The 115343-nt window shown below is 57.9% G+C and carries 103 protein-coding genes and 1 pseudogene (2 of these 104 running past the window's edge); 36 read left to right on the forward strand and 68 right to left on the reverse strand.

The window, feature by feature from the left end; all coding sequences use genetic code 11:
- Window positions 1–600, reverse strand: the start of a protein-coding gene (locus GTQ55_RS12550) for a family 20 glycosylhydrolase (protein WP_161859045.1). The gene continues 2124 nt to the left of window position 1, outside the view; 600 of the gene's 2724 nt are visible here — the first part of the coding sequence; it begins with the start codon at window positions 598–600; the stop codon falls past the left edge of the window.
- 511 nt (window positions 601–1111) lie between these two features.
- Between GTQ55_RS12550 and GTQ55_RS12555 the strand changes: the two genes are divergently transcribed.
- Window positions 1112–1612 (forward strand): hypothetical protein, encoded by a 501-nt coding sequence (locus GTQ55_RS12555; protein WP_237567664.1) that lies wholly within the window; start codon window positions 1112–1114, stop codon window positions 1610–1612.
- Between the two features lie 92 nt (window positions 1613–1704).
- Window positions 1705–2214, forward strand: a complete 510-nt coding sequence (locus GTQ55_RS12560) for an RDD family protein (RefSeq protein ID WP_161859046.1) — start codon at window positions 1705–1707, stop codon at window positions 2212–2214.
- Window positions 2215–2271: 57 nt separating this feature from the next.
- Here the strand turns inward: GTQ55_RS12560 and lptG are convergent, their stop codons facing one another.
- Together lptG and lptF are read right to left on the reverse strand one after the other, a co-directional pair.
- Window positions 2272–3333: an LPS export ABC transporter permease LptG gene (gene lptG / locus GTQ55_RS12565; protein ID WP_161859047.1), complete on the reverse strand. Its 1062-nt coding sequence runs from the start codon at window positions 3331–3333 to the stop codon at window positions 2272–2274.
- Complete coding sequence (lptF, locus tag GTQ55_RS12570) at window positions 3320–4468, reverse strand: LPS export ABC transporter permease LptF (RefSeq protein ID WP_161859048.1); 1149 nt, start codon at window positions 4466–4468, stop codon at window positions 3320–3322. Before lptF ends, lptG begins: the two co-directional genes overlap by 14 nt.
- Before the next feature lie 256 nt (window positions 4469–4724).
- Here lptF and GTQ55_RS12575 point away from each other — a divergent pair, with 256 nt between their 5' ends.
- The 4 genes from GTQ55_RS12575 to GTQ55_RS12590 all read left to right on the forward strand — a co-directional run bounded on the left by GTQ55_RS12575 (window position 4725) and on the right by GTQ55_RS12590 (window position 10826).
- Complete coding sequence (locus GTQ55_RS12575) at window positions 4725–6194, forward strand: leucyl aminopeptidase (RefSeq protein WP_161859049.1); 1470 nt, start codon at window positions 4725–4727, stop codon at window positions 6192–6194.
- Between the two features lie 240 nt (window positions 6195–6434).
- A complete protein-coding gene (locus GTQ55_RS12580) occupies window positions 6435–6860 on the forward strand; it encodes a DNA polymerase III subunit chi (protein ID WP_161859050.1) in 426 nt (141 codons plus the stop codon).
- A 27-nt stretch (window positions 6861–6887) separates the two neighbouring features.
- A complete protein-coding gene (locus GTQ55_RS12585) occupies window positions 6888–7895 on the forward strand; it encodes a hypothetical protein (protein ID WP_161859051.1) in 1008 nt (335 codons plus the stop codon).
- Between the two features lie 159 nt (window positions 7896–8054).
- Entirely contained in the window at window positions 8055–10826 is a 2772-nt protein-coding gene (locus tag GTQ55_RS12590) for a valine--tRNA ligase (RefSeq protein WP_161859052.1), read from the forward strand.
- An 81-nt stretch (window positions 10827–10907) separates the two neighbouring features.
- Here the strand turns inward: GTQ55_RS12590 and GTQ55_RS12595 are convergent, their stop codons facing one another.
- From GTQ55_RS12595 to GTQ55_RS12620, 6 genes are all read right to left on the reverse strand, one after another.
- Window positions 10908–11894, reverse strand: a complete 987-nt coding sequence (locus GTQ55_RS12595; protein ID WP_161859053.1) for an alpha-L-glutamate ligase-like protein — start codon at window positions 11892–11894, stop codon at window positions 10908–10910.
- Window positions 11894–13426, reverse strand: coding sequence for an inactive transglutaminase family protein (locus GTQ55_RS12600; protein WP_161859054.1), 1533 nt, complete (start codon window positions 13424–13426; stop codon window positions 11894–11896). The genes GTQ55_RS12595 and GTQ55_RS12600 overlap by 1 nt, the downstream gene beginning before the upstream one ends.
- A 106-nt stretch (window positions 13427–13532) precedes the next feature.
- Window positions 13533–14207: an ATP-dependent zinc protease family protein gene (locus tag GTQ55_RS12605; protein ID WP_161859055.1), complete on the reverse strand. Its 675-nt coding sequence runs from the start codon at window positions 14205–14207 to the stop codon at window positions 13533–13535.
- 278 nt (window positions 14208–14485) lie between these two features.
- Window positions 14486–14812, reverse strand: a complete 327-nt coding sequence (locus GTQ55_RS12610) for a YqcC family protein (RefSeq protein WP_161859056.1) — start codon at window positions 14810–14812, stop codon at window positions 14486–14488.
- Between the two features lie 14 nt (window positions 14813–14826).
- Window positions 14827–17001 (reverse strand): ATP-dependent DNA helicase DinG, encoded by a 2175-nt coding sequence (dinG, locus tag GTQ55_RS12615; RefSeq protein WP_161859057.1) that lies wholly within the window; start codon window positions 16999–17001, stop codon window positions 14827–14829.
- A gap of 117 nt (window positions 17002–17118) precedes the next feature.
- Complete coding sequence (locus GTQ55_RS12620; protein WP_161859058.1) at window positions 17119–18294, reverse strand: 1-acyl-sn-glycerol-3-phosphate acyltransferase; 1176 nt, start codon at window positions 18292–18294, stop codon at window positions 17119–17121.
- 402 nt (window positions 18295–18696) lie between these two features.
- Between GTQ55_RS12620 and nhaC the strand changes: the two genes are divergently transcribed.
- The 3 genes from nhaC to pgi all read left to right on the forward strand — a co-directional run bounded on the left by nhaC (window position 18697) and on the right by pgi (window position 23912).
- Window positions 18697–20136 carry a Na+/H+ antiporter NhaC gene (gene nhaC / locus GTQ55_RS12625; protein ID WP_161860150.1) on the forward strand — a complete coding sequence of 480 codons (1440 nt, stop codon included), beginning with the start codon at window positions 18697–18699 and terminating at the stop codon, window positions 20134–20136.
- 94 nt (window positions 20137–20230) lie between these two features.
- Window positions 20231–21304, forward strand: coding sequence for a DUF3549 family protein (locus GTQ55_RS12630; protein WP_161859059.1), 1074 nt, complete (start codon window positions 20231–20233; stop codon window positions 21302–21304).
- A gap of 994 nt (window positions 21305–22298) precedes the next feature.
- The gene (pgi, locus tag GTQ55_RS12635; RefSeq protein ID WP_161859060.1) at window positions 22299–23912 is read left to right on the forward strand and encodes a glucose-6-phosphate isomerase; all 1614 of its coding nucleotides are present in this window, start codon (window positions 22299–22301) and stop codon (window positions 23910–23912) included.
- A 130-nt stretch (window positions 23913–24042) separates the two neighbouring features.
- Here pgi and GTQ55_RS12640 read toward each other — a convergent pair whose 3' ends face one another.
- From GTQ55_RS12640 to GTQ55_RS12660, 5 genes are all read right to left on the reverse strand, one after another.
- The gene (locus GTQ55_RS12640; RefSeq protein ID WP_161859061.1) at window positions 24043–24804 is read right to left on the reverse strand and encodes a slipin family protein; all 762 of its coding nucleotides are present in this window, start codon (window positions 24802–24804) and stop codon (window positions 24043–24045) included.
- Between the two features lie 20 nt (window positions 24805–24824).
- Window positions 24825–26243 carry an NfeD family protein gene (locus GTQ55_RS12645; protein WP_161859062.1) on the reverse strand — a complete coding sequence of 473 codons (1419 nt, stop codon included), beginning with the start codon at window positions 26241–26243 and terminating at the stop codon, window positions 24825–24827.
- A 236-nt stretch (window positions 26244–26479) separates the two neighbouring features.
- Window positions 26480–27298: a hypothetical protein gene (locus tag GTQ55_RS12650; protein WP_161859063.1), complete on the reverse strand. Its 819-nt coding sequence runs from the start codon at window positions 27296–27298 to the stop codon at window positions 26480–26482.
- Window positions 27298–28671: a coiled-coil domain-containing protein gene (locus tag GTQ55_RS12655; protein WP_161859064.1), complete on the reverse strand. Its 1374-nt coding sequence runs from the start codon at window positions 28669–28671 to the stop codon at window positions 27298–27300. The genes GTQ55_RS12650 and GTQ55_RS12655 overlap by 1 nt, the downstream gene beginning before the upstream one ends.
- A gap of 316 nt (window positions 28672–28987) precedes the next feature.
- The gene (locus tag GTQ55_RS12660) at window positions 28988–29320 is read right to left on the reverse strand and encodes a DUF1820 family protein (RefSeq protein WP_183946651.1); all 333 of its coding nucleotides are present in this window, start codon (window positions 29318–29320) and stop codon (window positions 28988–28990) included.
- A 199-nt stretch (window positions 29321–29519) separates the two neighbouring features.
- On the opposite strand from GTQ55_RS12660, the gene miaB reads away from it, so the two are divergent.
- The 6 genes from miaB (at window position 29520) to GTQ55_RS12690 (ending at window position 36792) form a co-directional block, all read left to right on the forward strand.
- Complete coding sequence (gene miaB, locus GTQ55_RS12665; RefSeq protein WP_161859065.1) at window positions 29520–30899, forward strand: tRNA (N6-isopentenyl adenosine(37)-C2)-methylthiotransferase MiaB; 1380 nt, start codon at window positions 29520–29522, stop codon at window positions 30897–30899.
- A gap of 505 nt (window positions 30900–31404) precedes the next feature.
- Window positions 31405–32490: a PhoH family protein gene (locus GTQ55_RS12670; protein WP_161859066.1), complete on the forward strand. Its 1086-nt coding sequence runs from the start codon at window positions 31405–31407 to the stop codon at window positions 32488–32490.
- An 11-nt stretch (window positions 32491–32501) separates the two neighbouring features.
- Window positions 32502–33074, forward strand: coding sequence for an rRNA maturation RNase YbeY (gene ybeY, locus GTQ55_RS12675; protein WP_161859067.1), 573 nt, complete (start codon window positions 32502–32504; stop codon window positions 33072–33074).
- Between the two features lie 8 nt (window positions 33075–33082).
- Window positions 33083–33979 (forward strand): HlyC/CorC family transporter, encoded by an 897-nt coding sequence (locus tag GTQ55_RS12680; RefSeq protein ID WP_202620618.1) that lies wholly within the window; start codon window positions 33083–33085, stop codon window positions 33977–33979.
- Window positions 33979–35544, forward strand: coding sequence for an apolipoprotein N-acyltransferase (lnt, locus tag GTQ55_RS12685; protein ID WP_161859068.1), 1566 nt, complete (start codon window positions 33979–33981; stop codon window positions 35542–35544). Before GTQ55_RS12680 ends, lnt begins: the two co-directional genes overlap by 1 nt.
- Window positions 35545–35859: 315 nt before the next feature.
- On the forward strand, window positions 35860–36792 hold the full coding sequence (locus tag GTQ55_RS12690; protein ID WP_161859069.1) for a TIGR01777 family oxidoreductase: 933 nt from the start codon (window positions 35860–35862) through the stop codon (window positions 36790–36792).
- Between the two features lie 114 nt (window positions 36793–36906).
- Here the strand turns inward: GTQ55_RS12690 and GTQ55_RS12695 are convergent, their stop codons facing one another.
- The 3 genes from GTQ55_RS12695 to GTQ55_RS12705 all read right to left on the reverse strand — a co-directional run bounded on the left by GTQ55_RS12695 (window position 36907) and on the right by GTQ55_RS12705 (window position 38867).
- Window positions 36907–37296 carry a hypothetical protein gene (locus GTQ55_RS12695; RefSeq protein WP_161859070.1) on the reverse strand — a complete coding sequence of 130 codons (390 nt, stop codon included), beginning with the start codon at window positions 37294–37296 and terminating at the stop codon, window positions 36907–36909.
- A gap of 229 nt (window positions 37297–37525) precedes the next feature.
- Complete coding sequence (locus tag GTQ55_RS12700; protein WP_237567665.1) at window positions 37526–38308, reverse strand: YdcF family protein; 783 nt, start codon at window positions 38306–38308, stop codon at window positions 37526–37528.
- Between the two features lie 64 nt (window positions 38309–38372).
- Window positions 38373–38867 (reverse strand): zinc ribbon-containing protein, encoded by a 495-nt coding sequence (locus GTQ55_RS12705; protein WP_161859072.1) that lies wholly within the window; start codon window positions 38865–38867, stop codon window positions 38373–38375.
- A 103-nt stretch (window positions 38868–38970) separates the two neighbouring features.
- Between GTQ55_RS12705 and leuS the strand changes: the two genes are divergently transcribed.
- The 4 genes from leuS to GTQ55_RS12725 all read left to right on the forward strand — a co-directional run bounded on the left by leuS (window position 38971) and on the right by GTQ55_RS12725 (window position 45174).
- Window positions 38971–41568, forward strand: coding sequence for a leucine--tRNA ligase (gene leuS, locus GTQ55_RS12710; RefSeq protein WP_161859073.1), 2598 nt, complete (start codon window positions 38971–38973; stop codon window positions 41566–41568).
- A 203-nt stretch (window positions 41569–41771) separates the two neighbouring features.
- Window positions 41772–42302 carry an LPS-assembly lipoprotein LptE gene (locus GTQ55_RS12715; RefSeq protein WP_161859074.1) on the forward strand — a complete coding sequence of 177 codons (531 nt, stop codon included), beginning with the start codon at window positions 41772–41774 and terminating at the stop codon, window positions 42300–42302.
- Between the two features lies 1 nt (window position 42303).
- On the forward strand, window positions 42304–43308 hold the full coding sequence (gene holA, locus GTQ55_RS12720; protein WP_161859075.1) for a DNA polymerase III subunit delta: 1005 nt from the start codon (window positions 42304–42306) through the stop codon (window positions 43306–43308).
- 195 nt (window positions 43309–43503) lie between these two features.
- Complete coding sequence (locus tag GTQ55_RS12725; RefSeq protein ID WP_161859076.1) at window positions 43504–45174, forward strand: isovaleryl-CoA dehydrogenase; 1671 nt, start codon at window positions 43504–43506, stop codon at window positions 45172–45174.
- On the opposite strand, the gene GTQ55_RS12730 is transcribed toward GTQ55_RS12725, so the two are convergent.
- Genes GTQ55_RS12730 through GTQ55_RS17980 form a run of 4 tightly spaced genes read right to left on the reverse strand, consistent with a single transcriptional unit; the run spans window position 45175 to window position 47624 of the window.
- Window positions 45175–45312 (reverse strand): hypothetical protein, encoded by a 138-nt coding sequence (locus GTQ55_RS12730; RefSeq protein WP_161859077.1) that lies wholly within the window; start codon window positions 45310–45312, stop codon window positions 45175–45177.
- Between the two features lie 15 nt (window positions 45313–45327).
- Window positions 45328–46299, reverse strand: a complete 972-nt coding sequence (locus GTQ55_RS12735; RefSeq protein WP_161859078.1) for a ribose-phosphate diphosphokinase — start codon at window positions 46297–46299, stop codon at window positions 45328–45330.
- Window positions 46277–46960 carry a dienelactone hydrolase family protein gene (locus tag GTQ55_RS17975; RefSeq protein WP_237567666.1) on the reverse strand — a complete coding sequence of 228 codons (684 nt, stop codon included), beginning with the start codon at window positions 46958–46960 and terminating at the stop codon, window positions 46277–46279. The genes GTQ55_RS12735 and GTQ55_RS17975 overlap by 23 nt, the downstream gene beginning before the upstream one ends.
- Entirely contained in the window at window positions 46953–47624 is a 672-nt protein-coding gene (locus GTQ55_RS17980; RefSeq protein ID WP_183946673.1) for a phosphoribosyltransferase, read from the reverse strand. Before GTQ55_RS17980 ends, GTQ55_RS17975 begins: the two co-directional genes overlap by 8 nt.
- Window positions 47625–47696: 72 nt before the next feature.
- Between GTQ55_RS17980 and GTQ55_RS12750 the strand changes: the two genes are divergently transcribed.
- Window positions 47697–48716, forward strand: coding sequence for a hypothetical protein (locus GTQ55_RS12750; protein WP_161859081.1), 1020 nt, complete (start codon window positions 47697–47699; stop codon window positions 48714–48716).
- A 61-nt stretch (window positions 48717–48777) separates the two neighbouring features.
- Here the strand turns inward: GTQ55_RS12750 and GTQ55_RS12755 are convergent, their stop codons facing one another.
- The 6 genes from GTQ55_RS12755 to GTQ55_RS12780 all read right to left on the reverse strand — a co-directional run bounded on the left by GTQ55_RS12755 (window position 48778) and on the right by GTQ55_RS12780 (window position 54445).
- Window positions 48778–49023, reverse strand: a complete 246-nt coding sequence (locus tag GTQ55_RS12755; RefSeq protein ID WP_161859082.1) for a hypothetical protein — start codon at window positions 49021–49023, stop codon at window positions 48778–48780.
- A gap of 104 nt (window positions 49024–49127) precedes the next feature.
- On the reverse strand, window positions 49128–49868 hold the full coding sequence (locus GTQ55_RS12760) for an SDR family NAD(P)-dependent oxidoreductase (protein ID WP_161859083.1): 741 nt from the start codon (window positions 49866–49868) through the stop codon (window positions 49128–49130).
- Between the two features lie 29 nt (window positions 49869–49897).
- Window positions 49898–51907 carry an aminotransferase class I/II-fold pyridoxal phosphate-dependent enzyme gene (locus tag GTQ55_RS12765; RefSeq protein ID WP_161859084.1) on the reverse strand — a complete coding sequence of 670 codons (2010 nt, stop codon included), beginning with the start codon at window positions 51905–51907 and terminating at the stop codon, window positions 49898–49900.
- A gap of 139 nt (window positions 51908–52046) precedes the next feature.
- Window positions 52047–52472, reverse strand: a complete 426-nt coding sequence (locus GTQ55_RS12770; protein WP_161859085.1) for an NUDIX hydrolase — start codon at window positions 52470–52472, stop codon at window positions 52047–52049.
- A gap of 20 nt (window positions 52473–52492) precedes the next feature.
- The gene (locus GTQ55_RS12775) at window positions 52493–53635 is read right to left on the reverse strand and encodes a phospholipase A (RefSeq protein WP_237567667.1); all 1143 of its coding nucleotides are present in this window, start codon (window positions 53633–53635) and stop codon (window positions 52493–52495) included.
- Window positions 53636–53722: 87 nt separating this feature from the next.
- The gene (locus GTQ55_RS12780; protein WP_237567668.1) at window positions 53723–54445 is read right to left on the reverse strand and encodes a hypothetical protein; all 723 of its coding nucleotides are present in this window, start codon (window positions 54443–54445) and stop codon (window positions 53723–53725) included.
- 347 nt (window positions 54446–54792) lie between these two features.
- On the opposite strand from GTQ55_RS12780, the gene GTQ55_RS12785 reads away from it, so the two are divergent.
- Both GTQ55_RS12785 and GTQ55_RS12790 read left to right on the forward strand, forming a co-directional pair.
- Window positions 54793–55254, forward strand: coding sequence for an NfeD family protein (locus tag GTQ55_RS12785; protein ID WP_161859086.1), 462 nt, complete (start codon window positions 54793–54795; stop codon window positions 55252–55254).
- Window positions 55255–55301: 47 nt separating this feature from the next.
- Window positions 55302–56147 carry an SPFH domain-containing protein gene (locus GTQ55_RS12790; RefSeq protein ID WP_161859087.1) on the forward strand — a complete coding sequence of 282 codons (846 nt, stop codon included), beginning with the start codon at window positions 55302–55304 and terminating at the stop codon, window positions 56145–56147.
- A 22-nt stretch (window positions 56148–56169) separates the two neighbouring features.
- On the opposite strand, the gene GTQ55_RS12795 is transcribed toward GTQ55_RS12790, so the two are convergent.
- Both GTQ55_RS12795 and GTQ55_RS12800 read right to left on the reverse strand, forming a co-directional pair.
- Window positions 56170–56679: a GNAT family N-acetyltransferase gene (locus GTQ55_RS12795; protein WP_161859088.1), complete on the reverse strand. Its 510-nt coding sequence runs from the start codon at window positions 56677–56679 to the stop codon at window positions 56170–56172.
- A 30-nt stretch (window positions 56680–56709) separates the two neighbouring features.
- Entirely contained in the window at window positions 56710–56910 is a 201-nt protein-coding gene (locus GTQ55_RS12800; protein ID WP_161859089.1) for a hypothetical protein, read from the reverse strand.
- A gap of 202 nt (window positions 56911–57112) precedes the next feature.
- Here GTQ55_RS12800 and can point away from each other — a divergent pair, with 202 nt between their 5' ends.
- From can to GTQ55_RS12820, 4 genes are all read left to right on the forward strand, one after another.
- Window positions 57113–57769: a carbonate dehydratase gene (gene can / locus GTQ55_RS12805; RefSeq protein ID WP_161859090.1), complete on the forward strand. Its 657-nt coding sequence runs from the start codon at window positions 57113–57115 to the stop codon at window positions 57767–57769.
- A gap of 164 nt (window positions 57770–57933) precedes the next feature.
- Window positions 57934–59601 (forward strand): FAD-dependent oxidoreductase, encoded by a 1668-nt coding sequence (locus GTQ55_RS12810; RefSeq protein ID WP_161859091.1) that lies wholly within the window; start codon window positions 57934–57936, stop codon window positions 59599–59601.
- 151 nt (window positions 59602–59752) lie between these two features.
- A complete protein-coding gene (locus GTQ55_RS12815; RefSeq protein ID WP_161859092.1) occupies window positions 59753–60280 on the forward strand; it encodes a flavin reductase family protein in 528 nt (175 codons plus the stop codon).
- A 201-nt stretch (window positions 60281–60481) separates the two neighbouring features.
- Complete coding sequence (locus GTQ55_RS12820; protein WP_221296302.1) at window positions 60482–61252, forward strand: glycerophosphodiester phosphodiesterase; 771 nt, start codon at window positions 60482–60484, stop codon at window positions 61250–61252.
- Between the two features lie 34 nt (window positions 61253–61286).
- Here GTQ55_RS12820 and GTQ55_RS12825 read toward each other — a convergent pair whose 3' ends face one another.
- From GTQ55_RS12825 to GTQ55_RS18140, 11 genes and pseudogenes are all read right to left on the reverse strand, one after another.
- Window positions 61287–61946: a peroxiredoxin-like family protein gene (locus tag GTQ55_RS12825; protein WP_161859094.1), complete on the reverse strand. Its 660-nt coding sequence runs from the start codon at window positions 61944–61946 to the stop codon at window positions 61287–61289.
- Window positions 61947–62109: 163 nt separating this feature from the next.
- Window positions 62110–62460, reverse strand: a complete 351-nt coding sequence (locus GTQ55_RS12830; protein ID WP_161859095.1) for a hypothetical protein — start codon at window positions 62458–62460, stop codon at window positions 62110–62112.
- A gap of 12 nt (window positions 62461–62472) precedes the next feature.
- Window positions 62473–63480 carry a hypothetical protein gene (locus GTQ55_RS12835; RefSeq protein ID WP_161859096.1) on the reverse strand — a complete coding sequence of 336 codons (1008 nt, stop codon included), beginning with the start codon at window positions 63478–63480 and terminating at the stop codon, window positions 62473–62475.
- 103 nt (window positions 63481–63583) lie between these two features.
- Complete coding sequence (locus GTQ55_RS12840) at window positions 63584–63829, reverse strand: HP1242/YdcH family protein (protein ID WP_161859097.1); 246 nt, start codon at window positions 63827–63829, stop codon at window positions 63584–63586.
- Between the two features lie 311 nt (window positions 63830–64140).
- Window positions 64141–65304, reverse strand: a complete 1164-nt coding sequence (locus GTQ55_RS12845; protein WP_161859098.1) for an MBOAT family protein — start codon at window positions 65302–65304, stop codon at window positions 64141–64143.
- A gap of 2 nt (window positions 65305–65306) precedes the next feature.
- Window positions 65307–66212 carry a sulfotransferase family protein gene (locus GTQ55_RS12850; protein WP_161859099.1) on the reverse strand — a complete coding sequence of 302 codons (906 nt, stop codon included), beginning with the start codon at window positions 66210–66212 and terminating at the stop codon, window positions 65307–65309.
- Window position 66213: 1 nt separating this feature from the next.
- Window positions 66214–68088, reverse strand: coding sequence for an AMP-binding protein (locus GTQ55_RS12855; protein WP_161859100.1), 1875 nt, complete (start codon window positions 68086–68088; stop codon window positions 66214–66216).
- 5 nt (window positions 68089–68093) lie between these two features.
- Complete coding sequence (locus GTQ55_RS12860; protein ID WP_161859101.1) at window positions 68094–68963, reverse strand: hypothetical protein; 870 nt, start codon at window positions 68961–68963, stop codon at window positions 68094–68096.
- Window positions 68964–69013: 50 nt separating this feature from the next.
- Complete coding sequence (locus tag GTQ55_RS12865; RefSeq protein ID WP_161859102.1) at window positions 69014–70258, reverse strand: serine hydrolase domain-containing protein; 1245 nt, start codon at window positions 70256–70258, stop codon at window positions 69014–69016.
- A gap of 111 nt (window positions 70259–70369) precedes the next feature.
- Window positions 70370–70726, reverse strand: a complete 357-nt coding sequence (locus tag GTQ55_RS12870) for a pilin (RefSeq protein WP_420028978.1) — start codon at window positions 70724–70726, stop codon at window positions 70370–70372.
- 14 nt (window positions 70727–70740) lie between these two features.
- Window positions 70741–70852, reverse strand: a pseudogene (locus tag GTQ55_RS18140) (pilin); the annotation flags it as partial.
- 509 nt (window positions 70853–71361) lie between these two features.
- Here GTQ55_RS18140 and pilB point away from each other — a divergent pair.
- The 5 genes from pilB (at window position 71362) to yacG (ending at window position 76173) form a co-directional block, all read left to right on the forward strand.
- On the forward strand, window positions 71362–73074 hold the full coding sequence (gene pilB / locus GTQ55_RS12875; protein WP_161859104.1) for a type IV-A pilus assembly ATPase PilB: 1713 nt from the start codon (window positions 71362–71364) through the stop codon (window positions 73072–73074).
- 134 nt (window positions 73075–73208) lie between these two features.
- Entirely contained in the window at window positions 73209–74426 is a 1218-nt protein-coding gene (locus tag GTQ55_RS12880; protein WP_161859105.1) for a type II secretion system F family protein, read from the forward strand.
- An 11-nt stretch (window positions 74427–74437) separates the two neighbouring features.
- The gene (locus tag GTQ55_RS12885) at window positions 74438–75322 is read left to right on the forward strand and encodes a prepilin peptidase (RefSeq protein ID WP_161859106.1); all 885 of its coding nucleotides are present in this window, start codon (window positions 74438–74440) and stop codon (window positions 75320–75322) included.
- 3 nt (window positions 75323–75325) lie between these two features.
- Window positions 75326–75937 carry a dephospho-CoA kinase gene (coaE, locus tag GTQ55_RS12890; protein WP_161859107.1) on the forward strand — a complete coding sequence of 204 codons (612 nt, stop codon included), beginning with the start codon at window positions 75326–75328 and terminating at the stop codon, window positions 75935–75937.
- 14 nt (window positions 75938–75951) lie between these two features.
- On the forward strand, window positions 75952–76173 hold the full coding sequence (gene yacG, locus GTQ55_RS12895) for a DNA gyrase inhibitor YacG (protein ID WP_161859108.1): 222 nt from the start codon (window positions 75952–75954) through the stop codon (window positions 76171–76173).
- 61 nt (window positions 76174–76234) lie between these two features.
- Here yacG and GTQ55_RS12900 read toward each other — a convergent pair whose 3' ends face one another.
- The 23 genes from GTQ55_RS12900 to trmJ all read right to left on the reverse strand — a co-directional run bounded on the left by GTQ55_RS12900 (window position 76235) and on the right by trmJ (window position 98280).
- Window positions 76235–77065: a hypothetical protein gene (locus GTQ55_RS12900; protein ID WP_161859109.1), complete on the reverse strand. Its 831-nt coding sequence runs from the start codon at window positions 77063–77065 to the stop codon at window positions 76235–76237.
- 237 nt (window positions 77066–77302) lie between these two features.
- Window positions 77303–78577 (reverse strand): hypothetical protein, encoded by a 1275-nt coding sequence (locus tag GTQ55_RS12905; RefSeq protein ID WP_161859110.1) that lies wholly within the window; start codon window positions 78575–78577, stop codon window positions 77303–77305.
- Between the two features lie 127 nt (window positions 78578–78704).
- Entirely contained in the window at window positions 78705–79202 is a 498-nt protein-coding gene (locus tag GTQ55_RS12910) for a protein disulfide oxidoreductase (RefSeq protein WP_161859111.1), read from the reverse strand.
- On the reverse strand, window positions 79199–79930 hold the full coding sequence (gene tsaA, locus GTQ55_RS12915) for a tRNA (N6-threonylcarbamoyladenosine(37)-N6)-methyltransferase TrmO (protein WP_161859112.1): 732 nt from the start codon (window positions 79928–79930) through the stop codon (window positions 79199–79201). Before tsaA ends, GTQ55_RS12910 begins: the two co-directional genes overlap by 4 nt.
- A 36-nt stretch (window positions 79931–79966) precedes the next feature.
- The gene (locus GTQ55_RS12920; RefSeq protein ID WP_161859113.1) at window positions 79967–81424 is read right to left on the reverse strand and encodes an NAD-dependent succinate-semialdehyde dehydrogenase; all 1458 of its coding nucleotides are present in this window, start codon (window positions 81422–81424) and stop codon (window positions 79967–79969) included.
- A 177-nt stretch (window positions 81425–81601) separates the two neighbouring features.
- Entirely contained in the window at window positions 81602–82996 is a 1395-nt protein-coding gene (der, locus tag GTQ55_RS12925) for a ribosome biogenesis GTPase Der (RefSeq protein ID WP_161859114.1), read from the reverse strand.
- Window positions 82997–83123: 127 nt separating this feature from the next.
- Window positions 83124–84284, reverse strand: coding sequence for an outer membrane protein assembly factor BamB (gene bamB, locus GTQ55_RS12930; protein ID WP_161859115.1), 1161 nt, complete (start codon window positions 84282–84284; stop codon window positions 83124–83126).
- Window positions 84281–85027, reverse strand: coding sequence for a YfgM family protein (locus tag GTQ55_RS12935; protein ID WP_161859116.1), 747 nt, complete (start codon window positions 85025–85027; stop codon window positions 84281–84283). Before GTQ55_RS12935 ends, bamB begins: the two co-directional genes overlap by 4 nt.
- Before the next feature lie 83 nt (window positions 85028–85110).
- The gene (gene hisS / locus GTQ55_RS12940) at window positions 85111–86373 is read right to left on the reverse strand and encodes a histidine--tRNA ligase (RefSeq protein ID WP_161859117.1); all 1263 of its coding nucleotides are present in this window, start codon (window positions 86371–86373) and stop codon (window positions 85111–85113) included.
- A gap of 51 nt (window positions 86374–86424) precedes the next feature.
- Window positions 86425–87546, reverse strand: a complete 1122-nt coding sequence (gene ispG, locus GTQ55_RS12945) for a flavodoxin-dependent (E)-4-hydroxy-3-methylbut-2-enyl-diphosphate synthase (protein ID WP_161859118.1) — start codon at window positions 87544–87546, stop codon at window positions 86425–86427.
- Window positions 87547–87671: 125 nt separating this feature from the next.
- Window positions 87672–88760, reverse strand: coding sequence for a RodZ domain-containing protein (locus GTQ55_RS12950; protein WP_161859119.1), 1089 nt, complete (start codon window positions 88758–88760; stop codon window positions 87672–87674).
- Entirely contained in the window at window positions 88747–89535 is a 789-nt protein-coding gene (gene pilW / locus GTQ55_RS12955) for a type IV pilus biogenesis/stability protein PilW (protein WP_161859120.1), read from the reverse strand. Before pilW ends, GTQ55_RS12950 begins: the two co-directional genes overlap by 14 nt.
- An 85-nt stretch (window positions 89536–89620) precedes the next feature.
- Window positions 89621–90778, reverse strand: coding sequence for a dual-specificity RNA methyltransferase RlmN (rlmN, locus tag GTQ55_RS12960; protein ID WP_161859121.1), 1158 nt, complete (start codon window positions 90776–90778; stop codon window positions 89621–89623).
- A 93-nt stretch (window positions 90779–90871) separates the two neighbouring features.
- Window positions 90872–91297: a nucleoside-diphosphate kinase gene (gene ndk / locus GTQ55_RS12965; protein WP_161859122.1), complete on the reverse strand. Its 426-nt coding sequence runs from the start codon at window positions 91295–91297 to the stop codon at window positions 90872–90874.
- A 177-nt stretch (window positions 91298–91474) separates the two neighbouring features.
- The gene (gene iscX, locus GTQ55_RS12970) at window positions 91475–91669 is read right to left on the reverse strand and encodes a Fe-S cluster assembly protein IscX (protein WP_161859123.1); all 195 of its coding nucleotides are present in this window, start codon (window positions 91667–91669) and stop codon (window positions 91475–91477) included.
- A gap of 38 nt (window positions 91670–91707) precedes the next feature.
- The gene (fdx, locus tag GTQ55_RS12975) at window positions 91708–92046 is read right to left on the reverse strand and encodes an ISC system 2Fe-2S type ferredoxin (RefSeq protein ID WP_161859124.1); all 339 of its coding nucleotides are present in this window, start codon (window positions 92044–92046) and stop codon (window positions 91708–91710) included.
- Window positions 92047–92097: 51 nt separating this feature from the next.
- Window positions 92098–93978 carry a Fe-S protein assembly chaperone HscA gene (hscA, locus tag GTQ55_RS12980; protein ID WP_161859125.1) on the reverse strand — a complete coding sequence of 627 codons (1881 nt, stop codon included), beginning with the start codon at window positions 93976–93978 and terminating at the stop codon, window positions 92098–92100.
- 21 nt (window positions 93979–93999) lie between these two features.
- Window positions 94000–94518: a Fe-S protein assembly co-chaperone HscB gene (hscB, locus tag GTQ55_RS12985; protein ID WP_161859126.1), complete on the reverse strand. Its 519-nt coding sequence runs from the start codon at window positions 94516–94518 to the stop codon at window positions 94000–94002.
- Between the two features lie 74 nt (window positions 94519–94592).
- Window positions 94593–94916, reverse strand: a complete 324-nt coding sequence (gene iscA / locus GTQ55_RS12990; RefSeq protein ID WP_161859127.1) for an iron-sulfur cluster assembly protein IscA — start codon at window positions 94914–94916, stop codon at window positions 94593–94595.
- 46 nt (window positions 94917–94962) lie between these two features.
- The gene (gene iscU / locus GTQ55_RS12995; RefSeq protein WP_161859128.1) at window positions 94963–95367 is read right to left on the reverse strand and encodes a Fe-S cluster assembly scaffold IscU; all 405 of its coding nucleotides are present in this window, start codon (window positions 95365–95367) and stop codon (window positions 94963–94965) included.
- Between the two features lie 46 nt (window positions 95368–95413).
- Entirely contained in the window at window positions 95414–96628 is a 1215-nt protein-coding gene (locus tag GTQ55_RS13000; RefSeq protein WP_161859129.1) for an IscS subfamily cysteine desulfurase, read from the reverse strand.
- A gap of 109 nt (window positions 96629–96737) precedes the next feature.
- Window positions 96738–97238 (reverse strand): Fe-S cluster assembly transcriptional regulator IscR, encoded by a 501-nt coding sequence (gene iscR / locus GTQ55_RS13005; protein ID WP_161859130.1) that lies wholly within the window; start codon window positions 97236–97238, stop codon window positions 96738–96740.
- 229 nt (window positions 97239–97467) lie between these two features.
- Window positions 97468–98280, reverse strand: a complete 813-nt coding sequence (gene trmJ, locus GTQ55_RS13010; RefSeq protein WP_237567669.1) for a tRNA (cytosine(32)/uridine(32)-2'-O)-methyltransferase TrmJ — start codon at window positions 98278–98280, stop codon at window positions 97468–97470.
- A gap of 158 nt (window positions 98281–98438) precedes the next feature.
- Here trmJ and GTQ55_RS13015 point away from each other — a divergent pair, with 158 nt between their 5' ends.
- Window positions 98439–99245: an inositol monophosphatase family protein gene (locus tag GTQ55_RS13015; protein WP_161859131.1), complete on the forward strand. Its 807-nt coding sequence runs from the start codon at window positions 98439–98441 to the stop codon at window positions 99243–99245.
- Window positions 99246–99286: 41 nt separating this feature from the next.
- Here GTQ55_RS13015 and GTQ55_RS13020 read toward each other — a convergent pair whose 3' ends face one another.
- Both GTQ55_RS13020 and GTQ55_RS13025 read right to left on the reverse strand, forming a co-directional pair.
- Window positions 99287–102784 carry an EAL domain-containing protein gene (locus GTQ55_RS13020; RefSeq protein ID WP_161859132.1) on the reverse strand — a complete coding sequence of 1166 codons (3498 nt, stop codon included), beginning with the start codon at window positions 102782–102784 and terminating at the stop codon, window positions 99287–99289.
- Window positions 102785–102876: 92 nt separating this feature from the next.
- Window positions 102877–104907 (reverse strand): sensor histidine kinase, encoded by a 2031-nt coding sequence (locus GTQ55_RS13025; protein ID WP_237567670.1) that lies wholly within the window; start codon window positions 104905–104907, stop codon window positions 102877–102879.
- A 617-nt stretch (window positions 104908–105524) separates the two neighbouring features.
- Between GTQ55_RS13025 and GTQ55_RS13030 the strand changes: the two genes are divergently transcribed.
- From GTQ55_RS13030 to nagX, 4 genes are all read left to right on the forward strand, one after another.
- On the forward strand, window positions 105525–106667 hold the full coding sequence (locus tag GTQ55_RS13030) for an acyl-CoA desaturase (RefSeq protein ID WP_161859133.1): 1143 nt from the start codon (window positions 105525–105527) through the stop codon (window positions 106665–106667).
- A 211-nt stretch (window positions 106668–106878) separates the two neighbouring features.
- Window positions 106879–107337 carry a hypothetical protein gene (locus GTQ55_RS13035; protein WP_161859134.1) on the forward strand — a complete coding sequence of 153 codons (459 nt, stop codon included), beginning with the start codon at window positions 106879–106881 and terminating at the stop codon, window positions 107335–107337.
- A 264-nt stretch (window positions 107338–107601) separates the two neighbouring features.
- Window positions 107602–110730: a chitinase C-terminal domain-containing protein gene (locus GTQ55_RS13040; protein WP_161859135.1), complete on the forward strand. Its 3129-nt coding sequence runs from the start codon at window positions 107602–107604 to the stop codon at window positions 110728–110730.
- Window positions 110731–111003: 273 nt separating this feature from the next.
- Window positions 111004–112101, forward strand: a complete 1098-nt coding sequence (gene nagX, locus GTQ55_RS13045; RefSeq protein WP_161859136.1) for a transmembrane glucosamine N-acetyltransferase NagX — start codon at window positions 111004–111006, stop codon at window positions 112099–112101.
- Window positions 112102–112170: 69 nt separating this feature from the next.
- On the opposite strand, the gene mutT is transcribed toward nagX, so the two are convergent.
- The 3 genes from mutT to secA all read right to left on the reverse strand — a co-directional run.
- Window positions 112171–112581 carry an 8-oxo-dGTP diphosphatase MutT gene (gene mutT, locus GTQ55_RS13050; protein WP_161859137.1) on the reverse strand — a complete coding sequence of 137 codons (411 nt, stop codon included), beginning with the start codon at window positions 112579–112581 and terminating at the stop codon, window positions 112171–112173.
- Window positions 112581–113792: a bifunctional glutamate N-acetyltransferase/amino-acid acetyltransferase ArgJ gene (gene argJ, locus GTQ55_RS13055; protein ID WP_161859138.1), complete on the reverse strand. Its 1212-nt coding sequence runs from the start codon at window positions 113790–113792 to the stop codon at window positions 112581–112583. Before argJ ends, mutT begins: the two co-directional genes overlap by 1 nt.
- Window positions 113793–113926: 134 nt before the next feature.
- On the reverse strand, window positions 113927–115343 hold the 3' portion of the coding sequence (gene secA / locus GTQ55_RS13060; RefSeq protein WP_161859139.1) for a preprotein translocase subunit SecA. The gene runs 1328 nt beyond the window's last position; 1417 of the gene's 2745 nt are visible here — the last part of the coding sequence; the start codon falls outside the window, past its right edge — the gene reads right to left on this strand; the stop codon is at window positions 113927–113929.

The raw sequence follows: 115343 nt of genomic DNA on the forward strand, positions 1-115343 counted from the left end.
CCGCTTCCAGTTGTCCGGATGGTTTTTATTGATGGGCAGGACAATGTCTTTCAGGTCATCCGTATCCGTGGACTGGATGACACTCGCCTTGCCGTCGGCATCCACGACAAACAGCCGCGGCTGGAAGTCTGACTCAAATTGCATCCAGCTTTCCGAGAGAAAATCCAGAGGCAGCGTCTCGCCGCTGGCGATACCGGCGAAGTTCTCCGTTGGGGTGAGGCGGTGGAGGTCGCCATTGACACGTTCAAGCGTGAACGCGTCACTGTTCAACAACGCCAGAGAGCGGCGCACGCTGTGAAAATAGAGCTGCCAGTCCCGCTCATCGGCACCGATGTCGGGGCCATTATTGATCAGGCTGATCCGGTATTTGGAGCAGGTGGCCTCACTGCCCCCCACTTTCTTGCACTGGGCACGCAGCCCATCGTCCACGCCCTGAAAATTGATCAACACCTCCTGGGTGACATCAAAGTTGGCCGCAATGCGTGCCGGCGCTGGTACTGCAGATCCAGTAGTGCCTGCCGGGGCGGTGGATTCGGGGTCTGCGCAGGACGCTATAAAGGCGGATAGCGCCAGGCTGGCAAAGAGGGGGAGCCGTTTCATCGATCTTCTCTTTTTAGATACACGCACCTGAGTAGATGCACCATTGAATTCTTATGTGTCTGAGCGGGAAAACGGGTCCCGGTCGACCGTCCACCTTAGCGTAAAAGACAGCGCTGTCAACAGCGATAGGTTTCCCTCCTGCAACTACCCCCGACTCATGACCATTTACACGCCATTCGTCACATGACCGGTGAACCACCTCTCCATTTAATGATCCAAGTCGCAATCAACTATACAAAGTTTTTATAAAGAGATTTTTGACCCAATAGTTTTGGTCTTAAAAAACATTGGCGGAAACCACCGCGCAGCACCCGCAGACTGGGCGAAACTTCAGATATCAACAACAGCGGGGCTCACAGAAGGATGACTGGAATAGAGGAAATGGTCCGAGCTGCGATTGGCAAAACGCCTGAAATTGTGAGATACAACGGTTTATAAAGGGTGAGCCATAATAAATTCAGTAGCTGTTCATCAGTAATCTGAGCCAAGTAAAACGCCCCAAGGTGGAAAGATGGAAACTCGCAGTATTCGGTTTCGTTCCAACAAGCGTCTCGTATGCAGTCTTTCGGCTGCGACCGCGCTTGTATTCTTTTCCGTCTCTGCTCCTCTGCTCGCCGACGATATTTTCATCCCAGATTCCACCAGCGCACTGAACCTCCAGGCCGACAACGCGTTTTTCATTGACAGCGCCTTCGGCATGGACAACAGGGCCCTGTACGAATCCGCCGAAAACTTGCGCAACAACTCCATGGGCATGGTGCAGCGGCGGCTTAACCACCAGTGGCTGGAGCTGCATACTCGCCCGGAAGAAACCCAGAACGCCACCGGCGGCCGCGCCGTGAACGAAATCCTCAAAATGGGCTTCAAAACCTACATGGAGCAGCACAAGCGCAGCAAGCAGCATCCCCTGCTGCGTTACACTCAGAGCGGCGGCCGTCTGAACAGTGCGCTCGACTACGACGTCCGCCTGTCGGATGACAAGTTCAGGATCTCGGTCCAATACGAGTTCTGAGCCGGAGGGCGAGCGCCCTCCTCTCTTAACCCTGCCTTATATACCTGCCTTTTTGCTAGAATCCCCGCCAACTACTACCGGCGGAGACCCCCGTGCCCGACTCAACCCAGGCCCCCACCCAGTTCAACCAGCTCCCGCGCGCCGGCGTATTGCCGCGACTGATGGCTCTCATCTACGACGCCCTGATCATCGCAGGCCTGTGGATGGTATATGGGTTCCTCGCGATGCTGATCGCCTCAACCTTCGGTGGCCTGCACTGCCAACCGGAGAATGTGGATTACACCCCCTGCGTGGGCGGCCCGCTGTATCAGCTGGGTCTTGTCCTGGTTACTGCGGGCTATTTTTTCTGGTCCTGGCGGGCTGCCGGACAGACCATCGGCATGCGCGCGTGGCGACTGATGGTGGCGAATAACAACGGCATGCAGTTGAGCTGGTACCAGTGTTTTCTCCGGGCACTGGTGGGCCCGGTATCACTGGGCTTTTTCTGCCTGGGCTTTTTGTGGGGCTACTTCCGGGTGGACCGCGCCACCTGGCACGACCTGGTATCGGATTCCGAAGTACGGCAGTTACCGAAAAAGAAGAAAGACAAGAAGCTCGGCTGAACAATGCGGGCTGAAGCGGGGCTGACGCCCCGCGCAGGCCTCACAACACGCCTGTATCTAACGCGCCCGCCGCAACAGCAGCCAGCCGAGCAGGAAGCTGGCCAGAATGGGAATCAACACGGCGACAAATGGCGGGAACCCAAACACCACTGACGATGGGCCGAGCATATCCTGCACCGTCTGGAAAACGATGCCCACAATCACCCCGGTAAACACGCGCAGACCGGTAGTCACCTCTCGCAGCGGCCCGAAAATAAACGAAATCGCCATCATCACCAGGCCAGCGATGGTCAGTGGCTGCAACACTTTCTTCCAGAACGCCAACCAGTAGCGAGAGGATTCCTCGCCCTTGCGATCGAGGAATTTGCCGTAGGACCAGAGGTTGCGCGGGGACAAGTCCGATGGCATCGGAACAACCAGCGAAAACAGATCTGGTGATATATCCGAATCCCAGTATGAGCGGGCCTCCCGACTGCTGGATGCGCGCTCCGGCGTCAGGCTGGTCTGGCGGCTGTTCTGTAGCTCCCAGCGCTCCGATTCGTAATGGCCGCGCTCGGAAAACACCACCCGCTCCAGCTGGCGATCGGCATCAAACCGGTAGCGGGTAATACCAAACAACGTGCCTCCCGGCAGCGCGGCATTAAAATGGACGAACTCACCGCGGTCATGTAGCCACAACCCCTGCTCAAGCCCGGAGTTTTCAAGCTCTCCCTGGGCAATGGCCCTGCGGCTCTCGGCGGTCTGGTTGGTTACCGGTATCACCAGCTCGGCCAGCGCGAGACCCAGCACGATCAGAACCATTACCGGCTTCATCACCGCCCAGGCAATCCGCCCGATAGAAACCCCCGCGGCACGCATCACGGTCAATTCGCTGGTTCCCGCCAGAGTGCCCAGGCCAACCATACAACCCACCAGCGCGGAAAAACCCAACTGACTGTATACGCGCTCCGGAAGTGTCCACAGCACGTATTCCAGCAGGTTGCCGAACTGGTAGTTCCCCCCCAGATCCTCAAGTTCGTCGACAATCGCCGAGATCACATCCAGACCCAGGATGACCAGCAACACGGCGAGAATGGAGACGGTCACCGTACGGGCGATGTAGCGGTCAAGCCGGGACATTGGCACCTCCATTATCACCACCACTGCCATCCGGCTGATTGCGGCGCTTGCGCGGCTTGTGGTTGCGCCCGCCCAACAGTAGCAGCCCCAGAATCAGAAACGGCGGGTGCACCAGCCATATCGCCCACGCCTGCTCGATCTTGCCATCTTCGATGGCACCGCGAACGCCCTGTAGCGCGACCAGATAAATGATGTACAGCAACACCGCCGGGATCATCTTGGCATAGCGGCCCTGACGGGGGTTGGTACGGCTTAGCGGTACCGCGAGAATCGCCACCACCAGTACCAGCACCGGCAGACTGAAACGCCAGTGCAGGTTCACCCGCTCACGGGGACTGTCACTTTTCCACAGCGCGGCGGTGGACATGGATTGCAGCTTTTCACTGGCCTTGCTGCGCAGGCGCGGTATATCCAGCAGCACTTCGTAGCTGTCAAAGGCCATCTGGCGGTAATCACTCTGCCCGGGAACCCCCTCGTAGCGGTAGCCATCACGCAGGACCAGATACCGCAAACCGGTTTCAGGGTCGATCTGCTGAACCCCTTCCCTCGCCACGGTAACGATCTGGTGATCCGTATCCGTATCCCCGCGGGAGTTACCCAGCTCGGCGAGAAACACATCGTGCATGGTGGACTTGTCGTCGCTCAGCCCATCGGCGTAATACACAGCGCGACCGCCGCCGGTGGCAACAAACTTCTTTGGCACCAGGTGATCGAACTCATTGCGGGTTTTATCAGCCGTCAGCAGGTGCGAGGTACGCTCGATACCCGTTGGGGTCAGGTACAGGCTCATGGCGGCTACAAATGCCGCCACCAGCAGTGCGGGCACCAGGGTATAGCGCAGTAACTGGCGCTCGCTGAAACCACAGGCGTGCAGTACGGTCATTTCGCTTTCTATATACAGGCGGCCATAAGCCAGCAGAATGCCGACGAAAAACCCAAGCGGTATCACCAGCTCCAGAAAGCCCGGCAGGCGGTATCCCATCAGCGAAAACAGAATACCCGCAGACAGGTCGCCCGCTGCCGCTTCCGCCAGATACTTCACAAAACGGCCACTCATCACCATCAGCAACAGCACGGCACTGACGGCCAGCGTCGCGCCAAGCAGTTCGCGACAGAGGTAGCGGAAAATAATCACTGAGCGTCCAGCTTCCCTGATTGCGGTTCGAAGAAAGAAACGAATGGAAGTCGAGATTCCGATTTAGATACAAGCGGTGTCAGCATAGGACACCGGCTCAAGCAATCCGATCCTTCTCGGGTTAAACTTGTGCGGCGCATTATCACCAAAAAGCCCGGCAATGTCTCGGCCCAGAACCATCCGGAGCCATCGACACCCCGCTCTCACCGAGCAAACGAAAGCCGCGGGCCTCACAGAACATCAAGGAACCATTTACATGCAGTTCAATGCCAAGGTCACCGACATCAGCAAACAGCGCAGTGCCTGCGCCATTATCGCCGTCGACAACAAAAACCGCTTCACCGACAGCGGCAGCGCCCTCGACAAGGCAAATGGCGGCAGCCTGGCCAAGTTGCTAAAACGCGGCGATCTGGGTAGCGCAAACGGCAGCACCCTGATGGTGCCTTCGCTGGAGGGTGGTGCGGAACGCATTCTGCTAGTTCGCACCGGTAAAACACCGGTCACGCAGGCTGAATTCCGTAAACTGGCCGACGCCAGTACCAGTGCGATCAAATCCCTGAAAGACGCCACCAGCTACCTCACCGAAGTCCCCGTGCAGGATGCCGACAGCAGCTGGCAGGCACAGCAGCTGGCCCTGGCCGCCGGGCTGGCCGGGTACAAATTCACCCGCTGTCACAGTGATGCCAAGCCCTACCCCCTGGCCAAATTTACGGTGCACGCACCCGACAAAAAGCAGCTGAAAACCATTCAGGACGGCGTAGAGCTCGGCAGCGCCCAAGCCGCTGGCAGCAATATTGCCCGCGAACTGGGCAACCTGCCCGGCAATATCTGCACTCCCAGCTACCTGGCCTCGGAAGCCAAGGCGCTGGCTAAAAAACACACAAAACTGACCACTACTGTGCTCGACAACAAAAAAATGGATGCCCTCGGTATGGGCGCCTTCATGAGCGTGGCCAAGGGGAGTGATGAACCTGCAGCGATGATCGCCATGAACTACAAGGGCGGCAAAGCCGGCCAGAAACCGATCGTACTCGTAGGCAAGGGCATTACCTTCGACACCGGTGGCATCAGCATCAAGCCCGGCGCGCAGATGGATGAAATGAAATTCGACATGTGCGGCGCCGCCAGTGTATTTGGCGTGATGAACGCGCTGGTCGAAATGAATGCGCCCGTGAACGTCGTCGGTGTGGTCGCTGCCGCTGAAAACATGCCCAGTGGCCGCGCCAGCAAGCCCGGCGACGTTGTCACCTCGATGAGTGGCAAGACCATTGAAATTCTGAACACCGATGCCGAGGGTCGACTGGTGCTGTGTGACGCCCTCACATGGGCTGGCAAGTTCAACCCCAGCGTGGTCATCGACGTGGCGACCCTGACCGGCGCCTGCGTGATCGCCCTGGGCAACCACGCCACCGGCCTTTACGCCAATCAGGACAAGCTCGCGGAAGACCTGATCGCCGCCGGCGAAACTGCGGGCGACCGCGCCTGGCGTATGCCCCTGTGGGATGAGTACCAGCCGATGCTGAATTCCAATTTTGCCGACATGCAGAACATCGGCGGTCGCGAGGCTGGCTCTGTCACTGCTGCCTGCTTCCTGGCACGCTTCGCCGAAGACTACGATTGGGCCCACCTGGATATCGCCGGCAGCGCGTGGAAATCCGGCGCCGCCAAAGGTGCTACCGGGCGTCCGGTACCGCTGTTGCTGCAATACATTCTGAACAAAAAGTAAGCACAACTTAAAGCGAAGCTGTGCATTTCGGGCGAAGGTTCTGCTACCGGTAACGGTTCACAGGACCTTCTGCGAGAGGGACCTCGCGGAAGAGCCCCCATGGATGGGTTCACGGCGTGTCCTGTGAACCGTTACCGGTAGCAGGGCCGCCACTGCGAGCGACTCCGTGCGCTGGGTCTCGCAAAACTTACCCGTTATCGACACCTTCGCGTCTAACTCTTGTGGCCTCGTTGTATCAATATGACCCGAATAGACTTTTACGTCCTCCCCTCCGAAAACCCGGACGAGATCCCGGTTTTTGCCTGTCGACTGGCAGAAAAAGCCTTTCGCAACGGCCTGCGGGTGCTGATTGCCGTCGATGACGCCGAACAGGCAACGAAGCTGGATGAGCTGCTGTGGACCTTTCGCGAGGACAGTTTCCTTCCCCACGCCCCCCAGAGCCTCGACCAGCAGGCCGCCATTGAGGTCAATAGCGGAGAAGACCCCGGCCAGCACCACGGCCTGCTCATCAACCTGTGCAGCGATATTCCCGGCTGGTTCAGCCAATTCGACCGCCTGGCCGAAATCGTCTGCCAGCACCCCGACTCCCTCGCCCGCTCGAGAACACGATACAGTCACTTCCGCGACAGGGGATATCCGTTACAATCCCACAAGATACCCAACTGATCCCAAGCAAAAACGAAAGCCAGCTCCATGTCCGGTCGCAAGAAAAACAGAAAACATCGCCACGGCCAGCCTCCCCATGAGTTGCTCAATGAGCTCAACTCCCTGCGGGACCTCCTCGGCAGCGAAGAAGAGGCTGACATCCCCTTGCTCGACCAGGTGGCCGAAACAGACAAATCCGGTGGGGCTGACAAAACCTACCAGAGCGCAGCGCCGAAACCACTGACAACGCCGCCCCCAATCGCACCACCGCGCCCCCTTCAGGAGGCCGACCTGCCCATCCTGTTCAGTCCCGTGGACGAGGAACCGGTAGAGGATTACACCCCGTTGCTCAGCGATGCCGACCGCGAGCTGCTGCGCCCACTGCAGAATCTGCCGCGCGAAGATGCCACCCCGGCAAGCGCCACCCGAGAACCCCAGCGTTCAAACGATGAGGCCGTTACCGGAGAGGCCAAGGTACAGCCCGTAGAACTGCCGCCTGAGCCCGCGCGCGAGGAATTCCAGCCCAGCTTGTTCGACGGCCCCCAAAAGTCGACAACGGCTTCAGTCACCAACGGCAGCAAAGACTCTGGCGACCATTCAGAAGAAGGCGTAGCTTCAGCGGCTACTCCGGCAGCTACTCCAGCGGGTACTGCAGCAGCTGGGCCCGAGGCCGCTCAGGAACCGGTAAAGAAGGCACCACAAAAAGCCAGCGGGAAAGCACAACGTCCGCTGCCTGCTGCCGTCACTGAAAATCCCTTCCTGCCACCGCATATCCGTGCCCGCCTGACTGGCGGCAGGGTTCCACGCTCGCAAGAAGGCACCCAGGCAAAAGACGTGACGCCACAGGAGCCCTCCGTATCAGCCGAGCCTCCGGAGGCTGACAGCGCCCCGCTAGAAAGCCAGAGCGATGCGGCGCACGCTGCGGAAGCCAGCGCCCGCGAGCGCCTGATCGAGCAGCTGATGTCCGAGCAGCTACCCGAGCTCGAGCGCCAGCTGCGCGCCAACATCACCCTGATGGTCAACGAAATCTACCCGGAAGTCCCGGAATCGGATTGAACCAGCCACACGGCGGCGAGCACCTTTTGCCCCGGCCGGCCCCAGCGGTATAATTCCGCCCCTTTTTCATATACTCATCGATTCATTTCATCGCCCCGGTGTGACCGCATACCCGGCCCCGGGCGGCAAAGCGATTCAAAGCAAGGCATTCCCCCGCGCATGGACAAGACATACCAGCCCAACGCCATCGAACAGCAGTGGTACAAAACCTGGGAAGAAAACGGCTACTTCAAGCCCTCCGGTGACACAACGGCAGATCCCTACTGCATCATGATTCCGCCGCCCAATGTCACCGGCAGCCTGCATATGGGCCACGGTTTCCAGGAATCTATCATGGACGCCCTGATCCGCTACCATCGCATGAAGGGCGACAACACCCTGTGGCAGGTTGGCACCGACCACGCCGGTATCGCCACCCAGATGGTGGTGGAGCGTTTGCTCGCCGCCGAAGGCAAGTCCCGCCATGAGCTGGGCCGTGACAAGTTCATCGAGAAGGTATGGGAGTGGAAAGAGGAGTCCGGCGGCAATATCACCCGCCAGCTGCGTCGCCTCGGCGCCAGCCCGGACTGGTCCCGCGAACGCTTTACCATGGACGACGGCTTCTACAAGGCCGTGCAGGAAGTCTTCATCCGCCTGTACGAAGACGACCTGATCTACCGTGGCAAGCGCCTGGTGAACTGGGACCCAAAACTGCACACCGCCATTTCCGACCTGGAAGTGCTGAACGAGGAAGAACAGGGCCACCTGTGGCACTTCCGTTACCCGCTGTCTGACGGTTCCGGCCATCTTGTCGTGGCCACGACCCGCCCGGAAACCATGCTCGGCGATACCGCCGTCGCAGTGCACCCGGAAGACGAGCGCTACAAGCACCTGATCGGCAAGACCATCAAGCTGCCCCTCACGGACCGTGAAATCCCGATCATCGCCGACGATTACGTCGATCTGGAGTTCGGTACCGGCTGCGTGAAGATCACCCCGGCCCACGACTTCAACGACTACGAAATGGGACAGCGCCACAACCTCGAGATGATCAACATCCTCGATCAGGACGCCAACCTCAACGATAACGTGCCGGAAAAATACCGCGGCATGGAGCGGTTTGCCGCGCGCCAGCAGATCGTCGACGACCTCGATGCCATCGGCTGCCTGGAAAAAATCGAGCCGCACACGCTGAAAGTCCCCCGCGGTGACCGCAGTGGTGTGGTCATCGAGCCGTGGCTCACCGACCAGTGGTACGTCAAAACCCAGCCGCTGGCGGAAGAAGCCATCAAGGTGGTGGAAGACGGCCGCGTGGAATTCGTACCCAAGAACTACGAGAACATGTACTTCTCGTGGATGCGCGATATCCAGGACTGGTGTATTTCCCGCCAGCTGTGGTGGGGTCACCGCATTCCGGCGTGGTACGACAACGACGGCAAAGTCTACGTCGGCCGCAGTGAAGAGGAAGTGCGCAAGAAGCACAACCTGGGCGACATCGAACTGCGCCAGGACGACGACGTGCTCGATACCTGGTTCTCCTCCGGCCTGTGGACCTTCGGGACCCTCGGCTGGCCGGAAGAAACCCCAGAGCTGGCGGCGTTCCACCCCACCTCGGTACTGGTAACCGGCTTCGACATCATCTTCTTCTGGGTCGCACGCATGATGATGCTGACCCTGTACTTCAAGAAGGAAGTGCCGTTCCACACCGTGTATGTACACGGTCTGGTGCGCGACAGCCATGGGCAGAAGATGTCCAAGTCCAAGGGCAACGTGCTCGACCCCATCGACTTGATCGACGGCATCGACCTCGAGAGCCTGGTGGCCAAGCGCACCACCGGCATGATGCAGCCGCACCTGCGGGATAAGATCGAAAAGCAGACCCGCAAGGAGTTCCCCGAAGGTCTCGCCCCCTACGGCACCGATGCGCTGCGTTATACCTACTACTCGCTGGCCTCCACCGGCCGCGATATCAAGTTCGACGTCGGCCGTATCGAGGGCTTCCGAAATTTCTGCAACAAGATCTGGAATGCCTCCCGCTATGTGCTGCAAAACTGCGACGGCCAGGACTGCGGCCAAGATGGCAGCGACAATTTCGAGCTGACGATCGCCGACCGCTGGATCATCTCCCTGCTGCAGCGCACTGAAATTACCGTGAAGGAAGCAATCAGCAATTACCGCTTCGATCTCGCCTCTCAGGCCCTGTACGACTTTACCTGGGGCGAGTACTGCAGCTGGTACCTGGAGCTTTCCAAACCGGTACTGTGGGACGACAACGCGTCCGACGCGGTGAAGAAAGGCACCCGCCGCACCCTGATCCGTGTACTCGAAACCATCCTGCGCCTGCTGCATCCGCTGATGCCCTATATCACTGAGGAAATCTGGCAGCGCGTTAGTGCGCTGGCCGGCAAGACTGGTGACACCATCATGCTGCAGCCGTATCCGGAGGCCAACGAGCACCGGATCGATGAGAACGCTGAGGCGGCCATTGCCTGGCTGAAAGACGTGATCGAAGGTGTGCGTAATATTCGCGGAGAGATGAATATTTCCCCGGCGAAGAAGATCCCGCTGATCCTGCGCGGTGGTTCCAAGCATGATGAAGACCTGCTCAGGCAGACCCGCGGCCTGCTCACCAAGCTGGCGAGCCTCGACTCTATCGACTGGCTGGGCCAAGGCGTCGAAGCACCAGCCTCCTCTACCGCCTTTGTGGGTGATCTGGAGTTGCTGGTACCCATGGCCGGCCTGATCGACGTGGAAGCGGAAAGCGCGCGAGTGCAGAAGGAACTGGACAAGCTGGACAAGGACCTGAAGCAGGTCGCGGGCAAACTGCAGAACCCGAACTTTGTCGACAAGGCGCCGGAAGCTGTGGTCAACAAGGAAAAGCAGCGACTGGCGGACCTGGAAAGCACCCGTGCACGCTTTGTCGAGCAGCTGGAGTCACTGAAGAACCTGTAAGTTTTCCGGTTCTTCCACGCAAAAAAATGGCGAGCCCTAAAAGCTCGCCATTTTTTTTATCTTAACGCCGGGGAGATATTTTCAAACCAGCGGCTTCGCCGCAAAGTAATCCATAGAGTAAGCCACCCGCTCTTCCGCATTCTTTTCCAGCTGCTCCATATCCATGGACTCGATATGTTCAAGCCGTGTACGCAGACCGATGCCATTGGCAATCTGGATCGCCAGGCCCGGGCGCGCATTCGCCTCAAGCAGCAAAGGGCCACGCTTGCGATCGAGCACAATATCGCATCCCAGGTACCCAAGCCCGGTCATTTCATAGCAACTGGCCGCCAGGCGCACCAGCTCCTGCCACCCCGGCACCACCAGATCCGCAAAAGGCATCTCCGTATCCGGGTGCTTTTCAATACGCAGTCCCCGCTGTACTGCATGGCATGATCTACCGGTGGCGAGATCCACACCCACACCCACCGCACCCTGGTGCAGGTTGGCCTTGCCATCGGAATCATGGGTCGAGCAGCGCAGCATGGCCATCACCGGGAAACCACGGAATACGATCACACGGATATCCGGCACACCTTCAAAGGAGTAATTGTCGAAGATCGGGTCGAAATCCACCAGGGCCTCGATCATCACCCGGTCCGGCTTGCCGCCCAGGCTGTAGAGACCGCTGTGTATATTGCTCACATGACGTTGGATATCCAGCGCGGTGACCTTGCTGCCCGAGGGCTTTACATATTCATCGCCATCCCGCCCGACGATCACCAGGATCCCTTTACCACCGGAACCCCGCGCCGGTTTGATCACAAACTTTTGCAAGGGCTCAATCACCTGCATGACCCGGGTGCGACTGGGCTGGGTCTCGAACGCAGCGATCAGTTCGGGAACCGGGATACGGTAGCGTTTTGCCTGGCGCTTGGTATTGAGTTTGTCATCGACGATGGGGTATTTATCGCGGTCGTTATAGCGCGCAATGTAGTGCACATTGCGCGCGTTCATGCCCAGCACGCCGAGTTTTCTCAGCGTAAACGGCGAGACCAGACCACCGCGAAAAAAGGATGGCAGCTGCATCAGCGTACCAGCTGGCGGAACCGCGCCAGTTCACCAAGCCGGAAACCGGTGTAGTTACCGACGATCATGATGAAGCCCAGCAGCACCAGCAGCAGCTCGGGGAAATTGAAGGTCCAGTGCTCAATGTAGCGGTTGGTCATTACCCACCAGGCCATCACCGCCACCAACAGGCTGCCACCGGCCTGGATTACGACTTCGTACGGGCCGTCTTCTTCCCACACTATGGACATCCGCTCGATGGTCCAGGCCAGGATGATCATCGGGAAGAAAGTGACCGTCAGTGCCTGCTCAATTCCCAGCTTGTAGCTCACCACGCTGATGGCGCCCATTAATATCACCACCGTGACCACCACGGCGGCGATCCTCGCCACAAGGAGCAGGTTGAGCCTGCTGAGATAGAAGCGGATCCACAGGCCGAGGATAAGGATCAACACAAAAATGGCGAGGCCCGTTAACAGCTGGGTTTCGATGAATGCAATGGCCAGCAGCACCGGCATAAAGGTACCGGAGGTACGCAGCCCCACAAATACCCGCAGCAGTACGACGACCAAAGCGCCAACCGGCACCAGCAGGATCAGCTTGAAAATACTCTGTTGCTCGATGGGCAGGCTGTAAATGGAGAAATCCACCAGCGCTTCTTTTTCCTGGCTGGTACTCAACATGGCCACATCCCGTGCGGGAACATCGTTGGAAATCACCGAGAAGGTAACGCCCGAGTTGCGGCCACCTTCAACGTCCAACAGGCTCTTGCCACCACGCTGCCAGATGAAAAAGTTCTTCGGCACACCCGGCGAGCCACTCAATGGCTCGAATACCACCCAGCGCTTTCCATCATAGATTTCCAGCAAGTCTTCCGGGTCCAGGCGGCGACGATCGTCTTCCAGGTACAGGCCGCGAATGCGGTGCGCGGGAATATCTGCAGCCGATAGCACCAGCAGCGCGATATCCACAAAAGAACGGTCTTTGTAGTAGCCGAAAATCAGATTCCGATCCTGATTGCGGTTGTCGCCCAGGGCGGTGAGCAGTTCAGAGGTGAAAGTTCGCGTATCCGACGAGCGCTCCCGCGCGGTTTCCACCAGTGAGTAGATCGCCTGCCGCACGGCCTCCTGCTCGCGCGCACCGAGCAATGGCTTCACCACTTCGGTGCTCAGGTCCAGCGGCTGCTCCAGAGCAGCGCCCGGAGTCTGGTGAACATCCAGCTGGTAAAACAGCGACTGCGCACCGGTTGCCTGACGCTTGGCCCAGACCGCACGATACTCATCGTCTTCACGAATGACATTAAAGCCGTAACCGGACGAACTGAAGGTTTCCCCCAACACTTCCATATTGCGCTGAGCGCGGGGCAGCGTGAGCGCGGCCTTGGCCGGGCCGCCATCGGCGTTGAAGTGAACCTTGGCTTCGATGGTCCAAACGGTGCGGTACTCGCCAGGCAACAGAGGAAAGCCCAGCTCAACGCTTTTGTAGATGGTGAGGCCGGCGCCCATGAGTGCGAGCAGCGCGGCAAGAATATAGACCTGAGCCCTTGGCGACATTCGCCATTCCCCAATTAATGATTGTTCGCAGTTTGTGACCGCTTATTTTTGCCGTTTACCGACGAATCTGCCAGTAACCGACCCACATTTTCAGGTTTCAGAGGAACTATTTACTGAAGGAAGGGAGTTTAGGCTTACCCTGTACCTGCTTGCGGCTGACATCCACCACCGCAGCATCTTTCAGGAAGTTGCGCCCTACCAGCAGCGGAAACTCGAACTCACCGCGCTCGACCAGGTTCACTTCCACCATATGGGTTACGCCTCCGACTGTCAGGCTCATATCCACAATCGGACGACGCTGGCGGTCAAATCCCGGGCGGGCGACCCGCACGTGACGTTTGATGGGTAATTCGATTTTCTTCGGCTCAGCGTCACTGCCATCGCTGAGTTTGAAGCGTATCCAGTCGCTGCCGTCCCGTTCGAAGGGCGTCAACTCCAGCACACTGAGGGAACTGGTTGCCGCGCCGGTATCCACCAGGGCACGCAGACGCAGGTCGCCCGGCTCAACGGTGAAGAACTCTTCCGAGCCCAGTACCAGCTTGTCTTTGGCCACCGGCACTTCCACAACCTTCTCGAAGTTGCGCTCGATCACCCGCTCCACCACTTTTACTTCCGGCTCCGCACACACCACGGTTTCAACCGGCGGGCACTGCGCGGGATCCAGGGGCGTTTCGGCAGGCTGCGGGGAGGGCTCGGCAACCGGGCTCGGGGTTCCTGCCTGGCGCAGGCTTTCACAGCCGGCGAGCAGCTGCATAACCAGCAACAGGGAAATTGAAGGCAAAAACCGCATCTGTTTTATTACTACCTTAGGGCGAGAGTCCTGCCCTTTGTGTGCTGTTTTTAAGTAATCCTGGCGGTATCGGACCCGGGCCATCCATGCTGCCCGAATTTTGCAAAGCCCGGATATTACCTTATCCGCCAAGCGACTGCACCGCCCCCCATAAACAGGGTGGCAGGGACGGCTCGGCGTAGAGAAGCATAGTCGCGGACAGATTACCGAACTGCATGGTACCAACTAGTCACAACGAATCAAGCGACAGCGGGATACCCCCCGGACTTTCAACCCCGCTCCAGCCGCTCGTCGATTTCGATCAGTTTGCGTGTCAATCCGGCGCTGGGCAGGTCGAGACCGCGAAAATATTCTTCCGCCATCGGGGCTATCCCGCACTTCTGGGGCAGCGGGTGTTCCCGCTCCACCAGCTGGCTCATCCGCGGCAGAAACACAAACTGCAACCACTGGGGCAGCGTCAGTGTATCCACGCAAAACGGCTGGGTGCTGGCCAGTGCCTCCGGGCCTGGCGGTTCCGCATCCCACAACTCCAGCGTCCGCAGCTCCATTTCCAGCTCCAGCAACAGGCTGGCGATATCGGGGTAAATCGACTTCATAGGGCCCAACAAGTTCAATTGATCATGCGCCGGAACGGCGGCAGCGAATCCAGCATGGCACGCCCGTAGCGCTTGGTCACAATGCGCCGGTCCAGCAGGGTGATGATGCCGCGGTCCTTTTCCGTGCGCAGCAAGCGGCCGCAGGCCTGCACCAGTTTCAGTGCCGCATCCGGCACAGTTATCTGCATAAAGGGGTTGCCACCCTTGGCTTCAATCCACTCTGCCAGCGCCGCCTCGATGGGATCGTCCGGCACCGCAAAGGGTAATTTGGCAATAATCACATGGCGACAGTAATCGCCGGGCAAATCCAGCCCCTCGGCAAAGCTGGCGAGACCGAACAGCACGCTGTGACCACCGCTATCGACACTCTTCTTGTGGCTGTCCAGTAACTGCTGGCGGGACTGCTGCCCCTGCATCAGGATACGATTGCGCCAGGTACCCGGGAGGGATTCATACACGGTTTCCATCTGCCGGCGGGACGCAAACAGCACCAATGCGCCACCACTGCCACCACCGGATTCCTTGTCGCTCAACAACCCGGGCAGCGCATTGATCACCGCATCGGTGTGCAGATCCGCATTGTTGGCTTCCACCGCATCCCTCGGTACCCGCAGCTCTGCATTGGAGAAATCAAACGGGCTGGGAACAACTTCATAGCTGGCGTTATCCGGAGTGCCCGCGCGCATTTTCAGCCGGTCGAAGCGCCCCAGCGCCGTCAGTGTGGCCGAGGTCAGTACCGCGCCATAACAGCGTCGCCACAGGCTGTATTCGAGGGTTTTGCCGGCCAGGATCGGTGAGCTGCACACCTCAAAATCAAACGAGCCGCCCCAGTCCACCAGGGTTACCCAGCGCGCCTGGGGCACCGAGCCCTGATCTTCCCGGGAGTAGTTGGCCCACAGCTCCAGGTTGGCTTCGGCGCGGCCGTGCCAGCTGCCGAGCACCGGATACCAGCGCTCCAGATCTACGATCGGCACCGGGCTGTGGGCATCTTCCATCATGCGCTGGACGACCTGCACCATCTTGCCCAGCAGCGCTTCCATCTCGTCAAAATCTTCCCGCAGCTGGTCCGCCAGTTGCATCAGCGACTCCGGCACCACCCCACCCTCAAACCGGTGGCGCGCACTGCGCCCGGGCCCCGAGCCGCCGCCGCGGCGGTCCTCGTCAAACTCGCACAGGTCCTCCAGCAGTGGCCATGCCATCTCCAGCTTCTGCTTGGCGGCGGTGAACAGCGCGGGCAGCTCCTCCCCGGCACGGTCCAGCTCGGCACCGTCACCGATCTCACCGAGCAGCTGGCTCAGATTCTTGTTGGCCTGGTCCAGCCAGCCGGTGGTGGCGCCGACCCGGCTGTGGTGGGCGAAGTGGTTGAGAGCCTTGTCCGGCAGGTGGTGTGCCTCGTCCAGCACATAGATGGAGTCTTCCGGCGCCGGCAAGATCGCACCCCCACCGAGGGCCAGATCCGCCAGCAGCAGGTCGTGGTTGGCGACGATCACCCGGCTCTTGCCGAGGCTCTCGCGGGCGCGGAAAAAACTACAGCTGCTCACATGGGGACAGCGGCGGCCGCTGCACTGGCGATGGTCCGTGGTAACCCGGCTCCAGTCTTCACCTTCGATGGTGTCTTTCCAGTTATCCCGGTCCCCATCCCAGCTGCCGGTAGCGAGCTGGTCGGCCATGTCCCGGTACAACTTGATCCCGACATCGTCCACCTGGGGTTTTTCATCTTCGTACAGCGCCATGGATGCGCCGACACCGCTGGAGGTGAGTTCGGTGAGCAGCTGGTCCAGCTTGGACAGGCACAGGTAGCGCCCGCGCCCTTTGGCAAGGGAAACCTCAAACTTGAGCCCGGAATGACGGATCAGCTCGGGCAGATCCTTGTTGATGATCTGTTCCTGCAGGGCGACCGTGGCGGTAGAGACAACGAGGGTTTTATCGTGGGCAACGGCGAGGGGAATGGCGGCCAGTAGATACGACACTGTCTTACCAGTACCGGTACCTGCCTCCACCACGCAGATGTGCTGCCCGTCAGTCTTGCCGTGGTCACGCTCACCGGCACCATTGCGCTCGATCCCGCCGAGGGCTCGGGCAATAGCGGCAATCATCAGCTTCTGGCCGTAGCGGGCCTTTAGCTCGCGGCCGTTGAGAAACTGGCGGTAGGCGTTTTGGATGGATTCTTTGTCTTTTTCGCTGAGCACTGGGGACCGGCTGGATTCGCTTTGGGAGTTAAATCAGCCGGGCATTATCCACGCTTGCTCAGGGTTTAGCCAACTCAGTTTCGATTCAGCGGCTGCGCTGCGGGTAGCCAGTGAGTGCTACTGTTCGTAGGCCAATCGGGAAACCACCGGATTGGCATAACCCTGAATGGCCTTGTCCCGCCAACGCTCATCAATGGCCGCCATACGCTGCTCAAACTTCTCACGAATCTCCTGGTGCTCGTCAGGATGCCAGGGCTTGGGCGGGTAGCCCACCGGCAGCTGCGGCGCTTCACCGTAGATCATCTGATAAGCGATGAGATTGGTGGGATGCAGGACGTAGTTGCCGATGATCTGGCGGTCGATCTCATCCGCGAGAGCGGTGACATCATTGAAGTCTTTCTCGATCGGCGTGCCAAACGCTGCGTGGACGTGGCCCTTGTGCCCCACCACGCCCTTGGCGATGCTGCCCAGGTCCTCGTGCGCTTGTTTCTGGTACTCGTCCTGGTGCTCGGTGATGTACAGCTCGCGGGCCTTGTAGCGATCACAGGGGTCCCACTCGTAGGAGATTGACAGCGGCACAATGTGCAGCTCGCGCCAGAACTCGGCAAACGACTGCTCTTTCGGCTTGGCCATTCCGAACATCGCGGCCAGCGCTGGATTGGTGCGATCGCGGCCATCTTTGGCACGGCCGGCGCGCTGGGCAATCCACACATGCTCATTCTCGTTAACGATCGAATGGTGGATGTATCGGGACAGCGTGGTCGCTGCCATCAGCTTCTCGCGGCGGCTGCCGGAGCTGCGCTTCACCACAAAACACTTGTTCAGCTTCATGATGTCGGTCGCGAACTGCTTGGAGAGCAGGTTGTCGCCGATGGCAATCCGGGAGGTCTCGTGACCTTCCTTGTACATGGCAAGGATCGCCAGGGCCGGGTCCATGGCGATGTCGCGGTGATTGCTCACAAACAGGCAGGCGCGATCCTTGGGCAGGGTATCCAGGCCGGAAATGCTCAGGCCACAGCTGGTGCGATTGACCGCCTTCTCGAGGTATTTGGCGATTACATCCTGAACACCACGTACATTGTTGGCATTGCGGAATTCAAAGCGTACGAGCTGGCGCACCAGCCAGGCTAGCGGGCGCTCGAGCTTGCCCGCCATCCCGGGCAACAAAAAGTGCGCCACCACCCGGGACATCTCCGGGTCTTCTATCAGGCGACGGAGCGCCGGGCGCACTTCATCGTCCCGATACGGGCGAATTTCATCGAATTGACTAGTGTCCAGATTTCTCGCATTCATGGGATTCAATTACCTGCCAACATCAGCGCGCAATCGCTGCGGACGCCGCGCTCTGGCTCTTTCTTATTGTGGCCCAGCCAGCTCCGGGCGAAGGAGCCGTGGACAAAACCGGCGCAGAACATACCGGAAGCGAGGGATAACTGCCAGCGCTGAGGCAGACTCGGCGGTTAACCCCACGGCAAACACCCGGTTCCCGACCACTATAGACATATACAGGCCCGCCCCCGAGAATAGAGCGCTTTGCGTCATACATAACAAGAAACTGACCAGGCAGCCCAGCCACAAGCGGGGCAGCCAGGCTTAGGCCAGACTTAGGAGAACACCTTGAGCCAGACCAGTTCCAGCACTGCCAGCGAGTCTCATCCAAAGGACCCGCAGCACAAGCACCGCACTCCCAGCCTGCTGGATGCACTGATCCCCCTGCTGATTCTCATCGCACTACTTTCCCTCTCCGTTTATTTCTACGGCGCCGACTCCTCTTACGGCCCCAACCAGATCGCCCTGCTGCTCTGTGCCGGCGTCGCTGCACTGATGGGGATGAAAAACGGCTTTACCTGGAAGGAGATGGAAGGCGGCATGCTGCACGGCATCGGCCTGGTGTTCGGTGCCATTCTGATCCTGCTCGCGGTCGGCGCGTTGATCGGCAGCTGGATTCTCGCTGGCACAGTGCCGTCGATGATCTATTACGGCGTGCAGATACTGTCGCCGCAGTGGTTCTACGCCGCCAGTTGTATCATCTGCGCCATCGTCGGCCTGAGTATTGGCTCCAGCTGGACCACCGCAGGCACCCTGGGTGTGGCATTAATGGGTATCGCCGGCGCACTGGGCCTGAACCCGGCGGTTACCGCCGGCGCGGTCATCTCTGGCGCTTACTTTGGCGACAAGATGTCTCCCCTTTCAGACACCACCAACGTCGCTGCAGCGGTCACCTCCAATGACCTGTTCCTGCATATCCGCCATATGCTGTGGACCACCATGCCCGCGTTTGTGATTGCGCTGGTGATCTTCTCCGTCATCGGCCTCAGCGCCGACACTACACATGCCTCAGCGGAGGATATCCAGCAGCTGCTCGGCGCACTGCAGGGCGAATTCAATATTTCCATCATCAGCATGCTGCCCCTGGCGCTGCTGCTGTTTATGGCGTGGAAGAAAATCCCCGCCTATCCCACACTGATTATCGGCTCTCTGGTGGGCTGTATGATCGCAATGATTTTCGAGCCCAATGCGACACGTCAACTGGCCGGCGGTGAAGGCAACCTGAGCCTGCTGAAAGGGGCCTGGCACAGTCTGTTCGACGGCTACAAGTCCACATCCAGCAACGAAGCGGTTGCGTCGCTGCTGTCCAAAGGCGGTATGAGCAGCATGCTCAATACCATCTGGCTGATCATTTCCGCGATGGCCTTCGGCGGTGTAATGGAGCGTGCCGGCTTCCTCGAGCGCATCGTCAACTGGGCGCTCTCCGGCGTGAAAACCGTGGGCGGCCTGATCACCTCCACGGTGCTTACCTGCTTTGGCATGAATGCCGCCGCGGGCGACCAGTACATGGCCATCATCATTCCCGGCCGCATGTTCCGCGAGGCGTTTGCGGACAAGGGTCTGCACGGCCTGAACCTGTCGCGTACCCTGGAAGACTCCGGCACCATCACCTCGGTACTGATTCCCTGGAACACGTGCGGTGCCTATATGAGCGCAACCCTGGGTATTGCTACCTTCACATACGCGCCATTCGCCCTGTTCAACATCATCTGCCCGCTACTTGCCATCGCCTATGGTTGGTTGCACTTCAAACAGATGCCGCTGGGCAAGCAGGTGCAACTACCGGTGGCCGAGGAGCGCGCGTAACCGCGCCAGCCTTCGACTTCATTTTGTAGAAATGGACGATCCACTGTCAGTGCTTCGTCCACAAACACCCTGTACCACTAACAAGTGTTAATCCGTGAGCCAGAACGACCCAGCAAACCAGTTACCCTCTACTCTGACCGCATTGATCGCCTCTGCTGATTTCAATCTGCGCTGGTTTGACGTCGGTCGTCGCATCCAGCCGATTGGACAGAACGTTGCGCAGGCTTTTGAAGAGGGCTCCGCTTCCTGGCCTTACCCATATCTTCGCCAGGCCTGGTGCGGACTGCTGCTGTGGCCGATCGACAAAGCAGCTGACAGCAATCCCGTGGTCTGGTTCCTGCGGTTACCTCTGGACGAACAGGGAAAACTGCTGCTCCCCATTCGCGACCGCTTTCTGAAACAGCTGCACAGTGCGCTCTATCCGGAAGGCAATGAGACGAAGGATCCGGGGAAGCACCTGCAGCAGGCGCTGGAGGACAGCGGCCTGGTATTCACGCCTCCAGCCGACAGGCGCGCGATTTTCCACGCAAAAGCCGGCCGGCTACTGAAACGCCCCGCCAGCGACCACTTCCCCGCCGCCAAAGCCTACGCAAAAGATCCGGCGTCTTTTCCGTGGGACCAACTGGCATTGCAGGGCATTGCGGATCTGGCCGTGCGCTGGGAGGAGGAGCATGGCCCACTCAAGGCGAATCTCCACCGGTTTGCCGCACCGGCCCTGATTCCTTTGTGCCAATGCCTGGAAAGTGAATCCATCGACCACCAGCTGGCAGAGCCTCTGATTCAGCGCGCAGAACAAACCCTGGAGAGCAGCGAGCCCGACCTGAAACTGGTCACCGCTGTGATTCGCGGGATCTCCCACAGTATTGCGACCGGTATGCGCCAGATGTTTTTGCTGAAGGTGCTGGAAAGCGACGCCGGAAAAGATGGCGAAGTACTAGCCGCGATCGGCAGCCGCTGCAGTGACGATCTGCAGGTGCCAGAACTGGCACAACTCTGGCTTGAAAATCTCAGCGCCAGCCAACCCCAACAGACCTTTAATCTGCTGCTCACCGACCTGCTGTTTCTTCCACAATTGCGCAATGACCTGCTCGAGGTCCTGCGCAACCCGGAAAGAAAGGAATCGGTAGCCCGCGCGTTTGGTGAATTTTTACAGCCCAGCGGGAACTAGCCAAAAAATCGCGCGCCAAACTCTCTTTTTTCCTAACCTGTTTTTACCGCGTGTAAAAAATATACGCGCAATTCATCGACTTTATTTCGATCATTCAAGTCAAAATTTCGACTTTTTGGCGTGAGCTTCTGCAGAATCGTTTATTGAAAGAAGAAAATTAATCCTCTTTCATGCCGCTGAAAAAAAATTTCACCCGTCCTGCAATGGACCAGCATGCAATTTGGCGGATAACCCTTCGAATTCAGGCTTATCGCCGCGACAAACTGGCGGCGGTTTTATCCTGAATTGACCTCTGGCGGCTATTTTAACCGCGCGCCTATTACACTCCATTGGGCGGTATGTTTGTAGAAAAGATTTTTACAAAGCACACCAAACAGGTGACGTTTTATTGTCTATGCTATTGACTAACATCAACGGAAAGGAGTTAGGGGATGAATTTCACTCCAGCCAAGTACTTAACCGGAATTATATGTGCACTGGTCCTCGCAGGTTGTTGTGCACCGGCTCCGATGCCGGCCGCCTGCCCTCCGGGGTCAGAACAGATTCCGACTTCCATGGCTTGTCCTGCGGACGCGGATTGCTGGATGGCATCCGATAATGTTCGCTGCATGAAAGTGGTTAAATAACCACCTTCATAACAGGTTCATGCAAATGCCGCTTCTAGGAGCGGCATTTTGCATTTTGGCCCATGCCCTTTTTTAGCGACAGCAAGCCTGAACCCAATCCTTGGGACCTTGAGGCTCGCTCCGCCTCCTCGTTTAATTCCCGAACAATCACTCCGCGACACACCCGCCGCCGACAAGCCATCGACAGAGCTTCCCGACTTCACTCAGGCTCTCCTGCATTAAACGTGTGCACCGCTGCGTAATATTGCCGCTGCATTGTGCCTGGCTGCCCACAACCGCTTGATTCGGGCACAAACTGGCCGTACAGGTTAAATGCCGTTAAAATTTGCGCCTCTCCCTTTTCTCACTTCAGCGAAGAATTTTTGATCATGGATGCTCTCCCCCTTTCTGCCGCCATCGCCAAACTGCAACAACACAAGGACCAGCAGACCTGGTCCCTGCGCGACCTGTTCGCTGCCAACCCCGATCGGGCACAGGTATTCAGCGCCGAAGCCGCGGGTATCTATCTGGACTACAGCAAAAACCTGCTAAGCACGGAAACTCTGCAGCAGCTCCTCAGCTACACCGATACCGCCGAGCTCAAAAGTAGTATCCAGGCCCTGCTCTCTGGCTCCCCGATCAACAATACCGAGCACCGCCCCGCCCTGCACACCGCCCTCCGCTTCCAGGGAGCGCCACAGACGGAGCACGAGCAGGCAGTAGCAGACTGTCGCGTGCAGATGCAAAATTTTGTGGAGCAGGTGCACAGCGGTGCCTGGACAGGCTTTAATGGCAAGCGCATCCGCCACGTGGTCAACATCGGTATCGGCGGCTCGGACCTGGGGCCACGCATGGTATGTGAGGCGCTTCGCCCCTGGCATAAACAAGATCTCAGCGTGCACTTTGTGGCAAATATTGATGGCGCCGACCTGAGCGACACCATCGCCTCCCTGCCCGCTGACGAGACTTTATTTGTCGTTGCCTCCAAGTCCTTCTCCACCCTGGAAACCCGCCAGAACGCCCTCTCAGCGCGCCAGTGGGTACTGGATGCTGGCTGTGCGGAGTCAGACCTTGCGAAGCACTTTGTGGCCGTAAGCAGCAATATTGTCGCCGCCCAGGATTTTGGCATTGCCGCCCAGAACATATTCCCGATGTGGGACTGGGTAGGTGGGCGCTACTCGTTGTGGTCCGCCATTGGCCTGCCCATCGCGCTGGCGTGCGGCTTCGATGCCTACAGCGAGCTGCTGAAAGGCGCCAACGCCATGGACACCCACTTTGCCGAGGCCGACTTTGCACAAAACCTGCCGGTGCTGATGGCACTGATCCACTTCTGGTATCGCCAGTGCTGGGGCGCCGGCAGCCTTGCGGTACTCCCCTATGCCCAGCGCCTGGCCAAGTTCCCGGCGTGGTTACAGCAGCTGGATATGGAGAGCCTTGGTAAAAGTGTGACTCGCGACGCCCAGCCCCTGCCTTACCCCAGCGGCAGTGTGATCTGGGGTGCGGAAGGCAGTAACGGACAGCACTCATTCCATCAGCTGCTGCACCAGGGCACCGACATGATTCCGGCGGATTTCGTCGCGATCAAACAGCCCACCTCCGAACTGGCCGAACAACACCAGTGGCTGCTGGCCTGCTGCCTGAGCCAGAGTCAGGCACTTCTTAAGGGCAAGTCCCTGGCGCAAGCGCGCAAAGAACTGGAAGCTTCCGGTCACACCCACAAGGAAGTACACCAACTGGCACCACACAAGGTGATCCCGGGCAACCGCCCGAGCAATACACTGATTGTGGACAAACTTGACCCGTTCCACCTTGGCAGCCTGCTGGCCCTGTACGAGCACAAGGTATTTACCTTTGGCTGCCTGCTGGATATCAACCCGTTTGATCAGTGGGGCGTGGAGCTGGGCAAGGTGCTCGGCAATGCAGTGCACGATGCCATTGAGGGGGAGATTCCAGAGGACTGGGATGGCTCTACGGCCCACCTGCTGAAATTGCTTCTCAAATAACTCGACACGCTTCTCAAACCAGCGGATCCACTTGGTGGGTTTGCTGGCGGACCCGGCACCAGGTCTCGGTTTGCAAAACTGCAAAACCGAGACCTGTCACTTTGATCCAGAGTTAACCAGACCAGAGTCTTCAATCACCTTGCCTGGTTTGCTTCTCCAGCAATGGCTTGATCAGGTCCATTGGTAACGGGAATACAATCGTGGAGTTCTGCTCCCCGGCGATATCAATCAGTGTCTGCATATAACGCAGACTCATGGCATTGGCGTTCTTGGAGAGCTCCGTCGCCGCCTCGGTCAGCTTCACCGCCGCCTGCGCCTCACCATCGGCATGTATCACCTTGGCCCGCCGCGAACGCTCCGCCTCCGCCTGCTTGGCAATAGCCCGGATCATGCTCTCGTCGAGATCGATATGCTTGATCTCCACATTGGTCACCTTCACCCCCCAGGCATCCGTCTGCTCATCCAGAATTTTCTGGATATCCACATTCAACTTATCCCGTTCGGAAAGCATCTCATCCAGCTCATGCTTACCCAACACCGACCGCAATGTCGTCTGTGAAAGCTGGCTAACCGCCTCATCATAATGTTCCACATTGATGATCGCAGACTGTGGATCGATCACCCGGTAATACACCACCGCATTCACCTTCACCGATACGTTGTCGCGGCTGATCACATCCTGGGTGGGCACATCCATCACCACCGTGCGCAAATCCACCCGCTCCATGGTCTGAATGACCGGAATGATGATGATCAGTCCCGGGCCTTTCACCGACTGAAAGCGCCCCAGGAAAAAAACCACCGCCCGCTCGTATTCCCGCAAAACGCGGATCGCGTACATCACCAGCAGAACCACTGCCAGCATCAAGAGACTCGCAAAATAGCTGACCATAACTTTGCTCCAGTTATTCGTTATTCCGGTTGTACCTGCAACATCAGACCTTTTTCTCCGATAACCTGCACCAGCTGCCCTTCGGTCAACAGGTTTTCACACTTCGCGCGCCAGATTTCTCCGTCGATTTTCACCAGCAGCACGGGCTCAACTTCCGTGACTACCGCAGTGCGCCCGACCATCGCCTGATTGGCTGCGATTTTCGGTTTGCGCAGGCTGCGCCCCACCGCGTACAAAATTCCGAGCAGGGCCAGACCGCTGACACCGGCGATACCACCAATCAGTCCCTTCGACACCTGCATACCCGGCACATCGCTGTCGATCAGCATCACCGAGCCAATCACCAACGCCACCACACCACCAATACCCAGTGCGCCAAAACTTGGCACAAACAATTCCGCCGCGATCAACAGTGCGCCTACGACGATCAGCGCCAGCCCCGCATAGTTGATGGGTAACACCTGCAGCGCATAAAACGCCAGTAGCAGGCAGATGACGCCCACCACACCGGGCACAATGGCGCCGGGGCTATAGCCTTCGAAGATCAGGCCGTAGATGCCCACCAAGAGCAGAATGTAGGCCACCTGGGGGTTGGTAATCAGGGAGAGCAACTCGTTGCGCCAGTCCGGTGCATAGGCCACCACCGGAAGCTCGGCCGTCTGCGCGTCTATTTTTTCTTTACCGCTGGCGAGCAATACTTGCCGGCCGGGTAGCTGTTTCAGCAACTGCTCGCGATTGTCCGCCACCACGTCGATGACGTTTTCCGCCAGCGCCTCGTTGGCCGTGAGTGTGGCTGCATCGCGCACCGCCTTTTCCGCCCAGTCGGCATTGCGCCCGTGACGATTTGCCAGACCGCGGATATACGCTACGGAGTCATTGATAACCTTCCGCTCCATCGCGGTACCGGGCTTGCTCGCGGATTCCTCGTCAGGCTTGCTTTCGCTTTTGCCATCGCCCTCGGTCTTTTTTTCCGTTTCATCCTGTGCTGGCGGGCCCTGCCCGGGCATGCCGCCCATCTGAACTGGAGTGGCCGCGCCCAGGGTGGTCGATGGTGTCATCGCCGCAACCTGGCTGGCGTAAAGGATATACGTGCCAGCACTGGCGGCGCGCGCGCCGGCGGGCGTGACATAGGTGACGTAGGGGATCTCGGAGGCAAGGATGTGCTGGATGATGTCGCGGGTTGCGGCATCCAGGCCACCCGGCGTGTCCATGGTAAGGATAAACAGGCGCGCCCCTTGCGCTCGGGCCTTTTCGCTGGTGCGGATCAGGTAATCGGTGGTGGCGGGCCCTATGGGCCCATTGATGGAGAGCTCGGCGATATGCGGGCGCTGCTCCCCGTCACCCGGTTCGGTTTCTTGCGCAAAACCATAAACAGAAAAAAGCTGCGCCAGCAAAAGCAGCAGGCAGGTGAGTACTCCTTTCGACAACCGCTTGTCCATATCCATTATCCCGGGTGCGAAAGAGGGAAAGGGTATACAAGCGTAACAGAACAGAGCCGCAGCACAGGGAAATCGGCGCCGGATCATTCCATGCCATCAACCGGCAGCCCGGTAGCGCCGGCCAGGGTCACCACAGCGTATTTTTTGAAGGCGCCGGCTGTTTCTTGAAGCTTCTGTGTCAGGCAAGCGCCTCGAGGGAAAACCGTGACAGGTGATGGGTGCGTCGTGGAGCGGCGCTAATCCCTCACCCGCTGTATCTGCTCGAGGCGGGAGACGCTGCCCAGGTAATCCTGCCAGCTGGCCTCCAGTTCGGCAGTCTGGTAGCGCTGGTACTTTTCCCGGTCCAGCCAGAACACCCGGGTTTTGGCCCGGCGCAGGTCGATCAACGGAAGCTGGTCGATGGCGGCAGAGCCACGCTTGAAGACCGAGCCTGCACGCGAGTTCTGGATCATGTCGCTGACAATGGTTAGGTGTACATTTTTCGCAGCGGGATCAAAATGATTGAGAGCCGCCACATCAGACAGCGCCTCATAGATAGGCGACACCGGTTGCTCGCCAGCGGAAACCGCCCGGTTGATGGCCTCGTCGAGCGGCTGCTCGAAGCGTTCCCGGTACAACGCCTGCACAAACTGCTGATTGGCCGTCAGCGCACTCACATCCTCTCCAGAGTGCGGTTTGCAAAGATCCACCACCGGCTTTGAGAGGCCATTGTAGTGATCGTCCAGCACGAAAATGGAAAAGCGGTCGTTGACTGCTGCGGATTCGAGCAGACCCGCCAGGTGGGTATCGAGAAAGTGCGTCTGGTGCGGGGACAGCGTATCCGAAGCATCGATGACCACGATGTGCTGGGAAAACCGCGGCAGGTTGGGGTTGCACAGGGTCACCCGGTCATAATCCCGCTCCGGGGCCCGCACCACCTGCACGGCAAATACGCCCAGCGCACCCAGCACCAGCACACCCAGGGAAAATAGCGCGACCCCCTTTCTGTCTTCCCGGGTCAGCCGCTGACGGCGCGCCGGTTTACCGCGTTTCCTGCTGCTCCCGAACAGTGCCATTACGCTCTCCGCAGACCGTAATCAAGCTCGAGCTTATCCACCAGTGCAGCAAGCGATTCCTGCACGGATTCACAGCGGGCGTTCACCGTATCGATCGCCCCGATATACGCTTCGTCGAGTTCATTCATCAGCGCTTCAAATGCTGCCAGGTCCTGCTGATGCTGCTCCAGTCCGGTGGTATTGAGGCGCGGCAATTTATCCAGCTCAAAGCGCAACAGTTCACCGAAATAAGCCGCGCGCCGGTTCAGCATGCGCGCAGAATATGACTGGTAATAGCGAATGAGCTCGTCCAGCAACCCCTGCGCCTTGGCGATATCCTCGTGATAGTGACGATGGATTTCCTCGCTGCGCTCGATACTCGCCTTGAACTGGATGAACTGTGCGCGGATGGTTTTTTCCTTTTCTGCCAGCAGCTCGTGTACCTCTTCCCCCAGCTCATTGATGCTTTCAATCGCCTCTTCAAAGGTTTCTGCCCAGGATTTCTGCAGCGCTCGCACCCGGCGAGTAATGGCGGTATATCCCGGGTAACGGTCGTCTACCACGAAGAACTTGGCTGTCAGCAGTATCAGGGCAATGGCACTCACCACAACCATGATCCAGGAGTTGAAGTCCTGAATACCGAGCGGCTGGTTCCATAGACTCGTCATCGCCAGCTGCGAGGCGGTAAACGGGTTCTGCTCCAGCGCCTCACGATAGTGGCCCACACCGAGCACAAAGATTATCGCCACCGCCAGCACCGCCGCAGACACCAGTACCGCAGCGCCCTTCCTCACCAGGTTCTGGTGAAAACAGTTCCTCAGGGAAAACGCCATAAACGCGGCGAAACCGAGATTGACGAGAGAGATGATAAAGGCCTGAAAGAAACCACCGACAAGGCCCAGGTCGCTGCCCTTGGAGAGAAAGAAGGCGTTCAGTACGGTTTCCAGAATGACGATAAAGAAAATCACCGAGTGATGCAGAATCCTGGACTCCCGGTAGACCGCCTCACGGGTGAGGCCATTCCGGTGCCGGAAGATCTCCAGATCCATACGCACCGCAGAATAATCCTGTGCGCTGCGCTTGAGCCCGCTCACCAGGTTTGCCATGCGGCTACTGATTTTTTTCTCGACCAGGGCATCGGTATTCTTCAGGTCCTGGAACAGCTGGCGAATCTCCACCTCACTGCGGTCGGCCAGTTCTTTGTCCAGTTCGGTCTGGCGATTTTCGTGAACACGCCCGATGATCTCACGCACAACATAGGAGCGCAGACCCTCTTCGCTTTCCGTATGATTGCGGCGGTCGTGTTCCGGGATGCCCGCTTTCACATCGCGTTCGACACGCTGCTCAATCTTGAGGGCAGAGATGGCGGCTTTGGTGGCCGGTATTGAAGTCATGCTGTCACCTAAAAACTTCCACTACATTTTAGGTTTTGGGATTCACAGGGACTTGCAGCTCAGGGCAATATCCATATTCCCTCCTTCAGAATAGCTGCTTCGTGATTGTCGCCGCTGCCGTTGCGACAAACTGTTGTCAAAAGCAGATACCGGCGCCAGCAAACCGCGCTTTTGTCACCGCCATCGACAACATGCGCAAATTCGCGCACCACGGCACTATCTAGTAGGCCTACTGCTAGTAGGCATACTGGCAGTCATACTGGCAGGCATAAAAAAACGGGCCCAGGGCCCGTTTTTTACATACACGAATGAGTCGTTATTCAGAATCCGACGGGTGACGCATCGGTGTCGGGAAAGGGAACTGGGCAATTTTGTCGCCTTTCACATCATGCACTTTGCCGACCCCCTCTTTCTCCACCTCGTCGATACGCACAATGCTGTGCATAGGGATATAGGAGCGCTTGACCGAGGAGAACTCGGTCTTCAGCTTTTCCTCGCTGGGGTCCACCACCAGCTGGGACTTCTCCCCGAATACGAATTCTTCTACTTCGATAAAGCCATACATCTCGCTCTGGTAGATAGCCCTCGCGTAGAGCTCGAATACCTGATTCTGGTTGTGGAAAATGACTTTGTAGATTGGGTTGGCCATGTAGTTCTCTGAAAGGCTGCGCCACTGGGATATAAAGGCAAGCGCCGGTAAATTCTAGTCTCGGGACTGGTCCGGGACGAGCTCACCCCGAAAAAGCGCGGAAGGTTACCACTGGAGCCAATCCCCGTCTATGCAGCCCAAAGTCGGGCCGGTATAATGCCCCACCTTTCAAATTGACCAGTTTTTAACCAGGCCCACTATGTCCTCCGAACTGTCCGAAAAACCGGTGAAAAAGCTTTTCATCAAGACCCACGGCTGCCAGATGAATGAATACGACTCTGCGCGCATGCGGGACCTGCTGGGTGAGTCCCACCAGATGGTACCCACGGATGACCCGGAAGAAGCCGACGTCCTTCTTGTAAACACTTGTTCTATCCGCGAGAAGGCCCAGGAAAAATTGTTCCACCAGCTGGGCCGCTGGAAGCACCTGAAGGAAAAGAATCCCGAGCTGGTGATTGGTGTGGGCGGCTGTGTGGCCAGTCAGGAAGGCGAGGCCATCGCCAAGCGCGCCCCCTACGTCGACCTGGTATTCGGCCCGCAGACCCTGCACCGCCTGCCGGAAATGATGGAAACCAAGAAACAGCAAAGCGGCGCCATCGTGGTGGATGTGTCCTTCCCGGAGATCGAGAAGTTCGACCGCCTGCCCCAGCCAGAAGCGGATGGCGTGAGCGCATTCGTCTCCATCATGGAAGGCTGTTCCAAATACTGCACCTTCTGCGTGGTGCCCTACACCCGCGGTGAGGAAGTGAGCCGCCCGGTCGCCGACGTGCTGGAAGAAGTGGCGCACCTCGCTGGCCAGGGAGTTCGCGAGGTAAATCTGCTGGGGCAGAACGTGAATGCCTACCGCGCAGCCGGCGAAGATGGCCAGATTGTGGACTTTGCCGAACTGATTACCTATGTAGCCTCCATCGATGGTATCGACCGCATTCGCTACACCACCTCACACCCGGTAGAGTTCTCCGATGCGCTGATCGATGTGTACGCCGAGGTTCCGGAGCTGGTGAACCACCTGCACCTGCCGGTACAAAGTGGCTCCGACCGCATCCTGATGGCGATGAAACGCGGCCATACGGCCCTGGAGTACAAGTCCAAAATTCGCCGACTGAAGGCGATCCGCCCGGATATCTGCCTGTCTTCGGACTTTATTATCGGCTTCCCCGGTGAAACCGAGCGTGACTTTGAAGCCACCATGAAACTGATTCAGGATGTGGGTTTCGATATCTCCTTCAGCTTCATCTATTCCGCGCGCCCGGGTACCCCCGCGGCAGACCTGCCGGACGAAACCCCGGAAGAGGTCAAGAAGCACCGTCTGCAGCTGCTGCAGCACCGCATCAATCAGCAGGCTGCAGAGATTGCACGCCGGATGGTGGGCAACGTGGAACGCGTGCTGGTGACCGGTGTATCCAAGAAAGACCCGGGACAGCTGCAGGGTCGCACCGAGAACAACCGGGTGGTCAACTTCCGCTTCGACGATATGGCCCTGATTGGCAAGTTTGCGGATGTATTGATTGAAGAGGCACTGCCGAACTCCCTGCGGGGTACTCTGGTGGCCTCCGAGCTGGATGGGTCGCTCGGCTAACCCACGGGAAATTCAGGTTTCGGGGCACCGTTTTGGGGGTTCCGTGGCGGTCCTGCTACCGATATCCCTTTGCGAGACACGCCGTGAACCCATCCCTGGGGGCTTGTCGAAAAGGGATATCGGTACCAGAACCTTCGCATCACGCCCACTAGACCTTGGCGAACGAATAGGTCAGCTATTGCGCGGCGCTCCGAATCTAAGGCCCTGATGCCGGGATGCGTTTCCGGGACCGTACGCGGCCATGGATGGCCGCGTCCGAGCGCACAGGGATGTGCTTGTAGCGTGTCCCGGAGACGCATCCCGGCAGCAGGGCCGCCACAGGAACATGCTAAGAAGCGGTACTGCCTGCGAAGCACAAGGCCCCAAAACAGTCAGTGACCACAAATCGTCATACTCCCCTGTTATAAGCCCCGGAACCGGTTAGAACCCATTCGTCACAAACCGACCTTTCCCCTACGAGGGAAATGGGTATAACCTACAGACTGAACCCCCAGACTAAAGGTGCATGGAAACCAATTTGGAAACACAAGCCCTCGCTCACAGCATCACCCTTGAGCCAAACGACGCCCGCCGCCTGGCCAACCTCTGTGGCCAATTCGATCAACACCTGCGCCAGATTGAACAGCGATTGGATATCGAAATCCGCAATCGCGGCAATCAGTTTGCCATCTATGGCGATGCGAGTTCCGCGCGTGCTGCGGGCGAGATCCTGAGCAACCTGTATAAGGAAACCGGATCCAAAGAGGATCTGACCCCGGACGAGATTCACCTCGCCCTGCAGGAGTCTGGCGTTGAAGAACTGGTAAAAGGTGGCCAGAAAGCCGAAGAGGGTGAGGGCGACCAGGTGGTGCTGATCCGCACCAAAAAGTGTTCCGTGCGGCCTAGAGGGATCAACCAGCGCAAATACGTGCGTGCGGTGCAGAGTAACGATATCAACTTCGGTATTGGCCCCGCTGGTACCGGTAAAACCTATCTGGCGGTAGCCTGTGCCGTGGAGGCCCTGCTCAAGGACTCCGTAGAACGCATCCTGCTGGTGCGCCCTGCGGTAGAAGCCGGTGAAAAACTGGGCTTCCTGCCCGGTGACCTCAGCCAGAAGGTAGACCCCTACCTGCGCCCCCTGTACGACGCCCTGTTTGAAATGCTGGGCTTCGAGACCGTTGGCAAGCTTATCGAGCGCAATGTGATCGAAGTGGCTCCGCTCGCCTATATGCGCGGCCGCACCCTGAACAACGCGTTTGTGATTCTGGACGAGAGCCAGAACACCACCCGCGAACAGATGAAGATGTTCCTCACCCGCATCGGGTTTGGGTCCACCGCAGTGATTACCGGTGACCCCAGCCAGATCGACCTGCCCCGCGGACAGGCCTCGGGACTCAAACACGCTATTGAGGTCCTGGACAACGTCAACGGCATCAGCTTCACCCACTTTGGGGCCAAAGACGTGGTTCGCCACCCGCTGGTACAGCGCATCGTGGAAGCGTATGACATCCACGAAGCGGAAGTGGAAGCGGAACGGGAAGCCGAACGCGCGGCGCGCAAGGCTGCGGCTCTTGAAGCGGCCGGCAAATCCGCTGGAGAAAATGCGGCCTGACGGCCGCGCCCATGAACACCAGCCATCCCGAGCACCGGGCGCAGCCCGAATCGCTCACGCCCGCTGAACTCACTCTCGATGTACAGCGGGCCACCTCCTGCACCGCACTTCCCGGCGATGACGATCTCGCCCGCTGGGCCGCCACTGCTGTGGGCGCCCATCGCGCCGAGGCGGAGATATCGCTGCGGATCGTCGATGAGCACGAAAGCCAGGCGCTGAACAGCCAGTACCGCGGCAAAGACAAGCCCACCAACGTGCTCTCCTTCCCCGCCGACATTCCCGAGGAAATCGCCCAGGAGCTGGACCTGCCCCTGCTCGGTGACCTGGTGATCTGTGCCCAGGTGGTAGCGCGGGAAGCGGAACAGCAGCACAAAGCCCTGTCCGCACACTGGGCACACATGGTGGTCCATGGCACACTGCATCTTTTGGGTTACGACCATATCGAGGACAAAGACGCCGAGATCATGGAAAACCTCGAAACCCGCATACTGGCTGAACTTGGATACAGTGATCCTTACCAGCCGATAAACGAGCCCGCGCAAGCCGCGCCGGCAGCAAAAATTTCAGACGGAACCGACGAGTAACGCGGAGTATGGCCACATCCATGACCACCGACGAACCCCCAAGTAGCTCCTCTTCCAACCGCCCCCGATCGGGGGAGAAAAACTGGTTGGAGAAAATACTGGGTGCTTTCTCACAAGAGCCCAAATCCCGCGATGAACTGCTGGACATCATCAAGGACGCCGCCGAAAACAAAGTCGTAGACGCGGAAGCCCTGTCTATCATCGAGGGCGCGTTGGATGTATCCAACCAGCAGGTGCGGGAAATAATGATCCCGCGCTCGCAGATGGTGGTGGTCAGTATCGACGACGCCCCCAAAGAATTCCTCCCCAAGATCATCGAATCCGGCCACTCGCGCTTTCCGGTTGTGGGCGAGAGCATCGATGACATTCGGGGTATTCTCCTCGCCAAAGACCTGCTGCCGCTGGTACTGAAAGGCGTGGACGAATTCCGGCTGGAAGATCACATTCGCCCCGCCAATATCATTCCCGAGAGCAAACGCCTGAACATCCTGCTGCGGGAGTTTCGCGAGAATCGCTATCACATGGCCGTCGTAATCGACGAGTATGGTGGCGTTTCCGGCGTGGTGACCATCGAGGATATCCTCGAGGAAATTGTCGGCGAGATCGAAGACGAAACCGATGAAGAAGAAGCGGATAGCTTTATCCGCAAAGTGAGCGACAACGACTTTGTGGTCAAGGCGCTCACCCCCATTGAGGACTTCAACGAATACTTTGAGTGCGAATTCAGCGATGAAGAGTTCGACACTGTTGGTGGCCTCATCATGCAGTCTTTCGGCCACCTGCCGGGACGCGATGAGATGACCAAACTCGGGGAGTTCAAATTCCGCGTCCTCTATGCTGACAACCGGCAGATTCACCTGCTGCGTGTCAGTCGATTTGACAGGCCCGCTGAAGAAGATGGCTGATGCGTAAATTCCTGCCTTCCCTGGCCGCCCTGTTCGCGGGCGGCCTGCTGACACTCTCGTTTGCTCCTTACAACCTCTGGTGGTGCAGCCTGCTTTCCCTGGGGCTGTTCGCATGGCTGCTGGCACCGGGCCGGGATACAGCGACGAATACGCTCAGCGGTAAAGCAAATTTCTGGCTCGCCCTCTGGTTTGGCGCCGGCCTGTTTGCCACCGGAGGCTCCTGGGTTTACGTCTCGATTACCGACTTCGGCAACTCCTCACCGGTACTGGGTGTCATCCTCACCGGCGCCTTTGTAGGTATTCTGGCCCTGGTGTTTGCCCTGCCCTTTACGTTGCTTGCCCGCTTGCGCGCAACCCCACTGTCTTTTGCCCTCTCCTTCGCCGCGCTCTGGTTTGTAAGTGAGTGGCTTCGCACCTGGATGTTTACCGGCTTCCCCTGGCTGTTTGCCGGTTACGGCCACATTCATACCTGGCTTGCCGGCTGGGCACCCGTACTCAGCGTTTACGGTATCGGCATGCTACTGGCCTTTTGCGCCGCCGTCGCCGCACTGTTTGCGCGCCGCGCATTCACCTCATGGAAATCCGTCAGTGCGCTGTCGATGCTTGCGGTGGCACTGCTGGTGTGGCCCGCGGGGCTGCTGCTTTCACAACTGGAGTGGACCCATGGGGACGGCAGCGTAAAGACCGTAGGCCTGGTACAGGCCAACATCCCGCAAGATAAGAAGTGGCTGCCGGAGTTTCGCGGCGAAACGATTCGACGCTACCAGACCGCCACCGAGGCGCTGCAGCGGGAAAATGTGGATCTGGTCATCTGGCCGGAGGCAGCACTGCCACTGCTTTACCACCACGCCCCCAACCTGATGGAAGCCCTGCAGAACAATGCGCAGGAGTCGGAAACCGATCTGATCACCGGCATCCTGTATGACACCGAGCAGGATCTCCGACGCGTGGTGCACAATTCTGCCGCGGTATTTGGTCACCAGCAGCAGCTCTATCACAAACGGCACCTGGTTCCGTTTGGCGAATACGTTCCCCTGGAGGACTGGATCCGCGGCACGATTGAATTCTTCAACCTGCCCACGTCATTTATTCGCCCCGGCCCGGAGGGCCAGCAACCACTGCAGGCGGGAGGGCTCAGCTGGGCGCCACTGATCTGCTATGAAATTGTCTACCCGCAACTGGTGGCGAAGAGTAGTGGCGATGCCGGGGTATTGCTGACCTTGAGTAACGACGCCTGGTTTGGCCGCTCCATTGGCCCACTGCAGCATATGCAAATGGCGCAAATGCGCGCACTGGAAACCCGGCGTTATCTGGTTCGTGGCACCAATACCGGTGTCACCGCCATCGTCGCGCCTGACGGCACTATTACCAAACAGCTCCCCCAGTTTGAACAGGCAACCCTGATCGGCGAGGTGGAATCCCGCCGTGGTCATACACCGTTCATGCTGATGGGAGTCTGGGGGCTTGTCGTACTGGCGGCACTCATGCTGCTGTTCGCAGTGCTCCTTCAGCGCCGTCCCACAGCGGAAGACGAAGCGGTTTTTGCCCGTGAAGCTACGGACTGAAATAGCTTCCGTACCAAACTGATACCGGGGCGTTTGTTGCCCCGGTATGCCGCCTGCTTTCACACAGCTTTCCCAATACCCGCCTTTTATTGACCGTATTCCATCGCAATCGCGATGACGGCTGCTATTATCCTGAGATATTCATCCGACGAAGATGACGGAAATGCAGCATTGATTCCGTCAATTCGCCCGGCAGGCACCCACAATTCACAGGGCCTGCTCCCGGTCCCGCGCCTAAACCGCACGACAACGTCATGACCGGGTAAATGTTTTTCATGCACAGACCAAACAATGTGCGGCACGGATGCCAGATTTATGCATTGCTTAATCACTGGCGGCACTGGATTAATAGGCCGTCTATTTTGTGCGAAATGGCTGGCGCGGGGTCACCGCCTCACGGTACTCAGCCGGTCTCCCAATAAAGTCCACAAACTCTGCGGCGAGTCAGCCCAGGGCGTACGGGACCTGCAACAGGTCGAGGGGCCGGTCGACGTGGTCGTCAACCTGGCGGGAGAAACCATTTCCAAGCGCTGGACCAGTGCGCGCAAACAGGAAATTCGCCGCTCGCGGCTGGAGACCACGTCGCAGCTGGTGCAATGGATACTTTCCCTGAACCAGCGCCCCAAATATGTCCTTTCCGGCTCAGCAGTGGGCTATTACGGAGATCGCGGTGGCGACCTGTTAAAGGAAAACAGTGGCCCCGGCGGTGGGTTTGCCGCCGAGCTGTGTAAAGAATGGGAGGCCGCCACCCAACCGCTTCAGCAAGCGGGCATCTGTGTGGGCACCATGCGCACCGCTATCGTGCTTTCTACCCGCGGCGGCGCCCTCCCTCAGATGCTGCCAGCGTTCCGCCTTGGCCTCGGCGGCCCCATGAGCAGCGGCGAGCACTGGATGAGCTGGATTCACGAAGACGACATCGTCGGCCTGATGCTGCACGCCATCGACCGCCACCTGTGTGTCCCCTTCAACGCCAGTGCCCCGGAGCCGGTCACCAATAACAGCTTCTCACGGCTTCTGGCCCGACAGCTCCACCGCCCCTGCCTGATGCGCACTCCCGCCTGGCTGTTGCGACTGATGTTCGGAGAGATGGCGGACGATCTTCTGCTGGCCAGTCAGCGAATGGAGCCGCGAACCGCCCTGGATAGCGGGTACAGCTTTCAGTACCCGACGCTGGAAAAAGCCCTGGCCGAACTGCTCGGTCCCTCCCACGCAAAGGGCGAAGCCCACCCCTCTTCCAGAACGCGTTAATCGCAAGCTCCGCATCGACAATCCTCCCGACAGCAACTACCCAAGGCAATTGCCCGCGCCAACAACGCAAAGAGCCCGCACTGGGCGGGCTCTCTCATCGATAGGACGTCAGACTCAGGCGGCGGCGGTAGTGCGCGTCAGCACATCTTCAAGATAACTGCGGGCCGTATCGGAATTGACCGGATCGGCTTTGCACCCCATTGGTGCAGAACCCACCCAGTGTGCGTGCCAGCGGTACCATTGGTTGGCTTCCTCGTCACTCTGGTGACGCTCCTGGCGAAGTTCAACGAAATCCGTCTGTTTCGGATCCAGCTTGAACTCGCGGACAATCTGCCCGACGAAGGTCTCGAAATTTTTGCTCAGTTTCGCCGCATTGTCGTCGCCCGCGGTCAGGATAACTAGCTGGCGCTTGCCCCGCTGGGTCAACTTGAAACCGATCCATACCGGTCGGTTCAGGCGATTATGCAGCTGGATAGGCGAGAAAAATGAAGGAATACCCGTCATCTGAATGTTACCTCGATTATTTTTATGTTGTTTTTATGAGTGAATCGGCAAAGCCGTAGCCAGGCCAGCCAAACCACGATTCAGACATCCTTTCATCTGAAGTCCATTCATCAGAGTTCCACTCCAGGCGGCCCTTTGGTTTCAAAAGAAACCGTCTGTGAGGGCGCCCATACTAGTTATTCGTACTGGGTGCATCAAGCACTCATCCGGAACGGATCCGGTAATGCAGTCAACAGGTGCGCCGCTTGGGCAATGGCCGCCAGCGATACCACTGATCCGCCACCAGCTCTCGCCAGTACATCTGGCTGCGCAACAGGGCCGCCGCACTGGGCAACCAGCGCAGCAGACCGCTCTCGGCCCTCGGCACCAGCTCCCCGGCGCTCCCCACTGGCAGTGGCTCAACCTGAATGCCGGCACGGGCGAAGCTCTCCGCCGCCCGCGGCATATGCCACCAGTGGGTTACCAACAGCACCCCTTCGACTCCGGAATCATGCAGAAGTGCCGCCGAGTTGGTAGCATTTTCCGCCGTGGTACGACTGCAATTCTCGCGCCAAGTCACCGGCCGCTGGAATAAATTCTCCAGCGCATCGGCCATCAGGTCGGCTTCAGGCACTTTTTCTTCCGAGTAGACCCGCCCGCCAGATACCAGAATCGGCAGCTTTTCCGGCCCATGCCCCGCCGCCCAGGCCACGCGTTCCAGGCTGGCGGCAGAGAGCCGCTCGGCCCCGGAATCCCCATCCCGATAGCGACCGCCTCCCAATACTACAATTGCCCCCGGCTCCACACCCGGAGCCTGTGGCTGAAGATTGACCAGGCGCTGCCCGAGCCAGCCGGAAAAGGCCGGTGTCGCGCAAATCCACAGGGTCAGGAAGCACAGGATAGCCAGCGGCAGTGACAGTTTTGCGACGGGGCTGGACGACGGGAAGAACCACAGCACAAAGGCCAGCAACAGCCCCACCAGGGGGGCAAATGGCGGCATGATGAGCGTCGACAGGGCAGTTTGCAGTTCCATCTTGCGATGCATGTATCCAGTTGCGAAGCATTGAGCCAATTTTGTTGGCGTGTGCGCGGCGCGGCTACCCCGCGTCGAGGCCACCGGCGATCTGGCGAAAGCAGCCAAAACCACAGCGGTGGCAGGGGGTGATCTGACTGCCGGCGTCGGGCAGCGCGCGATACCCGCAGCCCAGGCACTGCAGCTCCTCGCCCTCACCCACGGTTTCCCCGGCCAGGGCCCACGGCTCACCATGGCGAATACAGTACATCAGCGCCGGCCAGGCAGCCTTGGTGGGGTCGGCCGCTTCCAGCAACCAGTCACCGGTGCGCTCCTCAAGCGTCTTCAGCTCGCCACCGAGGTCTTCAAGGTAGCCCTCAGCCCGATGGGCGTCGTCTTTCAGCCACGCATTCAGGAACGCCGCCTTGTTGGCAGTGAGCTTTTCCACCGCCAATTCGTCTTTGACCAGCTGCTCCAGTTCCTGACGCAGGCCGGCGGACACTTTTTCATCATCCAGCAGCAAATCGGGATTATCCACCTGCCGCTTCTCATTCGTTCCGGCTTTAGGTTCCTTACTCATCCTATCCCTCCTATAATTCGCCGTTTTCCGGCCGAACCGCTTGTGCGGTTGACTGGTCAGAATACCCCAATAGATCGAGTCACAGAGTATAGGTTCCCCACAGATGGAAGAGCAGTACAACCCCTCCGCAGTCGAAGCCGCCGCCCAGGAGCATTGGGCCGAGCAGAAAAGCTTCGAGGTAAAGGAAGACCCCGCCAAGGACAAGTTCTACTGCCTGTCGATGTTCCCCTACCCCAGCGGCAAGCTGCACATGGGGCACGTGCGAAACTACACCATCACCGACGTCATCTCCCGCTACCAGCGCATGCAGGGCAAAAACGTCCTGCACCCCATGGGCTGGGATGCCTTTGGCCTGCCAGCGGAAAACGCCGCCATCCAGAACAAGACCGCGCCGGCCAAGTGGACCTACTCCAACATCGATTACATGAAAGGCCAGCTGAAAGCACTCGGCTTCGGCTTCGACTGGTCCCGCGAGCTGGCCACCTGCCAGCCGTCCTACTACCGCTGGGAGCAGTGGTTCTTCACCCGCCTGTACAAGAAAGGCCTGGTGTACAAGAAGAACTCCGCGGTGAACTGGTGCCCCCACGACGCCACCGTCCTCGCCAATGAACAGGTGGAAGACGGCTGCTGCTGGCGCTGCGGAACCACCGTGGAGCGCCGTGAACTGGCGCAGTGGTTCATCAAGATCACCGATTACGCAGAAGAACTGCTGAAGGACCTGGACCAGCTGCCGGACTGGCCGGAACAGGTGCGCACCATGCAGCGCAACTGGATCGGCAAGAGCAAGGGCGTGGAACTGGCGTTCGCGCTGCCGAAGACCATTGCCGGTGTCGACCACTTCGACGTCTACACCACCCGTCCGGACACCCTGATGGGCGTGACCTACGTGTCGCTGGCCGCGGAACATCCCATCGCGCTGGAACTGGCCGAGTCCAATCCGGAACTGAAAGCCTTCATTGCCGAGTGCAAGAAGCAATCCATGTCCGAAGCCGATATGGCCACCATGGACAAGAAAGGCATGGACACCGGCCTCAAGGCCATCCACCCGCTTACCGGTGAAGAAGTCCCGGTGTGGGTCGCCAACTATGTGCTGATGGATTACGGCAGTGGCGCCGTGATGGCGGTACCCGCCCACGACCAGCGCGACTGGGAATTTGCCAGAAAATACGACCTGCCGATCGAGCAGGTGATCGCGCCCGCCGGTGACGAAACCATCGACCTGGAAAAAGAAGCCTTTACCGAAAAAGGCGTACTGGTGAACTCCGGCGGCTTTGACGGCCTCGACTTCGAGGCCGCCTTCAACGCCATCGCCGACGGCCTGGAAGCCGCCGGCAAAGGCCGCGTCACCACCAACTACCGCCTGCGCGACTGGGGTGTCTCCCGCCAGCGCTACTGGGGAGCTCCCATCCCCATGTTTAACCTCGCCGACGGCAGCGAGATCCCGGTACCGGCAGAGAAACTGCCGATCCTGCTGCCGGAAGACGTGGAGCTGGACGGCGTCACCTCCCCGATCAAGGCAGATCCGGAGTGGTGCAAAGACGAATACAACGGCGAAGCGGTCGAGCGCGAAACCGACACCTTCGACACCTTCATGGAATCCAGCTGGTACTACGCCCGTTATACCTGCCCGGACTTTGAAGAAGGCATGCTCGACCCGGACCGCGCCAATTACTGGCTGCCGGTGGACCAGTATGTAGGCGGCATCGAACACGCCATCCTGCACCTGCTGTACGCGCGCTTCTTCCACAAATTGATGCGCGACGAAGGCCTGGTCAACAGCGACGAACCCTTCAAGCGCCTCCTGTGCCAGGGCATGGTGCTGGCCGAATCCTTCTACAAAGAAGAAAACGGCCACAAAACCTGGATTGCACCGACCGCGGTTGACGTCGAGCGCGATGACAAGGGCAAGCCCATCAAGGCCATCGAGCGCGCCACCGGTGAAGAAGTGGTCGCCGGCGGCGTGGTGAAAATGTCCAAGTCCAAGAACAACGGCATCGATCCCCACGCCGCTGTCCAGGAATACGGTGCCGACACCGTGCGCCTGTTCACCATGTTCGCCGCGCCCCCCGAGCAGACCCTCGAGTGGCACGACTCCGGCGTGGAAGGCGCCAGCCGCTTCCTGCGCAAGCTGTGGAAAACCGTCCACGGCCACGTGGAAGCGGGCGACGGCAGCGCCGCCATCGACACCGACAACCTGAGTGACAAGCAGCAACAGCTGCGCCGCAAGACCCACGAAACCATCCAGAAAGTCAGCGACGACTACGGCCGCCGCCAGACCTTCAACACCGCCGTCGCCGCGGTGATGGAACTGCTGAACGAAGTGAGCAAAGTGGCCGAACGTGACTCCGCCAACGGCCTCGCCGTAGAGCGCGAAGCCCTGCAGGCCGCCGTCATGCTGCTCGCCCCGGTCACCCCGCACATCAGCCACGGGCTGTGGAAAGCGCTGGGTAATGCCGGCGAGCTGGTCGATGCCGAGTGGCCGAAAGTCGACGAAAAAGCCCTGGTGCGCTCCAGCATCACCCTGGTGGTACAGGTCAACGGCAAACTGCGCGCGAAGCTGGAAGTTCCGGCAGACACTGATAAGAAGACCCTGGAACTGAAAGCACTCGCGGACGAGAACGTGGTGAAATTTACCGAAGGTAAAACCGTGCGCAAGGTAATTGTGGTACCGGGCAAGCTGGTCAATATCGTCGCCAACTAAGCGAAGTAATTACTGCTTACGAAGCACATGAGGCCGACCTGAAGGCCGGGTGCCGGGGGCAGGTTTTCAGGAGCGTCGGCGACAGGGACGTCGCCGACGCAGCGTACAGGGATGTATCCACAGGGGGGCGCCTAGCCCGGTCCTGAAAACCTGCCCCCGGTGCCCGACCGCCACCAGGCCAAAAAAGTACACAACGGACCAAGATGAAAACCAAAATGCTCCGCACACTCACAATAATCCTGGCCGTAACAATCTCAGCCTGCGGCTGGCACCTGCGCGGCGCACCGAAAAACTTCCCTCCCGGCAGCAAGCTGTACATCACCACCGAAGACCCCAGAAGTGAACTGGCCGAAAGTATCACCCGCTTGCTGCAAACCAGCGGCCTGCCGCTGGCCGAAGACCCACTCGACGCAGACTTTACCCTCACCATCCACAGCGAGACCGAGAAAAAGCGCACCGTCTCTGTGGACGCCAAAGGCCGCGCCTCGGAATACGAGCTCATCACCAGCGCCGAATACAGCGTGCAGGACAAAACCGGCAGAGACCTTCTTACCCAGGCCAAGGCCGATGTCTACCGCACCCTCGAATGGGACGACGCCGAAGTCGTCAGTAAAGGCGAAGAAGAGCGCTTGCAGCGGGAAGAAATGCGCCGTGAACTGATCAGCCGAATCATCGACCGCCTGCGTCGTATCGAGATCAGCACCCCTGTTACCGACGATCCGGCGTCTCCCTGACATGGCAAGAATCAACCCACGGCAGCTGCCCCAGAACCTGCGCCAGGGCCTCGCCCCCATCTATGTCGTCACCGGCGACGAACCGCTGCTGGTGCAGGAGTGCTGCGACAGCATCCGCGACGCCGCACGCAAACAGGGCTTCAACGAACGGGAACTGCTCCACGGCGAACACAACTTTGACTGGGGCCAGCTGCTCTCCGCCGCCGGCAGCATGTCCCTGTTCGCGGATAAAAAAATCATTGAACTGCGCCTGCCCGGCGGCAAACCCGGCGACAAGGGCAGCAAAGCCCTGCAAGAATTCGCCAGCATGGCGAATGAAGAAACCCTGCTGCTACTGGTGCTGCCGAGACTCGACCGCTCGCAACTCAACAGCAAATGGGTCAAAGCCCTGGATGCCAAAGGCGTACTGATCCAGATATGGCCGGTGGATGCTTCCGAAATGCCCCGCTGGATACACCAGCGCCTGCGCAGTGCCGGACTCGAGGCGGAACCAGAAGCGATACAGATTCTTGCAGAACGCGTGGAAGGAAACCTGCTCGCCGCCAGTCAGGAAATTGAAAAGCTGAAACTGCTCGCCAACGACAGCGTCATCACCGCCGAAACCATGAACAACGCCGTTGCCAGCTCCGCCCGCTACGACGTGTTCGGCCTGATCGACAAGGCATTGGCCGCCGACGCCGCCGGCGCCGTGAGAACCCTGCAGGGACTGCGCGCCGAGGGCGTGGAAGCGCCGGTAGTGCTGTGGGCCATTGCCCGGGAGATTCGCACACTGCTCGAAACCCAGGAGAAACTCGACCAGGGCCAGCCCATCAATCGACTGGTACGCATCCAGAAGCGCCAGCCGCTGGTACAGTCCGCCTGCCAGCGCCTGCGCCCCCGACACCTGGAAAACTTTCTGCTGCGTGCGCGCGCAGTAGACAACGCCATCAAGGGCGGCAAGGAAATGGACCCCTGGGCCGGGCTACTGGAGCTCACCCTGAATCTCTCGGGCAAGCGCAGTATCTGATGTTGAACGGTTGGCATGGATTGCCTGGCGCGGTCGCCAGCGCGCAAGCCTGTCAACCTGACACAAGCGGCCAATCAATCCGGCGCCCAAAGATAAGACTCCTCGCCGATAAAGCTCTAGGATATTCCGTAACACCAAGCAAGCTGACTAAGCTTGCATCAGTTGCCCGTGCTTGCCATTTGCAGAGAGAGCCCCATGAGCAAAGACCCGTCCACGTCGGAACTCGCCAGCACCCTCAACGATACACACCGCGTCTTCAATCAGCCAGAGCCCCTTCGCGGTCACAACCTTTTCGCCGGTGATGCCGCTTTGCGCGAGGCGGTTCAGCACAACGGCGGCCACTGGGCAGAAGACGACCTTCAGCGCTACGGCGAGATCTGTGGCCGCCCGGAGTGGATCGAGCGCGGATTTCTCGCCAACCATCACAAGCCAGAGTTCGAACCTCACGATCGCGTGGGGAACCGGGTAGATCAGGTCAACTACCACCCCGCCTACCATCAGCTGATGCAACTGGCTCTGTCAGAGGGGCTACACAGCAGCCCCTGGACGGACCCCAAGCCCGGTGCCCATGTAGTACGCGCAGCCAAGTACTACCTGCACTGCCAGGTGGAAGCGGGACACGGCTGCCCGGTAACCATGACATTTGCGTCGGTACCGTCGATCAAGCTCACTCCGGCGCTGGCCGAATCATGGCTGCCCAAGATTACCGACCGCGGCTACGACCCCAGCAACCGGCCACACACGGAGAAGAACACCGTCACCATCGGTATGGGCATGACGGAAAAACAGGGCGGCTCGGACGTGCGTGCCAATACCACGACCACAACACCGATTGGCGATGGTGCCTATGAGCTCGTCGGCCACAAGTGGTTTACCTCGGCGCCCATGTGTGACGCCTTCCTGATGCTCGCGCAAACCAAGGCTGGTCTCAGTTGCTTCCTGGTACCCCGCTGGCGCCCGGATGGCAATAAAAATCCGATTCAGGTCCAGCGCCTGAAAGACAAGGCCGGCAATGTCTCCAATGCTTCCTCGGAAATAGAACTACGCGGCGCTCTCGGCTGGCTGGTTGGCGAGGAAGGGCGTGGAGTGCCGGCGATCATCCAAATGGTTTCCGCGACCCGTTTTGACTGCATGATCGGCTCCTCCGCAGGTCAGCGTCAGGCCACGCTACAGGCTATTTATCACGCTTCGCAGCGCAGCGCGTTCGGCAAAACCCTGATCGAGCAACCGCTGATGCAGAACGTGCTCGCCGACCTGCAACTGGAGGTGGAGGGCTCCGTCGCCATGACCATGCGTATGGCGCGCGCGTTTGACCATCTCGACGACGAGCGGGAGAACCTGTTAATGCGCCTCGGCACTGCGGTGGGGAAATACTGGATTTGCAAACGTACCCCGCACCACGCCTACGAGGCCATGGAATGCCTGGGTGGCAACGGTGTGATCGAAAACTTCATTACCGCCCGCCTCTACCGGGATGCCCCGATCAATGCTATCTGGGAAGGCTCAGGCAACATTCAGGCATTGGACGTATTGCGCGCCATTGGCAAAACGCCCGAAGTACTGAACAACTGGTATGAAGAACTGGAGCGGAGCAAGGGCAATGACCTGCGCTACGACCGCGCCGTGGCGCATCTGAAAAGCCAGCTCGCGAACCTGGACGACATGGAATACCGTGCACGCCACATCATCGACCAGCTGGCGCTCACCATGCAGAGCCACCTGCTGATGCAGTCCGGCAACAGCGTGGTGGCGGAAGGATTTCTTGCCTCGCGCCTGGACGCGCGCGGCGCCGGGAATACCGGTACCCTGCCCGCGGGTGTCGATGTGCGAGCGATCATCGAGCGCGGCAATCCGCAGGTCATTTAGTCACGCCGCCTGCCATTCACCCTCGCGCTCGATACCGCAACGGTGACTGGCCGGTGCATCGCCGGCGCTGTCGCCGTCCCGGTAGCGGTACATGGTGTCCCAGATGAACTCGGAGATTTCCGCCTCGAAGCGCGGCATTTCAGGGCAAGTCCTTCACGCCAGGCTCAGTTGCGTCGCTGGGCCAAGGCGATGCAGGCGGCCTATGGCCTCGGCCAGCAGCGGTGCGCAATCGACGATCTGAAGTGAACCGCCACTCGCCTGCTGTGGCAGTGAATTCGTCACCGCGATCTTTTCCAGTGGCAACTGGCCGAGCTTCTCCAGCGCATCGCCGCAGAACTGCCCGTGGCTGGCCAGCGCCCAGATACGCGCGGCGCCGCCGCCCTGCATGGCACTGGCCGCGCGACGGATGGTGCCGCCGCCGGCAATCAGGTCGTCAACGATCAGCACATTGGCGTCGCGCACATCACCGACCAATGTACCGCCGGAGAGCTGATCCGCGCTGCGGTATTTCTCCACGAATGCGCGGCCGATTTCCCGCTGCAACCGCGCCCCCAGTGCCTGGCGCAGGGCTTCGGCGCGCTTCACCCCACCGACATCCGGAGACGCCACCACCAGCGGATGGTCATCCCCCTGCAACTGCGCTGCGGCAAAGTCCACGAACAGCGGCTGGGCCGGCAGGTGCAGCGTGCGGCAGCGGAAGGCGTTCTCGAACGCGGACTGGTTGTGGGCATCGAGGGTCAGCACCGCGTCTGTGCCCAGGGATTCGAACAGGCTGGCCAGATAGCGGCTGGACAAGGGATCGTGCAGCTTGGTGCGGCGGTCCTTGCGCCCATAGCAGAGGTAGGGAATAACCGCGGTCACGCGGGCGGCGCCGGCATCTTTTAACGCACCAATAAAAAAAAGCACGCGGATCAGCTTGTCATCCACACTGCTGCGCGGGTCGCTGTAAAGGGACTGCACCAGATAGACATCGGCGCCCTCCACATCATCGCATGGCCGGATCTTGTGCTCGCCGTCAACGAAGTCGCGCTCCTCGTGGGCGGCCAGCGGCTCGCCGAGCGCGGCGGCCACACGCGCGGCGAAATCGGCACCGGCATGTAGGCTAAACAGCTTGAGATGGCGCATCGCCCAAATACTCTTGAAACCAGTCGATGGCGAGGCGCACTACCTGTGCCAGAGTGCCCGGCTCCTCAAATAGATGAGTGGCGCCGGGCACTATCTCCAGTTGCGGGCCAGGTCCAGTGCGCTGCAGGTGTTCCATCTGCGCCGCCGCCTGCCGGTTCAGTTCGATCACCTGAATGTCCTCGCCGCCGACAAGCAACAACGTCGGCGCCTGCACCAGCGGCAGCGCGGCGCCCGCCAGGTCCGGGCGACCACCGCGGGACACCACCGCCTTCACACACTGCGGGCGAGCTGCCGCTGCAATCAACGCCGCGGCGGCACCGGTGCTGGAACCAAATAGCCCCAGGTTCAATGCGGCGGTATCCGGATAATCCGCTGCCCAGTCCACGGCGGCGGCGAGGCGCCGCGCCAGGCGTTCGATATCGAAGCGGTACTCACGGGTAACTTCGTCGACCCGATGCTCGGCGGCGGTGAGCAGGTCGAACAGCAGGGTTCCGATGCCGGCGTCATTCAGTTCCGCAGCGACGGCATTGTTGCGTGGGCTGAAACGGCTGCTGCCACTGCCGTGAGCGAATAACACCAGCGACCGGGTATGTGGTGGCAGAGTGAGGAAGCCCTCCAAACGTTCGCCGGCGGCATCCACCACAACCTCCCGCTTATCCACAGTCACCCCCCGCCCACTGCTCCGCCTCGCGCATCATCGTGATCACCTGCTCATCGTTCAGCTGAGAAAAATCTCGATACCAGGCGCCGATGGCCCAGAAGGATTCCGGTGTCATCAGGCACACTATCCTGTCCACCAGCGGAGTGAAGCGGCCGAGCGACGACGGCGGCGCCACCGGCACCGCCAGTACCAGCAGGGTCGGTTGCTGCTGGCGCACCGCCCGCGCCGCCACTTCCATGGTGGCGCCGGTGGCAATACCGTCATCTACCAGTATCACACAGCGGTCCTTCAGCTCCGGCCAGGGTTTATCACCGCGGTAGCGCCGGGCGCGGCGTTCCAGTTCCAGCTGTTCCTCGCGCGCCACCGCTTCCAGATCTTCGTCACTGATGCCGCAACTCCGGATAACGTCCTGGTTCAGCACCCGCGCACCGCTGGCAATGGCCCCCATCGCCAGCTCCCGATGGCCCGGCACCCCCAGTTTGCGCACCAGCATCAGGTCCAGGGGCGCATTCAACGCGCGCGCCACCTCCAATCCCAGCGGCACACCACCGCGGGGCAGTGCGAGAACAATCACATCCTTGCGCGAAGTCAGGTCCGGCAGCGAGGCGCACAGCGCTTCCGCCAGCAGACGTCCCGCTTCGACCCGGTTCAGAAATGGTGTCATCACAACGCGAACCTCGATGACTTCTGTCTAATAAAACTAGACTAGCAAACAGGCACCACCATAAAGCGCGCCATGACCGACCCCGCCGTCAAACTACCGGACCTGGAAGACAAGACCCGCTTCCTGCTCGCCCCCACCAGCTACCCTGAGGGCACAGGAGAAGTGCGTCTCGAGGAGACCCACATGGCGCGGGTGTTTCTCACCGACCACTTTGTCTACAAGATGAAAAAGCCGGTACGCTCCAGTTATCTGGATTTCAGCAGCCTGGACAAGCGTTATGCGGTGTGCCGGGAGGAGCTGCGCCTGAACCGGCGATTGACAGACGGAACCTATCTCGACGTGGTACCGCTGCGCGTGGACGCGCAGGGCCAGATGACCCTGGATGAGCGCGGTGTGCCGGTGGAGTGGCTGGTCAAGATGCGGCGCCTGCGCGAAGGCGCCGCCCTGCCCCGGCAAATCGACCGCACCACCCCGCAGACCCTGGCACCGCTGCTACAGCGGTTGTGTGACTTTTACCGTATCACCAACACCATTGAGCTGAACGCAGAGCAGTACCTGACATGGCTGGGCGACCGCTGCCGGGAGTGGCGCGACCAGTTGCTGGCCCCGGCGCTGTGGCTGGATGCGGGCGAAATCGATCAGGTCATCCAGGTATCCGGGGCGCTGCTGGACTTTATCCGCTGCGAGGCCCCGTTGCTGGGCGGGCGTGCCGAGGGCGGGCATATTGTCGAGGGACATGGCGACCTGCGCCCGGAGCACTGTTTCCTGACACAACCGCCGCAGGTGATCGACTGCCTGGAATTCAACCGCACCCTGCGCTGCGTGGACCCGGTGGACGAACTCAGCTATCTGGCGCTCGAATGCGAATTACTGGGAAGACTTGATCTGGGAGAGGCGGCGCTGGAATTCTACTCTCGGGTAAGTGGCGACCGACCGCCGCCGGCGCTGTCGCGTTTCTACCGCGCCGAGCGCGCTCTGCTGCGCGCACAGCTGGCCGCGGCGCACCTACAGGACGGCGAGGTCGCCGACCCGCAAAAGTGGCGGAACAAGACCCGTACCTATCTCGCGGTGGCACAGCGTTACTGCGTCTGAACCGCTAATACCATTGCACCGCGGCAACCCACTCATTACTCCGTAGCGACTGCCGGATTTATCAAGCGCCACTCATAAAGTACAGGAACAGGGCCATTATCAAGCCGAGCATTGCCGCCAACCCGGACCAGTAATTGTCTTCGCAAAACACTCTCGGAAATACTTCGATGGCGAGACTGGCGACCACGGCACTGGCCGCAAAGCAGCGGATATAAGCCAGTAATGTGTCAGAGGCGTCGCGCAGGAACCAGTGTCCCGTCAGAGCCGACAGCGCATAGAGCAGCGGATACCACAAGAGTGATGGCAATGATCACGTTAGGCCCGTCCCATGGCATACGTGGAGTAATGAGCGGCAGAAAATAGCGGAATTCAATCGACGTCTGGTCAGGTGCCACCAGAAAATGCCTTGCTCTACCAAGGTATTGTGGTGCCATCCCAGAAGAGTAGCTTGCCGCTATCGCTTTGCGGCAACGCTTCGAGAACGCTCACGATTCTGCGGGCACTCTGTTCCGGGGTGTAAAGCTTGTCGGTCGGAATATTGTCCTGAAACGGCTGCGACAACGGGGTATCCGTGGTGCCGGGGTGCACTGCCACCACACGGCAGTCTTCTACTTTGCGGCCCCACTCAATGGAGAGATTGCGCACCAGCATATTCAACGCGGCCTTGCTCATGCGATAGCTGTACCAGCCGCCCAGCTGGTTATCTTCGATACTCCCCACCTTGGCAGACAGGGATGCCCAGGTGAGCGGCGAGCGACGCTGCAGCAACGGCGCCACCGCCTGGGCCAGATGCAGATGGGTCAGCACGTTACACGTGAGGCTTTGTTGCAGGGCTTCGTCGGTACACTGCAGAAGGTTTTTCTCTGGACTGTGACCAGCCCAGTGCAGGCTACCGCAACAGTCGATGATCCAGTTGGGCAAAGGCTGTCCGCGCAGCCATTCGGTGATCGCGGGAACGGATTCCGGATCGGACAGCGTGCTGATCAAATGCTGATGACTGGCTGAAATCGGCGCGATATCACCACGGCTGATAGTGAGCAGAATGGCCTCAGGAAAGCGCGCTGCCAGCTCGCGGCACAGGGCGCCGCCAACACCCCCACTCGCACCGGCGAGCAGGATTGACTGAGGCTGAGTTGTTTCGGATTGCGGCATAGGCGTCCCTGCCCTTGCGATCCGTGGTATCAGGCTTCCTTTTTGCCGCCGTTTACCGGGGCTTTTTTCGGTTCGCTGACCACGCGGATCATCGGTTCGTCGGAGCGGAAAATCAGGCCGTGGATTTCCGTCGCATTTTGCCCCTGCAGCAACTGCTGCAGAAACTGCACGATCTGCGCGGAAATCTCCTGCCCCGGCACAAGTACCGGAATCCCCGGGGGATAGGGCACGATCTCGTCCGCACAGGTACGGCCCACCAGCTTTTTCTCAGCCGCCACACCGTTGTCCATCAAAGGCAACTCTTCGGTTTCGGCAAAATAGGCATCCGCAGGCAAGCGATTGAGATGGGTAAATTCAGGCAGCTGGCGCGCGGTTCCCACATGGGTGCGCTTGCGCGTTTGTTTCGCCAGTTGCTTGAGCGCATGTACCAGGCGCAACAACTTGCTCTCGGTACTGCCGAGGGTCACCAGTACGGACACGGTATTGTACGTGGTCTTCTCTACCTGGATGCCGAACTGGTCGAACAACTTGACCTGGATTTCCTTGCCGGAATACCCGCTGCCGGAAACGTCGATGGTGACCTTGGTGGGGTCGAGACGGATGTTGTCATTCACCAGCGGTGCCGGGATCAAATCCTCCCGGGTAAGCGCGCGGAACACGCCGGTAGCGTCCACTTCCCGGCGCAGGGTTTCCACCATCTGCAGGCAGTGGCGCAAACGGCCATAGCCCTCCATCACCATCTGTTTGCGGGCGACATCCAGGCTCGCAATCATCGAGTACTGCGGGCTGGTGGACGCGTACATATTCAGGTTTTCACGGAAGCGGAACTCGTCGAAGTCCGGATCCTGCACATGGATCATGCTGGCCTGGGAGAAGGCGGACAGCATCTTGTGGGTGCTCTGGGTCACGTAGTCGGCGCCACACTCCAGTGCGGTCGGGCGCAGCTCGGTGTGGAAATACCCGTGCGCGTACCAGGCCTCATCGATCAGAACCTTTACGCCCCGCTCGTGGGCGTACTCGATAATCGGTTTGAGGTCGTAGCGCAGGCCATCATAGGTGCAGGAGGTGATCACCAGCAGCCCCGCATCCGGATGTTCATCCAGCGCTTTCTCGATGTCGCTGCGACAGACCGGGCCGTAAATGCCAAATTGCGGATGCAGGGTGGACTTTAGGTACACCGGCTCCACCCGATTCATCACGATGGCGTGATGCACGGACTTGTGACAGGCCTGATCGACAATGATCTTGCCGCCACCGCCGAGTATCTGCTGGATGACCACCTTGTTGGCGGTGGAGGTGCCGTTGGTAAGGAAAAACGTCTGCTCGGCGCCGAACGCCTGTGCTGCCAGGTCCTGGGCTTCCTGAATTACCGAATGGGGCTCCAGCAGGCTATCCAGCACCTGCACCGATACCGATAGATCGGTATTGAATACGTGCTCGCCCATAAAGCGGTAGAAGTCCCCCACCCAGGGGCTGTTGCGCAGGCTGTCGCCACCGGAGTGACCCGGGGTGTGCCAGGCGTCGCGGGCGGAGAACACATAGTCCTTCAGCGTATCGGCAAACGGGGTGGATGCCCGGCGGGCGATAAACGCCTGTACCAGTCGGAACATATGGTTGAAGTTGCACTCGCGCCGGTCAAACAGCTCATCGAAGCGCTTGCGCACCGAGGCCGGAGCCCCGCCCTGATCGTTCAGGAAAGAATCTTGCGCCACCAGGAAGACGTTCAGCTGCGCGCGCAGATCGTGCATGCGGTCGGCCAGCTGCTCTGCGTCCTTGAGTTCCTCGGGGCTGCAGCCGGCATCGATGATCAACGCCTGCAAGCGGTCTTCTTCCCGCAGACACTTCTCCAGGGCACTCGTCGCCACCGACTCAAAACGCAGCCCAAAGGGGTTCTCGTGCTGCGCGGCCGTAGCGTTGAGGGCACTCACCCAAATGCTACTCAAATCGCGGTCATTACTGACCAGCGCCACACGGCATTCCAGTGGCTGGCGCTGCTCACACAGATTGCCCAGGTCAGGCATCGTCAGTTCTACACCCATAACGGCTCTTCTTATCTTTCAGCATAGAAGCCAGATACTAAATGAGGCAGGCGACGTTTAGGCAGGGCAAAGGGAAATTGGCGATAACCACCAGAAAATAGGGCCGATACGAAATCAAAAAACAGGAAATGGCGGGACTTCAGAACTTTGCGCTCTGAACTTCGCCGTTGAATTGTAAACAGTGCTCTACGCGCACGCGCTGCACCGGAGAGAGGTCTGTTAACGGAAAGTAATCGAATGCGGAATGCTCGGACGACAGGGTAATATGGCCATTGCCCTTTCCCTTGCAACCATGTGCTTTCAAGTGCGCGCGAAATATAAAGACGTGGGAATTGTAGACCCGGTGGTAATAAACGCCACTGAGGTAGTCGATTACCACTTCCCGGCCCAGCTCTTCCAGGCACTCCCGGTACAGGGCCTCGTGAATGGTTTCCCCCAAATCCAGCGCGCCACCTGGCAGGCCCCAGTTTTTGTCGGCGTAGGTTGCACGCAACTGCAATACCTCGCCTTCCTCATTGGTTATAACCGCGTGCGCGCTCAGCTTATAGGTGTCGTCAAATCCCATTCGTGGACCTTGCCCGTGATTCAGCTACCGGTACCCCGAGCCAGCTCAAAACCGATACCCAGAGTCTGTACCGATTCATCGTAGTCGATCAGGCTCTCGCCGTAACCATTGAAGTACTTCACATAGCCCCGCACCCGGTTTCCCATGGGGAAGCTCCAGCGCAGCTCTCCAGCCCCCTTGTTATCCGAGCGCAGGTTGTTGCGCACCATGATAGAGATATTGTGGTCACCGCGCTCGATACCGCCGACAAACTCGAAATGCCCGAGGTAGAACTCCAGGTCGGGGTTGTCATCATCCTCGGCAGCTTCCGGGATTCGGTACCAGGGTTTTACCGTGAAATACACGTCGTCTTTCTCGAAGGCAAAATTGGCGTAGATGCGGTTCCAGCTACGGGACAGGGGTTCGCTGCGGCCGTTGGACTGGTGATTGAACGCCACCTGATTCGCCACGTTCTGGAAACCAAATATGGTCCAGTCATTGAGCCAGGTCATGATCAGCTCCGGCTCGTGGTTGGTCTCGCGAAATGGCGCGGAATCATCCGAATTGTACGCCTGCCAGAAAGAACGGTTGGTATAGGCAAAGCTCATAAATGACGCCTTGCCAAGAAACCCACGCCAAACCGGCACCTGAACCGACAGCTGGAACTGCGCCTCAATAGAGTCCAGGTCTATCTGGCGCTCGATATCATAATCCTCCAGTCCACCCTTATTGGGCGACGGATTGTAGGTGAGCGGCAGCAGGTAATTCGTTTTGTGGGAGGCGAGAGTGAACGGGTTTTCCGCCGCATCGCGAATCGCCTGTGCGCGCTTGCTCACCAGTGCCCCGCCCTCCCCGGTAATCTCCGCCTCGGGCACCGTGGCAAACATCGGGGTTTCCTCCACCTGGCGTCCATCGCGAATCACGGAAAGCCGGCAGCGGATACGCATTTCCTCGAGGGTGATATTGGCGGGGGCGGTGACCAGCTGCTCGCTCAGGCAGTTTTCCAGACGTTTTCCCTCACTCTGCAGGGAGTCGTCCGTCTGCAGTAGTTCGATATCCTCATCGGTTGGCGCTGGTGGCGTCTCTTCGGCACGCACAGGTACCGCCAAAAACACACTGGTGGCGGCCAGCAGACCGAAGCCCAGATGCAGTGACTGACGAAAAAAGTGGCGGGAAATCAACAAGAATGGCGCTCCTGAACAGTTCAGGGCGCCAGTTTACATGGTTTACAGACTGATATCGTGCGGCGGGTCAGGCTATGGGACGATGACTCAGCACAGCGACTTGAGTTCCGGCGCCCACTCCAGATCCCGCAGGCGAACCTGCCACAGGCGCCCGGTACTGCTGGGCCAGTCGTACCCCACCAGCACTCCACGCGGGTCGACAAAACAGTGCGCATCGCGCTCGGCCTCGTCCCCCTGGTAGGAAAATACGGTGATATCCGGGCCGAGGTCGTGTACCCCCTGAATATTGGCATCACCGGGCATGATCGTGGCGCGGCGATGACTCACCCGGGGCGCAAGCAGCTTGCCACGCTGGGATGGGTCAACAATATCCGGTGCCACCACCTCGCAGCCAAATTCCATATCGCACAGGCGCAGTAGCAGCGGTCCCATGAAAATCCGCATCAGCGGAAACAGCAGCCGGTTGTGCCCCTCGATTAAACTCTGCTGCAACCCGTTGGGACCCGTCCACTCCGCCTCCATGGGATTCCCCATGTGGGGAGGCTGGCCATTGTCTGGCACCAGGCGATAGTGGGCATTAACCTCGTCGACTTCGTCTTTCCATGTGACGCGGCACTCGGTGACCAGCCCCGCGTCCATCAGTGCCCGCACCTCTATACCGTGCCCCTGCTCACCGACCAGGCGGCGGCTGATCAATAGTTGACGGTCCTGTTCATCTCGCCCGAGCTGCCAATCGTCCTGCACCGGCATGATTCTGCCGTCGCAGCTGTACTGATAGCGGCCCTGGGCCAGGTTAGCAGTCAATCGCATAAGATTCTCGTCCGTGATTTCTCTTAATGCTGAGAGGGAAGTTGATGGTGCAGACGCACAAATTTGATGCATGGCTCTCGCGCTCTTGCCTGCAAAAAGTATTGCACAAGCATGCGAGTTTGCTGCGGATTTGTGACGTTAAGCGGAATTTTTTATAAGCCCGCAAAGCCTTCCAGACAGTGCTCCAGGTTGCAAACGAGCACCCAGAACACAGGCTTGCCAGCCCGGGAATGCGCCCACGATTGCGGCAGCGTTATAGCCAAATAGTGCGAAACGCACGCGCAGTAGTTTTTTAAGGCATAATCGACCGGTTTATTACAACGGATTTTGTTAAGGAGAAGGCCATCATGCTCGAATGGCTGAATACACACATCGCCTACTGGCACTGGCTGGTACTGGGACTGCTGCTGGTTACTGCGGAAATTTTTGTCTCCGGGTTTGTGCTGTTCTGGTTTGGTATCGCCGCACTGTTTATGGGGGCACTGTTGCTGTTGGTTGGCATGCCCATCGCGCTGCAGCTGCTGCTGTGGGCCGGCCTTTCCATTGCACTGGTCTTGCTGTGGCTGAAATTTATCAAGCCCAACTGGAAAGACCGCACCACATCCGGCATGGCCATGGAAGCGCTAACCGGCCAGGTCGGCTCGGTCATCGAATCCAATATCGGCAAACCGCGCGGGCGCCTGCGCTTTCCGGCACCGATTCTTGGCGAAGACGAATGGCAGTTCATGAGCACCAGCGAAATTGCCATCGGTGAGCGGGTCACCGTGGTCAACATTTCCGGCAACACCCTGGTGGTCAGCCCGCGCTGACCGCCGCACAGCAAGCTTTCAATTAAAAATTAACAGGGGGAAAAAATATGGAAGGATTATCGGTAGTCGTGGCACTGGTGGTGCTGGTCATCATCACCATTGGCATGGGCGTTCGTATTGTACCGCAGGGCTCAAAGCACATCGTTCAGCGCCTGGGTAAATACCACGGCACCCTGAACCCGGGCATGAACGTGATCATCCCTTACGTGGACCAGGTGCCCTACAAGGTCACCACCAAAGACATTGTGCTCGACATCCCCTCCCAGGAAGTCATCACCCAGGACAACGCCACCATCATTGCCAACGCCGTGGCTTACATCAATATCGTCTCGCCCGAAAAGGCGGTGTACGGGGTTGAGGACTATGAAGTGGCGATCCAGAATCTGGTGCAGACGGCGCTGCGCTCCATCGTCGGTGAAATGTCCCTGGACTCCGCACTGTCGTCCCGGGATTTGATCAAGGCAAAACTGAAAGAGGCGATTTCGGACGACATCGCGGACTGGGGCATCAACCTGAAAACCGTCGAGATCCAGGACATCAACCCCTCGGTGACCATGCAAAAGGCGATGGAAGAGCAGGCCGCCGCCGAGCGCCAGCGACGCGCCACGGTGACCCGCGCTGAAGGTGAAAAGCAGGCAGCCATTCTGGAGGCCGACGGACGCCTGGAAGCGTCCAAGCGGGACGCGAAAGCCCAGGTCGTGCTGGCGGATGCCAGCCGCGAGGCCATCGAGCGGGTCACCCAGGCCATCGGCGACAAGGAAATGCCGGTGATGTACCTGCTGGGTGAGCGCTACATCCATGCACTGGAGGAACTATCCACTTCCGACAACGCCAAGAACGTTATCTTCCCGGCGGACCTGCCCAACGCCGTCAAGGGCCTGCTGAGCCGCTAACCGCTCCACTGGCAGCGCCCGATTACAGGTAGCGCTGCCAGAACTCGGCCTTGCCGAACTCCTCATCCAGCGCATACGGCTTGAAGCCACACTTGAGATACGCTCCGCGCGCGGGATGGTTTTTCTCCAGCACCTCCAGGGTGATTTTGCAGCAGCCCCGCTCGCGGGCGACCTCCGCTACCTTTTCCATCATCAAGGTGCACACGCCCAATCCCCGCGCCTTCTCGTTCACCACCACATCGTGGATATTGACCAGCGGTTTGCACATAAACGTGGAGAACCCCATAAAGCAATTCACCAGGCCCAGGGCCTCGTCGCCGCGATACGCCAGCACAGAGAATGCACCGGGAAATTCTGCCAGGCGTCCGAGCAGTTCGCGATGACACAGCTCAGACAGGGGCTCGCCACCACCATAGGGATCGCGCGAGTAATGATCCATCAACGCCAGCAGGTCGGCACCGTGCTTGTCGTCGCGGTAGTCCGCAACGACCATTTCCAGTGCGCCCACTGGCGCAAGCGGGGAGTCTTCCATCCTGTTCACCTCTAAATACATTCGGCCGGTTCAGCGCACTGGCTGGTTATCCTTTCGCCTGGCTTCCGCCTTCGCGGTCAATTCACATTGCGCCTGAAAAAAGCGCCGGTAGTTTCGCACACGGGCGCGTTGCGCCAGCAGCCAGCGCACTTTTTTGCGCCGGCGCGCCACCGTCGCGTTGTGTTTGTTAAAACGGCGCGGGCGGCGGATTACTGTATTTCTGAGCCCCATACGGCCAGTCCCTGAGTAGTGAAATGACAAGCGGTGAATAACCTGCAAAAGCGCCGCCGCAGAGTAGCAGAACGCCAGACCAATTTCAGGGCCGCGCCGTTGCCACCTGATCAAATATCAGCCGCTGCCATTGGCATACATTGGCGCGCCCCGGCAAAAGCGCTATCCTGCTCGGTCACTGCAGACCGACGGAATAAATGTCTTGTCCAAGCTTAACGATCTGATCGAGAAAAACCGCGCCTGGTCCGAATCCACCCGCCGGGAAAAGCCCGACTTTTTCCTCAAACTCTCGGAACAACAGTCGCCGGAGTACCTGTGGATCGGTTGCGCGGATAGCCGTGTACCCGCCAACCAGATTGTGGACCTGCTGCCCGGTGAACTCTTTGTGCACCGCAATGTGGCCAACGTCGTGGTGCCCTCAGACCTGAACTGCCTGTCGGTGGTTCAATTTGCGGTGGAGGCGCTCAAGGTCAAACACATCATGGTGGTCGGCCATTATGGATGTGGCGGTGTGCAGGCCGCCCTGGAAGACCAGCGACTCGGACTGATCGAAAGCTGGCTGCGCCACATCAAGGACGTGCGCGACAAACACCACACCCTGATCGAACTGTTCCCGGAAGAGGAACGCGTGGACCTGCTGTGCGAGCTCAACGTGCTGGAGCAGGTCATTCACGTATGCCAGACCACCCCGGTGCGGGATGCCTGGGAAAACGGCCAGGAGCTGTCGGTGCACGGCTGGGTATACGGACTCTCCAATGGCCTGGTCAATGACCTGCAGATCACCGTGGACGATACCTCGCAGATCAACGAGACCTACCACCGCGCCCTAACCGCTATCGCGCAGCGCACCAAAGGCTAAACACACCTGTCCCTGACCAGCGCCACCGGCCAGCAGGTGGCGCTGCCGGTTGTGCCATCGGCATAACAGATGTCTCCTCTCGCCGTTAACTTTTCCCACGTTTTTCCCTACACTCCACAGCCTCAAATATAAACACCAGAAACTCGCAGTATTCAGGGGTCTTCATGTCCGATTTTCGCGTTTGGGAATGCCAGATTTGTGGCTGGATTTACGATGAAGCCCAGGGCTCGCCAGATGACGGTATTCCGCCCGGCACCCGCTGGGAAGACATCCCCGACGACTGGGCCTGCCCCGAGTGCGGCGCCACCAAGGACGAGTTTGTCATGCTCGCGGCAGTGGCTGACAAAGGATCGGACAACCCGGCGAGCGCCGAGCCCAAAGAGGCCGACGTCCCGGCCGTCACTGCTGCCACCAAGGGCGTATCGCAAACCGCCAGCAGCCGCATCTGGGAATGTATGGTATGCGGCTGGGTTTACGACGAGGCCAAGGGCGCGCCGGAGGAAGGCATCGCCCCCGGTACCCGCTGGGAGGATATTCCCGAGGACTGGACCTGCCCGGAATGTGGTGTGGGCAAAGAGGACTTCGACATGGTACTGGTCAGTGAACCAGTAGCAGCGGAGCCCCAGAGTGCACCACCAGCACCCCAGAGTAGTCCGCTCGACGATTCCGACCCGCTGGTAATCATTGGCACCGGCCTTGCCGGTTACCACCTGGCAAAGGAATTCCGCAAGCTGGATCAGCGCACTCCGCTGGTTCTGATTAGCGGTGACGACGGTACTTTCTACTCAAAGCCACTGCTGTCCGCCTCCCTCGCCCACGGCAAAACACCGCAACAGCTGGCCACCGCCACTGCGGAAGCCATGGCCACGGAGCTCAATGCCGAGATTCTGGTACACACCCATGTCACCGACGTGGACCGGCAAGCCCGGGTATTGACCCTGGTCTCCGACAGCGGCGGCATCCGCGCGGAGCTGCGCTATGCGCGCCTGGTTTTTGCCACCGGTGCGCACTGCGCGCCACTGCCTGCAATCGAAGGCGACGGCCTGTCGCGGCTATTCCGGGTAAACAGCCTCGGCGACTATCATCGCTTCCGCACCGCGCTCACCAATCGCAAGCGCGTGCTGTTGATCGGCGCCGGTCTGATCGGCTGTGAATTTGCCAACGACCTTGCCCAGGCGGGCTACCAGGTAGAGGTAGTGGATGTACAGCCCTGGCCGCTGGCCAACCTGCTGCCGGAGGCCGCCGGGCGCGACATTCAGCAGTCCCTCGAACAGGCCGGGGTACGCTTCCACCTCGGCACCGGCGTATCGCGTCTGGAGCGCATGTCCTCCGGCATCCGTGCGGTGCTCAGCAGCGGCGACACGATCGAAGCGGATATCGCCCTCGCCGCCCTCGGCCTGCGCCCCAACACCGGGCTCGCCGAGGCCGCCGGTATCGCGGTCAACCGCGGTATCGTCACGAACCGACAGCTGCAGACCAGCGATGCCAATGTCTTCGCACTGGGAGACTGTGCGGAGGTTGACGGCCACAGCCTCTACTACGTGGCACCGCTCACGCAGAGCGCCCGTGCCCTTGCCCAGTCCCTCACCGGCACCGCCAAACCGGTGCAATACGGCTGCCTGCCGGTCGCCGTCAAAACCACCCTGAGGCCCACCGTAGTCTGCCCGCCCCGCCACGGAAGCGAGGGGGAGTGGAACGTCACCGCCGACAAGGACGGTGTTAAGGCCGAGTACGTGGACACCAGTGGCAACCTCCTCGGTTTTGCCCTCACCGGCAGCGCCATTGCCGAACGGGATGCCCTGAGCCGCCGCTGCGCGCCGCTGATGGACTGACTCCCCGGTACTGAACCAGACGTCAATAACCCGCGACTATCGCCCCGATAGCCGCGGGCTTCCGCCACACGCCAAAGAAAACCACGCAGAGCGGCCATTTTTCCCGTAAAATGGCCGCCAGCACAAAAATTGAACAGATTTTGAACGAAGTATGACGGCATCCAGTAACTCAGCAGCTCCAGTTGAACCCGGCCAGTCTGCAGCAGAGCGCAGCCGCGCCCTGCGCGACACCCTGGGCCATTTCGCCACTGGCGTCACCGTGGTCACCACCCTCGACGCCAGCGGTGAGCCCGTGGGCATGACCGTCAACAGCTTCAATTCCGTGTCCCTCGACCCGGCGCTGATCCTCTGGAGCATCGACCGCAGCTCCCTCAGCTACGCGGCATTTACCCAGAGCGAGCGCTTTGTGGTGCATGTACTGAAAGGCGACCAGCAACACGTTTCCAACCTGTTTGCCGGCCGCGGCGCCGACAAATTCGGCCAGGTCAAATGGCACCGGGGCCCTGAGAATGTCCCCCAGCTGGATGACTGCGCAGCCCTTTTCCACTGCCGCCGCACACAGAATATCGAGGGTGGCGACCACACCATCATGCTCGGAGAAGTACTGGAGTTCAGCGCCAGTGGCGGCGAGCCCCTCGTCTTCCACTGCGGCGGTTACCGCGCTCTCGCTGGCGAGTAATCCCTCACAAATCCCGTAAATAGACAGGGCGTTTGCCGCAGCAATCGCCCTTCAAAACCTGTCGTTATATAAATCCCGGCCGACCGCCACAAACAATATAAAAATTTCGGCGGAATCCCCCCGCATTAATTGTGACGCCGTCACCTCCCGGTCATACTTTCAGGACATTATTGGGAGGCCTCCGCAATCGTGGACGTCGAGATGCATACTACCGACACCCTCTTCTGCTTTGCCCACCGTGGTTACCCCAAGCGCGCCACGGAAAACACCCTGCAGGCCATCACCCATGCCCTCGAATTTGATATCGACGGTGTAGAGATCGATGTGTGGAATGTGGGTGGCGAACTTATCGTCAAGCACGACCGCCGTCTGGGCCGGTTGCTCGCCGGGCAGGAACTTCTCACTGAGGTGACCCCGAGTGCCCTGCGCCAGATGCTACTCCCCGGTGGCGAGCAGGTACCCACCCTGCGGGAAGTACTGGAGCTGGTGGGCAACAACGTTCAGCTCAATATCGAACTGAAAGGATCCAACTGCGCCGCCCTCGCCGCCCGGGAGCTCGAATCCTACATCCGCGACAATGGCGCCACCTACGAGCAGTACCTGCTCTCCTCATTCGATCACCGCCAGGTATACGAATGCCTGAAGCTGATTCCCGAGGTGCGCCGCGGGGTCCTCATCGACGGTATTCCTCTGGATCTCGCCGCCTGCGGTGAACCGCTGGAGGCCTACTCCATGCATCACAGCCTGGACTTCGTTTGCCCCGAAATCATCGCCGATGCTCACAAGCGCGGCTTCAAAAACTTTGTCTTCACCGTCAACCACCCGCATGACCTGGCGCTGGTGGCCGCGATGAATGCCGACGGGGTATTCACCGACGAACCACAACTGATCATGGACTACAACACCGAAAAAGCCGGGGAAGCCATGGCCCGGCACATTGAGCCGGTGGAAAAGTTCAATCAGACGGGCTGAGCCCGCCTGTGGAACCTTGCGCATTGACCATTCGTTAATTGCGCGCATCCAGCATGCCGAACAACTGCTCTACACTCGGGCGCGTCTTGTAGTCCCTGGAAACGTGCGCCCACTCCACGCCGCCATCCGCCCCCACCAGGAAGATACCCGGTGCAGCGATCTTGTGGTGATCCTTGCCGGACCAGTCTTCCAATACGATGCCGTACGTCTTGTACTTCTCTGCAGTGGCGTCATCAATCTCCACTACCACATCGAATGCCTCATGGGCCTTCAACTCCGGATCCGACAGCACCGGGAAGGGAATTTCATAAGTGGCTTTGGCCATGGCACTGGCATCGGGCTTGTCCACACTGATCAGCACCGGCGTCACCCCGCGCTTCTCAAACTCCGGCCACGCCTCCGCCAGCTGACGGATCTGCACGTTGCAGTATGGGCACCAGCCGCCGCGGTAGAACACCACCAGAATGGGCGCGTTGGACTTCAGCAGGGCGGCAAGGGAGACGTCTTTGCCCTTGTGATTCATGACAGAAAAATCCGCCGGCGTGTCACCCGCCTGAAGGCCGACTTCGACCTTGCCCAGGTCGGTGTTTTTGGTCTCACCGAGTTGGGGGAGGTTTTCCGGGAGGGAGATATCCTGCGCTAGTGCACTAAGACTAAATATTGCGACTAACGCTGCAATTAGAGCAAACTTCATAAAGGTAGTTCCTGTCAACCTTCTGGATAACATTCTTTGCATGGGACATGCAGGGCATCGTCATCACTGTTTTCGATCGTAACAAGTGATTCAATCCAGCAGCGAACTGCCGACCATCAAGCTGTAGCTAGAGGACTGAAACCACGCGCTCTGCCCATCAATACTAAGCTTCGCCTCGAAACTCAAGCCACACCCAGGTGACCAGCATTAGCAGTCCAAGAAAAACAAATACAGACCAGTGAAATATTAACTGAGCACGCGCAACCCGAGGTAACTCAGCGAAATATGCATCAACCCCAAAACGTTTAGCGCGTTTCTCGCTCAAGCAAAAATGGCCCCAGTGCATAAATCTGCTGGCAGAGAGAATAAATCCAATATCGGCAACCTCACCATCTATCTTTCGGGAAAGCCTTTTATAGTAAGTACGGTAAAAAACTATCGCATTGACGATCGCTATGACGAAAAGGATTGCACCTAGCGTATACATGCCGAGCATTAAGTAGAAAAAAGTCAATTCACAGCCCTCTCAATACGCAAATTCGCCCAATACCTCACCACCCTTGCCAAGCGACTTCGACCCCACATAACTGCCTGCAGCGCCAACTACCAGACCACACCAAAGTAGACTTGTGCCAGCAGTTTCCAAGCCAAACAACAAGTTACATGTACCGTATGCTGCCAACCCGCCTCCAGCCACACCGCCAACCACGCTTCCCCCAGCCTTAAATGACTCGCTATACCTTGTTTTCACGCACCTCTCAGAATTCGAGCCTTGTGTACAAACCTTCTGGATATTGACGTATCCGCCCAACACCTCGAGACCAATCGCAACGTAACCCAAGCGAGCAAAGTTTTTTGCCGCATTTCTGAGCTGCGCGTAGCGTCCAGACAATTCGGGTATACCACTTGGTACAACTTGGTTTTTCCACTGGTGCAAAGTCGCCTTGCTACTAATGCCCAACTGCCTTTTAATTCCAAGGGCACTCGCCGAGCTGCCAAATAGCTCACGACGTACCATTCCATTGACAGCCTGATCCAGCTGAGCAAAAAGCGCGCGCCTCTGCGCAAAGAAGTGATGGGAGTTCAGGTGGCCATGGGTTTTATAACTGGACTGATATAGGCGATCCATCTGATCTAACAGCTTCTCGACCATCTTGGTTTTCTGGGAAAAGTAACCGTTCACCCACCCGTACATCGGTGACATATAGCTGGCAACATAACTCAGAAACGCATAGTTCCTCGCCAAAGCCCTCTTTTCTCGCTCATTCAGGGCCCGCAATTCAGCTTCGTGTATCCGAACTGCCTCCTGCATCAAAACTTCCCATTTCTCATAGGTAGCGCTGTCTGGCGGAGTAATGATTACAATTTGCCCGGGGCGTACAGCCCCTCCAACCAGATGAGCATTCACACTTAAGAAATGTCGCTTGGCAGAAGCCTCCGCATGACCATAAATCGCGGAGTACACTTGCTCGACACTGTAATGGCTATCGGCGACGAAGAAGAGCGCCTCGTCAGGGAAGAGTTCCTTTTCCATAAAAAGCTATCCGTAGTCAATTACGGACAGCAAAATACAGAAAAAGCAAGCACCTGAAAAATTGGTCCTGTTGTCGCAATCGCAAGCGCACCACCAGCCGCACTCAGTGCTGGTGATTCTTTGCCTGCGCATACAACTGATCTTTCAACCGCGCACGCTGGGTTTTCAGCTCTTTGAAGTGATGATCATCCGTAGCGACACCGCGCTCTTCAAGGCCGCGGATTTCCTTGTCCAACTTGTGGTAAACATCGCGATCGGTCTTGAATTGAATGCTGTCCTGAATCAGGTGACGGATGCTGTCTGCGAGGTCGGGAAACTCGGTTTCCAGGGTACGGGAGGGAATAGACATTGTCTGCGGCTCCTCGGAGTTGGCACTTCACTCAAGAATTGTAGTCTCCACAACAATAACAACCAAAAATTCAATGGATCGGCGGAACAACGCCTACCTATTCAGAAAATATATAACTCAGCTGCCAAATCGATCAAATTCTGAACCCACTGGGAGTGCTACAACGCTAAAGGTTGCCGTACTTAAACTCCGCATCAAATATAGTTGAAAAAACAAAGATCGAGCAAAGCAAAAAGCAAAACCAAATAGCAACAATTACTCCGGCCATCCAAGAAGGGAGGAACCTCAACAATAAGGCATACAAGTACATGTCATACTCCCCCGACAAAAAGCAACTGCACAACATTAACCATAGATGTGAAGGTTGTCTGCTTCACCAACAAGAAACCCAACCAAACAAAGTGCAAGGTCAGAGTCACACTGAGACTGTAGGATAACCAAGAAGGCATTAAGGAATACATATTCGGAGCATAAATACGCAGTCTTTTAAAATACTGCCATATAACAATACCCACCCAATGATAAAAGGCCCATGCTAGATAACGCAGCGATACTTCATGCCACATACCAATTGTCACCAGTGACGCTAGAACACCTATGCTAGGATTTCGAGAACGAGCCATTACATATTTGTATATGTAGTCACGACTCCAGCTAGTTAGTGATATATGCCACTTTCGCCAAAAATCCGAAATGTTTTTTGCCAAGTATGGAGCATCGAAGTTTTCTCCGACTCGATAGCCAAGCATAGCTGAAAAAGCAATGGCGATATCGGAAAACCCGGAAAAAAGCAAGTAAAGAGTCAACCCCTCCCGAACCAATTCCAGATATTGCCATAGCTGAGTGCCGGCACCGATATTTTCCGCTGCCCAATATGGCCAATATGACTGTAGAAAAAAACCACAAACAATAACTACTTTTACATAGCCATAAATTGCACGCTCAATACCTCTTGAAAATAATTCCGCATCCCATCGATGTCGTCGGTGTCCTTTTCCGAACTCATCAAATCGATTGATCGGCCCCACCCAAATAGTTGGCAGAAAGAACAAGTAAGAAACTAGTGTACGCGCATCGACTACCCCGATGTTTCCGCGCGAACGCTCCAAAATAAGATGGATACACCTTAATGAATAAAAAGATATACCCAAAGGAATCACACCATTTCCGACGAGCCCACCATCTGCACTACGCTCTATCGCCAAAAGTTTAAAGCCAACCAACACAATCAAGATCAGGCTAATTGCGAACTTACTCCTCGCCGGGCTGAGCTGCTCACGCGAGACGGTCAGGTAGCAAAGCAGAGAAAATACAACAAGAACACCACTGGAATACGGCGATAACGAATAAAGAAAAAGCAGCGAAACCGATGCAAGCAGCCAACCACGATGCGCAGCAGGAAGCACCCAGAAAGCGACAAGCGTCGGAATAATCCACTCGAGCCACTCGAGGGAAACAAAATTAAAGTCACCCATTACTAATTCTTTTTCTGCATCTGCACAGCCAGCCCACTCAGATAACGTCTGCGAAGGCGGTCCTGACTGATCGGTCTGTGCGATAACGCATCGTAACCACATACTTCCAGTAGCGGGTTAAGCATTGGCGCCAAGTCCGACACCAGCGGTGAGGGCAACGATTGCCAGCGCCCACTACTAGAGGAGTGAATAGAGCTTTCACCATAGGTTTTATGATCACTGAAGCCAAGTATCTCAGACCTCTCCAGTGCATCCTCAAGCATATCTGGAACGAAGCTTTCCCCCAATTTCGCGAACACCGCTTCAAGCGTATCCGCGGGGTCTTCAACCAAGTCCTCGTAGCGGATTATCAGGCTATTCTCTCCCTGTCTCTCCCCAAGCCCCATCAGTGTTTTGGTTGCATCCGCCCAAGAGTGTGCAAACGCCTCAACCGGGCGCGGGTGCCTCTTGATGTATGGATGCATGGAACTTGGATACACGCCAGCCGTCGCGCAAAACTCTACTGAGCTGACGGCAACATCGAGAGGATGCCGAATGATGCCTAGATAAAATACCGAGTCGCCAAAAATTCTCTCAATCGCATCAGCACAAAAAATATCAAATGCCGTCTTTTCCGCCCAACGCCGCTTTCCATGATTCTGAGCAAAGGTGTCCAAAAAGCCGAATGCAAGCTCCTTCAGCCTTGAAAGTACTTCTTCATCTTCGAAGCCAGCAAAGTTTAAGCCTGAAAGCACACCCATATCGACGCCATCTGCAGTGTAATCTGCGTCGATAAAGCGAGCACACGCTCCCAGTAAATGAGTTTCCGGTGGCGATGCAAATTCAGGATGAGCGTTGAAAATCCTGCGTAATAAGGTTGTCCCAGACCGCGGGTGACCAAGGATTACGACGCCTTTTTTAGTATTCATTTTAGTCCAGCCCCCCCTGCTCCAAACGTTGAGAAAGCAATGTCAGGAGATCTCGCAAAGAACTGATTCCGATCACTTCACGCGCTTCTATTTCCAGGTCGAACTCCTGCTCGACCTCCATGATCAATTCAAGAAACGCCAGAGAATCCCAAGCAGAAAGATTTTCCGGACTGCTATCCATCGTCAAAGCCGACACTGGAACATGAAACACAGATGCAGCAGCATTGAGAATACGCTCTGACAGATCACCATCCTCAACATTTTCACCACACCGAGATACCGAAACCTCCAACTTCACCTTCTTCTTGAGCGCAGGTAAATCGACCTTTCCGGAAGGGCCATAAGGCAGTTGATTTAACATCAGGATTTCATTGGGAACCTTTTCACGCGCGAGCTGGAGACGACAGTGTTCAAATAACGCATTCGTATCAAGTTCTCCCTCCTGAACGACAACGCATGTAATTACCCTCTCACCGAGTAATCGATCTGGCATCCCCACGGTCTCTGCAGCAGTGACCCCGGGGTACCCCCGCACTACTTCAGACACCTCCTCTGGAATTACATTTATACCGGCCCTGACGATAATATTTTTAAGACGCCCGACAATTGAAATAAACCCTTCAGTATCCTTAATCGCCAAATCCCCAGTTCGAAACCAATCTCCCCGAAAAACGGATTTTGTTGCATCGACGTCATTAAAATACCCCGACATGACAATATCACCGCGAATACATAGCTCTCCGGACACTCCCTCAAGCACTTCCTGACCAGATTCATCGACAACCTGAACTTCGCACCCAACGGCCTTTCCGACGGTCCCTATCTTTCTTGAGGCATCATCGGGCCCGCAATAGGTCGCCTCGCATACTGTCTCTGTCAAACCATAGCAATTGACAATTCTCGTACCGAAGCGAGCCTCAAACCGACGCCATAAATCTGCGTCAAGAGGACCTGCGGTCGACTCGATGAATAGAAATTCATCTGACGTAAAACTATCATCATACTCAGACGGCATCCGATCAATCATCGCCAGCACTGTCGGCACAGTAATAAGGTGTGAGATTTTTTCCCTATAGACCGTGTCCAGTAATTCCCCGAGAGCCTGCATATCGACGGAATCTGGAGTCAACCAGGTATAACCGATTGTGCAGGCCAGTAGCGGCCCCTGATTTAGACCATCAGTGTGGTGCAAAGGCAGGTGATTAAGCACCCTGGAATCACCCGACAACTTGAACTGGCCTCGCATTGCCTCGACCTGCGCATAGAGATTGGCGTGACTCAGCTGCACCCCTTTGGGCTTCGATGTCGTACCAGACGTAAACAGGATCAAGGCCGGAGTTTCATCCGGAAAGCTCGACACACCCGAAACAATGGCCTCCGAATCAAGACACGCAGGGAAAGTATTCCCATCGCTGGGCGTAGACTTATTTCCAATTCGGAGCCCGAAGAAACTTTTTTTCGAGGGTTGCGCTATAGGTATAATCACCGTATTCGATTCGGGACTCTGAATCTTTCCGGCAATATCAAGAATAGACTTGTCAATAAAGACCACACTACTCTGGCTTTTTTCCAACAAGTAGTTCAGCTCGGCAGCTGATGCTTCTGGATCAAGAACCACTGCGGTCACGCCGTCCATCAGACAGGCTATGTAAAGAGTGGCAACCGATTCACGATCAGAGCTGACTATCGCTACGTGGTCACCGATTGAGAGCCCTCGCCCCCTCAACAATGACCTGGTCTTACCAACTTGCTCAGCCAGCTTTCCATATGTAAGCTTCCGCCCAGCACAAACCAGAAATTCCTTTCTATCCGCAACCGCGCCAATCGACTGATTAATCAGACTTACCAGCCGGGTTCCCCTACTGCCTGACATCATTTACCTCACGACTTTCGAATCTGACTATTAATCTCACTGGCCAAGAAGGTCACAAGCCACTTACTATAGACTTCTCGACCGCTTTCATTCATATGCACAACATCACAGTACTCGTTATTCATAAACTCCTGCGATGTATTACCCACCTCTACCAGAGGCAACTCATTTGGAGGCGGCACACTTGCCATGCCACGAGGGGAGATAGGGATAGAAATTCCCCGAATTACTATCCCCTTAGCGGCAGCCTGTTTAAGGAACCCAGCCACACCAGGGGCGAACTGAGCTTCGTCGCCAAACCGTGCCCACTTGAGAAAATGCGCTCTACGCTGCTCCACCGTCTCGTTAATCGACAGCGCATCACAACTCATTTCAACCTGCTGCTTTTCCTGGTCCCGGCCCTTCTTGTCAGAAAAAGCTCCAAAAAAGAGTGACTCCAAATACTTGCGGGAAAAGAACCACTGACTGTAGGTCGATCGCTCCTTACTCAAGAGGTCTTCCTGAATCACAACCAAATCCGGTCTGAGCTCCAATACAGTCTCGGTCAACCCGGAAAAGTCCTCGAAAACTGCAATATCTTTGACAATACGGCGTACGGATACCGCTCGTCCGAGTTCATCACTCAGCTTGCTTCCCAGGTCTTCCTCCGCAAGCGTCGCGTAACGCAATCGGGAATCCCCGAACATAACCACCTGTAACTGCTCGCCAGAAGATTCGTCTGATACCAAGCGATTGAGGTTAAACTCGGTGAACTCTTTTGATGGTGGCGTAAAACCCATTACAAACAGGAAATAATACGCAGCCGGAATCATTAGCAAAAGGAAGCAGACACCCCATACCCAAAGCGGGAGGGGCCGAGCATCAATTGCCTTATACATACCAGATCTTATCATTTTGTTTTGGAATATAGACTCATAAAACTTCAAAGTCATTTAGCGCCAAGGGGGAGGGAGACGGCACCCGCAATACCGGCTTTGTAGTATTGCTCGATGGAATAGTACATTTTTTGATAAAGTTTCACCGTCTGCTCGAACCCTTCAAGAGGTTGCCCACTCCCCAGCAAGACCGTGACCCCCCCGTGCTCGTCAATCACTGCCACCGAACGGCTGCCGGGCAGAACCCCCCCCTGCATAGAAACGGAGAGCTGGCTATTAGACTGCTTGTGCACATAAACCCCATAACCATAACAATTCATATACTCACTCAGGTCACAACCTTCCCCGACCGTTGCGGAAAGTATATTCAGTGGCTGACGCCGAAGCATGCTATGAATTAACTGGGCCAAAGCGCTGGCATTACCGGAAAGCCCAGCAACCGCAGAGAGAGCATGGAAGTCAAATCGTTGATAATATCTTTCTGAAAAGAAATCCCCATTACGAAAATCATAACGCACTTCATCTTTCAAGTAGGGACCATCAATAAAGCGAACGCCTTGATCAGACAGCGAGTACATTTCCTCGATCAACTGCCTGAATGGCTTCCCCGTCACTTTCTCGAGTACCGCGCCAAGCAGACAGTAACCGCGATTCGAGTAGCTGTAACGCTCGCCAGGAGAAAAATCGAGCATTTGTGAAGACAATGCCTTGATATCGTAGGGGCACCAAGTATTTTTCCTGAGTGAGAACAGTGGGTCCTCACTCTTCATACGGTCAAAACCTGCTTGATGAGAAAGAAGGTGACCAATAGTAACTTCCCTTAACCGAGCATCCCTGGAGGGAACTAATTCTGGAAAAATTTCAACCAGAGCCGCATCCAACCGCAATCCACCAGAATTAATTATCGCCAAAGTGGCGTCAGCAGTTATCAGTTTAGACAGGCTCGCATAGCGAAAACGAGTAGTTTCGCTCAACCGCGGCGAGGCGATTAGCGTTCCCTCCCACCCATTCTCACAATGATGGCGCTTGCCATCCGGTTCTATGTAAGCTATCTGATTCGCCAGAGAGCCTTGACTTTCCGTGGCAAACAAAAGGGTTTCTCCCAGCCATACAGGAGCACCCGGGGAACAGGTCAACGTGGTGCGGGACACCATGGATTCAAGCGGGTACACGCTCCGCAACACCAACAATCGATCACTGATCCACAAATGGGCAGATATCACCAGAACCGAGATGCTGACAATCAATAGCGCAAGGTCGCGCAACCGCACAGTAGAAAATAATTTCTGTCTCGGCACAAAACCTCCAACCACCACAGCACAACTGTTCCACTCAAACCATGATTCAGAAACAAAAACGCCCCCAATAAGGGGGCGTTACCGGAAAACAAATTATTGAAAATCTGTTTATCAGGTACCTGAAGCCGTAGTAGTGGTGGACTCTTCAGCAATTTCATTCGCACAGCCGACCGGAACGTAAGCAGTTTCAGTAATGTCAGTGCCACAGCTCCAACTACCCGCCGCGGTGCGAGTCCACTGAAGGTTTTTACCGCTGAGCGCAGTGGATGCGTTCTGTCCAAATGCTGCTGCCAGACTCGCGGACCCATCGGTATTAAAGGTAGCTGTGAGACCACCACCAGTCTGCAGCGCCTTGCTATCACCCAGAAGCAGGTTGCTACCGCTCCAACCGAAATCACAGTCAGTTGCAGATAGACCATCCATCATGCAAGTCTCAACTACGGTACGCAGGGCACCAACCTCGCCCATGACCCGGCTTACCTGGGACTTGGTAACATAGTTTTGATACTGCGGAATAGCGACCGCAGCCAGAATACCAATGATCGCAACCACGATCATCAATTCAATAAGAGTAAAGCCCTGTTGCTTTTTCATTGTAACCGTCTCCATACAGACTGTTGTTTTAAGATGAAATCCCGTGAGGAAGTCGGCAGTTACAATAACGGCAATGTGGCAAAACGCGCAAGCGGGTAAATTGGCCTCACAATTCAGATTGAGAGGAAAGTCATGCTGGCTGCGATCAAAATTTAGACAAAACTTGTAAGTTTTGTGCAGAGCGGGGAATCTGGTGACGTAAATTGTCAGGCCTCAGGAGAACAATAGAGGGCGTCAGGCGTGACATCGTGATGCAAAGTTCCCGGCTACCGGAGATACTGAGCTGGGTACGGAATCGCCCCTCGCAAGACGGATAGCCAGGCGGTAGCCTTGTTAGGGGACATATCCAGTTCACAGCTTGCGGGAATGACTTGCCGGGATCATTGGCTGGCGGATGCTTATTCGCTATATTGGGCTAACCCCAATGGCAAATTCCCTTTGCTGGCCGGTACTTAAGAACAAAATTTAAACAAAGATAATACATTCAGTACTCACACTAACGGTCCCCCATGAGCAGCACCCCACTGAGCGGTCTAGCCAAACGGCTGGTATCTGACAACGCCATCGATGAGGCTACGGCCCAGTCGGCCATCAAGGCGGCCAGACGTGAAGGCCAGACCTTTGCCCAGCACGTAGTGGAGGCCAAGCTGATCAAAAGCAGAGAACTGGCCAATATTGCATCATCGGCATTTGGCAGTCCTGTGTTTGACCTTTCTTGTTATAACTTTGACCTGCTTCCCAAGGATGTTGTCGCTGAAAATTTGATCAGCAAACATTTTGCCCTCCCCCTTTATAAACGCGGTAACCGACTGTTTGTGGCCGTCGCAGACCCCACCAATCTGGCCGGGCTGGATGAGATCAATTTCAATACCGGTCTTAACACTGACGCCGTACTGGTGGAGGCGGATAAGCTCGGCAAGGCCATTGAAAGCTATCTTTCCAACAGCGGTGATATCAGTGGTGGCTTAGAAGGCTTAGATGACGACGATCTGGATGGCCTAGATATAGATAGCGCTGAGGCCAGTCGCGACGATGACAACGAACCCGGGGGTGACGAAGCGCCGGTTGTTCGCTTTGTGAACAAAGTGTTGCTGGATGCTATTCGTACAGGTGCATCCGATATTCACTTCGAACCCTATGAAAAGCTGTATAGAGTCCGCTTGCGTACCGACGGTGTGCTACATGAAGTGGCACGCCCCCCGATCCAGCTGGCTACCCGCATCTCTGCCCGACTGAAAGTAATGTCGAAGATGGATATTTCAGAGCGTCGGGTACCCCAGGACGGTCGTATCAAGATGAAGCTGTCTAAGACCAAGGCCATCGACTTCCGGGTAAATAGCCTGCCAACCCTGTGGGGCGAGAAAATCGTACTGCGGATACTAGACCCCTCCTCGGCCAAACTAGGCATTGATGCTCTGGGTTATGAAGAAAACCAGAAGAAAATCTATATGGATGCTCTGGCCCAGCCGCAGGGCATGATTCTGGTAACCGGTCCCACCGGCTCGGGTAAAACAGTATCTCTTTACACCGGCCTGAATATTCTCAATACCGCTGAGCGCAATATCTCTACAGCGGAAGACCCGGTAGAAATCAACCTGGAGGGGATCAATCAGGTAAACGTCTCCAATAAGGTGGGGCTCAACTTCGCAGAGGCGCTGCGCTCCTTTCTGCGCCAGGACCCCGACATCGTCATGGTTGGGGAGATCCGGGACCTGGAAACGGCAGAAATCGCCATCAAGGCGGCACAGACAGGCCACCTTGTGCTCTCTACCCTGCACACCAACTCCGCCCCGGAAACCCTGACCCGCCTGATGAATATGGGGGTACCCACGTTTAACATTGCCACTTCCGTGAGCGTGATTATTGCCCAGCGCCTTGCTCGCAGACTTTGTGGTGAATGTAAGAAGCCGGCCAAACTGCCGGATGAAGTACTTAAGGAAGAGGGTTTCGACACGGTCACTATTCCCAAAAGCGAATGGCAAATATTCCAGCCTGTTGGTTGCGAGCACTGCTCAAAGGGATACAAAGGGCGCGTGGGTGTGTATGAAGTGGTTCGCATCACTGATGGAATTTCACGCATTATAATGGAGGGTGGCAACTCTATTCAGATTGCCGATCAGGCCAGAAAGGAGGGTTTCGATAACCTGCGCACATCGGCTTTGCGCAAGGTGGTAATGGGGGTTACCAGCCTTGAAGAAGCCAATCGAGTGACGAAGGACTGATATTAGAACCGCCATCCAAAACTAGAGTAAAACAGCTGAACTCCCCAAAAAGTTCAGAATGATAAAATTAACGAAAATTTAAATTTTTGCGGAGCCTTCGAGGCTCCGATATCAAGACCAACGGGAATACCACCATGGCCAAAGCTGCCGCTGCTGTTGCTTATATTTATAAGGGTGTCGATGCCAAAGGCAACAAGGTTAACGGGGAAATCACCGGAACCAATCCGGCGCTGATCAAAGCTCAGTTGCGCCGTCAGGGGATCATTGCCAACCGCGTACAAAAAAAACCCAAGCCGCTTTTCGGTGGCGGTAAGAAAATCAAACCTGGTGATATAGCGTTATTTACCCGACAGCTGGCGACCATGATGAGAGCTGGCGTGCCATTAGTACAGAGCTTCGAGATCGTTGCGGATGGCTCTGATAATCAGAGCGTCAAAGAACTCATCCTTAAAATCAAAGAGGAAGTAGCATCTGGTACTGCATTTGCTGACGCACTACGCAAGCATCCATTGTACTTTGATGACCTATTCTGCAATCTTGTAGCATCAGGTGAGCAGTCCGGTGCTCTTGAAACCATGCTTGACCGAATTGCGACCTACAAAGAAAAAACCGAATCTCTGAAGAAAAAAATCAAGAAAGCCATGACATACCCGGTCATGGTGATTATCGTAGCGGTCATTGTTACAGCCATTCTTCTAATCAAAGTCGTCCCACAATTCGCGTCTACGTTTGCCGGCTTTGGCGCCGACCTCCCAGCATTTACTCTATTTGTACTTGGTATTTCCGAATGGATGCAAGAGTATTGGTTAATCGCTTTTGTATCACTGCTAGTTGGCGTAGGTGGAACTTTAGAGGTAAAAAAGCGTAACAAAGCTGTTTCGGAATTTTTTGACCGAATGATCCTGAAAATTCCTGTCCTCGGTCTTATTACCTATAACTCTATTGCAGCACGCTTCTCCCGGACACTTGCAACAACCTTCGCAGCCGGCGTCCCTCTCATTGATGCCCTGAAGTCGGTCGCCGGTGCAACCGGGAATGTAGTGTACGAACAAGCCACTTTGAAGATAAGAGACTCTGTGGCCACTGGCATTCCATTAAATGCAGCCATGAACCAATCTGGCTTGTACCCTAATATGTTGGTCCAGATGGCTGCCATCGGCGAAGAGTCAGGTGCACTGGATGAGATGTTAGGCAAAGCTGCAGATTTCTACGAAGAAGCCGTAGATAACCTGGTCGACAATTTAACCACCATGCTTGAACCGATGATTATGGCCATTCTAGGTGTTTTAGTTGGTGGCTTACTGGTTGCAATGTACTTACCGATCTTTAACCTTGGCAATGTAATCACTTAAGTCACTGAAAAATGACCGATCTTCTTCATACCCACCCAGCGCTGCTAATAAGCAGCGCTTTTATTTTAGGCCTGCTCATCGGCAGCTTCCTAAATGTCGTCATCCACCGCCTGCCCATCATGATGGAGCGCGAATACCAGCGGGACTTTTACAGCTATTTCGAGAAAACTCCCTCCGCCGAAGACCAGAAAGAACTGGCGCAGACCTACAACCTGGTACTGCCCCACTCCCACTGTCCCAAGTGCGAGACGGTCATCAAGCCCTGGCAGAATATCCCGGTCATCAGCTACCTGCTGCTGCGGGGTAAATGCGGCCACTGCGACGCGCCCATCTCCAAACGCTATCCGCTGGTGGAGCTGGCTACCGGTATTCTTACCGCCATTGTGGTCTGGCAGCTGGGCTTTACCTGGCAGGCACTGGCCGGGGTATTTTTTACCTGGGCATTGATCGCGCTGACCGGGATCGATTTCGACAAGCAGCTGCTGCCAGACAATATCACCCTGCCCCTGCTGTGGGCGGGTCTGTTGATCAATATCTGGGGTGTGTTTGCACCTCTGCAGGACGCGGTGATCGGGGCCATCGCCGGGTACCTGGCGCTGTGGAGTGTTTTTCATATCTTCAAGCTGGTTACCGGTAAGGAAGGTATGGGCGCGGGGGATTTCAAGATACTTGCGGCTATTGGTGCCTGGTTTGGCTGGCAGGTGTTGCCGATGGTGATCCTGCTCTCCGCCGCCGTGGGCGCACTGGTGGGTATCCTTTGGACACTGGTTTCCGGGCGGGACAAGAACCTGCCCATCGCCTTCGGCCCCTACCTCGCCGGTGCGGCCTGGATTGCCATGCTGTGGGGTGAGCAGATTATGGGGTGGTACTTCCGTATTTCCGGGCTGAGTAGCTGACGCATGTTCACAGTGGGCCTGACCGGCGGTATCGGCAGTGGCAAGTCCGCTGCGGCAGCGCGCTTCCGCCACCACGGGGTGAACGTGGTGGATGCGGACTGGGCGGCACGGGTGGTGGTTGAGCCCGGCCGGCCGGCCCTGGTGGAAATTGCGCGGCATTTTGGTGAGGCCGTGATCCTCGCCGACGGTAGCCTGGATCGCGCGGCGCTGCGTCAGCGGGTGTTCGACGATCCCGCGGAGCGTCGCTGGCTGGAGCAGCTGACACACCCCTTGATCCGTGAAGAGATCATATCGTCACTGGCAGTCAGCCAAACGACCCACTCTGCACCCTATGCCATCCTGGAATCCCCATTGCTGATAGAGACCAGTCAGTCTGAGCTGGTACAGCGGGTATGTGTGGTGGATATTCCGGAGGCACTTCAACTGCAACGCGCCAGCGCGCGTGATGCCAACTCGGTTGAGCAGATTCGCAAGATTATGGCGGCGCAGCTCCCGCGCGATGAGCGGTGTGCAAAGGCGGACGATATTCTGGATAATAGTGGCTCACTGGAATCCCTTAATGCGCAGGTGGATGCCTTGCACCGCAAGTACATTCAACTCGCTGCGCAAGCCTGAAAGTTGTAAATACCATGTCTGACCACCCTACCTCCGATACCCCGACCGTGGCCTGCCCGACCTGCAAAAAGCCGATGGCATGGAGCTCAAACAACCCATACCGGCCGTTCTGCTGTGAGCGCTGCAAGCTGATTGATCTGGGGGAGTGGGCCAGTGAGGGGCACAAGATTCCGGGGCAGCCGGTATTTGACGATGTTATGAGCGAGGACTTGGACCCCACCCAGACCCGGCACTGAGCCGTCCCTCCCTTTCCCTGAACCTTCGCCGGTGGGCGCTCGGCATTCCCCCCTATGCCTGTTAGCGGTGGTCGGCAATCACTGCCGGCTCAGGCCTGCCGCCGGGGTTTTCTTCGTCCTGCACAAAAGCCGGACCAATCGCCAGGCAGCCGGGCAGTGGGCGGGGCTGAATGCGCTGGTCGATAAATGCGGCCACGTCCTCTTTGGGCGCGCGGTGGTCTCCGCCTTGTTGGGGCTGACTCTTATCGGTGTACCCTTTGCCGCTCCACATATACAGGGTGTGCTTGGCCTCGGTTACCATCTGGTCCGTAATGTTTGGCAGTGGATAATCGATATTCGCGCTACCGCGGCTTTGCTGCGCTGTTTTGGCTTCGTTCGACAATTCGATGGATATGGTGTCCATTATGGACTCCAACAACTGGCGGTAATTACTCGTGGGGCTCCGCTCAGCCTGTCGATAGGGGTTGCCCGCATTGCGCAACCATTGAGTGACCATGAAGTGCCCCATGACACAATACTGGTGGTCGATTGGGGTCAACCAGAAAAAGTCCTGTGCACCAGTCCACAATGGTTGGGTTTCAAAATACAACCATTCAGTTCCATTCCTTTCTAACCACTGGCTGTTTATAGGTGATAGATAATTTGGCCACTGATATTGGGTCAGGTCAAATGGGTCCCTATTCTCAGCGTGCCCCTTGTGATAGCACCCAATATCTGTGGTTTCGTGCAGGCGACGTACCAGGTCGACCATAGCCGATCGGGCAAATAAGCTCTGGTTTACCGGAAGATCGCTCACCTTCAGCACGCTGAGGCGCAGCACCAGGTCTCCTACGGTCGCAGTATCGAGAATGGGCCTTCCGGAGAAATTCCAGCCACTTAGCCAGAGTGGCACATCCAAGACTCCGTTTTCGCAGCCATCCTTTTCAAAAGGCTTAAAGATACTCGCATCGCAAAGGTCGAAGGTATTCGGTTGCTCCTCCAAACCGCTGCGCCCTCGTAAGGGAAGCCGTAACATCGGCGCGGACAGTCGAATTTGGGTACCGGAAATATCCTTCTCCACGTGCTGCAGGTTGCGCCACGCTGGGCCTTTTGGATTTTTCTCATTGCCGAAAAACATGGCGGTACCCACTTAGCTGCGTTTACGAAAGCGATTCAGCCAAACACCGAACTGATGACCAGGGTTTTTATAGTAACTCTCTCTGGCGCCCGGTAGAGAAGCGATAAGGATACTAGCCCCCAAAATCGCCAGGCTTCCGGGAATGCCTGCAGTGGAGATCATCGCGGTTGCAGCGCCAGTGATAAAAAGTCCTTTGGTCCCGGTCTGCCACAAAAGGTCTCCACCTTTACCCAGTAACTCGTCTTTCTCAGTACGATGGCGCAGCTCATCAGCCAAACAAAGCAGTGGAGCGACGCCAAAATGCAAACCTCCAATTACCTGTGCCGGCCCCGGTGCAGTGTTGTGCCAGGTGTTGTCTTTGGTATCCATATTGATGGACTGGCGCACTCGATCAGCAACTACATGACTGGCGGATGCATCGCTGAGAAAAATTTTCTGGCGCTCCTCCAGGTTGACCTTTTTACGCTCCAGCTGCTGCATGGCTTCTGTTAAAACCCAGGCTCCGTGCTTGTGCGCTGTCCATTCCACATACAACTGCTTCTTGTGGGCTTCATACATGTGCTGAGCCAAGACCCGAGAGGCCTGCCGTTGCTCGTCTGTGCCATTAAGACCCAAGCTTTTTATCGGGACCCACTCACTGACCAAAGCACTTGACCCGGAAGGTACATAGAGAAGTTGAAACCCTGTATTTTCAAGGTTCGCTCTCTTCCCGTCTTCACCGCGAGCCATGTGTTCTCCCAGAGTCGCAGCCGCATGAAGAAGGTCACTGCTGTGACCATTTACCCCAACTTTTAACGGACTCGCTTTTTTCCCTGCCATTTTTGGCGTTGGCGCCAATTGCGGCATAGGATCCGCGCCGTCCTGCATCCACTGGTCGCCGGAACGATGTTTGACTCGCCACAGCGCAGGTCGCCGCTCCTCACGGGCATCTTTCGCTGCCAGCCGAATATCCACAATCTCCACATCCGTCTGGCAGTCCCCATAGTAACTGTTCAGCTCATACTCAATCTCAAATCCCCCGGCCACCAGTAAGCGGCGGGTGGGTTGATTGGGTTTGAGCATGCTGTTGACGGGGCTGGCAGGGCCGCGCAGGCTTTCTACCGCTTTGATGAGGGTTTGTGCGTGATAGCCTTCGCTACTTTGTCGGGAACTCAGCTGACGAAAGTTGTCCAGCAGCTGTTGGTGGCTGCCATTAGCAAAGATGGCACGCCCGGAGCTGCGGCTGCCCCAGGCCTGCAGGGCATTGGATGGCTGATTGGGAGAATGAACGGCTGGCGGCAGTCCCATGGCAAATTCCTTCTGCGAACGGGTTTTCCTCAGAGTTTATGTCGGTAAAACCGATAGCTGCAGAAGGTTATCAAAGGCCGGGAGATACCGGCAAAAATAGTTGGGGTACGGAAGTCCAAGGTAGAAGTTAGTCTGCCCACCACAAGCGCGCCTTCAACCCCCATTCCGACGTCATTCCCGACGTTACCGCGCTGACATTACCTTCCGTGTCCACGATGGCAATCGAGGGGGTTACCTGTAGTCCCCAGCCGGCGCTGAGTGCACCCGCTGGGTCGTTGATGGTGCGGAACTTCAGATTGTGTTTTTGCTGGTAAGTGGCCACTTCTTCCGGAGTGCCCGATTGCAGGGCAATCGAGATGACCTGGTGATCACCTGACAGGTTCGAGACTGCCGGCGAAACCACGCGGCAGTATCCGCACCAGGTAGCCCAGAAGTAAATCAGTACCGGACCTTTTTCCGTCATCTTCTGCAAGCTGACAGGCAGGCCGTTGATGTCCGGGGCGACAAGCTCCGGGGCCTGGCCTTTGGGCATATTGCGGCTGTGGTACCAGGACACGGCAGTGACAACGATTGCTGCGAGTACCGCAAACTTCGCCACTGACCACAGCGCGCCACCGATCTTCATTTCCCCGCTCCCTCTGTTCCCTTTATCGTCGGCCCTTCAGCCAATGGGGCCAGGCGCACTACCTGAATCTCGTCACCGGCATAGCGCCACTGCAAATTGAACCCGCACAGCTCCATACCGTAAATCCGCTGCGGATCCGGTTGCTGATAAGCGGGCTTGGGGTCCTGTGCAAGCACCTGCCTGATCAGGGCAGCAAGGTCTGTTCCCCAGTCATCGCGATAGCCCTGTGCGACCTGCACAATCTCATCCGGCAGATGCACGCTCGCCCCTTCCGGTGCAGACTCCGCCAGTTCACTGGTGGCACTGGCAATACTGTCGGCGTAGGGAATATAGGGTTTTATATCCAGGATGGGTGTGCCATCCAGGAGGTCGGCGCCAGCGACGATCAGTTCTACCTTCGGCTGGATGCGCACTTCGACCAGGCGCACCACGGAGAGACCGATGTTGTTGGGACGAAACGGCGAGCGGGTGGCGAATACGCCGAGCTTTTTATTACCGCCAAGGCGCGGCGGGCGCACCTTGGGTGACCACTGGCCGGCGACCTGATGAAACTGCCAGGTAAGCCAGAGGTGGCTGTGCTGCTCGAGACCGGCGACCGCATCCGGATCGTTGAACGGCGGCAGCAGCTCAAGGGACGCGCGGCTGGCATCCGCCAGCAGGGGCTGGCGCGGGATACCGAATTTTTCAGTGAAGCAGGAGTGCGTGGTGGCAATGGGGACTATGTTCAAACCCGTGTTTAACTGCGCGTTCAAATGCCACCCATACTAAATCCCGCCCATACACAGGTATTTGATTTCCAGGTAGTCGTCGATGCCGTATTTGGAACCTTCACGGCCGGAACCGGACTCCTTGATACCGCCGAAGGGAGCCATTTCGTTGGAAATGATACCTTCGTTGATGCCGACCATGCCGTATTCCAGCCCCTCGGCCACGCGCCAGATACGGCCGATATCGCGGGAATAGAAATAAGAGGCGAGACCAAACTCGGTGTCGTTGGCCATGCGGATGGCCTCTTCTTCCGTGGAGAATGTATACAGCGGTGCGACGGGCCCGAAGATCTCCTCCTTGAACAGCTGCATAGTGTCGTCCACGCCGGACAGTACCGTGGGGGTATAGAAGCACTCACCCATGTCGCTGGGGCCGCCGTCGTTGAGGTTTTTCGCCCCCTTGCTGACCGCGTCGTCCACCAGGGCCTTCACATCTTCAACCGCACCGGAGTTGATCATGGGGCCGACTTCCACACCCTCTTCCACACCATTGCCCATCTTCAGGGCGCTGACAGCCGCGGTGAATTTCTTGGCAAACTCTTCGTACACGCCTTCCTGCACAAAAATGCGGTTGGCGCAGACGCAGGTCTGGCCGGCGTTGCGGTATTTGCAGATGATTGCGCCTTTCACCGCTTCATCGAGATCCGCATCGTCGAACACGATAAACGGCGCGTTGCCGCCGAGTTCCATGGAGGTTTTCTTGATGGTGTCGGCGCACTGGGCCAGCAGCTGCTTGCCCACCGCGGTGGAGCCGGTAAAGGTGAATTTGCGCACCAGCGGGTTGCCGGTCATCTCGGCGCCGATTTCCCGCGAGCTTTTGCCCACAACGACATTGAACACGCCTTTGGGGACGCCGGCTTTCTCTGCCAGTACCGCCAGCGCCAGCGCGGACAGCGGAGTCTCCGAGGCGGGCTTGGCAATGAAGGTACAGCCAGCAGCGAGTGCGGGGGCGACCTTGCGCGCGATCATGGCACTGGGGAAGTTCCACGGGGTAATCGAGGCAGTGACACCCACGGGCTGCTTGACCACCACGATGCGCTTGTCTTTGCTGGGAGGGGCGATGACGTCGCCGTAGGCGCGCTTGGCTTCCTCGCTGAACCATTCCAGGTAGTTGGCGCCGTAGGTGATTTCGGTTTTGGCTTCCGTGAGCGGCTTACCCTGCTCCGCCGTGAGGATGGCCGCGAGGTCATCGACATTGTCGATGATGAGGTTGTACCAGTCGCGCAGGATTTTGGCGCGCTCTTTCACCGTAAGCTCGCGCCAGGCGGGCCAGGCGTCGTTCGCCGCCTCGATGGCCCGGCGGGTTTCATCCGCACCACAGGAGGCAATGGTAGCGACTACCTCGCCATTGGCCGGATTGACGACGTCGAGGGTGTTGCCGGAATCAGCGTCTGCCCACTGGCCGTTGATATAGGACTGTTTGCGCAGCAGGTCGGGGTTGTTCAGTTTCAGCATGGTCGTCGGTCCTTGTTGTTGCTGCTTGTGCCGTAGTGGCACAGTTACCTGTGCCCTGGCATCCAACTTTCGTTGTTCGCAATTCTAGCCTTCAGCAGATTTTTCTGCCCTTACCTAGAGGGTATTGCGGCGCCCCGTGGCGATTTCAACCGAGCTCAACCGAATTCAATCGCCTGTCTATTTTTTCTTCTTCACAAACTTCATCAGGCGGCGCTTCTTCGATTTCTGGCGGTCGCTGAGTTTATTTTTCTTGCCCGCGAAGGGGTTGTCACCGGTCCGGAATTCGATTTTCACCGGGGTTCCGTGGAGGTCCAGCGCCTTGCGGAAGGTTTTTTCCAGGTAACGCGTGTAGTGGTTCGGTACCAGTGCGGTCTGGTTGCCGTGAATCACGATGACCGGAGGATTCTGTCCACCGGCATGCGCATAGCGCAGCTTGATGCGATGGCCATTTACCAGCGGCGGCTGGTGCTCACTCACCGCCCACTGCAGGATGCGCGTCAGGTGGTTGGTGGACAGCTTGTCGGTGGCAGACTGATATGCGTCTTCAATGGACTTGTACAGGTTGCCAACGCCGGTACCGTGGAGCGCGGAGATAAAGTGGATATCCGCAAAATCCACAAAGCGCAGGCGGCGTTCCAGTTCGGTCTTGACGAAGTCGCGGTGGTCCGGGTCGAGTCCGTCCCATTTGTTCAGCGCCACTACCAGGGCGCGGCCCGCCTGGATGACGCTGCCCATCAGGTGCAGATCCTGATCCACCAGGCCTTCGCTGGCGTCGATCACCAGTACCACCACGTTGGCATCTTCCACCGCCTGCAGGGTTTTGACGATGGAGAATTTCTCCACCGATTCCTTGACGTTTTTGCGGCGGCGGATGCCCGCGGTGTCGATGATGGTGTACGGTTTTTCGTCGCGGGTATAGTTGATGTACACACTGTCGCGGGTGGTACCGGGCTGGTCGAAGACCACCACGCGGTCTTCGCCGAGCAACCGGTTCACCAGGGTGGATTTACCCACATTGGGGCGTCCGACGATGCCAATCTTGATACCGGTGGCTTCTTCCTCCGCGCCCTCTTCATCCGGCGCCGGTAACCCCTCGACCAGGCGCTCCATCAGGGAGCGCACGCCGCGGCCGTGGGTGGCCGTGGTAGGGAAAAGCTCGCCGATACCGAGTTCATAGAACGGCGCCAGGGCGATGTCCGGGTTTACCCCGTCCACCTTGTTCGCCACCAGGATAGTGGGTTTGGAGCGGGTGCGCAGGCGCTCGGCGATCATGTCATCCGCCGGGGTCAGGCCTGCGCGGCAATCCACCAGAAACAGCACAAAGTCCGCCTCTTCAATGGCCTGCATGGACTGCTGGGCCATGGCGGCATCGATGCCCTCTTCGTCGCCACTGATGCCGCCGGTATCCACCAGGATCATTTTGTGGCCGTCGAACTCCGCTTCACCGTATTTGCGGTCGCGGGTGAGGCCGGCATAGTTCGCCACCAGGGCGTCGCGGCTTTTGGTAAGCCGATTAAACAGGGTGGATTTACCCACATTGGGGCGCCCTACCAGGGCAATTACAGGCAACATATTCGGATCTACTCGGGGCAAAACAGTTTTGCCAGAAATACGAACGCCCGCAGGAGTGCGGGCGATTCAGGTTTGCCTGCAAAGCAGGCTCCTAGGGCGGGCCCGAAAGCCCGCCAAAATCAGACGTTTATCGCTCGAGGCGCAGCGCCACCAGCTCACCGTCGTCAGACAGAGCGAACAGCAGGTCGCCGTCGGCCAGCAGCGGAATACGCACCGGATCGCGGTCGATACGGGTGCGGCCCACAATGCGACCGGTGGATGGATCCAGCGCATGCAGGTATCCGTCCAGATCGCCGACCACCACCACATCACCGAAGTACGCCGGCCCGCTCAGCTGGCGGCGCAGCAGTTCGCTGTTGGTCCATTGAACTTGCCCATTACCCACATTGTAGGCGTGGACAGTACCATCGGCGCCGCTCAAGAATACCTGGCCCGCACCCACGGTCACACCGTGGTTGGTTGAGGCGTCACGAGCCCAGAGGCCGCGGCCATCATCCCGGGACAACGCAACCGCGCGCCCCTGGTAGCTGGCGGCAAATACCAGTTCACCGCGCACCAGTGGGGTGCCGTCAACATCAACCACCCGGTCCAGTTCCGCGGTCCCCTGGGGAATGGCCACGCGCTGTTCCCAGCGGGTGAGGCCATCGGCCGCATTCAGTGCGATCAGCTTGCCGTTATCCAGGCCGGCAAACACCATACCGGCAGAAATCACCGGGCTGGCGGTGCCGCGCAGGGTCAGTACCGGCAGTACGGTGTTGTGACGCCAGCGCTGCTCACCGGTAGTGGCGTCCAGGCCGAGCAGTTTACCGTCGACGGTCTGCACCACAACCATGCCGGAGCCTACCGCCGGGGTAGCAACCACTTCGCCGCTCAGCTGGGTGGTCCAGCGCTGGCTGCCGTCATTCAGGTTCAGGGCGACAATACGGCCTCGGTAGTCCGCTACCACAGCGATCCCCAGACCTACACCAACACCGCCACTGATGGACTGGTCGATATCCACTTTCCACTGGCGCTTGCCACTGGTGCGATCAAAAGCAAAAACATCACCATCGCTGTTCGCCGCGATGACCTTGCCGTCGATAATGCCCGGCTTGAGCATGGCGTAGCGCAGCGCGTCGATGTCGCCAATGCCCTGCGACCAGACTTCGCGCAGCTGGACGCTCTCGCTGATTTCCATCAGCTCCACGGGGTCTGTGTCTTCCTTTTCATCGTTGGAAGCACAGGCACTGATCACCGCGGCCAGGGCCACGGCTGCGATCCGGTTAAGCGCCTTGTGAGTAGCTATCATTGCGCGTTGCTCTCCTTGTCCGCTTCGCTTGCATCGTCAGCTTGTTCAGCCGGTGCTTCGTCCTGCGCATTTTCGTCGGTGGCCTGCGGCGCTTCGCCAAGGCCTTCAATTTTCAGGTCCAGCAGGCGCGAGCTGGCAGCCTGCTCAGGCAGCAACTGCGCGCGGGCTTCCTGGTAGGCGGCGCGGGCAGCGTCTTTGTCGCCCTGCTGCACCAGAATATCGCCACGGGTTTCTGCGTAGAGCGCGGCAAACGATGGCGGAACGTCACCTTTCAGCAGCTCAAGCGCTTCGTTAGTTTCACCGCGAGCGGCCTTGACCGCCGCCAGGCGACGTTTGGCCAGCAGCGTGAGCGCGTCGTCATCGCTGTTATCGACCACCCACTGCAATTCTTTGGCAGCCGTTTCCAGGTCGTTTTTCTCCGCGGCCAGTGCCGCGAGTTGCAGCGACGCCTGCGCAGCGTAAATACGTTTCGCGTAGTCGTCTTTCAGCTCACGGGCCAGCGACTGTGCGGTGGTCAGCTGCTTGTTGTCCGGCTTGCCTTCATTAGCGGATAGCGCTTCAACAAAACCCTGGTAGACGTTGGAGGCCGCTTCCGCTTCACCGCGCTCCTTGCCCTGCCACCACTGCCAGCCAAAGTAACCGGCCAGCGCCAGTACGACGCCGGTGACGATGCCGGTGCCGTTTTCTTTCCACCAGCGTTTGAGCGATTCAATCTGTTCTTCTTCGGTCAAATGGTCAGCCATTTCTTATTCGCCTTATTTTTAAATCCAATACTTAATTCGGTCTTGAAGGGCGATCTGTTGATCGCCAGTGGGCGCTTTGCGCCTCACGCCTGTAGAATTTTCGGCAACTCTGCCAGAGCCACGGTCTGCTGCTCGGTGTCTGCGCGCAGGGACTTGACTGTCACCTGCCCCGCCGCCGCTTCGTCTTCGCCGATAATCAACGCGAAATCCGCATTGCTCTTGTCGGCCTTCTTCATCTGGCTCTTGAAGCTGCCACCCCCACAGTGGGTCTGCAACCGCAACCAGGGCAGGTCGCTGCGCAGTTGCTCTGCCGCGGCCAGGGCTGCGGATTGTACATCACCTACGGCAACCAGATAGGCGTCTACCTGCTGATTCAGGGTGTCGGGCAGCGCCTCCAGGGTTTCCAGCAAGAGCACCAGGCGCTCCACGCCCAGCCCAAAGCCTACCGCCGGGGTGGACTTGCCTCCCATCTGCTCGACGAGGCCGTCGTAACGGCCACCGGCACACACCGTTCCCTGGGCACCGAGGCTGTCCGTCACCCATTCGAAAACGGTCTTGCCATAGTAGTCGAGCCCGCGCACCAGGCGCGGATTTACCTCATAGACCACGCCGGCCGCGTCCAGGAACGCGCGCAGCTGATCAAAGTGCGTACGGGATTCCTCATCGAGGAAGTCCAGTAGACAAGGCGCATCCGTCAGCAGTTCCTGAGTCTCGGGGTTTTTGCTGTCGAGGATACGCAGCGGGTTGCGTTCCAGGCGACGCTGGCTGTCTTCATCCAGCTGATCCTTGCGCGCCGACAGGTACTCCACCAGTGCGTCGCGGTAGGCGGCGCGGCTCTCACTGTTGCCGAGAGAATTCAGCTGCAGGGAAACGTGATCGGCGATGCCGAGCTGCTTCCAGATGCGTGCGGTCATCATCAGCATTTCGGCGTCGATATCCGGGCCTTCGATGCCGAACACCTCCACACCAAACTGGTGGAACTGGCGCAAGCGGCCCTTCTGCGGGCGCTCGTAGCGGAACATGGGGCCGAAGTACCACAGGCGCTGCGGCTGGATCAGCAGGTTGTTCTGAACCGCCGCACGCACGGTACCTGCGGTGCCCTCCGGGCGCAGGGTCACACTGTCACCGCTCTTATCATCGAAGGTGTACATTTCCTTTTCGACGATGTCGGTGGCCTCGCCCACTGCGCGCGCGAACAGCTGAGTGGCTTCCAGCAGCGGCGTGCGGATTTCACTGTAACCGTAACGGGCGAAGAGTTCGCTCAGGGTACTTTCAACGTATTGCCACACCGGGGATTGGGTGGGCAGCAGGTCGTTCATGCCGCGGATGGCGCGAAGTTGTTTCAAGAGTGGTCCTTACTTCCAATTTACGGTCATGCCGGCAGCGGCCGGCGAGACTTATTCTGCGGTTTCTTTCGCGATGATGCTGGCTTCTGAGCGGGCCTTGGCATCGGCCTTCTCGCGGATCAGCTTTTCCAGATCATCCACCAGATTGTCATTCTTGAACTTGCGGTCCGGTTGACCGTCCACATAAATGGCATGGCTGGGGGTTCCGCCCGCCAGGCCGATATCCGCCTCTTTGGCCTCACCCGGGCCATTGACGATGCAACCGATCACCGCCACATCCAGCGGCGTGGTGATGTCCTCAAGCCGGGTTTCCAGCTCGTTCATGGTTTTCACCACATCGAAGTTCTGGCGCGAACAGCTGGGGCAGGCGATAAAGTTGATGCCCTTGGTGCGCAGGCGCAGGCTCTTCAGCAGGTCCCAGCCCACTTTCACTTCTTCCACCGGGTCGGCGGCCAGAGAGACCCGCAGGGTATCGCCGATGCCATCCAGCAGCAGCGCGCCGAGGCCGATAGCAGATTTCACGGTGCCGGCACGCAGGCCACCGGCTTCGGTGATACCCAGGTGCAGCGGCTGCTCGATCTGGGTAGCGAGTTTGCGGTAAGCGGCGGTCGCCATAAAGATATCGGAGGCCTTAACACTGACCTTGAAGTCCTGGAAATTGAGGCTGTCCAGGATATCCACGTGGCGCAGGGCCGACTCCACCAGGGCGTCCGGGGTGGGCTCGCCGTATTTCTTTTGCAGGTCCTTTTCCAGGGAGCCGGCATTTACCCCGATCCGGATCGGGATGTTCAGGTCCCGCGCCTTGTCGACCACCGCGCGAATACGTTTCTCGCGACCAATATTGCCCGGATTGATCCGCAGGCAGTCCACCCCCAGGTCGGCAACCCGCAGGGCGATGCGGTAGTCGAAGTGGATGTCCGCCACCAGCGGTACATTGACCTGCTTCTTGATTTCACCGAAGGCCTCGGCGGCATCCATGGAGGGAACGGATACCCGCACGATATCGGCGCCGGCGCGCTCGAGCCGCTGGATCTGATCCACAGTAGCGGCGACGTCGCAAGTCTCGGTATTGGTCATACTCTGCACCGAAATGGGTGCACCACCACCGACCGGCACATTGCCCACCATGATCTGACGCGATACGCGGCGAACTATGGGTGACTCGAATTGCATAAACAGCACCTGCGTTGGCTTTTCAGCGGGGAAATGAGATGACCAAAATTGGGGGGGATTATAGATAGATTGGGCGCAAACCTACAGAGGCTGCGCCCATCGAAGAAGTCCAGCAACCGGAAGAATCAGCCGCCCACGACAAGCTTGCGGGTACGCCGGTTGCCCAGAGGGGCGCTTTCCACCTCCTCCCCCGCATAGCTGACGGTGGTGGCTGCAGCATTGCCCAGCATCAGGCTGAACGGCGCCTCGCCGCTGACCTCAACGGTGGAGCCCGCCGGTTGCAGTCTGGCGAGAATCTTGCTGCCTGTCGCATCGGTGACCTCCACCCAGGACTCCTCGCTGAAAGTGAGCGCGAGTGCGGCGCCAGAAGCGGATTCAGCGGGTGCCTGGGGCTCCACTATCGGCTCGGGCTCATTCCGCGGTTGGGACACCGCCGTCTGCGCCGGCACTTCCGGCTCTGCAGCTACCTGTGCGGGCTCCTGTGCGACCTGAACAGGCTCAACCACCGGCTGTGCCGGAGCCTCTGATACCGTTTCCACCGCTTCCGCCGCGGATTCCAGATCTGCGCTTTCAATCGCACTGCTCGCAAACTCGCCCAGTTCGGCATCGGTTTGCGGCTCGAAATCCTCGGCCACCTCGGACTCAGATACGTCCGCAGCGGATGCAGCAAACATTTGCCCGCTCAATTGATCCTCAACCGGCTCTGCAGCTGTTTCGGTGCCGGCAGGCAGCTGCTGCGGATCCGTGACCCGCTCCACCTGCGCCAGGTGCTGGCCGCCATTACCTTGGAACCACCAGTAGCCTCCAACCGCCGCAGCGACAACCAGCAGCAACAGCGGACGAAACGCCGCGCCACTACTGGAGCCAGTGCTTCCCCCCACGACCGAGCCCTTGGGCATCTGCGGTACGCGCGGGGTGGAATCTGCGGGAACCTGCTTGGCATAAGCCGCGAGCGCCGGAGCTTCGTCAGCCCCCAGCTCTTTGCAGATATTGCGGATATAACCGCGTACGTAGGTGGCACCGGGAAAACGGTCAAACTCGTCGCGCTCCAGCGCCTCGAGCTTGTCGGGGGTCATACACAGGCGACCAGCCAATTCAGCACTGGTAAGACCCGCCTTTTGACGAGCCTCTAGAAGAAGGGCTCCGACGGAAGCGGCCTGGTCTTGCACCGCGGTGGCTTCAGATTGTTCTGTGTTCTGGTTACTGCTGCTCATTTTCGGCCATCATCTGCTGGTATTTCAGCGTTTCTTCTGAATAGGGAAAGAGATTTTTCAGCGCCAGGGCATAACTCCTTTCCTTGTCCCGATTGCCAAAGACTTTTTCAATGCGAATCCCCAACCATAGGGACTGTGGAACCTGCCGGTTCTTCTCGCTGAAGCGATCCAGGTATTGCTTGGCCTGGGTGTACTCCTGCTTTTCAAACTTCAGCTCCGCCAACTCAAGCAATGCAATGGGCAGATCCGAGCTCAGCGCCAGCGCCTTTTTGAAGGCCTGCTCGGCACCATCCAGCTCGTGCAGTTTCAGCTCGGCGCGGCCGAGGTTGGCCAGGGCATAGGAGCGCCGGTTGTAAGCGAGGTCCTCGGAAGCCTCAAGGAACTGCTCTTTGGCGTCCAGGTAGCGCTCCTGCTGGTACAGAAATGCCCCGTAGTTCACACGTGCCATCGAGAAATCGCGGTCGTAGCGCAGGGCTTTCTTGAAATGGGATTCCGCCACCGCAAGCTCGCCATCGGCCTGGTACAGCAGCGCCAGGCCATGGTGGGCCTGGGGGTCTTTTTTGCCCAGGCTCAACGCTTGCTGGAAGTGGTGGCGGGCCATTTCACGGTTGTCGCCACCGCTCTGGAGGTAGCGCAGCCCAAGCTGAACGTGGGTTTCACGCGCCTTGTCGAGATCAACCTGCTTGCCACCGGGGCCAGTGGTTACGCAGCCCCCCAAAATCAGGGAAACGAGTAACCCGGCAATCGCGACCGGATTGGAAATTCTTGCTAACACGAGCCTCACCTTGTAGTTATCGGGTGCGTACAGCGATCCGCACGCCGCATCCATTCGGCGATGCCCAGGGAAGTCCTGGTATGAGTCAAGCCTGGTTGACGATCTTTACCGGGCGCTCGGCGTTGCGGTAACGCTCAGAACGGCGGGTGCGGTCGTTCACCTGGCCAGCCAGCTGACCACAGGCCGCAGCGATATCATCGCCCCGGGTGGTACGCACGGTTACGGTATAGCCTTTGTCCAACAAAATCTGTTGAAAACGTCGCAATGCGTTGTTGCTGACCCGTTGATAATCGGACAGCTCAAACGGGTTGAAGGGTATCAGATTTATCTTGACCGGCACATCGCGCAGCAACTCTGCCAGCTGCTCGGCATGCTCCGGGCGGTCGTTCACTTCCCGGATCATGGTGTACTCGATGGTCATCTTGCGATGATTGTCCGGCATATTCTCGATATAGCGCTTGGCGCTGTCGAGCAGCATGGCAATGGGGTACTTCTTGTTGATCGGCACCAGTTCATTGCGCAGCTCGTCATTGGGCGCGTGCAGGGAGATCGCCAGGCTCACGTCGGTTACCTGGGCCAGGCGGTCGAGGGCCGGAACCACACCGGAAGTGCTCAGGGTCACCCGACGCTTGGAGATGCCGTAGGCGTTGTCTTCCATCATCAGGTTCATGGCATCGACCACATTGTCGAAGTTGAGCAGGGGCTCACCCATACCCATCATCACCACATTGGTGACTTTGCGCGGGCCATTGGGCTGTAACTGCCCGAAGGACTTACACGCGATCCACACCTGGCCGATGATCTCGGCGGCGGTCAGGTCGCGGTTGAAGCCCTGCTTGCCGGTAGCGCAGAAACTGCAGTCCAGTGAACACCCCACCTGGGAGGACACGCACAGGGTGCCGCGGTCGCCATCGGGGATATAGACCGTCTCGATCACATTGCCGCCACTGACTTCGATCAGCCACTTGCGGGTACCGTCGGCCGAGTCCATTTGTTTCAGGACTTTCGGGGCGCTAATTTCGGCGATCTCAGACAGCTTGGCGCGCATGGCCTTGCTGACATTGGTCATCTGCTCGAAATCGTCCACGCCATTCTGGTGGATCCACTTCAATACCTGTACTGCGCGGAATCGCTTCTCGCCCAGACCGGCAAAGTAGTCCGTGAGCTTGTCGACAGACAGGCCCAGCAGATTCACTTTTTCGGTCCGCACGGTATCGGGTTGTGCAGTCTGTACATCGCTCATGGATTCACCTTGCACCCCGGGGGTGCGACTTAAATTCGGTGCCAAATCGGGAACATTGCCGCACCGGCAGGCACCGGTGCGGCAGTTGCGCAATCAGCGTGCGCAGATTTCTTCTGCAGAGAAGAAGTAGCTCACTTCGCGCTCAGCGGAAGCCGCAGAGTCAGAGCCGTGTACCGCGTTGGCATCGATGCTATCAGCAAAGTCTGCACGGATAGTGCCAGCGTCGGCTTCTTTCGGGTTGGTTGCGCCCATCAGGTCACGGTTGGCCAGGATGGCGTTCTCGCCTTCCAGAACCTGAACCACAACCGGACCGGAAGTCATGAATTCAACCAAGTCCTTGAAGAAAGGACGCTCTTTGTGCTCAGCGTAGAAGCCTTCCGCTTTTTCCTGAGACAGCTGAACCATTTTCATGGCGACAATGCGCAGACCGGCTTTCTCGAAGCGGCTCTCGATTTCACCGATTACATTCTTGGCGACGGCGTCCGGCTTGATGATGGACAGGGTGCGTTCCTGGGCCATGGTTTTCTCCATTGCTAGCGTTTTAAAAAACTGTGTTTCTTTCAGATACGAAAAGAGCAACCGGAGTTGCTCTTCCCTGAATTCTCTCAACAGGCAAACTGACGATTAATTAACCAATCCAGCTCGCGGAGCGCGGATTATACGCGTAGTCGAGTGAAGTTTGTACTGTGGATGTGCCTATTCGCTTTCTTCGATCCACGCGGCCTGGATGGCCTCCAGAATCTTCTCGCCACAGCGGTCGGGATCATCGTCAAAGCCCGGCAGGTCCACCACCCACTGGCGCAGATCGACGAAATTGACCCGCAGGGGGTCGACGTCCGGGTGAGCGTCGCAGAGCTCGATGGCAATATCGTGAATATCCGTCCACTTCATGGTTTTACACTCTTCTGGCGAAGGCTTCCCGCGGCCGGTCAGTGGCGCTCGGAAACCTGGTTGATGGTGTACTTGGGAATTTCGACGACAAGGTCTTCCTCGTCCACAACCGCCTGGCAGGACAGGCGGGACTCAGGCTCCAGCCCCCAGGCCTTGTCCAGCAGGTCTTCTTCCAGCTCGTCCGGCTCGCCGAGGGAGTCGAAACCCTCGCGCACGATGACGTGGCACGTGGTACAGGCGCAGGACTTTTCACAGGCGTGTTCGATCTCGACACCGTGCTTAAGCGCCGCATCACAGACGGTGATACCGGGCTCGACTTCGATGACCTTGCCCTCCGGGCACAATTCCTCGTGGGGCAGGAAAACAATCTTCGGCATATTCTCAACTCTCAGTCATGACCGCCCCTCAGGGCTTGTCGAATGGCCCCTTCAGGGCTTGTCGAATTCATCCAGGCTGTGGCCCTGCATGGCGCGCTTGATGGATTTATCCATGCGCCGCGCAGCAAAGGGCTCGGACAGCGTGTTCAGCTCTTCGATGCGGCTGCGAATTTCTTCTGCGGTGCCGCCATTGTGGGCCAGACGCAACGCCTCCATGGCGCGCTCAAGCGCGTTGAGCTCGCTCTCGCTCAACAGCTCGGCGCCGTTTTCCTGCAGCGCCACCAGCATGGCCTCCAGCGTACGCTCCGCCTCTACCTGGGCCTCACGCAGTGCACGGGCGGCAATATCCTCTTCTGCATTGGCGTAGGAATCCTGCAGCATCCGGGTGATATCGGAATCCCCCAGCCCGTAGGACGGCTTGACGGTGATTTCCGCCTGCACACCACTGCTCTTCTCCATCGCGGTAACCGACAACAGCCCGTCGGCATCGACCTGAAAGGTCACCCGGATGTGTGCGGCGCCGGCCACCATCGGCGGGATTCCGCGCAGTTCAAAGCGGGCCAGGGAACGACAATCCTGTACCAGCTCGCGCTCACCCTGCACCACATGGATCGCCATGGCGGTCTGACCGTCCTTGAAGGTGGTGAATTCCTGGGCCTTGGCCACCGGAATGGTAGTGTTGCGATGGATCAGCTTTTCGGTGAGACCGCCCATGGTCTCGATACCCAGCGACAGCGGGATTACATCCAGCAGCAACAGGTCTTCACGGGACTTGTTGCCCACCAGTACATCCGCCTGCAGGGCGGCACCGATGGCAACCACCTGATCCGGGTCGATATCGGCGTGGGGCTGGCGGCCGAAAAATTCCTGCACCTTTTCACGCACTCGCAGGGTTCTGGTAGACCCGCCCACCAGCACGACTTCCTCAACGTCCGCGGCAGACAGGTCCGCGTCGCGAAGGGCGCGCTTGCAGGCGCGCAGTGTTTTGGCAATCAGGGGGTCCAACAGCTCGGCAAGCTGTTCCCGGCTCAGCTCGGCTGACCAGCTGCCGTAGCTCACCGCTACAGCGGGTTCACTGGCAAGCGCCTCTTTGGCCGCACAGGCAATATTCAGCAGCTTGCGCTGGGTTGCCGCATCGTGGTCGGTACCGAGCCCCGCCTGCGCGGCCATCCACTCGGCCACCGCGCGGTCGAAGTCATCCCCGCCCAGCGCGCTGTCGCCACCGGTGGAAAGCACTTCGAATACACCTTTGGAAAGGCGCAGGATGGAAATGTCAAAGGTACCGCCACCAAGGTCATATACGGCGATGGTCTTGTCCGCCACATCGCCGGCATCGTCGGGCTTGTCGAGCCCATAGGCGACGGCCGCGGCAGTGGGCTCGTTCAGCAGGCGCAATACCTTCAGACCCGCCAGTCTGGCCGCATCCTTGGTTGCCTGGCGCTGGGCCTCATCAAAATAGGCAGGCACGGTAATCACCGCACCATCCAGCGGGCCACCGAGAGATTCAGCACCACGCCTGGCCAGCACTTTCAGGATTTCCGCGGAGACCTGCACGGGGTTTACCGCACCGGAGACCGTTTCGATCGCGGGCATGCCGCCGGTATCTTCAGCGAAGTGGTACGGCAGCTGATCACCGAAATGTTTGATGTCTGCCAGCCCCCGCCCCATAAACCGCTTGATTGAAAGCAGGGTGTTGTAGGGGTCATCTCCAGCCGCGGCACGGGCGCCATAGCCGACTTCCACGCCAGCTTCCGTATAGCGCACCGCGGAGGGCAGAATCACCCGGCCGTCTTCCGCAGCCAGCGATTCCGCAGTACCGCTACGCACCGTCGCCACAAGGGAGTTGGTGGTGCCGAGGTCGATACCGACCGCGCGCTTGCGCTGGTGGGGTTCGGGCGTCTGGCCGGGTTCAGAAATCTGCAGTAGTGCCATAGTGCTAACAATAAATCCGGTTCAGTCCAGTAAATCTTCTTCAAGCTCTTCGATCTGCCGCTGCAGCTTGGCGAGAAACTGGAGTTTGAGTAATGCGCTTTTGGCCCCGTCCAGGTCACTTGCCTGCAGGGCCGTGGAGAAGGACACTTCCTGGGCCTTGAAGAGTTCCGATGCTTCGCCACCGAGATCATCCAGTTCGGCCTCGGGGTCGGATGCGCCGCGCACATCTTCGAGCCGCTCGCGCAGCATCATCTGCTGCATCAGGAATTCACCATCGGCAGTGGTCTGCTCCGGTTTGATTTCCACCCCGGCCAGTTGCAGGAGGTAGGCGGCGCGGGCGACCGGATCCTTGAGGGTATTATTGGCCTCATTGATCTGCGCGGCATATTGCATGGAAAGCATCTGCTCGCGCTCAGACTTTGCCGCAAACCGGTCCGGGTGAAACTCCTGCTGCAATTCGCGGTAACGCTTGACCAGCGCACTGCGGTCAATCTGGTATGAGACCGGCAGCCCAAAAATTTCAAAATGATTCTGCTGCATATCGCTTTCCCGAATAACAAAAAGGCCGGCATGCACTTGCGCACCCGGCCTTATGCTGCCAGACAAGTTCCCGTTTACACGTGGAAACTTTCGCCGCAGCCGCACTCATTTTTGACGTTCGGATTTCTGAAGGCAAAACCTTCGTTCAAGCCTTCTTTGACGAAATCCAGCTCGGTGCCATCCAGGTAAGCCAGGCTCTTGGGGTCGACGATCAGCTTCACGTCGCCCGCCTCAAACACGGTATCTTCCGTCTCGGCCTGATCGACAAATTCCAGTACGTAAGCCATACCAGAGCAGCCGGCGGTCTTCACGCCGACGCGAATACCGATACCCTTGCCACGACTCGCCAATTGTTTGGCAACGTGGGCCCGGGCCGCTTCGGTCATGGTAATTGCCATGTCGGTTGCTACTCCTTACCGGTCTTTACCAGGCTGAGCGAGTCGCTCAGCTCGCCGCTTCTTCGGATTTCTCACCGCGCTTTTCGCGGATATTGTTCACCGCGGCCTTGATCGCATCTTCCGCAAGTACAGAGCAGTGAATCTTCACCGGGGGCAGAGCCAGCTCTTCGGCAATCTCGGTGTTCTTGATCTGCGCTGCTTCGTCCAGGCTTTTGCCCTTTACCCACTCGGTGAGCAGGGAGCTGGAGGCAATCGCCGAACCACAGCCGTAGGTCTTGAACTTGGCATCCTCGATGATGCCGTCGTCATTCACCTGAATCTGCAGACGCATTACGTCACCACAGGCCGGGGCCCCGACCATGCCGGTTCCCACATTGTCCGCCTTGTCATCAAGGCGACCCACATTGCGGGGGTGTTCATAGTGGTCAATTACTTTATCGCTATAGGCCATGACTATACCCTCTCAATTCGTTTCCATTGCCGCCTGCAAGCAGCAATCAGTGTGCTGCCCATTCAATAGTACTGAGATCAACGCCGTCCTTGTACATATCCCAGAGGGGCGACAGTTCACGCAGCTTTTCCACTGCCTGCCTTACTTCTTTGGCAGCGGTATCCACATCCTGTTCCGTGGTAAAACGGCCGAAGCTGAAGCGCAGGGAACTGTGGGCCAGCTCGTCGTTCACACCCAGCGCACGCAATACGTAGCTGGGCTCCAGGCTCGCGGAGGTACATGCGGAACCGGAAGAGATCGCCAGATCCTTCAGGGACATGATCAGGCTCTCACCTTCAACGAAGGCAAAGCTCACATTCAGGTTGCCGGGCACACGCTGCTCAACAGAGCCATTGATATGCACTTCTTCCATATCGCTGATCTGGCTCCAGAAGCGATCGCGCAGTGCGGTCAGACGCTTGCGCTCTTCCGCCATCTCTTCTTTGGCAATGCGAAAGGCTTCACCCATGCCCACGATCTGGTGGGTCGGCAGGGTACCGGAACGCATGCCGCGCTCGTGACCGCCACCGTGCATCTGGGCCTCGATACGCACGCGCGGCTTGCGGCGCACGTACAGCGCACCGATGCCTTTGGGGCCGTAGATCTTGTGGGCGGAGAAGGACATCAGGTCCACTTTCATTTCCGCCAGGTCGATGTCGATTTTACCGGCGCTCTGGGCCGCATCCACATGGAAAATGATCTTGCGCTCGCGGCAAAGCTCGCCGATAGCGGCGATATCATTGATCACGCCGATTTCGTTATTCACGTGCATCAGGCTGACCAGAATGGTGTCTTCGCGCAGCGCTTCTGCCACCTGCTCCGGGTAGACGATGCCGTCTTCTTTCGGGTTCAGGTAGGTAACTTCGAAGCCTTCACGCTCCAGCTGGCGACAGGTGTCGAGAACCGCCTTGTGCTCGATCTTGGAGGTAATGATGTGCTTGCCGCGCCCCTGGTAAAAGTGGGCTGCACCCTTGATGGCCAGGTTGTCAGACTCGGTAGCACCGCTGGTCCAGACGATTTCACGGGGGTCGGCATTGACCAGTTCCGCCACTTGGCGGCGGGCATCTTCTACCGCTTCTTCCGCCTTCCAGCCAAACAGGTGGGAGCGGGAGGCCGGGTTACCGAAATTGCCCTCCATGGTCATCTGCTCCGCCATCTTACTGGCGACGCGCGGGTCTACCGGGCAAGTTGCCGAATAATCCAGGTAAATGGGAAGCTTCATAATCTTTTCTCTCCACTCGCCGATGTTTCACCGGCGCCATACTGCTGTCGCTGATTAAGCTCGAATTTCCGGTGATCAGGCCCACTTGCCTGACCGGGCGGCCGGCACCTTACTGCAAGCCGCCGATAATCGCCACTTTCTGTTCTACTACCTGATCCAGCGTATCGCCGACCGCGCGGCCATCCTGGCGACGGGCGACTTCCTGCACTTCGGCCCGGGCGACCATGTCGGCCAGGCTAATGCCGTTGAGGAAGCCGTGAATCTGCTGACTGAGATCCGTCCACAGGTAGTGAGTAAGACACTGCTCACCACCCGAGCAATCACTATTACCGCCGCAGCTGGTGGCATCGACGGACTCGTTCACCGCATCGATGATTTCCGCCACACAGATTTCTGCGGTGGACCGGGCGAGGCGGTAACCGCCGCCGGGGCCGCGCACACTGGAAACAAGCCCAGCCTGTCGCAGGCGTGAAAACAGCTGCTCGAGGTAGGACAGGGAAATCTCCTGGCGCTTTGAAATGTCCGCCAGACTGATGGGGCCGCGCTCGGCGTGCAGTGCGAGGTCCAGCATTGCCGTGACCGCATACCGCCCTTTGGTTGTTAACCGCATACTCTCTCCTCGAAAGCCCCTTCCTGTCGCCCCGGTCTGTGGGCCCTGCAGCCCGTACCAGTACCACTGAATCGGGGCGCGAGTATGGAATAACCCACTACTTCAGTCAAGTATATAGCCGAGTATTACAGTCGGGTATTTGGCGGCTGGTTATACCATTTCGTTATGGAACGCGGCAGCACCAACCTATCCACGGGCGCCGCGGGCATAACCAGCGCGAGCAGCAGGGCTAGTCCGGCCGCCCCTTTCCGCCGGAGCGGTGAATATGGTTCTGGATGGCCGTGAGCATGCCGCGCAATATACCCAGCTCCATATCATCCGGGCGCACCCGACTGAACAGTCGACGCAACCGGGTCATGGTCTGCCGGGGATTATCCGGATCGATAAACCCGAGTTCGCCGAGGGCCAGCTGCAGATGCTCGTAATACATCTCCATATCCTCGGCCCTAGCGGGAGGGCGATCCCAGTCGGCGTAGCTCAGCGCCTCTCCCCTGTCCGCCTCAAGCGCCGCCATACGCGCCTCATACACCAGCACCTGGACAGCGGTCGCCAGGTTCAGGGAGCTGTAATCGGGATTCGCGGGGATATGCACATGGAAGTTGCAGGCCTGCAGTTCCTCATTGGTGAGACCGCGGTCCTCGCGCCCGAACACCAACGCGACCGGGTGCGACTGCGCCTCGGCGATAGCGCGCTGGCCGCACTCGCGCGGGGTCAACAGAGGCCACGGGATGCGGCGTTCGCGGGCGCTGGTCGCGACTACCAGTCCACAATCGGCCACCGCCTCCTCCAGGGTCTCCACCACAACTGCACTGTCAAGCAGCTCCGCGGCACCCGCGGCACGCCACACGGCATTGGCGGCAGGAAACTCCCGCGGCTGTACCAGATACAGCTGACTGAGCCCCATATTCTTGAGCGCTCGGGCGGCGCCACCGATATTTCCCGGGTGGGCGCTGTTGACCAGCACCACTCGGATATTGTCGAGCGCAGCCAGCGCGCCCTGGGAGGCCGATTTCGATGCTGATTCGGAAGGAGAAGTCGCCATATGAGTTACCCGGTCGGAGTGGCTACACTAGGGCCTGTTACAAAACGGGCGCGGAGTGTAGCAAAATTGCACAAGAATCCCTACAATCGCGACCCCGGCTGGCCCGGCACTGCTTTTTACCATATACAAAGACATCCACAACTGATCGCGGAATTCCTATGGAACCCATGTTGAATATTGCCCTGCGCGCAGCGCGCAAGGCCGGTGAACTGATCGAACGCGCCTGGGAGCGTGGCGACCTGATGAAGTTTGAAGAGAAAGGGCGCAACGATTTCGTGACGGAAGTGGATAAGGCCAGCGAGCAGGAGATCATCTATCACCTGCGCAAGGCTTACCCCAAACACAGTATCCTCGCCGAGGAGAGTGGCCTTCAGGAAGGTGCCGAACCGGAATACGAGTGGATCATCGATCCGCTGGACGGCACCACCAATTTCATCCATGGCATGCCCCACTTCGCCATTTCCATCGCCTGCCGCTACCGCGGCCAGATCGAGCACGCCGTGGTCCTCGACCCCATCAAGCGTGAAGAATTTACCGCCAGCCGTGGTCGCGGTGCCGCTTTGAATGGCCGTCGCATCCGCGTTTCCAGTCGCCAGGGCATGAAAGGCGCGCTGATCGGCACCGGCATTCCCTTCAACGGCGAGTCGTTCGATAACATCGATGCCTACCTGGCCGTGATGAAGGACGTTGCCGGGCAGACTGCGGGTATCCGCAGGCCCGGCGCTGCGGCGCTTGACCTGGCCTACGTAGCCTCGGGCCGCTTCGACGGTTTCTGGGAGATGTATCTGAACAGCTGGGATATCGCCGCAGGCTCCCTGCTGGTAAAAGAGGCCGGCGGGCTCATCAGTGACTTCCGCGGCGGCAATGACTATCTGGAATCCGGCAATCTGGTTTGCGCCACGCCTAAAGTGTTCAAACCACTCCTGCAGATTGTGGGCAAGCATATGGGGAAAATCCCCCAGTAATTAGCAGCCTCAGGAACCTGAACCGACGCCAACGCGCCAGTTCAGGTTTCCAGCTCAACCTCACTTCGACGATTTTCTTCACCACCTTCGCCAGTTTGCCTCAGGCTGCTGTCGGTTTTCACCACGCCTCTCTCGCATGCTGCGGCCAATACGTCCTCCAGAGGACTGGGCCGGCCGATATGAAAACCCTGCAAAAGGTCCACACCAATTTTTTGAAGCCGCTCAGCGGTGCCCGCATCCTCCACAAACTCCGCAATTGTGCGCGCATTCAGGCGATGGGCCACCTGGTTGATTGACTCCACAATCATCAGGTCCACAAAATTCGAGTCAACCTGCCGCACAAAGCTGCCATCGATTTTGATGTAATCGATCGAGAAAGCTTTCAGGTAATTGAACGAGCTGAGACCGTTACCAAAATCGTCCAGCGCCACCTTACACCCCATATCCCGCAGGGCTGCCACAAATTCACTGGCACTTTCCATCTGGTTGATCATCGCGGTTTCGGTAATTTCAATCCCGAGGCGCTCAGAAGGCAGCTCCGCATCATCCAACAGCGCGATCAACTTCTTCTGGAATTCGCCGTCACCAATCGCTTCCGCCGACAGGTTCATGGCAAAGCTGAGACCACTGGCTGCCGCTGCTTGCGCCTTGGTGCGCAGGAATTCATTCATTACCCAGTTGTCGATCTGCAACATCAGACCGTAGCGTTCAGCGGCAGGAATGAATGCACCCGGGGCGATAAGGGAGCCATCCGAATCCACCATCCGCACCAGCAATTCATAATGACTGATATGGGAAGGGTCAGACGCGCTGGCAATGGGCTGCGCGTACAACAGCATTCGGTTTTCATCCAGCGCTTCACGAATACGTGAGGCCATATGAATTTCCCGGTGCTGGTCCGCGGCTGCACTGCTGTCGGCTTCGTACAGCATCACCACACCTCGGCCCGCGTGCTTCGCCGAGTAACAGGCCACGTCAGCCTGGCTCATCAGGTCCGCCACATGGTTGTTGTCACGACGTATTTCCGTAAGCCCGACACTGGCCCCCACATCAAATACGCGCCCTGCCCAGGGGAAGCGGAGTGCGATAATTTTTCTCACCAGCTGCTCGCAACGCAGGCGTCCCTGCTCTTTATTGCAATCACGCAGCAAAATCCCGAACTCATCGCCGCCGAGGCGTGCAACGCTATCGGTTTCTCGCAGCTGGCCTTTCAAGAACCGGGCAACGTTTCGCAGCAGTGCGTCGCCCGCCTGGTGGCCAGCACTATCGTTGATCACTTTGAAACGGTCGAGGTCCATATAGGCAAGGGTATGGACAATCTCGTTGTTTCTTACCGAGGCAACCGCTTCAAGCAGGTCGCGTTTGAATGCTTCCCGGTTGGGGAGGTGGGTCAGGTTGTCATGATGCGCTTTGTATCGAAGCTGACGGATCAACTGGCGTGTCTCGGTTACATCCTGAAACACCAGCACCGCGCCAAGGACATGGCCACTCCCGGTACGCAACGGTGATGCTGAGCACTTGACGTCGTAGCTGTTACCACTGCGATTGTGTAACACAGAGCCTTCAGCGGAGATAAACGGCATCACATGATGCAGGCACTCTTCCACCGGGCTGCTGACCGGCTTGCCTTCGCGACCAGAAGACAGCTGAAGCACGCGGTCGATATCGCGTCCCTTCACTTCATTGAGCGACCAGCCGGTAAGCTGCTCCGCCACCGGATTCATGAAGGTGATCCGTCGCCGCCGGTCCGTGGCGATCACCGCATCGGCGATCGCATTCAATGTCACCTGCAAGTGCTCTTTTTCTTCTTCGAGCGAGCGCGCCATCTGTTTGTTTTCAGTGATATCGCGCAGCAGCCCGATCAAGCGCACCGGCTGCCCCTGGTCATCAGATTCTATTACTCGGGCAATCTCATGAATCCAACGGTACTCCCCACCATCCGTACGCACGCGGTACTGGCAGTCGATTTCCCTGGCTTCACCACTAATGTGCGCAAGCTGCGCGCGCAACAGACCATCGCGATCCTCTGTGCTTACCCGCGCAAGCCAGTCGTGGCGGCTGGCGAGATCTTCCGCATCAATACCGACGCCGCTATTGAGCCACTCTGAGTAAAACGTCTTTCCGGTAACCAGGTCCCAGTCATACACCACCTGGCCGGTGACCGTGAGCGAAAATTTCCAGCGTTCTTCCGCTTTGGCCAGCTGTGCCTCACTGCGCTTTCGCCAGTCAATATCCTCAACCTGAACAACGGCGTACAGCGGATCATTGTTTGCGCCTCGCGCCAGGCTACAGGACCAGTGCCCCCACACCTGCTCGCCATTTTTACGCATAAAACGCCACTCGGCGTCCTGGACGTACCCCAGCTCGAAATCGAACAAGAGATTTCCGCCATTGTAGCCTTCACCGCTAGCTGAGGACTGCTGCCCCAGATTCCGCTCCTCGGTACCGATGACTTCCCGGATATTCAACCCCCGCAGCTCCACATCGGAATAGCCGATAAACCGACAAAAGCTTGGGTTCGACTGGATGATCCGGTTATCCAGAGACACAAGCAGCATCCCGATGCGCGACGACCCCATGGCGGCCCGAAAACTGCTTTCAACCTCGATGATTCGCTGGCTGCGCTTGCGTTCAACGCTCGACGCCACCGCCATCACATAGGCTGGGATCATCCCCGCATAAAGAGGAAGAAAATCCAGAGGGCGATCAATCCCGTGAATTTCCTCCGGCAGCCAATGATCCCCGTTGATGAAAACCGCCAGCACTATCAGCACCGCGGAAAACACCAACAGCAAGGTCTGAGATAGTTCCAGCCGCGAGGCGGCCCAGATGAGTGGCAGTGCGACAAAGACAAACGGGTAAGAAAAGAATTGCAGTATCAGGAAGATACTGGCAAGAGAAACAAGGGCCACGCCAAGAAACCGGACGAGAGGCCCAAGTGAAAGCAGCGCCCCCCTGGTTTGCTTGCTGAGCAAGTGAATAAAGGGCAAAAATACGCTGATCCCGATGGTATCCGCCAGATACCAGGATACAAAAACGTCGTTGAATGCCAGACCACGAAAAGTCGCGGCAACGCCAGCCCCGACCCCAGCGCCTGCGACCGTCGAAAGAAAGGCACCAAAAAACAGGAAGCGCACCCAGCGCCACACGCTACCAAAAAAATCGCCATCGGCGCAGAAAAAGCGCAACAGCGCCGCCGCCACCAGCGACTCGACCACGCCGGCAAGGGAATACAGAGCTGCGATAAAAAATTCCAGGCCACTGGCGATGGCCGCTACCACGCAGCCAACGAAAGAAGCGGACAGCAGTAGTGCCCAAGCCCTGACAGGAAACCGGTACAAAAAGGCTATGGTCAGCGCATCCGCCAGCCAGATGGCAGCGACGCCGCTATTGAGGGAAAGGAAGTGTTTACACAGGTATGCCAGGCAAAAACTACCCGCCATCAGCAAAAAAGCTGCGGGTAGCGGATTGGTGCGCGCAATATTCTGCGCGACCATGGACGGAGTCACTTTATTCTCGCCAGGGAAATGAACGGACATCAACCATAACTTCCTTTTGATTGGCTTTTATTGTTTTGTATCAATCCAGAATCGGTGAATGCAACTCTCCCCCAAATTCAGATTCTCGTACGTCACTCCACTGAAGAGCGGCTATCAATGTCATCCTTGCTCTGGTTAATTTTCAATGTCAAACAGTAGCGCAACCCCTCTGCCAGGGTTGAAAGGTCGTAACTCGTCGGCACGCATACATCCAGGCAGTCGGCACGCTGATCAACAATCCCCAGCAAAGGGATACCTGCAGCTACCATATCCCCTCGCACGATAGCCGAAAAATCCTTCATTGAGACACCAGGCAGTTCGCCGTCCAGCACAATGATATCGGGATTTTCAGTTCGCGCGCTAAAGATACCTTTCATGGCATCGTTGACGATATGTACTTCCACTTGCGGAATCGATGCCAGCACGGCCTTCATCCGATTGGCCGAAGCTGTTCTGCCGGCGACATACAACAGGCGGCAGGCCGGCAGTGTGCTTGTGTAGTCGGGACGAGCGGCCATTTGCAGGACTTCGCTGGGAGCGTCGTTCATCATGAACTCCACCCAGAATACCGAGCCCTGGCCCTCTTCGCTGTCAAAGCCTATTCGCCCACCCATTGCCTCGGTCAACTGCCTGGCAATCGCGAGCCCCACACCGGTTCCCTCGATCTTGCCCTGCTCCGCTCCCAGCCGGTTGAATGGCTCGAACACTTGCGACTGCTTACCGGCAGCGATTCCGCTGCCGGTATCGAGCACGCTAAGTCGCAACCAGCCCTCAGCTTGTGGCGCAAATGTGATGACGACACGCCCATTCTCACGGTTGTACTTGATGGCGTTGCCCACCAGGTTCAACACCACCTGCTTGAACCGGGTGGGGTCAGCGAGAATGTAGGCGCGCTCCCAGCCCAAAGGCTCAAAGGTGAGGCTGACCTTGCGGGTTTCCGCCAGGGGTTCGAGTAACTGACGGCAATCTGCTACCAACGGTGCCGGCCGCACCGCCTCAATAGAGGGAGCAAGACGATTGCTGTCGATACGGGCGAGATCCAGAACATCACCGACCAGGTGCAGCAGGTGCTGGCCGGCTTTACGAATCTCACCGAGGCGCTGGCGCTGATCCGGATTCAGGCTCTGGTCGAGCTCCACCATCTGGCTGTATCCGAGAATGGCGTTCAACGGCGTGCGCAACTCATGACTGAGACTGGAAATAAGCTCTGTCCTGTCCCGGCTTTCCTGTTTCAGCCGGATCAGGTCCTCCTCCACTTTCAGCTGTCTTTTCTTGCTCGCGGTCACGTCCTGAAGGGTCCCCAGCATCCGGATCGGCTGCCCCGCACTGCTGCGCTGCACATTGCCGCGGCAGCGCGCCCAGACAATACCACCCTCCCGGTGCCTGAGTCGGAACTCCACATCCAGCGGTAACTGTTCGCGGACGTTATCCGCCATAGCCTGTTTTACGTAAGGGTAATCCTCCGCCACCATGTGCGTTTTCCAGCGCGCCAGCGCCGCCCGGGCATCTAATTCGCTGTGCCCGCGGGGGTAGCCGAGCATTCGCCAGCAGGCATCATCCAGAACCACTTCATCTACCTGTAAATCCCACTCCCAAAGGCCATCTCCAACCGTATCCAGGGCATAGTGGAAGCGCTCACCGGAAAAATAGGAAAGGGATCTGGAGGAAAGAGACTCGCTGTAATCGGTGCAGCCACCGAGAAAAAAACGCTCGCCGGACGGCGAGGTGAAAGCCCTCGCCCACAAGCGAAGCCAGACCGGTTGCCCGTCACGGGCGTACGCCCGAATGGTGGTGTCAACAAAAGTGCCCTGCTGGCACAATCGGGTACGCAGCGTTATCAGCGCATCGCGGTCGTCGGAGTGCACCAACGCCAGGTCACCACTCCACACCCCCGAAAGCGCCACTTCGGGATCACGGTGCAACTGCAACCAGAGGTTTCCGGTAGCCCTCTGGGCCCCGCTCAGAGGGTGCCACTCCCAGACTCCCCGATTGGCGCTCAATAGCAGGCTGTGCAGGTAGTGCACTTGGGTCAACGCCTGCTTCGGCTGCAAACCTTCCAGCTCACCGGGCGTGGCGAGATTCAGGCTGACTGCTTGAGGTTGAGAAGGGTCTGAGTTCGACACTGTCTTGCCGCCTGGACGTGCTGGACTCAGCCAGCAGTCGCAAAAATTTCGGTAAAATCGAAGACTAGTGAATCACTTATCAGCGGATAAAAAAAGGCCCCGCAATGCGGGGCCCAAAATAGCGATGATGAGAGAAAACGGGAAGTCACGCATTATTACGTTTGCCATAACCCGTGATGGTTTCCCGGAGCGCAGGCCAAGTGGCCTACACAATAGATAAAGCAAGCGGTGTGCCAACTTTTAAAAAACCACGAAGAAACGGTCTAAACTCGGTATTTCGCTCAAAAATCAAACGCGCCGAACGGGCAACTGGTAGATACTTTATGCCGCTTAACCCCATGGCACGGAAAAATGACAGCGCTTGAACCAACAATGAACGCAAAATTCATCTCGCGCACCAAAACAATGCACAGAACCACCCAATCAGCGATAAAGTGACTAAACATTCTCAAATTGGCAATTGTCGTCCTCTTGGGCAGGTGCCCGCCATGAGCATCTGGGGTAGCATCTACCTTATTGACTGCCCCGAGAAGTTTGCGAATACCAACGCCCAAACTTCACCAGTCACGCCCGCAAGCGGGCACAAAATGTAGAAAGGCTCTAACAAGGTTGTAAGTATGAAAGCAGTTCCCGAAGCCCCTCGAATCTGGCTGACCACGATACTGTTTGCCAGTACCGCTTTAGTGGCTCTGGTTCTCGTCCCGCTGTATGGCGTCCTGGTAGGCTATCACTGGTACCAGTGGCTGGCATTTGCGGTACTGGGCGCCTTCTGCGGGTTCTCTATTACCGCGGGGTACCACCGCCTGTGGTCCCACCGTACCTACGAAGCACACTGGTCTCTGCGTCTGTTCTACGCACTGTTCGGCGCCGCAGCGCTGCAGAATAGTGCGTTGATCTGGTGCTCAGGGCACCGCCGCCACCACCGCCATTGTGACGACAACAATCACGACCCCTATTCCGCCAAGCGCGGCTTCTGGTTTTCCCATATCGGCTGGATGCTGCGGGAGTATCCCAGCGGCGAGGTGAACTTCGACAACGCCAAAGACCTGCAGCGGGACAAAATCGTGATGTGGCAGCACAACCATTATGTCCCCATCACTGTCGCGATGAATGTCGGTGTTCCCCTGATACTGGGTCTGCTGACCGGTGACGTGATCGGAATGCTATTGCTGGCCGGGGTACTGCGCATCGTGGTCAACCACCACACCACCTTTTTTATCAATTCCCTTGCCCACATTTGGGGCCGCCGCCCGTATACCGATGAAAATACCGCTCGCGACAACGACTTGCTGGCATTTTTCACCTTTGGTGAGGGCTACCATAACTATCACCACATTTTTCAGACTGATTACCGTAACGGTATCCGCTGGTACCAGTGGGATCCCACCAAGTGGCTGATCAAGACCGCCAGCTGGGTGGGCCTGGCCAGAAACCTGAAAACCGTACCCGCAATGCGAATTCAACGCGCCATGCTGGCGATGCAGTTCAAGCGAGCAGAGCAGAAACTGGAGCACTCGAAACACAAAGAGAGCTGGAAGCAGTTACTGGAGCGGGAAGCGCAGGACTTCTCTGCCTCGCTTGCCGAGTGGAAAGGGTTACAGCAGCAGCGCTACGAAAATGCCCGTGAGCGCCTGATGGCCTCCTGGGAAAACGCAGCCATTCGCACCCGGGTAAAAGAACTCGAATACAGCCTCAAGATGCAGCGCAAGCGGCTGCAGATCATGATGGGCCAGTTCCACCTGGCTCCGGCTGCGGCCTGACGGATGGATTTACGAGAAGAGGCGGCCAATGGGCCGCCTTTTTCTTGCCAGTAAAAAGCCCAGCGAAGCCGCCGGCCGCACGGAATATGACTGACGAGGACTTGAACGCCCACGGATATGCACTATAACCATAAGAGAAACATAACAGTTCCGCCAACGACGGCCCTGCAGAGAAAACTATAATTAAACCAACCACTGAGAAGGCGCAGAGATGAAGACGTTCAAACAGGCCCACGAAGTTCTCAAAAACGCCCAGAAGTTCCACCTGGATATGGCCGGTGTCTACCAGCAACTGCTGGAAAATGCCCAGGACAATCGCACTCAGTTGCTGCTCAAGCACCTCCATGAGCACGAGCTGCGCCTGGCGAACAACCTGAAGAACTATGGCGCCGTTGCCGAGCAGAAGGTGATGCAGACCTGGCTTCAGTACACCCACGAAGAGAGCGCTGGCGACCTGGTCAAAAATCTCTACCTGAGCGACAAGCCCAGTATTGAAGAGATCAATCGCCTGGGTCAGGAGGTTGACCGTTACTTCTCAGACTTGTACCACTCTGTCTATGGATCCATAGAATCCGCTGAAGTAAAGGAAGTCTTTGAGAACCTCAAGCAAATCCAGGACAAGGAGCGCATCACCCTGTCCATGGCAACCAATTCACTCTGGGATATGTAGCCTCACGCACTGTCCCGCTTCTCGCTTTCCCCGCCTGTAAAAGATGAGAGCGCCACTCACCGGCGCCACTGGTGTGATACTGCTCGCAAAGCACGTGTAAAACCCATAAAAGTGGCGCGAAACACCGCATATATGATCATTTAGTGAAACTCTGGTATTGCCTGAAGAGTGTCCCATTGCTATTTTGACAGCGATGTCATTTCGTGGCGCCGAGGTTTAGCGTCGAATTCATATAACAATAATCTGCCGCAAGGTGAACATTTTATGATCAGCAACAAGCTCCGGCTCGGTCTGGTGACCGCTGCCATGCTGTCTGCAGGACACGGTCACGCAGCCGTGGACTGCACCTCCCTGGCCACCTGGGAGGCCGGCCCGTCCTACTCAGGCGGTGCACAAGTCCAGTACAACGGCAATGCCTACCAGGCCAACTGGTGGACCCAGAACCAGAACCCCGAACAATACTCCGGCCAATACCAGGAATGGAGCCTGCTCGGGGCCTGTGACGGCGAAGACCCGCAATATCCCCCGCAAGGCTCGATTACCGCCCCCACCGGCGGGATTACAGTAAGCGAAAATGACAACGTTGTCATATCGGTTTCTGCAAGCGACTCGGACGGTCAGGTCACTTCCGTCGAGTTCTTTGTAAACGGCTCCCTCATTGACACCGACACCGCCGCGCCATGGGAAACAACCTGGGCCGCCACGGGTGCGGGCACAGCCACGCTCACCGCCAACGTTGTGGATAACGACAACCTCTCTACCACCACTTCCCCGGTCTCCATCACCGTTGAAGAGGAAATCGTGATCGGACCAGTTCCGCCCAGCGTGAGCCTCTCGACACCCGCCAATGGCTCAAACCACACGACGGGCGACAACCTGACCATTCGCGCGAGCGCCTCCGACAGTGACGGCTCTGTGAGTCAGGTAGCGTTCTTCGTCAACGGCGACCTGCTCGCCACGGACTCCAGTGCACCTTACGAGACCCAGTGGACGGCTACACTCGGCACCCACACCATTTCCGCGGTAGCCACCGACAACGACAACCTGGAAGCGAGTGCAGAAGCGACAATCTCTGTGGAAGACGAGCAGGTTGTGACCGGTGAACATCCCTGCCGCCCTGATGGCCTGTATACCAGCCCGGGTACCGCGCCCAATTACTGTGACATCTACGATGCCGATGGGCGCGAGAACATGGGTGCAGACCACCCCCGCCGGATCATCGGTTATTTCACCAGCTGGCGGAACGGTGCCAACGGTCAGCCCAGCTACCTGGTGAAAGACATTCCGTGGGGCAAGATCACCCATATCAACTATGCCTTTGCCCATGTAGGCAGCGATTACTCCGTGTCCGTGGGCAATACCAGCGATCCCGCCAACCCGGCGACCGGCATGGAATGGCCGGGCATTGCCGGTGCCGAAACCGATCCGGATTACCCGTACAAGGGACACTTCAACCAGCTGTCCAAATTCAAGGAACAGCACCCGGACGTGAAGACCCTGGTCTCCGTGGGCGGCTGGGCCGAAACCGGTGGCCACTTCAATGAAAATGGCGATCGCGTGAACGACGGCGGTTTCTACACCATGACCACCAACGCCGATGGCACTATCAACCACCAGGGCATCGAGGCGTTCGCCAACTCCTCCGTGGACTTTATCCGCCAGTACGGCTTTGACGGTGTGGATATCGACTACGAGTACCCCACCAGCATGAACGACGCCGGTAACCCGATGGACTTTGGCATTGCCAACCCGCTGCGCGGCTCGCTGATGGAATCCTACGCAGAGCTGATGCGGGTACTGCGTGAGAAGCTGGACCAAGCGGGTGAAGAGGATGGTACCCACTACATGCTCACCATCGCCTCGCCCTCGTCCGGGTACCTGCTGCGCGGTATGGAGACCATGCCGATTACCCAGTACCTGGATTACGTCAACATCATGACCTACGACCTCCACGGGGCGTGGAATGAATACGTTGGCCATAACTCCGCGCTGTTCGACAACGGCAATGACCCGGAACTGGCCGCTGCCAGTGTCTACAGCACTTCCCAGTATGGCGGCATCGGCTATCTGAACATCGACTGGGCAGTGAAGTACTTCCGCGGTTCGATGCCAGCCGGCCGTATCAACATCGGTATTCCTTACTACACGCGCGGCTGGCAGGGCGTATCTGGTGGCACCAACGGGCTCGGAGGCTCGGCGGCACTACCAGCGCAGTCTGAGTGTCCGGAAGGTACCGGCGGCGCTGCTGACTGCGGCAACGGCGCCATCGGCATCGACAATATGTGGCACGACAAGAATAGCGTCGGCGAGGAAATGGGTGCGGGTTCCAACCCCATGTGGCACGCCAAGAACCTGGAAGATGGCATTCTCGGCAGCTACCTCTCCGCCTATGGCCTGGATCCGGCCAACGACCCGGAGGACGCACTGGTAGGTACTTACGTGCGCAACTACGACAGTGTGTCCGAGGCGCCGTGGTTGTGGAATGCACAGAAGAGCGTGTTCATCTCGACCGAGGACGAAGAGTCCATGGACGCGAAGGTCCAGTACGTGATCGACCAGGGCGTGGGCGGCATCATGTTCTGGGAACTGGCCGGTGACTACGACTGGGATGCGTCGAAAGGCGAGTACTTCATGGGGGACACCCTCACCACGCTCGCCTACGACAAGTTCGTCAACGCCAGTGACTACCGTCACCTGCGTACCGACCGTGTGGTACCGGATGAAGCACTGGATATCGGCATCGAGATCACCGGGTTCAAACTGGGTGATCAGAACTACCCGCTGAATCCGAAGCTGTATATCACCAACAATACCGGTGGCACGCTTCCCGGCGGCACCGTGTTCGAGTTTGATATGCCGACCTCAACTTCCAACATCATCACCGACCAGAGTGGTGCCGGTCTGGAAGTCATTGAAGACGGGGCAAACGCCGGCGGAGGTAATGTGGGCGGACTGGAAAATGAATTCCACCGCGTGCGCTTCAGCCTGCCGGCCTGGCAGGATCTGGCAGATGGAGAGAGCTGGGATATGACCCTGAACTATTACCTGCCGGTTTCTGGCCCCCAGGCATATTCAGCCACGGTAAACGGCACCACCTATGCGCTGGCATTTGAATACCCCGACCTTCCGCTGGCCGAGCTCGGCAGCGGCGGTGGCAGCTCCTCCGGTGGCAGCTCGTCCGGTGGTAGTTCTTCAGGCGGCGGCGGTGACACCTGCAGTGATGCCGGTGTCAGTACCAGCGGTCTGGTTACCTACCCCGAGTGGCCCCGCAGCAACCACGCCGCAGGTGGAGACCGGATCATCCACGATGGCAGCGTATTTGAAGCCAAGTGGTGGACCCAGTCGGTGCCGGGCACTGCCGATGGCAGCTGGGCATTTATCTGCTCGATTTAAATTCTGAACCGAAACGGATTTCTACGGCCGGCGACGCAGCGCCGGCCAAATCTCACAGGATGGAAAAGTGGTAGACGGATAAGTAGTAAATACGATTCTCTCTGCGTTGTGACCAATAGGAAACTCCTGTACAGGAAATACTCCTATATTTGCCCCGGCTTTGGCCGGGGCTTTTTTCGTTTTTGTGAACCGTGATTTCGGCTTCAAACATGTCCTATCATGGTGCTCAATAAATTTTCGATTCACTATTTCACTTGATTAGCAGTAACGATCATGGCCAATAAAAAACAACGACTCGCATCGGTAGACGCACTACGCGGTTTCGATATGTTCTGGATCATCGGTGGCGAGGCGCTGTTCCTGCCACTGTTCGCACTTACCGGCTGGACAATCTTTCAGTTTGGCCATGGACAGATGCAACACACCCAGTGGCACGGGTTCAGTTTTTACGACCTGATCTTCCCGCTGTTTATTTTCCTTTCCGGTGTCACCCTGGGGCTTGCCAACAAGTCTCTGCGTGGCCTCCCACTGAGCCAGCGGACACCGGTTTACCGTAAATCCTTCAAACGCCTGTTCTTGCTGATTTTACTGGGGGTTTTATACAACCACGGCTGGGGCGCGGGCATTCCAGCAGACCCTGGTGAAATCCGCTACGCCAGCGTACTGGCCCGTATCGGCTTCGCGTGGTTTTTTGCCGCAATGATTGTGTGGCACTTTGGTCTGCGGGTTCAGTATGCAATCGCTGCCACAATCCTTATCGGCTATTGGCTGCTACAGGTGAGTGCGGGGCCACTGACTCCGGAGGGCTCGGTGAATGCCTGGACCGACCAGCATTTTTTGCCGGGAATAACCTACCAGAATCGCGCCTACGACCCGGAGGGGATACTCTCCACCATCCCCGCCGTTGTTAATGCCCTGTTCGGGGTATTCGCCGGGCGCTGGCTGGCACGGCACTCAGGTAATCACAAAGCGATCCTTAAGGGTCTTTCTGTCGGCGCAACCGCATGCTTGCTGGCCGGCTTCCTGTGGCACTGGGCATACCCGGTAAACAAGGAACTCTGGACCAGCTCGTTTGTGCTGGTCACCTGTGGCTGCTGCCTGCTATTGCTGGGAGTTTTCTATCTGCTGGTGGATATGTGGCACTGGAAAGCCTTCACCTACTTTTTTTCGGTGATCGGATGCAATGCGATACTGGTTTATCTTGGCACCAGCCTGATCAACTGGCAGTACAGCAGTAAAAGCCTGTTCGGAGGCATTGCCTTGGCTCTGCCGCAAGCTGCCGGCACCTTGCTGGTTGCCTGTGGGGTAATTCTCTTGCAGTGGCTTGTACTGCGGTTTCTGTACAAGCGTGGGATTTTTATCAGCCCCTGACCACACCAGTAACGGAGCGGCGAAAGCCGGGACGGTGGCGACGACACACCGGACCGGCTTCACCACTGCTCAACAGGACCGCTTCTGCACTGCATCGACAATCGGCTGATTGGCATCGGGAAAGTGATAATTGGCAAGGTCTGAAGCGAGCACCCAGGCCAGTTCCTGGCCCTCGACACCCCGCGCCTCTCCACTGAACTCGGTCACGCACCAGGTATCCAGAAAGACCTGCTTGTCACCGTAGTCGTGACGCACCTCGATCAGCTTTTCCATCGCCAGCACATCTATATCCAGCTCCTCGCGCAACTCCCGGGTCATTGCCTGCTGGATGGATTCACCAGACTCTACCTTGCCACCGGGAAACTCCCAGCGCCCTCCCATATGCAAATGTACCGGACGGCGGGCAAGCAGGATGCGGCCGTCATTGCCCAGTATGACCCCCACTGCAACGTGAATATGCTTAACCGCGGATTCCCCCATCAGGTGCGATACTCCGCATTGATGGTGACGTAGTCGTGGGAGAAGTCGCAGGTCCAGATATGTTCGCAGGCATTACCCCGCTGCAGGTCCACGGTAATGGTGAACTCCGGCTGCTCAAATACCGCCTGGCCCGCCTCTTCGGTATAACTGTCCGCGCGACCACCGGCATCCACAATCTGCACATCGTCCAGAAAAACACTGATTTTTCCAGGGTCCAGGTTCTCCACCCCCGCATTGCCAATTGCCATCACCAGACGGCCCCAGTTCGGATCCGAGGCATACAGTGCAGTTTTGACCAGCGGTGATTCACCTATCTCAAATGCCATGCGTAAGGCTTCTGCAGAGTTTGCTGCATTGTTTACCTGAACGGTAACAAACTTGGTTGCGCCCTCACCGTCTTTAACAATGGCCTGGGCGAGCTGGATATGCACGTCCACGATAGCCGCTTTCAGCTTCCAATAGGCCTCACTGTTGCGGTCCCCGATCACCTCGCCGGTAGCACCGCTGGCGATCAGCACACAGGCATCGTTGGTCGAGGTATCTCCGTCAACACTGATGCGATTGAAGGAGGCGCCAACCGCTTCTTTCACCAGCTCATCCAGCATTGGCTGGGGAATCGCTGCGTCGGTCGCGACGTAGGCCAGCATGGTCGCCATATTCGGCTGAATCATGCCCGCGCCCTTGGCTATGCCCACAACGGAAATGGTCTCGCCGGCGATATCCACGGAACAGCTCGCAGTTTTTGGGCGCGTATCTGTGGTCATGATCGCCTGTGCCGCTGCCGGCCAGGCGTCGGCCTGAAGCTGCGCGGCCGCGGTCGGAATAGCATCCAGGATCTTCTGTACCGGCAGGTGCTCACCGATCACCCCCGTGCTGAATGGCAGCACCTGGGAAGACTCGATACCCAACGCCTGGGCCACACCCTCGCAGCAGCGGTGGGCGTCAGCGAGGCCGCGCTCACCAGTGGCCGCATTGGCGTTGCCGGCGTTGATCAGCAGCGCACGGATGTTGCCGCCCGCAATGTGCTTCCGGGCAAGCAGTACCGGCGCCGCACAGAACGCATTCTGGGTAAAGGTGGCAGAGACACTGGCCCCGCTGGCGACTTCGATGAGCAGCAGGTCGTCGCGCTGCCAGTTTTTAATCTTGGCCGGAACTGCGGAAAGACGGACGCCGGGTATTTGCGGCAAGAGCTTCGGCGGGGACTGGGCCATGGTGATTATCGCCTTGTAATAAGAATGAATGGGGCAGAATTATATAAACGGCGACCCCAAAACAACAAAACCATAAAAAATAAAAAAGCCCGCAGGTTTAGTGCGGGCCTATTTCGTCTGAAAGCCGGAGGCGATCAGGAGGGCGTGGAGGAAGTCAGCTTGCCGTGGCATTGCTTGTACTTCTTGCCGGATCCACACGGACAGGGATCGTTACGCCCTACTCGCGGACCGCGCCGTGCGGGCTCTTGCGCAGCCGCAACAGGTGCCTCCACTTCAGGTAAGGCGGAAGCTTCAGCGTGTTGCAGTTCGAGTTGCTGACGACGCTGGGCTTCCAGTCGACGCTGCTCCATTTCTTCCATCTGTTCACGAGTCATTGGCTCGACATGCGCAAGCACCCGGATAACCTCGTGCTTGAGGTTGTCCAGCAGGCTCTGGAACAGGTGGAAGGATTCACGCTTGAACTCCTGCTTCGGGTTCTTGTTGGCGTAGGCCCGCAGACCGATACCCGCGCGCAGGTGGTCCATGCTCGACAGGTGCTCTTTCCACAACTGATCCAGAACCTGCAGCATCACCTGCCGCTCAACGGTGGGCATCAGGTTTTCGTCACCGGTGCTCTCGGCAATACGCGCCAGCTTGTTCTGGTAGGCCTGTTGAGACTCCTCAACGATCTTCGCGCGCAGGCTCTCTTCGTGCAGGGTGCGGTCTTCATCCAACCACTGCTGAACCGGCAGTTGCAGGCCGAGCTCCGCCGCCAGCTGCTGCTCCAGTGCGGGGATATCCCACTGCTCCTCGACGCTCTGCGGTGGTACGTGAGTGGAGATCAACTCATTGACCACATCCTCGCGAATCGCGTTGATGGTGTCGCTGATGGTTTCAGCCTCAAGCAGCTCGTTGCGCTGGGAGTAAATGACCTGACGCTGGTCATTGGCCACGTCATCGTATTCCAGCAGTTGTTTACGGATGTCAAAGTTGCGACCTTCCACGCGGCGCTGGGCTTTCTCGATGGCATTCGACACCATACGGTGCTCGATGGCTTCACCACGCTCCATCCCCAGCATCTGCATGAAGTTCTTCACCCGGTCGGAGGCGAAGATGCGCATCAGGTTGTCTTCCAGTGACAGGTAGAAACGGGTTACGCCCGGATCGCCCTGGCGGCCCGCACGGCCGCGCAACTGGTTGTCGATACGGCGGGACTCGTGACGCTCGGTACCGATGATATGCAGACCGCCGGCTTCAATGACGGTCTCGTGGCGCTTCTTCCATTCCGCCTTGATCGCAGCAATTTCGTCTTCTGTGGCTTCGCGCCCCTCGCGCTCCTGAAGCTCTTCAACCTCGGCTTCCCAGTTACCGCCGAGCACGATGTCCGTACCGCGGCCAGCCATATTGGTGGCAATCGTCACGGTACCCGGGCGACCCGCCTGGGCAATGATCTGGGCTTCTTTTTCGTGGAATTTGGCGTTCAGCACCTGATGCTCGATCTTGGCCTTCTGCAGCATGCGAGACATCTCCTCCGATGTCTCGATGGAAGCGGTACCCACCAGGATCGGCGCT

Source organism: Microbulbifer hydrolyticus, from assembly GCF_009931115.1.
Classification (GTDB): domain Bacteria; phylum Pseudomonadota; class Gammaproteobacteria; order Pseudomonadales; family Cellvibrionaceae; genus Microbulbifer; species Microbulbifer hydrolyticus.

Excerpts from the sequence above, each read along its gene's own strand:
- bamB (WP_161859115.1), bottom strand. The coding sequence starts at position 84,284 with ATGATAGCTACTCACAAGGCGCTTAACCGGATCGCAGCCGTGGCCCTG.
- GTQ55_RS12785 (WP_161859086.1), top strand. The coding sequence starts at position 54,793 with ATGCTCGAATGGCTGAATACACACATCGCCTACTGGCACTGGCTGGTA.
- GTQ55_RS12595 (WP_161859053.1), bottom strand. The coding sequence starts at position 11,894 with ATGCAGCTGCCATCCTTTTTTCGCGGTGGTCTGGTCTCGCCGTTTACG.
- fdx (WP_161859124.1), bottom strand. The coding sequence starts at position 92,046 with ATGCCGAAGATTGTTTTCCTGCCCCACGAGGAATTGTGCCCGGAGGGC.
- hscA (WP_161859125.1), bottom strand. The coding sequence starts at position 93,978 with ATGGCACTACTGCAGATTTCTGAACCCGGCCAGACGCCCGAACCCCAC.
- rlmN (WP_161859121.1), bottom strand. The coding sequence starts at position 90,778 with ATGAGCGATGTACAGACTGCACAACCCGATACCGTGCGGACCGAAAAA.
- GTQ55_RS12620 (WP_161859058.1), bottom strand. The coding sequence starts at position 18,294 with ATGAATGCGAGAAATCTGGACACTAGTCAATTCGATGAAATTCGCCCG.
- GTQ55_RS12845 (WP_161859098.1), bottom strand. The coding sequence starts at position 65,304 with ATGGGTGACTTTAATTTTGTTTCCCTCGAGTGGCTCGAGTGGATTATT.
- GTQ55_RS12655 (WP_161859064.1), bottom strand. The coding sequence starts at position 28,671 with ATGACTTCAATACCGGCCACCAAAGCCGCCATCTCTGCCCTCAAGATT.
- der (WP_161859114.1), bottom strand. The coding sequence starts at position 82,996 with ATGTTGCCTGTAATTGCCCTGGTAGGGCGCCCCAATGTGGGTAAATCC.
- iscR (WP_161859130.1), bottom strand. The coding sequence starts at position 97,238 with ATGCGGTTAACAACCAAAGGGCGGTATGCGGTCACGGCAATGCTGGAC.
- GTQ55_RS12885 (WP_161859106.1), top strand. The coding sequence starts at position 74,438 with ATGACCGATCTTCTTCATACCCACCCAGCGCTGCTAATAAGCAGCGCT.
- GTQ55_RS12870 (WP_420028978.1), bottom strand. The coding sequence starts at position 70,726 with ATGGGCGAGGTTGGTGCCCTGCGTACCGTAGTTGAGACTTGCATGATG.
- GTQ55_RS12640 (WP_161859061.1), bottom strand. The coding sequence starts at position 24,804 with ATGGTCAGCTATTTTGCGAGTCTCTTGATGCTGGCAGTGGTTCTGCTG.
- pilB (WP_161859104.1), top strand. The coding sequence starts at position 71,362 with ATGAGCAGCACCCCACTGAGCGGTCTAGCCAAACGGCTGGTATCTGAC.
- GTQ55_RS12825 (WP_161859094.1), bottom strand. The coding sequence starts at position 61,946 with ATGAAGTTTGCTCTAATTGCAGCGTTAGTCGCAATATTTAGTCTTAGT.
- ybeY (WP_161859067.1), top strand. The coding sequence starts at position 32,502 with ATGAACACCAGCCATCCCGAGCACCGGGCGCAGCCCGAATCGCTCACG.
- GTQ55_RS12855 (WP_161859100.1), bottom strand. The coding sequence starts at position 68,088 with ATGATGTCAGGCAGTAGGGGAACCCGGCTGGTAAGTCTGATTAATCAG.
- ndk (WP_161859122.1), bottom strand. The coding sequence starts at position 91,297 with ATGGCCCAGGAACGCACCCTGTCCATCATCAAGCCGGACGCCGTCGCC.
- GTQ55_RS12815 (WP_161859092.1), top strand. The coding sequence starts at position 59,753 with ATGACGGCATCCAGTAACTCAGCAGCTCCAGTTGAACCCGGCCAGTCT.
- GTQ55_RS13035 (WP_161859134.1), top strand. The coding sequence starts at position 106,879 with ATGAAGACGTTCAAACAGGCCCACGAAGTTCTCAAAAACGCCCAGAAG.
- lptG (WP_161859047.1), bottom strand. The coding sequence starts at position 3,333 with ATGTCCCGGCTTGACCGCTACATCGCCCGTACGGTGACCGTCTCCATT.
- hscB (WP_161859126.1), bottom strand. The coding sequence starts at position 94,518 with ATGCAGCAGAATCATTTTGAAATTTTTGGGCTGCCGGTCTCATACCAG.
- pgi (WP_161859060.1), top strand. The coding sequence starts at position 22,299 with ATGGATGCTCTCCCCCTTTCTGCCGCCATCGCCAAACTGCAACAACAC.
- GTQ55_RS12730 (WP_161859077.1), bottom strand. The coding sequence starts at position 45,312 with ATGCCGCGCTTCGAGGCGGAAATCTCCGAGTTCATCTGGGACACCATG.
- GTQ55_RS12715 (WP_161859074.1), top strand. The coding sequence starts at position 41,772 with ATGAAAACCAAAATGCTCCGCACACTCACAATAATCCTGGCCGTAACA.
- GTQ55_RS12600 (WP_161859054.1), bottom strand. The coding sequence starts at position 13,426 with ATGTCGCCAAGGGCTCAGGTCTATATTCTTGCCGCGCTGCTCGCACTC.
- GTQ55_RS12650 (WP_161859063.1), bottom strand. The coding sequence starts at position 27,298 with ATGGCACTGTTCGGGAGCAGCAGGAAACGCGGTAAACCGGCGCGCCGT.
- GTQ55_RS12760 (WP_161859083.1), bottom strand. The coding sequence starts at position 49,868 with ATGCCGCAATCCGAAACAACTCAGCCTCAGTCAATCCTGCTCGCCGGT.
- coaE (WP_161859107.1), top strand. The coding sequence starts at position 75,326 with ATGTTCACAGTGGGCCTGACCGGCGGTATCGGCAGTGGCAAGTCCGCT.
- argJ (WP_161859138.1), bottom strand. The coding sequence starts at position 113,792 with ATGGCCCAGTCCCCGCCGAAGCTCTTGCCGCAAATACCCGGCGTCCGT.
- lnt (WP_161859068.1), top strand. The coding sequence starts at position 33,979 with ATGCGTAAATTCCTGCCTTCCCTGGCCGCCCTGTTCGCGGGCGGCCTG.
- trmJ (WP_237567669.1), bottom strand. The coding sequence starts at position 98,280 with ATGGCGACTTCTCCTTCCGAATCAGCATCGAAATCGGCCTCCCAGGGC.
- GTQ55_RS12920 (WP_161859113.1), bottom strand. The coding sequence starts at position 81,424 with ATGCTGAAACTGAACAACCCCGACCTGCTGCGCAAACAGTCCTATATC.
- GTQ55_RS12695 (WP_161859070.1), bottom strand. The coding sequence starts at position 37,296 with ATGACGGGTATTCCTTCATTTTTCTCGCCTATCCAGCTGCATAATCGC.
- GTQ55_RS13030 (WP_161859133.1), top strand. The coding sequence starts at position 105,525 with ATGAAAGCAGTTCCCGAAGCCCCTCGAATCTGGCTGACCACGATACTG.
- GTQ55_RS12670 (WP_161859066.1), top strand. The coding sequence starts at position 31,405 with ATGGAAACCAATTTGGAAACACAAGCCCTCGCTCACAGCATCACCCTT.
- GTQ55_RS12840 (WP_161859097.1), bottom strand. The coding sequence starts at position 63,829 with ATGTCTATTCCCTCCCGTACCCTGGAAACCGAGTTTCCCGACCTCGCA.
- GTQ55_RS12850 (WP_161859099.1), bottom strand. The coding sequence starts at position 66,212 with ATGAATACTAAAAAAGGCGTCGTAATCCTTGGTCACCCGCGGTCTGGG.
- GTQ55_RS12800 (WP_161859089.1), bottom strand. The coding sequence starts at position 56,910 with ATGGGGCTCAGAAATACAGTAATCCGCCGCCCGCGCCGTTTTAACAAA.
- GTQ55_RS12950 (WP_161859119.1), bottom strand. The coding sequence starts at position 88,760 with ATGAGCAGCAGTAACCAGAACACAGAACAATCTGAAGCCACCGCGGTG.
- GTQ55_RS12660 (WP_183946651.1), bottom strand. The coding sequence starts at position 29,320 with ATGGCCAACCCAATCTACAAAGTCATTTTCCACAACCAGAATCAGGTA.
- GTQ55_RS12680 (WP_202620618.1), top strand. The coding sequence starts at position 33,083 with ATGGCCACATCCATGACCACCGACGAACCCCCAAGTAGCTCCTCTTCC.
- GTQ55_RS12765 (WP_161859084.1), bottom strand. The coding sequence starts at position 51,907 with ATGGGTGTAGAACTGACGATGCCTGACCTGGGCAATCTGTGTGAGCAG.
- GTQ55_RS12860 (WP_161859101.1), bottom strand. The coding sequence starts at position 68,963 with ATGTATAAGGCAATTGATGCTCGGCCCCTCCCGCTTTGGGTATGGGGT.
- GTQ55_RS12790 (WP_161859087.1), top strand. The coding sequence starts at position 55,302 with ATGGAAGGATTATCGGTAGTCGTGGCACTGGTGGTGCTGGTCATCATC.
- GTQ55_RS12750 (WP_161859081.1), top strand. The coding sequence starts at position 47,697 with ATGACCGACCCCGCCGTCAAACTACCGGACCTGGAAGACAAGACCCGC.
- nagX (WP_161859136.1), top strand. The coding sequence starts at position 111,004 with ATGGCCAATAAAAAACAACGACTCGCATCGGTAGACGCACTACGCGGT.
- GTQ55_RS12905 (WP_161859110.1), bottom strand. The coding sequence starts at position 78,577 with ATGGGACTGCCGCCAGCCGTTCATTCTCCCAATCAGCCATCCAATGCC.
- GTQ55_RS12735 (WP_161859078.1), bottom strand. The coding sequence starts at position 46,299 with ATGCGCCATCTCAAGCTGTTTAGCCTACATGCCGGTGCCGATTTCGCC.
- ispG (WP_161859118.1), bottom strand. The coding sequence starts at position 87,546 with ATGCAATTCGAGTCACCCATAGTTCGCCGCGTATCGCGTCAGATCATG.
- GTQ55_RS12690 (WP_161859069.1), top strand. The coding sequence starts at position 35,860 with ATGCATTGCTTAATCACTGGCGGCACTGGATTAATAGGCCGTCTATTT.
- mutT (WP_161859137.1), bottom strand. The coding sequence starts at position 112,581 with ATGGGGGAATCCGCGGTTAAGCATATTCACGTTGCAGTGGGGGTCATA.
- GTQ55_RS13000 (WP_161859129.1), bottom strand. The coding sequence starts at position 96,628 with ATGAAGCTTCCCATTTACCTGGATTATTCGGCAACTTGCCCGGTAGAC.
- GTQ55_RS12610 (WP_161859056.1), bottom strand. The coding sequence starts at position 14,812 with ATGAAGTCGATTTACCCCGATATCGCCAGCCTGTTGCTGGAGCTGGAA.
- GTQ55_RS17980 (WP_183946673.1), bottom strand. The coding sequence starts at position 47,624 with ATGACACCATTTCTGAACCGGGTCGAAGCGGGACGTCTGCTGGCGGAA.
- GTQ55_RS12585 (WP_161859051.1), top strand. The coding sequence starts at position 6,888 with ATGTCCGGTCGCAAGAAAAACAGAAAACATCGCCACGGCCAGCCTCCC.
- GTQ55_RS12910 (WP_161859111.1), bottom strand. The coding sequence starts at position 79,202 with ATGAAGATCGGTGGCGCGCTGTGGTCAGTGGCGAAGTTTGCGGTACTC.
- miaB (WP_161859065.1), top strand. The coding sequence starts at position 29,520 with ATGTCCTCCGAACTGTCCGAAAAACCGGTGAAAAAGCTTTTCATCAAG.
- GTQ55_RS12645 (WP_161859062.1), bottom strand. The coding sequence starts at position 26,243 with ATGGACAAGCGGTTGTCGAAAGGAGTACTCACCTGCCTGCTGCTTTTG.
- GTQ55_RS12705 (WP_161859072.1), bottom strand. The coding sequence starts at position 38,867 with ATGAGTAAGGAACCTAAAGCCGGAACGAATGAGAAGCGGCAGGTGGAT.
- GTQ55_RS12795 (WP_161859088.1), bottom strand. The coding sequence starts at position 56,679 with ATGGAAGACTCCCCGCTTGCGCCAGTGGGCGCACTGGAAATGGTCGTT.
- GTQ55_RS12725 (WP_161859076.1), top strand. The coding sequence starts at position 43,504 with ATGAGCAAAGACCCGTCCACGTCGGAACTCGCCAGCACCCTCAACGAT.
- GTQ55_RS12575 (WP_161859049.1), top strand. The coding sequence starts at position 4,725 with ATGCAGTTCAATGCCAAGGTCACCGACATCAGCAAACAGCGCAGTGCC.
- iscX (WP_161859123.1), bottom strand. The coding sequence starts at position 91,669 with ATGAAGTGGACGGATATTCACGATATTGCCATCGAGCTCTGCGACGCT.
- GTQ55_RS13015 (WP_161859131.1), top strand. The coding sequence starts at position 98,439 with ATGGAACCCATGTTGAATATTGCCCTGCGCGCAGCGCGCAAGGCCGGT.
- GTQ55_RS12590 (WP_161859052.1), top strand. The coding sequence starts at position 8,055 with ATGGACAAGACATACCAGCCCAACGCCATCGAACAGCAGTGGTACAAA.
- GTQ55_RS12880 (WP_161859105.1), top strand. The coding sequence starts at position 73,209 with ATGGCCAAAGCTGCCGCTGCTGTTGCTTATATTTATAAGGGTGTCGAT.
- GTQ55_RS12770 (WP_161859085.1), bottom strand. The coding sequence starts at position 52,472 with ATGGGATTTGACGACACCTATAAGCTGAGCGCGCACGCGGTTATAACC.
- GTQ55_RS12835 (WP_161859096.1), bottom strand. The coding sequence starts at position 63,480 with ATGGAAAAGGAACTCTTCCCTGACGAGGCGCTCTTCTTCGTCGCCGAT.
- GTQ55_RS12580 (WP_161859050.1), top strand. The coding sequence starts at position 6,435 with ATGACCCGAATAGACTTTTACGTCCTCCCCTCCGAAAACCCGGACGAG.
- iscA (WP_161859127.1), bottom strand. The coding sequence starts at position 94,916 with ATGGCAATTACCATGACCGAAGCGGCCCGGGCCCACGTTGCCAAACAA.
- GTQ55_RS12810 (WP_161859091.1), top strand. The coding sequence starts at position 57,934 with ATGTCCGATTTTCGCGTTTGGGAATGCCAGATTTGTGGCTGGATTTAC.
- GTQ55_RS12555 (WP_237567664.1), top strand. The coding sequence starts at position 1,112 with ATGGAAACTCGCAGTATTCGGTTTCGTTCCAACAAGCGTCTCGTATGC.
- holA (WP_161859075.1), top strand. The coding sequence starts at position 42,304 with ATGGCAAGAATCAACCCACGGCAGCTGCCCCAGAACCTGCGCCAGGGC.
- GTQ55_RS12780 (WP_237567668.1), bottom strand. The coding sequence starts at position 54,445 with ATGCGATTGACTGCTAACCTGGCCCAGGGCCGCTATCAGTACAGCTGC.
- GTQ55_RS13040 (WP_161859135.1), top strand. The coding sequence starts at position 107,602 with ATGATCAGCAACAAGCTCCGGCTCGGTCTGGTGACCGCTGCCATGCTG.
- iscU (WP_161859128.1), bottom strand. The coding sequence starts at position 95,367 with ATGGCCTATAGCGATAAAGTAATTGACCACTATGAACACCCCCGCAAT.
- GTQ55_RS12820 (WP_221296302.1), top strand. The coding sequence starts at position 60,482 with ATGCATACTACCGACACCCTCTTCTGCTTTGCCCACCGTGGTTACCCC.
- GTQ55_RS12935 (WP_161859116.1), bottom strand. The coding sequence starts at position 85,027 with ATGGCTGACCATTTGACCGAAGAAGAACAGATTGAATCGCTCAAACGC.
- GTQ55_RS12700 (WP_237567665.1), bottom strand. The coding sequence starts at position 38,308 with ATGGAACTGCAAACTGCCCTGTCGACGCTCATCATGCCGCCATTTGCC.
- leuS (WP_161859073.1), top strand. The coding sequence starts at position 38,971 with ATGGAAGAGCAGTACAACCCCTCCGCAGTCGAAGCCGCCGCCCAGGAG.
- yacG (WP_161859108.1), top strand. The coding sequence starts at position 75,952 with ATGTCTGACCACCCTACCTCCGATACCCCGACCGTGGCCTGCCCGACC.
- GTQ55_RS13020 (WP_161859132.1), bottom strand. The coding sequence starts at position 102,784 with ATGTCCGTTCATTTCCCTGGCGAGAATAAAGTGACTCCGTCCATGGTC.